Source organism: Streptomyces lothianensis, assembly GCF_047779955.1.
Lineage (GTDB): Bacteria > Actinomycetota > Actinomycetes > Streptomycetales > Streptomycetaceae > Streptomyces.
Genome location: NZ_JBLMKT010000077.1, coordinates 1 through 98,302, shown reverse-complemented (window position 1 = coordinate 98,302; position 98,302 = coordinate 1). Strand labels below are relative to the sequence as shown.

Genomic DNA, 98,302 nt, shown 5'->3' with positions numbered 1-98,302 from the left:
AGGTCGCCGCCTACTGCCGACGAATCTCTGACTCAGGTCACTAGGGGGTGTCCGGGGCTCGGAGGCTCGGAGGCTCGGAGCCAGGGTGGTGGTCACCGCCCAGGTGGTGGTCACCCGCCGGGCGGCCTCGTTCTCAGGTCGCGGAGAAACCGCCGTCGACGAACAACGTCTGACCGGTCATATAGCGGCAGGCGTCACTCGCCAGGAACAGCGCCGGTCCCGCGAAGTCCTCGGGCGTTCCGTTGCGCCCCGTCATCGTGCGCCCCGCCAGCGCCTCGACCCGCGAGGGATCGCTGAACACTGCCTCGGTGAGCGGCGTTTCGACGAAACCGGGACCGAGCGCGTTCACGCATACGCCGTACGGGGACCAGGCCTCCGCCTGGGAGCGGGTGAGCGCGCAGATCGCGGCCTTCGAGACGCCGTACGCGCCGCTGTTCCCGAAGGCGCGCAGCGACTGCTGCGAGGCGAGATGGATGATCCGCCCCCAGCCGCGCTCGGCCATCCCCGGCCCGAACCGCTGCCCGAGCAGGAACGGGGCGTCGAGGTTGACGGCCATGGTCGTGTCCCACTGGGACTCGGTCAGCTCGTCCAGCGGGGGCCGGAGGTTGATTCCCGCGGAGGTGACGAGCACGTCCGGCTCCCCGTACACCCCTGCGGCCTCCTCGGCCGCCGCCCGCAGCGCTTCACGGTCCCCGACGTCCGCGACGACGGCCGCCGCGTCGAGCCCTTCGCCGCGCAAGGCGTCGACGGTCGCCGTGAGCCGCTCGGCCCCTCGCGCCAGCACCACGACCCGCGCCCCCGCCCGCGCGAAGGCGGTGGCGACGGCCCGCCCGATCCCGGAACTTCCCCCGGTGACGAGCGCGGTACGACCGCTCAGTCCGAAGTGCTGGGCGAGGTGTGGGGCGAGATCACGGCTCATACGCGGATCCTGTCAGCCGCCCCGGGCGCGTCGACGCCGGGGGTGACCTCCGGCCCGCCCGGCGTTACCCGGACGGCCGCCGCTCAGCCGGTGCTGAACCTCAGCCGGTGCTGAACCGCCCCGCCAGCCACGTAGGCACACCTCCCAGCAGCCGGAACAGCCGCCCCGCCTCCTCCACGAGGCGGGACGCCTCAGCCGCCGGCTCCGCCTCCGCGAGAGCGACCAATGCCGGGGCGGTGCCGACCAGATACCCCAGTTCCTCCCGTATCCGCAGCGACTCCGAGAACCCGTGCCGCGCCTCCGCCAGCTCCCCCTCCCGCAGCGCGAGCCCCGCAAGATGCCGCCACGTGAACGAAAGGAGCAGCGAGTCCGAACGGGCGGCAGCCCCCGCATGCGCCCGGCGGTACGCCGCGAGAGCCGCCTGCGGCGAGTCCGCGAGGTGCTCGGCGATCAGACCGCGCCGGAAGTCGAGCAGCGGCCGCCCCGCCGCGCTCGGATGCAGCAGCGCCGCCGCCCGCCCGAGCGCCGCCCGCGCCTCGTCCGCCCGGTCCCGTACGCCCAACACCGTTGCGGCATACGCGAGTTGCCCGCGTTCGCAGGCCGCGGCCCCGCGCTCCTCGTCGTCCTGCGCCACTGCCTCGGCCGTACGCAGCGCGTCCTCCGCCTCGGGCCATCCCTGTTCGGTGAACAGACAGCGCTCGACGAGCAGCGAGGCCCGCTGCAGCGCGGTGGCGGGCGAGGAGTCGTGGTCGAGCAGCGCGGCCGCGTCCGTCCAGCAGCCACGCGAGCGCAGCCGCCACACCGCGGTACGCAGCGCGGATCTCTTCAGCGCCCCGGGCGAGGATGCCGATGCGGCATCCGAATCCACCGACCCTGACCTGGAATCCGAGCCAGACATGGCGGTATCCGCCACATTCCCCTCCCCGGGAGCGCGTCATTGGGTTGTGACCCGCATCTCAGCACGGAATCAGGTGGGCCGCCAAGGGTATGGGTGAAAGATTTCACAATCTTGGGAACGCGAAGGGCGGGCGCGTCCACCGCACCCGCCCCGTGCTACACGCGCGCCCCGGGCACCCCAGGGGCCGCGCGTGTTCGGCGCACCGCCGCACACGCAATGCGCAGCACCGCACGCGTACTGCTCACCGCGGCACGCACGCGCACTCAGCTCATCCGCAACGCCAGGAAGAAGTCCAACTTGTCCTCCAGCCGCGAAAGATCACGCCCCGTCAGCTGCTCGATCCGCCCGACGCGGTAGCGCAGCGTGTTGACGTGCAGGTGCAGCCGCGAGGCGCACCGCGTCCAGGAGCCGTCGCAGTCCAGGAAGGCTTCGAGCGTCGGGATCAGCTCGGCCCGGTGCCGCCGGTCGTAGTCCCGCAGCGGGTCGAGGAGCCGCGCCGTGAACGCCCGGCGGACGTCGTCCGGCACGAACGGAAGGAGCAGCACATGCGAGGCGAGCTCCTGGTGCCCGGCCGCGCAGACCCGCCCCGGCCGCGCGGCGGCGACCCGGCGGGCGTGCCGGGCCTCCTCCAGCGCGCCCCGCAGCCCGTCCGCGGAGTGCACGGCGGCCGAGACGCCGAGCGTCACCCGCCCGTCGTCCCCGAGCCCGCCCGCCAGCGGACCGCGCACCGTCTCAAGGAGCGAGTCCGCGAGCAGGCTCGGCTCGGGCCCCTCCTCCGCCGCCACGGCCGGCAGCGGTACGAGGGCGATCGCCTCGTCCCCCGTGTGCGCGACCGCGATCCGGTCGGAGGGCTCGGGCCCGGAGGCCGTCGGGTCGACGAGGATCTCCTCCAGGAGCGACTGGGCGACCGGACCGCCCTCGATCTCGCCGCCGTCCCATTCGACCCGGGCGACGACGATCTGCCAGTGCGGTGCCGCGCCGAGCCCGGGCAGCAGCACCGGCGCCGCGACCCGCAGCCGGGCCGCGATCTCCGCGGGGGCCGCGCCCGTCTGCACCAGTTCGAGGACCTCCTGGGCCAGCCGCCGCCGTACGGTACGGGCCGCATCGCGGCGGTCGCGCTCCACGGAGATCAGCTGGGTGACGCCCTGCAGCAGGTCGAGGCGCTCCTCGGGCCAGTCGCCGGCGTCCGCCTCGACCGCGAGCAGCCAGTCGGAGAGCACCGTCTCGCGTACGTCACGGGAGGCCGCGGCGGCGCCGCGGCCGCTGCTGTGGATCGGGAACAGGGAATACGTCGTGCCAGGTGCACCCTGGACGTTCACCCGATGGGGGCCACGGCGACCCGTACGGATGGCGGCCAGATGCTCGGCGGCGAGCGAGGCGCACACCTCCGTGGGCAGCGGCTCGCCCGCCGAGCGGGAGCCCGCGATGGGCCGTCCGGCGGGGGAGAGGACCCAGGCGCGCAGGTCGAGATCGGTGCCCAGCAGGTCAAGGACCACGTCGGGGCCGCCGCCCGCGGGGCCGGAGGTCATCAGACGGCGGTGGCGGTCCACCACCGCCGCGAGGTCCCCGGCGCGCTCGCCGGAGACCTGCCGTACGACGTGCTCGGTGATGGTCGCGAAGGCCACCCGCTCGTTGACCGCGAACAGCGGCAGCCGGTGGCGTACACAGGCCTCGACCAGATCGTCGGGGATGTCCCCGAGCTCGGCCTCACCGGCCGCGAGCGCCGCGACACCCTGCTGGGCGAGGATCCGTACGAACTTCTCCGAGTCGGCGGCGCTCTTGCGCCAGGCCAGGCCCGTGAGCACCAGCTCGCCGCCGGAGAGATAGCGGCTGGGATCGCGCAGGTCCGTGGTCATGACGCCACGGACCGTACGGTCCAGCTCGTCATCGCCGCCGAGGAGCCGCAGGCCGAGCGCGTCGGTCTCCAGTAGGGCGCGCAGGCGCATGTCGTACCTCTCCGCTGTCCTGGCTTGATTTCGTATCGCTGATCAGAGTGAAGCGTGGGGATGAAACCGATGGTGTTGGTGGGACGCTCCCTTCATACGAATCTACAAGATGAAAGCGGTCACCAGGGAACTCCTTCATGGTTTCGGTGACTGACCGGGATCAAGGTCCCGGCGGTGTACTTGCGCTATTCCGCGTGAACAGCACATGAACGAGCCACGTCGGCGCCCAGGACCCGACAGCCGGATGGCTCGAAAAAACCCTCAGAACGACCCGATACGTAGAAGAGAGCCACTGATGGACTTCCTTCGCCCCGCCAGCTGGGAGGAGGCGCTCGCCGCCAAGGCAGAGCACCCCACCGCTGTGCCGATTGCGGGTGGCACCGATGTCATGGTCGAGATCAACTTCGACCACCGTCGCCCTGAGTACCTCCTCGACCTCAACCGCATCGCGGAGCTGGGCCAGTGGGAGGTCGGCGAGGAGAAGGTCGTCCTCGGCGCCTCGGTTCCGTACACCAGGATCATCGAGAATCTGAAGAACGAGCTGCCGGGTCTGGCGCGCGCCTCGCACACCGTGGCCTCGCCGCAGATCCGCAACCGCGGCGGCGTCGGCGGCAACCTCGGCTGCGCCTCGCCGGCCGGCGACTCGCACCCGGCGCTGCTCGCCTCCGGCGCGCACGTCGAGGCCGAATCGCAGGCGCGCGGTGTGCGCCTCATCCCGATCGACGCGTTCTACACGGGCGTCAAGCGCAACGCGCTGGAGGCCGACGAGCTGATCAAGTCGGTCCACATCCCCAAGGCCACCGGGCCGCAGGAATTCTCCAAGGTCGGCACGCGCAACGCGATGGTCATCGCCGTCTGCGCCTTCGGCCTGGCCCTGCACCCCCAGGAGCGCACCGTGCGCACCGGCATCGGCTCGGCGGCCCCGACCCCGGTCCGGGCCAAGGAGGCCGAGGACTTCCTGAACGCGGCGCTCGAAGAGGGCGGCTTCTGGGAGAGCGGCAAGATCATCACCCCGTCCATCGCGAAGCAGTTCGCACAGCTCGCCTCGGGTGCCTGCAACCCGATCGACGACGTGCGCGGCTCGGCCGACTACCGCCGCCACGCGGTCGGTGTCATGGCCCGCCGCACGCTGATGTGGACGTGGGAGTCGTACCGCGGCGGCAAGGGCCGCGAGCTTGAAGGAGCGGCGTAACCATGCGAGTCAATTTCACGGTCAATGGCCGCAAGCAGACGGCGGACGACGTCTGGGAGGGCGAGTCCCTGCTGTACGTGCTGCGCGAGCGCATGGGTCTGCCCGGCTCAAAGAACGCCTGTGAGCAGGGCGAATGCGGTTCCTGCACGGTCCGCCTCGACGGCGTCCCGGTCTGTTCCTGTCTGGTCGCGGCCGGTCAGGCGGAGGGCCGCGAGGTCGTAACGGTCGAGGGTCTCGCCGACTACGCCGCACACCGCGAGGACGCCCACCCGGGCGGTGCCTGCGGCTCCGGCTCCTGCGGCACCTCCCTGGACGCCGCCCAGCGCTGGCAGGCCAAGGGCACCGACGGCCAGGCGGGCGAGGGCGGGGACCTGTCCCCGATCCAGCAGGCCTTCATCGACGCCGGCGCCGTGCAGTGCGGTTTCTGCACCCCCGGCCTCCTGGTCGCCGCGGACGAGCTCCTGGAGCGCAACGCGTCCCCCTCGGACGCCGACATCCGCGAGGCGCTCTCCGGCAACCTCTGCCGCTGCACCGGTTACGAGAAGATCCTCGACGCGGTCCGCCTGGCGGCCGCCCGTCAGGAAGAGGCGGTCTGATCATGGCTGGCACCAAGACCACCACCACGGGTGCGCCCACGAACGTCACCCAGAAGCACAACCAGGGCGGCATCGGCGAGTCCACGCTGCGCCCCGACGGCACCCTCAAGGTGACCGGCGAGTTCGCGTACTCCTCGGACATGTGGCACGAGGACATGCTGTGGGGCCAGACCCTGCGCTCCACCGTCGCGCACGCCGAGATCGTCTCGATCGACACCTCCGAGGCCCTCGCCATGGACGGCGTCTACGCGGTCCTCACCTACGACGACCTCCCGGCCGAGATGAAGCACTACGGCCTGGAGATCCAGGACACCCCGGTCCTCGCCCACGGCAAGGTCCGCCACCACGGTGAGCCGGTCGCCCTCGTGGCCGCCGACCACCCGGAGACCGCCCGCCGCGCCGCCGCGAAGATCAGGATCGAGTACAAGGAGCTGCCCGTCATCACCGACGAGGCCTCGGCTCTGGCGGAGGACGCCGTACTCGTCCACGAGGGCCGCGACGACGAGTACATCGAGTGGGTCTCCCACCCGAACATCGTCCACAACCAGCCGATCATCCGCGGCGACGCCGCCAAGGCGGCCGAGAAGGCCGACTTCGTCGTCAAGGGCGAGTACACCTTCGGCATGCAGGACCAGGCCTTCCTCGGCCCCGAGTCCGGCCTCGCCGTGCCCTGTGAGGACGGCGGCGTCGAACTGTACGTCGCCACCCAGTGGCTGCACTCGGACCTCGGACAGATCGCCCCCGTCCTCGGCCTGCCCGAGGAGAAGGTGCGCATGACGCTCTCCGGCGTCGGCGGCGCCTTCGGCGGCCGCGAGGACATCTCGATGCAGATCCACGCCTGCCTCCTGGCACTGCGCACCGGCAAGCCGGTCAAGATCGTCTACAACCGCTTCGAATCCTTCTTCGGCCATGTGCACCGCCACCCGGCGAAGCTGTACTACGAGCACGGCGCCACCAAGGACGGCAAGCTCACGCACATGAAGTGCAAGATCGTCCTGGACGGCGGCGCCTACGCCTCGGCCTCCCCGGCGGTCGTCGGCAACGCCTCCTCGCTCTCGCTCGGCCCGTACGTCTGCGACGACGTCGAGATCGAGGCCGTCGCCCTCTACACGAACAACCCGCCCTGCGGCGCGATGCGCGGCTTCGGCGCCGTCCAGGCCTGCTTTGCGTACGAGGCCCAGATGGACAAGCTCGCCGACAAGCTCGGCATGGACCGGGTCGAGTTCCGTCAGCTCAACGCGATGGAACAGGGCACGATCATGCCGACCGGCCAGCCCGTCGACTCGCCGGCCCCGGTCGCCGAGATCCTGCGCCGCGTCAAGGCCCGCCCGCTGCCGCCCGAGCGCCAGTGGGAGTCCAGTGAGGGCGCGGACGTCCGCGCCCTGCCCGGCGGCCTCTCCAACACCACGCACGGCGAAGGCGTCGTACGCGGCGTCGGCTACGCGGTCGGCATCAAGAACGTCGGCTTCTCCGAGGGCTTCGACGACTACTCCACCGCCAAGGTGCGCATGGAGGTCCTGGGCGGCGAGCCCGTCGCCACCGTGCACACCGCGATGGCGGAGGTCGGCCAGGGCGGCATCACCGTCCACGCGCAGATCGCCCGTACCGAACTGGGTGTCCAGCAGGTCACCATCCACCCCGCCGACACCCAGGTCGGCTCGGCCGGTTCGACCTCGGCCTCCCGCCAGACGTACGTCACCGGCGGCGCGGTCAAGAACTCCTGCGAGCTCGTCCGCGAGCAGGTCCTGGAGATCGGCCGGCGCAAGTTCGGCTCGTACCACCCCGCGTGGGCGACCGCCGAGCTGCTGCTCGAAGGCGGCAAGGTCGTCACCGACGGCGGCGAGGTCCTCGCGGACCTGGCCGAACTCCTCGAAGGGGAGACCGTCGAGGTCGAGGCCGAGTGGCGGCACCGGCCGACCGTGGCCTTCGACAAGCGGACCGGCCAGGGCAACGGCCACGTCCAGTACTCGTTCGCCGCGCACCGCGCGGTCGTCGAGGTGGACACCGAGCTCGGCCTCGTCAAGGTCGTCGAACTCGCCACCGCCCAGGACGTCGGCAAGGCGCTCAACCCGCTCTCCGTCGTCGGCCAGATCCAGGGTGGCACCACCCAGGGCCTGGGCGTCGCGGTGATGGAGGAGATCGTCGTCGACCCGAAGACCGCGAAGGTGCGCAACCCCTCCTTCACGGACTACCTGATCCCCACCATCCTCGACACGCCGACCATCCCGGTCGACTACCTCGAGCTGGCGGATCCCCACGCCCCCTACGGCCTCCGTGGCATGGGCGAGGCCCCGACCCTGTCGTCGACCCCGGCCGTCCTCGCGGCGATCCGGAACGCGACGGGTCTGCAACTCGACAAGACGCCGGTGCGTCCGGAGCACCTCACCGGTACGTGATGCACCACGGGAGGCGGCCGGGCACCTCGAAGGACCGGTCGCCTCCCACCGGGGGCGGGCGCCCCGTACAACCGGGCGCCCCCACCCCACGCTCCGGGCCACGGAGTTGCCGCGAAGTAATAGGTCAAGTCTTCCGGCAGCAGCCAAGTCGCAGCAGCCAGGTCACTGGTACTCCCGCCCGCAGCACCCGGCCCGCGCACCGCTCGCGCAGGCCGGGAGGGGCCGCCCAGGCAGCCCCTCGAAAGCACTCCCCCCGTTCGTCTCGGGCCGTCCCCCGGGTCGTGCAGCCCAGAGCAATCCCAAATCTCGCAGAGCGTATGCGGGTGCCCCTATGAACCTTGGGAGTAGGCACCATGACCCAGCAGTACACAGAGCCGAAGGTCACCGAACCCGATCACTCGGGTCCCGGCACCACGCCACCGTCCGGTGGCGGCGGCTCATGGCTCGACCGGTACTTCCGGATATCCCAGCGCGGCTCCACCGTCGGGCGGGAGGTGCGCGGCGGCATCACCACCTTCATGGCGATGGCGTACATCATCCTCCTGAACCCGGTCATCCTGAGCGGTGCGGCGGACGTCACCGGAGCGCACCTCAGCATCGGCCAGCTGACGACCGCCACGGCACTTGCCGCGGCCGTCACCACCATCGCCATGGGCTTCATCGGCAATGTGCCGCTGGCCCTGGCCGCGGGACTCAGCGTCTCCGCGGTGATGGCATTCCAGGTGGCACCCCAGATGACCTGGGGCAACGCCATGGCCATGTGCATCATCTACGGTGCGATCATCGTTCTGCTCGTCGTCACCGGCCTGCGTGAACTGATCATGAACGCGATCCCCCTGGCGCTCAAGCACGCCATCACCATGGGGATCGGCATGTTCGTCACCCTGATCGGCCTCGTCCAGGCCGGCTTCGTGACCTCCATGCCCTCCGAGCACGGAGCCATGGGCGGCAAGCCCATCCAGCTCGGCATCGACGACAAGCTCGTCGGCTGGCCGACGGCCTGCTTCGCCGTCACCGTCCTGCTGATCTTCGCCCTGCTGGTCCGCAAGATCCCCGGCGCCATCCTCATCGGCATCGTCGGCGGCACCGTCTTCGCGGCGATCGTCCACCAGGTCGCCGGACTCTCGGCGAAGGACTGGGGCCTGAACGCCCCCGAGCTCAAGGGCTCGATCGTCGACACGCCGGACTTCGGTCTCTTCGGTGAGGTCTCCTTCAGCGGCATCGGCTCCATCAGCGCCATCACCGTCGGCGTCATCGTCTTCACCCTGGTCCTCGCCGGCTTCTTCGACGCCATCGGCACCATCATCGGCATCGGCCAGCAGGCGGGTCTCGCCGACAAGGACGGCAAGATGCCGGGCCTCAACAAGGCCCTGGCCGTCGACGGTGCGGGCGGTGTGATCGGCGGTGTCGCCGGCGCCTCCGGCCAGACCGTCTTCGTCGAGTCCACCGCGGGCGTCGGCGACGGCGCGCGCACGGGCTTCGCCTCCGTCGTCACCGGCCTGGGCTTCGCGCTCTGCCTCTTCTTCACCCCGCTCGCCCAGGTCATCCCCACCCAGGTCGCCGCCGCGGCCCTCGTGGTGATCGGCTCGATGATGCTGGCCAACGCCAAGCACATCGACTGGAACGACCAGGCCACCTCCATCCCGGTGTTCCTGACCACCGTTCTGATGCCGTTCACGTACTCCATCACCGCGGGCATCGCCGCCGGTGTCATCGCCCACGTCCTGATCAAGACCGTCCAGGGCAAGGTGCGCGAGATCGGCTGGCTGATGTGGGTGCTGGCCGCGGTCTTCGTGGCCTTCTTCTCGCTCCACGCCATCGAGGGATGGCTGGGCGTCTGACCCACAGCCGCCCTTCCCGCCCTTCCATACGCCCTTCCACACACCCGCCCGTGAGGCCGCCCGCAAGGGCCGCCCGTAAGGAGACCGACATGCTGGACATCGCCGAAGAGCTGAACCGGTGGGTCGAGCAGGGACGCGACTTCGCCGTCGCCACCGTCGTGGCCGTCAGCGGCAGCGGACCCCGGCAGCCGGGTGCCGCGCTCGCCGTCGACAGCGAGGGCACGGCCATCGGCTCGGTCTCAGGCGGGTGTGTGGAAGGCGCGGTCTACGACCTGTGCATGCAGGCGCTCGAAGACGGCGAGACCGTACTCGAACGCTTCGGCTACAGCGACGAGGACGCCTTCGCCGTGGGCCTGACCTGCGGCGGCATCATCGACATCCTCGTCACCCCGATACGTGCGGACGCTCCGGGACGGGGAGTGTCCGCCGCCGCGCTGGCCGCGGCCGCCTCGGGAGAGGCAGCCGCGGTCGCCCGGATCACCGACGGCCCGGCCGACGTCATGGGCCGCGCCCTGCTCGTCCGCCCCGACGGCTCGTACGAGGGCGGCCTCGGTGGCCACCCGGAGCTGGACCGTACGGCCGCGGCCTCCGCGACCGCCATGCTGGACGGCGGCCGCACCGGAACCGTCACCATCGGCGCGGACGGCTCCCACTGCGGACAGCCCCTCACCCTCCTCATCGAATCCTCCGTACCGCCCCCGCGGATGATCGTCTTCGGCGCCATCGACTTCGCCTCGGCCCTCGTCCGTATCGGCAAATTCCTCGGCTACCACGTCACCGTCTGCGACGCCCGCCCGATCTTCGCCACCCGCACCCGCTTCCCCGAAGCGGACGACATCGTCGTCGAATGGCCGCACAAGTACCTGGAGCGCACCGAGGCCGAGGGCCGCGTCGACGGCCGTACGGTCCTCGCCGTCCTCACCCACGACGCCAAGTTCGACGTCCCTCTCCTGCAGCACGCCCTCCGCCTCCCCGTCGCCTACGTGGGCGCCATGGGCTCCCGCCGCACCCACGAGGACCGCAACCGGCGCCTGCGCGAGGTCGGCGTCACCGAACTCGAACTCGCCCGCCTGCGCTCCCCGATCGGCCTCGACCTCGGCGCCCGTACGCCCGAGGAGACGGCCCTGTCGATCGCCGCGGAGATCGTCGCCAACCGCCGCGGCGGCAGCGGGGTCTCCCTCACCGGCGCCCACACCCCGATCCACCACGACCCGGCGACTGAGCCGGCGGGGCGGATCGGCTCGGTGGCCTGAGACACCGCCCTGCCCGGCCTGCCCTGCCTGCCCGGCCTGCCCTGCCCGGCCTGGCGGCCCGCAGGGGCCGCCCACGCAGACCGGCGGTCGCCGATCAGCAGCACAGCGTCGGCGAGTTACTCACGCACCACCCGGTGGCGGAGATAGACCACCCCGGACCGGAAGGTCCGCGACTCGACAAGCTCGAGATCGGTCCGCCGCTCATGCTGCGGATAGTACGGAACCCCGCCGCCCACGAGCACCGGGCACACCTTGGTCCGGTACTCGTCGATCAGCCCCGCATCGGCGGCCTGCGCGGCCAGACGCGCACCGCCGATCGCGATATCCCCCTCACCCGGCTCGGCCCGCAGCCGCGCGATCTCCTGTGCCGGACTGCCGCTCGCGAGGCGGGCGTTGCCCCGCACCTCGGACAGCGTGCGGGAGAACACCACCTTGGGGATCGCCAGCCACAGCTCGCGCCACGCGAGCTGCGTGGCGTCGACCCCGGGCTCCTGGTCGGCCGTCTCCCAGTACAGCATTGCCTCGTACAGCCGCCGCCCGAGCAGGTGGACACCGACCTCACGGATCGACTCCATCTGGAAGTCCCACAACTCCTCGTCGGGCGGCGCCCAGGAGGCGAAATCACCGTCCGGCCCGACGATGTATCCATCGAGCGAGATACCCAACGTATAGGTAACCTTCCGCACCGAAAGCCTCCTCACCCCTGGACCCGGGCGGTCACATTCCGGTGGCCCCGGGCCGCATCTCCGGCCCCTGGAGCCACCCGCCCCGCGTACACCACCGAGCCTAGGGCCCACCCGGGACCGAAGTCCCGCACCCGCACCGGCACCCGCGCTCGCTCCGGCGGGCCGGGTTCGGTCCCTCCCTTGGGCATTCCGCCGAAACGGACCGGAGAATCCCACCACCTCATCGCTCAAGCGTTCTATATGCTCCACGGGTGACTGGCGAGCGCGCCTCCGAGGAGGCTTTGTTGATGACCGCACGCACACGCCTCGAACAGCTGGAGCGCGCGCTCCCGTCGATGCGCCGGTGGCGCGTGCCCGAAGGGCGCGATGTTGACTGGCCCGCTCTTGAAGCGAAGCTCGGTGCGCAGCTGCCCTCGGACTTCCGCGTCCTGTCGGAGACGTATCCCGTCCTCGTTATCGATGACTTCCTCATGCTCTCCGTGCCTGCGCCCGGTACCGAGGAGCTGTGGGCAACTGAGGCCAGGGAGGACGAAATCCTCCATGACCTCTACGAGATGGACGATGCCGAAGGCTATGCACCCTTCCCACAGCCAGGCGGCCTCCTCGGCTGGGCATCATCCAACTCCGGGGACTCCTTCTACTGGAAGACGAGCCCGGCGGACCCGGACGCATGGCCGGTGGTGGTCCGTGGAGACAACGGAGACTGGTCGGAGTTCCGGGTCGGTGCGGTCGAGTTCCTGGCGCGCGTGTACGGACGTGCCATCCATGTACCCGGCATGCCAGGTGACTTCCCGAGCCCTGACCCTCAGGTCAAGGGCATCGGATCCTGCGCGGCTTGAGGCGGTCTGACAGGATCATCCGCCTTGATGCTGCTCCGCGATGCATATGGTGATGCCCCATGACTGACTATCTGGCCGCCGTCATGAAGATGCTCGGGCCCGCCGAGAACCGCTACGCGGACCCGGCTGCCTGGGATCGTCTGCACGCGGAACTCGGGATACGGCTTCCGTCCGATTTCCGGGCCGTTGTCGACGCCTTCGCGCCTGTGATGATCAATGGGCATCTGTATCTCGACCATCCCGCGACCGAGCGTTGGAACCTGGGTGAGGGGATCCGCGGTGGCATCGAGGCTTGGTCAGGCTTGTCGTGGGACGACTTCCATGTGGAGGGCGACCCGCTCCAGCTCTTCGGGCTTGCGGAACTGAGTTTCGGAACTCGCGATGGACTGTGGCCGATCGTGGGCAGTGACCGAGGTGAGAACGTCTTCTTGGCCGGCGCCGACGACGACCCCCGGTTCCTGGTGAACTTCGACGAGACTTGGGCCGAATACCGCATGAGCTTCGCCGAGTGGCTCTACCGCTACCTCATCGGTGAAGACATGACGGGCCCCAACAGTGCGGTGTTCTATCCCGGCCCAGTGAAGATGGAATACCTTCCGATGTCCGTCGAAGACCGTCCTGAGCCCTGGTACGGGCCGGATCGTGGCATGTGAGCTTGAGCCGTGGCTCAGGATCAGACGAGTTGAACCGAGGCGAGTCCAACAGGACTTGTACCTCGGAAAGCGTTGCCACCACTGGGACTCTTCGGCAGTGCGATCAGTCCGGCAGCGGGGTCATCGGGGCCGGTCGGGACAGCGTCTCGGACAGTGGCAGGGTCCAGGTCCGGCTCCGCTGTGCTGGTATCAGCTATCTGATCCCCAGATCATGACGGTATATGCCGCTCTCCCGTGTCTGGGTGGGGCATGCGGCCGTACGCGGAGATCGTAGCCGACAGTTCACACAGCGAAAGGACAGCACACATGTCACAGCAGGTACGCGGGGTCGTCGCCCTCGCGAAGGACGCCCCGGTCGAGATCGCCACGGTCCTGGTGCCGGACCCGGGCCCGGGAGAGGCCGTGGTGAAGGTTCAGGCGTGTGGCGTGTGCCATACGGATCTGCACTACCGGCAGGGCGGGATCAACGACGAGTTCCCCTTCCTCCTCGGCCATGAAGCCGCGGGCGTCGTGGAGAGCGTCGGCGACGGCGTCACCGACCTCGCACCCGGCGACTTCGTCGTCCTGAACTGGCGTGCGGTGTGCGGGCAGTGCCGCGCCTGCCGCCGGGGCCGCCCGCAGTACTGCTTCGACACCCACAACGCGAAGCAGCCGATGACCCTGGCCGACGGCACCCCGCTCAGCCCGGCGCTGGGCATCGGCGCCTTCGTAGAGAAGACCCTGGTCGCCGCCGGGCAGTGCACCAAGGTCGACCCGGCCGCGTCCCCGGCCGCGGTCGGGCTGCTCGGCTGCGGGGTGATGGCCGGTCTCGGCGCCGCCATCAATACCGGCGCAGTCACCCGCGGCGACTCCGTGGCCGTGATCGGCTGCGGCGGCGTCGGGAACGCGGCGATCGCCGGGTCCCGGCTGGCCGGAGCCGCCCGGATCATCGCCGTCGACCTCGACGACCGCAAGCTGGACAAGGCCCGCACGATCGGCGCCACCCACACCGTGAACTCCCGCACCACCGACCCGGTGGAAGCCATCCGCGAGCTGACCGGCGGGCACGGCGCGGACGTCGTCATCGACGCGGTCGGCCGCCCGGAGACCTACCGGCAGGCCTTCTACGCCCGCGACCTCGCGGGCACCGTCGTCCTCGTCGGCGTACCCACCCCCGACATGGAACTGACCCTGCCGCTGCTCGACGTCTTCGGCCGCGGCGGCGCCCTCAAGTCCTCCTGGTACGGAGACTGCCTGCCCTCCCGCGACTTCCCGATGCTCGTCGACCTCTACCAGCAGGGCCGCCTGGACCTGGACGCCTTCGTCACCGAGACCATCTCCCTCGACGACGTCGAGACGGCCTTCGCGCGGATGCGCTCCGGCGACGTGCTGCGCTCGGTGGTGATGCTGTGATGACCGCACGGATCGAACACCTCACCACCTCCGGCACCTTCTCGCTGGACGGCGGCACCTGGGACGTCGAGAACAACGTCTGGATCGTCGGCGACGACACCGAGGCGATCGTCATCGACGCCGCGCACGACGCCGACGCCATTGCCGCCGCGATCGGCGACCGAAGGCTGCTGGCGGTCGTGTGCACCCATGCGCACGACGACCACGTCAACGCCGCCCCGGCCCTCGCCTGCCGCACCGGCGCCCCGGTCCTCCTCCACCCCGGCGACCTGCCGCTGTGGCGGATGACCCACCCCGACCACGCCCCCGACCAGCCCCTCACCGACGGGCAGACCCTGACGGTCGCGGGCATGGACCTGACGGTGCTGCACACCCCCGGACACGCCCCCGGCGCCGTCTGCCTGTACGCGCCCGGCCTCGGGGCGGTCTTCACGGGAGACACCCTCTTCTCCGGCGGCCCCGGCGCCACCGGCCGCTCGTTCTCCGACTACCCCACCATCGTCGACTCGATCCGCCGCCAACTGCTCACGCTCCCTGCGGACACCACCGTCCACACCGGCCACGGCCCGAGCACCACCATCGCCAAGGAGGCTCCCAGCCTGCCCGAGTGGCTCGCCCGCGGGCACTGACCGCGCGCGTGGCTGCCGAAGCGGGCCCGCTGCGACCGCGGGCGCAAGGGCAGTTGTAGAACTCGACCCGAAGCGGGACAGCGCTCCAATGCCTCGAAGACGTTCGCGCCGACCGGCACACCCGTGAACAGCGGCCGCCTCTGCACGCTCCGCCACCTGACATCTCGAAGCGTGCGGGCGGCCGCTGTTCACGGAAGAACCGCAGATCAGCAGGTCGGGTGACCACCAGCGGGGTCAGACATCACACTCACGCCGCCGTGTCGTAGGTGTAGTGCGGGGTGTGGTCGAGCATCTCGGACGGGGTGATGTCGTTCCAGGGGCGCATGGTGTCGTGGAGGTCCACGACGTCGGGGGTGCCCGCTGCGGGCAGGTAGGGCGAGTCGGGGTGGCGCTGCTGCCAGTCGGACCAGAGTTTGTCGACGAAGGCGTGGTGCATCCAGAACACCGGGTCGTTCGGGGAGGCGCCGGTCGCCATGTGGCCGCTGACCCAGACGTGGACGCGGTTGTGCAGGTTGACGCCGCGCCAGCCCTCCAGGTGGTTGCGGAAGCCGTCGGAGGCACTGTTCCAGGGGGCGGTGTCGTAGGTCTCCATGGCGAGTACGGAGTCGACCTCGGCGCGGGTCGGGAGGCCGCGCCAGCTGGAGGCGAGGGCGCGGCGCAGGTAGTTGCGGCCGTCGACGCGGACGGTTATCTCCCAGCGGCCACCGCTGTACGCGAACGGGCCGTCCATCACCTGGCCGTCGCGGCTGCGGCCGGTGCCGCCGAGGAAGTCGGGGGCCCAGAGCGAGGATCCGGTTGTGCGGTCCGCCGTCCAGTCCCAATAGGGCAGGGCGACGGTGGGGTCTATGGACTGCAGGGCTCGCTCGAACTCCAGGAGGAACCGGCGGTGCCAGGGCAGGAAGGACGGCGAGCGGTGTCCGACGCGGTCGCCGTTGTCGGTGTCGCTCATGATGAAGTCGTTGTGGGTGGCGACGAAGGGGTCGTAGCGGCCACTGGCCTTGAGTTCGAGTACGGCGTTGACGAAGGCTCGCTTCTCGGCCGTGGTCAGCTGGGACTGGTTCTTGCGTACGGTCATGACGGGTGGCTTCCGGCCTTCCTGGATCAGGCGGTCATCAGGCGGTCATGGGGGCGGTCAAAAGGTGGTCGTCGGGCGGTTGTCGGGTGCTTGTCGGGCGGTCTGCGCGGCGCGGCTGTGCTCAGGGCGCCGTGAGCGGGACCAGCCGTGCGCCCTGGAGTTCCCGCACCGCCGCGCGTGCGCTGGCGCGCGGCGTGGCGACCGGCTCGTAGTGGTTGATGACGCTGATCCAGGTGCCGTCGGCGTTCCGCATGAGGTGCAGCTCCTGACCGTCGATGTGCACGGTGTAGCCGGTGCCGTGTCCGCCGTGGTGTCCGCCGCCGTGCCCGCCGTGGTGTCCGCCGTCGCGGGAGGGCGCGCCCTGGATGTGGCGGCCCTGGTAGACCTCGTCGAACGGTTCCAGGTCGAATGTGGAGGAGCCGTGGGCCCGGTCCCGGCCCAGGTCCTGGCCTCCGTCCTGGGCCGGCGCCTGGCGCGAGTCGGCCAGTGCGGGTCCGGAGATCAGCGGTCCTGCGGCGGTGGTGGCCGCGACGGTGCCGAGGGCGGCGCCCAGGGCGTGGCGGCGCGTGATGGTGGACATGGGTGAGTCCCCCCTGTCGGTGCGTGGTCGAGTGCACCCGGAGCCGTGGTCCGCGGCCCCGGTCGGCATATGCCTATCGGAGGTCGGTAGTCGGAGGGAAGTATCCGCATTCCGGACGGCCCAGATGCGGACATGTCGCCGCAAGAGGTGCAGATTTCAACGAAGTTGATCTTGCGGTGCGGTGCGCCTCCCGTCCGCGCCCGGTGGGAAATCTTGCGGGGCGTGTGGGTGTCTCGTGAAGACTCTTCCGCCGTGCTGTGATTCGTGTGGTCGGCGCCACTTCGGGAACCTGGCTGTAAAGGACCCCCGTCGGTGGAGGTGCCGAACGGGCCGTGTGGTGCGCCGAGTTGTGCCGCTGGTGGCGTGCTTTCGCTACGCAGCGTTGCGTATTTCGGCCAGGTTCGTGACCGAAAAGTGATCGTCGTTCGACTGGCGGCGGCAGGTCCAGGCGTGCGAGATTCCCGCAAGCAACCGGCCGGTAACTTGCTCTGAATCCCCAACAGCCACGCCCGCACGCCGCGGAAGCGACAGCTCAGTCGTGACCGCGTCACCGCTGACGGGTGTGGCCGAACGATGGAGTTCGCCGTGTCCGCAATACCCCCCATGCATCGCACACGCCTCGCACGCCGCACGCGCCCCGCACCTGCCCGTGGCGGCATCGGATCCCTGCCGGTGCTTCCCCGCATGCGCCGTCGGCTTGTCTGCGCGGCGCTGGCACTGACCGGAATGGCCACCGGAGTCGTCGGTGTCGCCGGTGCGTCACCGGCCGCGGCCAGCCCCGGAAACGGTCAGCCCGTCGTGGTGTCGATGGGGGACAGCTACATCTCCGGTGAGGCCGGGCGCTGGCGCGGCAACAGTCTGACCAACAGCGGCAGTCGGGACGGCACGGACCGGGCCTGGACCGGTTCGTCTTACGATCCGTCCCGCGTCTACGGCACCACCGCGGCAAGCGGCTGCCACCGCTCGGACTCCGCCGAGGTCCACGGCGGCGCGCTGGGCGCGGAGACGGCCGTGAACCTTGCCTGCTCGGGGGCCACCACCGCCAACGTCATCCGGGCCGCGAACGGCGGCCAGTCCTTCAAGGGCGAGGCGCCTCAGGCCGACCGGCTCGCCGCCGTCGCCGCCGAGAAGGACGTACGTGCCATCGTCCTTTCCGTGGGCGGCAACGACCTCGGCTTCGCCGACATCATCACCACCTGCGCCAAGGACTACATCGTCTGGTACTCCTACTGCCACGACGACCAGCAGGAGTTGGTGGACGCGCGCATCGACGGCGTGATCGCCAAGGTCGGGGTGGCTGTCGACGAGATCCGCGCGGTGATGAGCGAGGCCGGCTACGGGCTCCAGGACTACCAGCTCGTGCTGCAGTCCTATCCCTCTCCCATTCCGCGGGGTGCGGAGAACCGCTACAGCGAGCGGGGCTGGTCGCGCACGCTCACCGGCGGATGCCCGTTCTGGGACAAGGACGCCGACTGGGCCCGGGACGCGCTGGTGCCCCAGCTCGCCGGCCGGCTCGCGGCGGTGGCGCAGACCAAGGGGGCCCGGTTCCTGGACCTGCAGGACATGCTCCAGGGGCGGGAGGTGTGCGCCACGGCGAGTGAACAGGTGAGCGCGGGCACTCCCGCGTCGGCGGACCGCAGCGAGTGGGCCCGCTGGATCGACAGTGACAGCACGCAGGGGCCGGTGCAGGAGTCGATGCATCCCAACTACTACGGGCAGCTCGCGCTCGGGCGCTGCCTGGAACTGTTCCGCGAGGCGGCCACGGGGGACTTCGCCTGCCGGAACACCCCGGGCCGTTCCGAGTCGGGCATGTACCTCGAGGCGGTCGATCCCACCTCCTAGACGCGACCGGCCGTACCGTCGGTGCCGGTGCCGGTGCCTGTGTCGGCGTCGGCACCGGCGTGGGCGAGGGCGCCGGCGGTACGGCATCCGACGATCGCCGGGGCCTCCTGGACGAGTGTGTCGTCGGTGAGCGCCTCCACCATGAACAGGGCGAAGTCGATACGGCGCGTCAGGTTGCCGGCCAGCACCGGGTCACCGACGTGCCGGCTCCACGCGGGCAGCCCCTGGCTCTCGCCCTCTTCCAGGTTGCTGCCGCGCACCACGGTCCACCGGGTGTCGCTGGCGAACACCCTGCGGCACGCCTCCACCTGGTCGTCGATCTCGACGGCCCGGACGAGCTTGGCCAGCCGGGCGACGACGCGGACGGACGTCCTGAACCACCATGAGTACCGGTCCTTGCCGTCGCGTGTGATGTGCCAGCCGCAGGAGAAGACCAGGCGTGCGCCGGGCCGTGCGTGGTCGAGCACCGCCTGGGCCGTGCCCGAGGCGTACTGCTGTACGCCCCACGGGACCAGCACCGTCAGCACTCCGTCGCAGTCGGCGACCGCCCGCCGGATCACCTCCGGATCGTTGGTGGGGCCGGGCACGATGGTCATCCGGTCCTTGAGCGCGGCCAGCTTCGGCACGCTGCGCTCCCGGCATACGCCCACCACCTCGTAGCCCCGGTCCAGCGCGTGCCGGACCATGTACTGCCCGAGCTTCCCCGAAGCTCCGATGATGCAGACCTTCCGCATGCGTTCCGTTCCCATGGCGTCGCCCTTTCACCGCAACTCGGACCTTATGGCGTAAGGCACGGTAACCTTATGTTGTAAGGTCCGCAAGGCCTGTATGGACTGCAAAGGTGTGCCGCGACTGCAAGGCAGCGGCAGCGGCAGCGGAGGAAAGAGGAGCATGCGAGAGGGAAGCAAGGGGCGGCGGCGCGGAGCGGCGGCTCGTACACCGCTCAGCCGCGAGCGGGTGATCCGGGCGGCGGTGGCGGTGGCGGACGAGAAGGGAGTGGGCGCGCTCACGATGCGGGCCGTAGCCGGACCGCTGGGCGTCGAGGCGATGTCGCTCTATCACCATGTCGCGGGCCGGGAGGACATCCTCGACGGCATGGTGGACGCGGTGTTCGCGGAGATCGAGCTGCCGCGGGCTGACGGGGACTGGAAGGGCGCCATGCGCCGCCGCGCGGATTCCGCCCGTGCCGCGTTGCGGCGCCATCCGTGGGCCGTCGGTCTGATGGACTCCCGCACCCGGCCGGGGCCGGCGACCCTGCGGCACCATGACGCCGTCATCGGCGTACTGCGAGCCGCCGGGTTCTCCGTGCCCATGGCCGGGCACGCCTTCTCGCTGATCGACAGCTACCTGTACGGCTTCGTACTCCAGGAGCTGAGCCTGCCGTTCGGCACCTCGGCGGAGGCCGACGACGTCGCGGGCGCCATCCTCCAGGAGATGCCCGCCGACGCCTATCCGCACCTCGTGGAACTGGCCACCGAGCACGTCCTCAGGCCCGGTTACGACTACGCGGACGAGTTCGCCTTCGGACTCACCGTGATCCTCGACGCCCTGCGTCCCGATGAGGGTGCCCCGGCCGCGCATGCGACCGGGGCACCGGGGGCCGGCGGGCCGTGAGCCGGGCGGCCGCCCGCCCGGCTGCCGCCGGTGAACACATTTTGTGCGCGTCCGTCAGATCTCCACCATCACCTGGTCCAGCGCCTTGCGCTTGAGGTCCGGCACCTGGCAGTCCTCGGCCGGGTATCCGACCGGGATCACCGCGAACGCCTTCTCGTTCTCGGGCCGTTCCAGCACCTGGGACAGGAAGCGCATCGGGCTCGGGGTGTGGATCAGTGCGGCCAGGCCCGACAGGTGCAGGGCGGACAGCAGCATGCCGACCGCGATGCCCACGGACTCGTCCACGTAGTAGTGCTTGCGCTTCTCGCCGTCCTCGCCCAGCCAGTAGCGCTGCTGGAAGACCACGATCAGCGCCGGGGCGTCCGTGAGGTGTGTCTTCACCGCGTCCGTGCCCAGCGGGCGCAGGGCGGCGAGCCATTCCTCGCCGAGCCTGCCGTCGTAGGAGATCCGTTCCTCGCGCTCGGCCTCTTCGCGGATGCGCGCGCGGATCCCGGGATCCCGGACCAGTACGAAGGTCCAGGGCTGCTGGTGGGCGCCGGACGGCGCCGTGGCCGCGCAGGCGATCGCGTCCCGTACGACCTGCTCCGGTACGGGGTCCGGGGAGAACCGGCGCACCGTGCGCCGCCGCTGCATCCGGTCGCGCAGTTCCGCCGCGCGGGCAAGGGACTCCGCGCGCTCCATGCGCTCCGGTCGGTAGGGGACTGGCTGATAGGGAGCGCCGTAGGTCGGCTCCCAGCGCTCTTCGGCGGTGGCTGTCATGGTGGAGAGTCTGGTGGTCCGGGCCCGGACTTCCAAGGGTGGGGACGACATGGCGGAGGGCGACGGCGGGCGCTTCACAGCAAGTGGTCGGCCTTGCCGCTCTTGATCTCGGTGATCAGCGCCCGGAGCGCCTCTCGGCTGTCGCTCAGATACGTTTCCTCAGTACCGGCTACGGCGATGTAGGCGTTGCCGTGGGGGTCGGTGCCGAGGCGGAAGCAGTTGTTGCCCTCGCCGCAGAACGGTTCTTCCCAGTTGATGTGCTTCAACATGGCCTTCCTAGAGGTTGCGGGCGATGTCCCGGATGCGATCGCGCGAGTCAGCGGGGGGCAGCGCGGCCTTGTCCATCCAATCAAGATGTGCTCTGTACTTGGTGAGTTGGGCCTCGGCGTGCGTGAACTCGGGGCCATGCGCCGAGTCGAGCTGAACAGTGTCGAGCTGAGGGACGACACCGTCTGCGTAGAGCAGCGCGTGACCGGCACCGGGGAAGTCCTCCGCCTGGTCCGGGATCACGCGCACGGTGATGGTGGCGCTCCGGGAGACATCGCACAGGTGTAGCAACTGGGCGCGCATGACCTGGGCTCCACCGAATCGCATCCGTAGCGCGGCCTCGTGCACGTACGCCACGTACGGCAAGGGTTGCGGCCGGTCGAACACCTGCTGGCGTTCCATGCGGTGGGCCACCCGCAGCTCGATCTCCAGCCGGGTCAGCGGGGGCAGTACAGCGCCGAATACTGCACGCGCGTACTCCTCCGTCTGCAGCAGTCCGGGAACGTGCATGACCTGGACGGTCTGCACGCGGGTGGCGTGCCACTCCAGCTCGGCGATGTCCAGGAGTCCGGCCGAGAGCGTGCCTCGATGCTTCTCCCACCACCAGCGACCCCTACTCTCCGCCATTGCGACCAGCGCCTCGATGTAACTGCTGTCCGTGCAGGTGTAGTTGGCGGCCAGTGTGCGGACTCGGTCGGGTGAGATCGGGCGGATCCCGGACTCCATATTGGCCAGTCGAGTGCGGTCGATTCCGAGCAGCCCGGCGGCGTAGTCCGTAGTCGCGCCGGCGGCGAGGCGCGATTTGCGGAGCTCGGCACCAAGGCGCTTCTGGCGCTCGGTGGGCAGGGTCCTGGTGGCCATGGGGGTCAGTTTGCAGTGATGGCACCCAACAGTCCATCCGCTAGGGGTAATTATCTCCCAACGCGTGGACACGTGACCCGCATCACCCCTACATTCGGTGACGCACCCGCTACTCCACTCTCGGCGCGGCGGAAGCGCACCCCGGCCTGCGCGCAGCCGGGACAGGCCACCCCGCGCCGACGGATCGCACCGCCGACCCAACCGCATCCCGCCTCACCGCATAGGAGTTGATCCCCCATGCCCACCCTCATCCCACTCCCCACCGAACCCACCACCCCGACCCCCGAAACCCTGGCCTACAGCCTCACCCTCCCCGCAGCCCTCAGCTCCCCGAGCCTGGCCCGCGCCACCTCCCGCACCTTCCTGGAGGCGCACGCGCTCCACGAACTGACGGAACCGGCCTTGCTCGCCATCACCGAACTCGCCGCCTGCGCGTGCAAGTTCACGGCGGCCCCGACGATCTATCTGAGCCTCCGCTACCGAGACCAAGCCCTGCGCATCACGCTCTACGACGACGACCCCGTCCCCGCCCACCCCCGACTGGCCCAAGCCCAGGCGGCCCGCCGCCGCACCTCCCTCAACCTCCTCAACTGCATCATCCGCACCTGTCACGGCAGCTGGGGCATCGCCGAGGCTGAAGATCCCACCCCCGGCACCCGCATGTGGGCCTCCCTGCCCCACACCCAGGCCTACGCCACGGCCTGACCGTCGACCTGCCGGCAGTCCGGCGCGCTCACCGGCTGTCCGGTGAGCCGTGAACATCGGTACTTCCTCTGATTCATCGCCTTTGCGTCTGTGGGCTGAACCACATGTCGCTATGTAGACCTTGTGAGTCACCTGTGAAGGCGCGTACGAATACCCCGTCTGGATCACACGGGTGGGGGAATCTGTGCGCATCGCACGTCCATTGGCGGTCTCTGCCGCGTTTCTGATGGCGGTACTGACCGGGACGCAACAGTTGGCACTGGCTGTCGACCAGCGGGGCGCGGAGGCCGCCGTCGACTCCGGTGACTCTCCCGGTCAGCGCTGGGGGTCGGCTTCCGGACGCAGCCACGCAGCCTCCGGGGAGAGCACCGACTCGCCCGCGAGCGGCGGGCGCAAGGGCCCGTTGACCGCCCCTGGCGAACTTCCGCCGGAAGACGCGGTCCGCTCCGTGCCGCCGACCGAGACCGCGAAGGAGCCGGAGCCGGGCCCGGCCACCAAGGTCGAGGCGCCGGACCTCGAGCCGGTCAAGGGCTTCGATGCCAAGCAGAGCCGCGAGGTGCCGGGTGCTCGCAAGGCTCGTGAGAGCACGTTCATCAATCCGGACGGCACCCATACCACCCGCTTCTACAACGAGGACGTCAACTTCCGCGACGAGAAGGGGAAGTGGCAGCGCATCGACACCACGTTGGTGCGCCCGCACTCCGCCGGTCCCGCTGGTCTCAGGACCATGAACGCGGACGACGATGCCTGGCAGACGCGTTCGACGGAGACACCCATCAGGTTCGCCGAGCGTGCGGACAGTGAATCCGTGGTCACGCTCGACGTGGCCGAAGGGCTGTCGATCGGCTACGGCGTCGAGGGCGCGGCCGCCTCCGTAGCGCAGGCGGACGGGAGCGTCGTCAACTACTCCGGCGTTCGTCCGGGTGCGGATCTGGAATTCATCGCGGGCAGCGACTCGGTCAAGGAGACGATTCTGCTCAAGGACCGGGACGCGCCCACCACGTGGCGCTTCCCGCTTCAGCTGAAGGGTCTGACGGCGAGTATCGGCGACCACGGAGGCGTGGTCTTCTCGGATGCCGACGGCAAGCAGGTGGCATGGACCCCCGCAGGCTGGATGGAGGACTCCGCCTTCGCGGAGAACGCCAACGAGGGCGCTGTTTCGTCCGGAGTCACCTACCGCCTGGAGCGGGAGGGCGGCCGCCAGGTTCTCGTGGTCGAACTCGACGAGAAGTGGCTGGCTGATCCGGAGCGCGTCTTCCCGGTGCGTGTCGACCCGTCGGTGAAGTCGTTCGACTCCACCTCCGGCACGTACGTGGAACGCCCGTACGACGTGAACTTCTCCAGCAGTACCGTCCTCAAAGCCGGCACCTACGACGGTGGTTCTCACCGGGCCATCTCCTTCCTGCGGTTCACCGGCGTGGAGAGCACCCTGAAGAACGCCTGGGTGCTGAACGCCAACCTCGCGCTTTACAACACCTGGTCCTTCTCCTGCAGCGCCCGCCCGGTGACGGTGCACCCGATCACGTCCAACTGGTCGGAGACCACGACGACCGACTACCCCGGTCCGTCGACCGGTTCCTCTCTCGGTTCGAAGAGCTTCGCGCACGGCTGGCGGCCCAAGGGAGCCTCCTCCTGGACATGCGCCCCGAAATGGGAGGCCATCAAGCTGGGCTCGGCGGGCCGCAAGCTCGTGGACGACTGGACGCACGGCCGCAAGAAGAACTACGGCCTCGCCGTCAAGGCTTCCATGAGCGACTCGTACGGATGGAAGCAGTTCGGCTCGGACGACTACCCGGACGGCAAGCCCAGCCTCGACGTGACCTGGACCAAGTACGGGGCGACGTACAAGCCTGGCGCGTTCACCGCTCCGGTGACCGCGACCTCCCAGGGCGTGGAGAAGGTGACGGTCACCAACCAAGGCCGGGAGACCTGGCCCAAGGGTGGTAAGTACAAGCTCCGCTACAACCTCTACGACGCGGCCGGCAAGGCGATCACCGACTCCTCGAAGATCGCGTACACCGAGATGCCGAGTGACATCTCACCCGGTGAGAGTGTCACGCTGAACGCCAACGTGGCGGCTCTGCCCCCGGCGACCTACACCATCGTGTGGACGATGACCGACTACGGCGTGAGCCGGTTCACCTCGGCGGGAGTCCCGGGTGCCGCGGTGCGGATCTCCGCGGTGAACATGCCGCCCCGGCTGACCAAGGAGTCACCTGGAAGCGGCGCCGTCGCCAGTTCCCTGACGCCGACGCTGTGGGCCGAGGGCGAGGACATCGACCACTATCCGGGCGGTGCGCTCCAGTACACCTTCGAGGTCTGTGAGATCAGCGGCAAGGACCTCCGCAAGAACTGCCGGCAGGGAAGCCGAAGCCCGGCGCGGCAGTGGGCCGTTCCTTCAGGATGGCTGTCCTGGGGGAAGACCTACGCCTGGTACGTGTACGTGTACGACGGCAAGGACACATCCGCACGGCCTGGTGCGGCTCTGCTCTCGACCCAGGTCCCACAGCCTCCGGTGACCGGAAACCTGGGCGGTGACGACGACCGTGAATTCGCCGCCCTGTCCGGCAACTATGCCACCGCCGCCACCGATGCCGCGCTCGCGACAGTGGGCCCCAAGCTCGCCGTCGACCGGGTCTACAACTCGCTCGACCCACGCGACGACACCGCCTTCGGCGCCGGTTGGACGAGCCCGTGGGACATGCGGCTCGACGCCGAACCCGATACGGCCTCGGCCGTCGTCACCATGGTCGACGGCACACGTGTCCGGTTCGGAAAGAATCCGGACGGAACCTACACGGGGCCGGTCGGCAGCACCATGCGCCTGATCCGCCTCGAATCCGGGGGAGCTCCCGAGGACTGGGTGCTGCGTGAGCGCTCGGGCACCCGCTACCACTTCAGCAGTGGCAGCGGCCGCCTCACCCACATACTCGACGGGCACGGCCGCAAGCAGACGCTGCAGTACGCGCAGGAAGGCGCAGGTCCGCTCACCGCCGTCAAGGACGATCTCTCCGGCCGGTCGCTCTCCTTCACGTGGTCCGGCGACCGTGTCGCCACGGTGACAACCAGCGCCGAAGGGCCGAACGCACCCGGGCTGACCTGGACTTACACGTACGACGGCAACCGTCTGACGAAGGTCTGTCCGCCGGTCTCCACGACCGAGTGCACGGTGTACGCGTACGAGGACGGCTCGCTGTACCGCAACATGGTCCTGGACGAGTCGCCCGTCTCGTACTGGCGCCTGGGCGAGGAAGCGGGTGCGTCCAGCGGCGTCAGCGAATCGCCGTCCCGTACGGGCCTCAACGCGGCCTCGTACAACGACGTACAGCTGGGCCAGCCGGGCGCGCTCGCCGGCACCAGCGACCTCGCCGCCACCTTCAACGGGACCGATTCGTACGTCGAACTGCCGGACGACACACTGCGGACATCGACGTTCCTGTCGGTCGAGCTGTGGTTCAAGACGACTCAGCCGGGTGTCCTGGTCGGCTTCCAGGGCGGCGCGCTGGAGGACGGCAGGCCGCACCACTGGAGTCCACTGGGCATCACCGGCGACGGCAAACTGCGCGCGCAGTTCGAGATCACGGGCAGGTCGGTCACCCCCATCACCTCCACGGCCACCGTCACGGACGACAAGTGGCACCACGTCGTCCTCTCCGGAGCGGGCACGACGCAGACCCTCTATCTCGACGGCAAGGCGGTCGGCTCGCTGACCGGGCCCGTCGACCACCACACCAAGACCAACACCTACCTGGGCGCGGGCTGGTCGAGCCCGGCCTGGGACGGCGCGGCGGAAGGCGTACGCCACTTCTCCGGAAGCCTGGACGAGGTGGCGGTGTACCACCACCCGCTCGACGGCGAGACGGTGGCCGCGCACTACGAGGCGCGTGCGCTGGCGGGGCGGATGACCATGTCCACGCTGCCGTCCGGCCGTGTGCATGCGAAGGTGACGTACGACTCGGGCACCGGACGCGTCACGCAGCTGACCGACGAGAACGGCGGGGAGTGGGAGGTCTCCGCCCCCTCCTACTCCTCGGCCTCACCCGCGTACGAGCAGACGATCCTGCAGACCGGGCCCACCGGATACTGGCGTCTCGGTGAACGCACCGGAGCCGTGGCCCGCAGCCCGCTGGGTGAACTGCTCGACGGCAGCTACGACGGTGTGCGTCTCGGCAGCGCCGGTATCTTCGCGGACGGCGACGACACCTCGGCGACCTTCACCGGCGACGGTGCCGTGAAGGTACCGAGCGAGGCGCTGGGCACCGGTACGTCGATGTCGGTCGAACTGTGGTTCAAGACCACAGAGTCCGGTGTGCTCGCCACCATGCAGAACGCGGAGTTCGGGGAGACCCCGACCGCATGGCAGCCGATGCTCGTCATCGATGCCGAGGGCAAGCTGCGTGGGAAGTTCACTCCGGGTGCCTCCAGCCTCATTTCCAAGGTGGGCGTCGACGACGACAAATGGCACCACGTCGTACTGACGGCCAACGAGGGTGTGCAGGCGCTGTTCATCGACGGCACGTACCAGGACCACACCCAGTCGGGGCTCACGACCGCCCGACTCCCGCATGTCTATATCGGCGGTGGATATGCCTCGCCCAGCTGGGACGGCAAGGCGAACGGCTATCACAACTTCACCGGTCAGGTCGATGAAGTGGCCTTCTACGACAAGGCGCTGGTCGAGTTCCGGCAGTCGACCGACGGGTCCTGGTCGTACTTTCCGCTGTCGGGCGTCGAGACACCGGCTCTGCACATGCAGGCCCGGAGAGCACTGATCAGCGGCACCGGCGACCAATACCGCGGAGTCGTTGTCTCGGACGCCCCTGCCGCCTACTGGCGCCTGGATGCAACGAGCGGACCGTACACCAGCGAGGTTGGCGGTGCTGGCATGGAGGCGACCTACCGCAAGGGCCCCAAAATGCCGAGAGGCCCGAGGCGGGGAGTGACGGGAGCATTCGGTCCCGGGGACGACAGAGCGGTCTGGTCCACCAGCGACGGATACATCGAGATACCCGGCTCCATCCCTTCCGGGACTACGGACCTCTCGGCGGAGCTGTGGTTCCGCACGACGCGTCACTCCGGCGTTCTGATGAGCTTCCAGAACACGCCCATCGGTGAGACCCCCACGTCCTGGCGCCCGGTCCTCAACATCGACGGCTCGGGCAAGCTCCGCGGCGAGTTCTATCCGACCGGCAGCCCCGGGGCCACTCCCATCGTCTCCGCGCAGCCGGTCACGGACGGTGAGTGGCACCACGCGGTGCTCACCGGATCCGAGACCACGCAGTCGCTCTACCTGGACGGCGTCAAGGTCGGTTCACTGGCCGGCACCATTTCCGAGCAGTCCAGGCCGTATGCCTACCTCGGCGCCGGGCACGGAAGCTCCGGCTGGATGGGTCTGCCCTCCGGCACCTACTACTTCAACGGCGACCTCGACGAGGCGGCCGTCTACCGCCGCGCCCTGACCGACGAACAGGTAGCCGCCCACTACCGCGCGCAGACCGACTCCGCCGCGTCGGGCCTGACTTCGACGGTCAAGGTCACCAACCCGCTCGGCAAGACCAGCAGCACCAGCTTCGACGCGGTACGCGGCAACCGCGTCGTCGCCCGGACCGACGAGACCGGTGCGACCACCTCCTACGCATACGACGTCGGAGGCTTCCTGCACACCGTCACCGACCCCAACGGCCACGCCACCGTCACCGGACACGACGAGCGCGGCAACACGGTGTCGACGACGACCTGCCGGGATGCCGACTCCTGCTGGACCTCCTTCCGTTCGTACTACCTGAACGAGGCGGATCCGCTGGATCCCCGCAACGACAAGGTGCTCACCTTCCGGGACCAACGCTCCAAGGGCTACCGGGACGACACCTACCGCAGCTACTTCGAGTACAACGCGCAGGGACAGTTGACCCGTGCCGGACGCGCGGACGACACCGCCGCCACCACCTCCTACACCTCAGGTACGGAGGCGGCGGTCGGCGGAGGGACCGTGCCGCCCGGCCTCGTCGCCTCCACCAGGACACCCGGCGGCGCCGTCACCGCGTACGGGTATTACCCCGACGGCGATCTCGCCCGCCTGACCGGACCCACCGGCCTGGTCACCGAGTTCACGTATGACGGGCTCGGACGGAAGCTGACCGAGAAGCAGATCTCGGACAGCTTCCCCGCCGGTGTGACCACCACCTACGCCTACGACCGCATGTCGCGGCCGGTGTCCGAGACGGGCACCGCGGTGGAGAACGAGGTCACCGGCACCACACACACCGCCAAGGTGACACGCACCTACGACCCGGACGGCAACCTGCTGACCGAGTCCACCGAGGACCTCGACGGTGGCGACACCAAGCGCACCACGGCGTACCACTACGACACGTACGGTCTCAACGACAGCGTGACCGACGCCGAGGGCGGCACGACCCTCTTCGCCTACGATGCGCTGGGCAGGCTGGTCGAGGAGACCGACGCCGAAGGAACGGTCTCCACACACAGCTACACGCCCCGCGGCCAGCACGCCGCATCGGTGCTGAAGGACTGGACCGGCGACCCCTCCGGCACGACCCGTGACCTGGTGCTGGTCTCCAACGCCTACGACCCGGCGGGCCGCTTGGCCACCACCACCGACGCGATGGGCGCCACGACGAAGTACACCTACTTCGACGACGGCCTGCCGGCGACCGTGACCGCGGAGCAGGTCACCCAGGCCGATGGCTCCAAGCACGACATCGTGCTGGAGTCCAACACCTACGACCCGGCGGGCCACCTGGTCCAGCAGATCGCGCCCGGCGGCACGAAGGTCACGTACCAGGTGGACGACCTGGGCCGAACCGAGCGCAGCGTCGTCGACCCCGGCGGTCTCAACCGTGTCGCGACGTTCACCTACGACGCCGACGACCGGATCCTGAAGCAGACCCAGTCCGTCTCTTCGGACAAGACCCTGACGAGCACCGCCGAGTACGACGAGGCGGGCCTCCTCACCGCGCAGTCCGTCACCGACGGCACGACGACTCACACGACGCGCCACACCTTCGACGACCGCGGCCTTCAGCTGACCACGGTGAGCCCGCGCGGCAACGCCGACGGCGCCGACCCGGCTGCCCACACGACGAGTTACCGCTACGACGCCCTCGGCCGACTGGTGGAGCAGAAGGCCCCCGCCGTCGACACCGAGACAGACGGCGGTACGGCGACCAGGACCCACCCGACCACCCTCACGGGCTACAACACCTTCGGGGAAGCCACCGAGACCAGGGACCCGAACGGTGCGACAACCCGCACCGAGACCGACGCCCTGGGGCGCCCGGTGGCGGTCACCCTGCCCGACTACACCCCGCCCGGCGGCGAGAAGATCACCGCCGTGGCGCGCACCGCCTACGACAAGCTCGACCGCGTCGTCAGCACGACCGACCCGCTCGGCCGAAGCACGCTGTACGCCTACGATCAGCTGGGCAACCTGACGCGCCGGACCGACCCGGTCGCCGAGTACCTGCAGGACCAGAACCTCACGGACCCCCAGTCCCGCACCCTGAACAACTCGCTGGCGAACGGCTTCGAAGGCCCGGGCGTGAGCGAGTACACCTGGACCCCGACGTCGCTGATGCTGTCGGCGACCGGCCCCACGGGTTCCCGTACCGAGGCCACGTACGACCAGCTGGGACGTCAGCTGACCAGCACAACAGTCGAGCGGTACCCGAGCCTTCAGAACCTCACGACCCGGTACACCTGGGACGACGCCGGAAACCAGACGGCCTCGACGACTCCCGGTGGCATCACCACCACCGCCACGCACAATGCGGCGGGCGAGCTTGTGAAGGTCACCACACCGGCCGGCAGCACCTCGTTCGGATACGACGGTCTCGGCCGTCGGACCGACACCACGGACGCCACCGGCCGCAGGACCACCATGGCGTACGACGCCCTCGACAACACGACCGCGGTGACCGACTACGGCACGGGAACCACCGCCCTGCGCACCAGCACGGCGGAGTTCGACGCCGACGGCAACCGCACCGCGGTGACCTCCGCGACCAAGGCACGGACCACGTTCGCCTTCGACGCGCTCGGACGGCTGACGAAGCAGGTCGAGCCGGTCGACGAAGGCGAGTCGATCACGACGACGTTCGGCTACGACCCCGCGGGCAACCGCACGCGGACGACCGACGGCCGCGGCAACTCCACGACGTACACCTTCAACAGCTGGGGCCTGCCGGAATCCACCATCGAACCCGCCACCACGGCTCACCCGGCGGCAGCGGACCGCACCTGGACGGTCGCCTACGACGCCGTGGGACAGCCCGTGTCCGAGCTGCTGCCCGGCGGCGTCAAGCGCGAGCGCGTCTACGACCGCCTCGGCCGTCTCGTCAGCGAGACGGGCACCGGGGCGGAGGCCTACACGGCTGCCCGCACCTTCGGCTACGACCTGGCCGGCCGGATGACCGAGGCGGGCACCGACGACGTCACGGTCCAGAACACGTTCACCTACAACGACCGCGGACAGCTGCTGGCCACCACAGGACACGGCGGCACGAACTCGTACGTGTACGACGCCGACGGCAATATGACGGAGCGGACGTCGGAGGGTGTCACGACGGCGTACGGGTATGACGAGGCCGGTCGTGCGTCCTGGACGTGGGACGAGGCCACGGGCGGTGACATCTGGTACGACTTCGACGCGGCCGGGCGGCTGCGGATGGAGCAGTACGCGGTTCAGCCCGAGGGTTCGACCGAGTGGGCGGAGGTGGCCCGCCGTAGTTACGGCTACGACAGCCTCGGCCGTCTGACCAGCGACACGGTCACCAACCCGGACGGCACCCAGGAACAGGCCGCGATGGTCTACGGCTACGACCTGGACGACCGCCTGACCAGCAAGGAGACCCGCGGCACGGCCGGGGCGGGCAACCACACCTACGCCTACGACGACGCAGGACGCCTGACCACCTGGACCCACGGGCTGCTCATGGTCGACTACACGTGGGACCACTCCGGCAACCGTATCCAGGCCGGCGACCGGACAGCGACCTTCGACCAGCGCAACCGCCAACTCACCGACGGCACCACAACCTTCACCCACACCCCCCGCGGCGCACTGAGCACGGTCGACGACGGCTCGGGCACCCCGCGGACCCTGGACTTCGACGCCTTCGAACGCAAAGTCTCGGACGGCGCCTCGACCTTCACCTACGACTCCCTCGACCGCGTCGGCGAACACAACGGCACCCCCTTCACCTACGACGGCGGCTCCAACAACCTCACCTACGACGGCACCACCACCTACCGCCGCACCGCCACCGGGGCCCTGCTCGCCACCTCCGACATCACCGGCGCCCACTGGACCCTCACCGACCAGCACACCGACCTCATCGGCCAACTCAGCACCGACGGCACCACCCTCACCGGCTCCCGCGCCTACGACCCCTTCGGCACCACCACCGCCACCCAAGGCAGCAACCCCGCCCTCGGCTACCAATCCGGCTGGACCGACCCCACCAGCGGCGACATCAACATGTCATCCCGCTGGTACCAGCCAGGCCAAGGCACCTTCACCTCCCGCGACACCTGGCTCCTCGACACAAGCCCCTCCGCCCAAATCAACCGCCACGCCTACGGAAACGCCGACCCACTCAACGGCACCGACCCGTCGGGCCATGCACAGGACTGTTGTACTGGTGCAGGCGCACCCGGAGCTGGAGCCGGCGGGCGAGGAGGCGGCGGCGGGCGAGGCGGCGGCGGAGGCAGCACGGGCACGACCCCCAAAACACCAAGCACCTCAGGCAAGTCAACGACCAGGACGCAGAGCAAGAAGTCCAGAGGCGGCTGGAGACCCCGCGCCGACCGCTGCACCCCCAGCTACTGCAACGGCAAGCACCTCAAATGGCCCAGGCCCTCACGCTGCACCATCAAATGCAAGCCACACCCCGGAACGCCCCCCGGAGGCGGAATCACCCCCGGCCCCGGAAAAGGCTCCACCTCACCCGGACGACCCGCCCCCACACAACCTAAGAAACCCCCACGCCCACAAAACCCCAACCGGGGCAAGAAACCAGCCCCAGCACCCACCCGCCCCATCCCCCGACCCGAATGGGACCCCCGAAACGGCTGGAACCCCCACTACGGCTGGAAACTAATAGAAGAAGCCGAAAACGTCCTCGATCAAATCCGCGAAAACGAGTCCTACACGCCACAGCCGCGCGACACGTACGAACCCGCACCGGACCCGTACCTTGACGAGTCACGGAACCCCGGAGGCGACTCCAGGGATCCCGAAGGGTGCGACGACCAGGCCGGCGAGAACGCGACAGGAAACATTAAGTACTTGCCACGGGAACGCTTCCGCCCCGGGAACGACGGGTGTCGCGCTACCGGCATAATCGCGGTGTACTCATCCCCCGAGGACGCCGGAGACGGAACGAAAACGATCACCAAGTGGAAGCCAGATTGTACAACAGGTGCGATAAATGGCCCGTACCCGGCGGACTATTGGAGTCTTAAGGTGAGCCCTAAGGCTAAAGCGAGAGGTCACCTGGCGGCCTGTCAGCTTGGTGGTTCTGGGTCGGACTTGAGGAACTTGGTTCCGCTGCACCGGGATGCGAATTCGAGGACCATGAAGGGGATTGAGGATAAAGTCGCAAAACAGGTAGTTGGTGGGCAGAGGGTTAACTACGTGGTTACGCCTGTATATCCAACGAGTTCGACTGGGATTCCCAGTCTGATTCATATTCGAGCGTGGGGCAGTCGAGGGATGGACGTAGACTGCTACGTTAGGAATGCGGCAGTCTCTGGGCCAGCGGTATGTTCGTCTGAGGTCTACGAGAGGTGAATGTCGAGATGAATTCGATCCACGAGGCCTTCGGCCCACCGGAAAGGTTCCGTCCCGCAAAGCCTGAGTCATGGCGGAAGATTGAGGACTGGGCCGGTTTTGAGCTACCTCGCGACTACAAGAAGTTTGTGGACGACTACGGGGATGCTGTCGTTTTCAGGCACCTGTGCGTTGGGCATCCTGAGGGTGTCGAGCCTCTCTTGGGGGAAATGCAGGAAGAGCGTCGCATGTTTCTTGAGGATTTGGGTGAGGCGCCCAGTGAGCGTCCGGTAGCCAGTTCCGGGGTTGCCAGGTTTCTACCGTGGGCCTATCATAATTTTAACGGTGACGTCTGCCTGTTGGTTCCGCCATGTCCCTCCAGTTCTGGCTGGAGAGTGGCGGTATCCTTTCGGCAGTGCCCGGAGGTGCAGATTTTCCCAGGGGGAGTAGCAGACTTCTTGCTGGCGCTTGCTCGGGGAGAGGTTCCCCGGGGATGGCCAAACGTCGCGTTCGAGTGGGAGTCCATTGAATTTTCACCCTTGATCTGAACCCGAATCCAGTGTGCCCCTGTCGACTGAGGTCGCGGCGGGAGCGAAGAATTAATGGTGGCTCTGGTGAGGGCATTCATTTTTCTCGGCCGGTGCAGCATTGCACGTTGTTGCGTGTAGGCGGCAGGCGCCAAGTTTCGGGTGCTGTATGACCCTTCTGCGATGAAGTACCCGCTGGCGTACGGCCATGACGGGTCCGAGCTCGGTTGCGGGAGGGCTGTGGGGGCGCGCCCCGTGTTCCAAGACCGCTGGGTGCCTGCCGTCAGTCTCGTTCGCCGAACGCGTCCAGGATTCGCTCCGCCGCCAGCGTCGGAGTCAACTCGCCCTCGCGGACCCGGCGTTCCAGGTCCGGGGCGACGGCGCGGACGGTCGGGTCCGTGTGGAGGCGGGTCAGGAGGTCCTCGTGGACCATGGACCAGGTCCAGTCGACCTGCTGCGAGCGGCGTTTCTCCGCCAGGCGGCCCGTCGACGAGAGCAGGTCGCGGTGCTGTTCCAGGCGGTCCCAGACCGTGTCGAGGCCCGTCGACTCGCGGGCGCTGCAGGTCAGGACCGGGGGAGTCCAGGCCGGGTCGGCGGAGTGCATGAGGCGGAGGGCGCCCGCCAGTTCGCGGGCCGCTGCCTTGGCATCGCGTTCGTGGGGGCCGTCGGCCTTGTTGATGGCGAGGACGTCGGCGAGTTCCAGGACGCCCTTCTTGATGCCCTGCAGTCCGTCGCCCGTGCGGGCGAGGGAGAGGAGGAGGAAGGAGTCGACCATGTTGGCGACGGCTGTTTCCGACTGACCGACGCCGACCGTCTCGACGAGGATGACGTCGTAGCCGGCCGCTTCCATGATGATGATCGACTCGCGCGTGGCCTTCGCCACGCCGCCCAGGGTTCCCGCGGAGGGGGAGGGCCGGACGAAGGCCGCGGGGTCGACCGAGAGGCGTTCCATGCGGGTCTTGTCGCCGAGGATGGAGCCGCCGGTGCGGGTCGAGGACGGGTCCACGGCGAGGACCGCGACCCGGTGGCCGCGCCCCGTCAGCATCGTCCCGAACGCGTCGATGAAGGTCGACTTGCCGACACCGGGCACCCCGCTGACCCCGATCCGCCGCGCCTTGCCGCTGTGCGGCAGGAGCGCGGTGAGCAGGTCCTGGGCGCGGGCCCGGTGCTGGGGCCGGGTGGACTCGACGAGAGTGATGGCGCGGGCGATGGACGCCCGCTTCCCGTCGAGCACACCCTTTACGTAGGCATCGAGGTCGATGGGTTTCATACGTCAGGCGGCCTCGTCGTGGCCCAGCTCCCTCGCAAGGCGTTCCACCAGGTCGTAGGCCGCGTCGGGGATGACGGTGCCAGGCGGGAAGACCGCCGCCGCGCCCATCTCCAGGAGCGTGGGGACGTCCTGCGGCGGGATGACACCGCCGACGACGATCATGATGTCCTCGCGGCCCTCCTCCGCCAGCGCGGCCCGCAGCGCCGGGACGAGCGTGAGGTGTCCTGCGGCAAGCGACGAGACGCCGACGATGTGCACGTCCGCCTCGACCGCCTGCCGGGCGACCTCGCCCGGGGTCTGGAAGAGCGGGCCGACGTCGACGTCGAAACCGAGGTCGGCGAAGGCCGTGGCGATGACCTTCTGGCCGCGGTCGTGGCCGTCCTGGCCCATCTTGGCGACGAGGATGCGCGGCCTGCGGCCCTCGGCCTCGTCGAAGGCGTCGACCAGGGCGCGGGTGCGGTCCACGTTCGCCGACTCTCCTGCCTCGTTGCGGTACACGCCGGAAATCGTACGGATCTGGCCCGCGTGCCGCCCGTACACCTTCTCCAGTGCGTCGGAGATCTCGCCCACGGTGGCCTTCGCGCGGGCCGCGTTCACGGCGAGTTCGAGGAGGTTGCCCGTGCCCGCTGCCGCCTGCGTGAGCGCGTCCAACGAGGACTGGCAGGCCTGTTCGTCGCGCTCGGCGCGCAGTCGGCGCAGCTTCTCGATCTGCTGGGCGCGTACCGACGAGTTGTCGACCTTGAGGACCTCGATCGCCTCGTCGCTGGCGACGCGGTACTTGTTGACGCCGATGACCGGCTGGCGCCCGGAGTCGATACGGGCCTGGGTGCGCGCGGCCGCCTCCTCGACGCGGAGCTTCGGGATGCCCGCGTCGATGGCCTGGGCCATGCCGCCGGCCTTCTCGACCTCCTCGATGTGCTGCCAGGCGCGCCGCGCGAGGTCGTACGTCAGCTTCTCGACGTAGGCGCTGCCGCCCCACGGGTCGATCGTGCGCGTCGTGCCCGACTCCTGCTGGAGCAGGAGCTGGGTGTTGCGGGCGATGCGGGCGGAGAAGTCGGTGGGGAGGGCGAGGGCTTCGTCCAGCGCGTTCGTGTGGAGGGACTGGGTGTGGCCCTGGGTCGCCGCCATCGCCTCCACGCAGGTGCGGGTGACGTTGTTGAAGACGTCCTGCGCGGTCAGTGACCAGCCCGAGGTCTGCGAATGGGTGCGCAGGGACAGGGACTTGGTGTTCTGCGGGTCGAACTGCTTCACCAGCTTCGCCCACAGCAGGCGCGCGGCACGCAGCTTGGCGACCTCCATGAAGAAGTTCATGCCGATCGCCCAGAAGAACGACAGCCGTGGCGCGAACGCGTCCACGTCCAGGCCCGCCTCACGGCCCGCGCGGATGTACTCGACGCCGTCCGCGAGCGTGTACGCAAGCTCCAGGTCGGCCGTCGCACCCGCCTCCTGGATGTGGTACCCGGAGATGGAGATCGAGTTGTAGCGCGGCATCCGCTGCGAGGTGTACGCGAAGATGTCGGAGATGATCCGCATCGACGGCTTCGGCGGATAGATGTAGGTGTTGCGGACCATGAACTCCTTGAGGATGTCGTTCTGAATGGTCCCGGCCAGCTTCTCGGGCGGTACGCCCTGCTCCTCCGCCGCCACGATGTAGAGCGCGAGGATCGGCAGCACCGCGCCGTTCATCGTCATCGAGACGGTCATCCTGTCGAGCGGGATGCCGTCGAACAGCTGGCGCATGTCGAGGATCGAGTCGATCGCCACGCCCGCCATGCCGACGTCACCGGTCACCCGCGGGTGGTCGCTGTCGTAGCCGCGGTGGGTGGGCAGGTCGAAGGCGACGGAGAGGCCCTTCTGGCCGGCCGCGAGATTGCGCCGGTAGAAGGCGTTGGACTCCTCGGCCGTGGAGAAGCCCGCGTACTGGCGGATCGTCCACGGCTGGTTGGCGTACATCGTCGGGTACGGGCCGCGCAGATACGGCGCCACGCCCGGGTACGTGCCGAGGAAGTCGAGGCCTTCCACGTCCTCGCCCGTGTACAGCGGCTTGACCGCGATGCCCTCCGGGGTCTCCCAGAGCAGTTCGTTCTCGTCCTTGCCCGTGGACGCCTCGACGGCCTCGCGCCAGGCGCCGGCCGACGCCTTCGACGTGGTGCGCCCGAGATCGATCCCGGTGAAGTCGGGGATGGACATCAGGAGACTCCCAGACGGTCGAGGGTGGAGGTGAGCACGTCCACGGCATCGCAGCCCGCGAAGACGTAGGAGTCGACACCTTCGTACGAGGCGGGCTTCCCGGCGAGGAAGACGTACTCGGCGCCCGCGGCCCGCAGTTCGGCGGCGATCGCGGCGGCCTGCTCCTCGTACACGCTGTCGCTGGAGCACAGGCACACGATCCGCGAGCCGCTCTCCACGAAGGCCGCGCTGCCCTCGCCGGTGACCGGCTCGATGCCGCCCGCCTGGAAGAGGTTCGAGGCGAACGTGGCGCGGGCGGTGTGCGCGGCGGGGGAGCCGAGCGCGGCGAGGAAGACCTTCGGGCGCTCGCCGTGTGCGGCGAGGTGCGCGTCGGAGCGGGAGCGCAGCGCCTCGTAGGCCTCGTCGCGGCTGACCCGCGGCAGGCCGCCGGCCGGGGCGGCGGGCGCGGGTTCGCGCTCGACGGGCTTCTCGGCGAGGTTCGGGAACTCGCTGACGCCCGTGATGGGCTCCTTGCGCGTGGCGAGCTTCCGGCTGCGCACGGACCAGGTCTCGGCGATACGGTCGCGGAGCATTCCGCTGCGCAACACGGCCGCCTGGCCGCCCGCGCGCTCGATCTCCTGGAAGAACTCCCAGCCCGCCTGCGCCAGTTGGTCGGTCAGTTGCTCCACGTACCAGGAGCCGCCCGCCGGGTCGATGACGCGGGAGAGGTGGGATTCCTCGATCAGGATTGTGGAGGTGTTGCGGGCGATACGGCGGGCGAATGCGTCCGGCAGGCCGAGCGCGTGGTCGAAGGGCAGCACCGTCACCGACCCGGCGCCGCCGACACCCGCGGCGAGCGTGGCGACCGTGCAGCGCAGCATGTTCACCCACGGGTCGCGGCGGCTCATCATCACCGACGACGTGACCGCGTGCTGGATCTGCGCGCCCTCGGTGCCGCAGACCTCCGTGATCCAGGACCACAGGCGGCGGGCGGCCCGGAACTTGGCGATGGTGAGGAACTGGTCGGCGCTCGCCGCGTAGCGGAACTCCAGCTGGCCCACGGCCTGTTCGGTGCTGAGGCCCGCCGCGGTCAGCTCCCGCAGATACGCCACGGCGGTGGCCATCGAGGCGCCGAGCTCCTGCCCGGCCGAGGCGCCCGCCTCGTGGTACGGCAGGGCGTCCACGGTGAGGGCCCGCAGCCCCGGGAAGCCTTCGGTCAGCTTGCGTGCGTACGAGGCGACCGGCGCGAAGTCCTGTGCCTGGCCGGTCCGTGCCTCGTGACCGAGCGGGTCACCGCCCAGGTTGCCCCGTACCTCCGCGGCGGGCGTGCCGCGCTCCGTGTGCAGCCGGAGCAGCTCGGCGGCGGCCTCGGGGAAGGCGGCGCCCGCGTCGAGGACGAGCGGCGCGAGGTCGAGGTAGACGCCGTCCAGCGCCCGCTCCAGACCCGCGACCGGCAGACCGCCCTCGCCCACGGTCAGCCACAGCGAGGTGACCCCGTTCTCCAGGTCGCCGAGCAGCGCTTCGTTCGCGGCGGCCGGATCGGGCCGGGAGTGGTGCTGGCGCACGTCCCAGCCGGCCGCCGCGGTGCCCTCGGGGCGGGCGCCCCGGGTGTACGGGGCGAAACCGGGCAGGCCGGGTGCCGTATCGGCAGAGGTGTACAGAGGGCGGGCGATGAGCCCGTCCTCGAGCTGGGTGGAGAGGGCACTCTCGGCTGCGTCGCCCGAGACTTCCTTGCCCGACTTGCGCAGTACGCCTTCCACGAGGCGCTGCCACTGCTCATGGGTCGCATCAGGGAACTCGGCGGCCAGGGAGAGCCCGTCGTCAGGCAGGACCGTCATGCTCGGATGCTAGCGGTCCGCACTAAAGGATCAGCAGAGGGCAGGGCTGTGACCTTGCCCTCTTCAGGTGGGGCTTGATCCTTGACGGATTGTGCACTACTGGCCGGTAACAAATAGTGGTTCGGATCCTGGTGCTGGTGCTGGTGCTGGTGCTGGTGCAGGTGCAGGTGCCGTGCGGCCTCGGTACCTGCACCGGTACCGAGGCCGCACCGTGAGGGGCGGATGCGGGCACCCGCCCCTCACGGTCGGCATCAAGGCGCGGCGAGCAGCGCGCTGGTGGCGACGCGGCCGTCCCTCAGCGGCCTGAGCGCCAGGCGCACCAGGGCCAGTGCGTTGTCGTCGCCCGCGATGCGGTTGGCGCTGAGCCGGGCGCACGTCAGGCACTGGTGGATGAGCAGCCACTCGCCGTCCGCACGGACGGTCAGGCCGACCGCCTCCATGCGTCCCCGGCAGTCCGCGGCACGGTCGCCGGGGATCCGCAGATCGACATGGAGACTGGTCAGACAGGTCGGGCAGTGATTGCGGTGCGCGGTGCCGGGCGCGACGAGCGATACGTCGAGCCGGCATCCCACGCACCGGAAGTCACGGGCCCGGTGACCGCCCGCGCTGTGCAGGACGTCCTTGCGGCGCTGCGGCCTGGCGCGTCCGGTGCGCCTGCGCCTGTCCTTGCTGCTGCTTCCGCTGTCCTTGTTGCTTCTGTTGTTTCTGTTTCCCTGGTCGCTGTGCGTGCGGCGTGGCATGGCCTGTCCCCTTTCGTGTCCGCTGCGGGCGTTCAGAGCGTGCCGAACGCTTCGAGCGGGAACGGGGGATCGGCCAGCGGCCGTACGGCCATGCGCATGAGGATGAGCTGGTTGTCGTCCCCACACACCGGTTCCGAACTGAGCTCGCCGCAGCGTACGCAGCGGTGGATCAGCATCCAGTCGCCGGTGCGCAGCACGGCGATGGCGATCGGGCTCATCCGCGCGCCGCATGCGGACGAACCGCCCTCGACCTGGTCGAGGACATGCCGCGAGTGCAGACAGGACGGACAGTGATTGCGCCGGGTGGAACCGGCGGCGTAGGACGAGACGGTCAGTCCGCAGCGTACGCACGTGAACGTGTCGGTGCCGAGGACGTGTCCGGTGGGGGTGGTGCGGTGCTGGTGTGCGAGGTGATCGCTTGACACCCGGGTGCTCCTTGCTGAGAAGTGTGCAATGACAGCAAGAGCAGGCCGAGCGGCCTCACAGGACCGGAACTGTACGGAAGGGCAGTGGCGGTCAGAAGCTGACGCGAGGCGCGCTCGGCGCGGTCCGGGTCATCAAGACACCTCTTCCAAGTGATCGGGAGCAGTACGGGGCCGCCGGTGGAGTACCTCCGGTGGCTGACCGAAGCGAACACCGTCGCGGGTCCTCGCGTCCACCGAATTTCCCCGCAGGGCGATCGAGGACGGTCGCTGTCCGCATCTCTCGCTACCGTGCGGAACATGACGGCAGCCGAGAAGGACCGAGGCCCTGTGCTCACCACGCGCGCGCTCAACCGCGCCTCCCTGGAACGGCAGCTGCTGCTGCGACGGCACAGCATGAAGCCCGCGGACGCGGTCGCGCATCTGCTCGGACTGCAGGCGCAGAACGTCAAACCGCCCTATTACGCGCTCGCGGCCCGGCTCGAGGACTTCGAGCCGCAGGAGCACTCCCGGCTGATGGCGGACCGCGAACTGGTGCGCATCGTCACCATGCGCTCGACCATCCACGCGCACACCGCCGACGACGCACTGGCCCTGCGGGGGCTCGTCCAGCCGGCGCGCACCCGGGAGCTCGGCCAGTTCCGCAAGGGCCTCGTCGGCGTGGACCTGGAGGATCTCGTCGTACGCGCGAAGGAACTCGTGGAGGCGGAGCCGCGGACGCCCAAGCAGCTCCGCGAAGAGCTGCTCAAGGCGTGGCCCGATGCCGATCCGCAGGCGCTCGGGGCCGCCGCCCGCTGCCTGCTGCCGCAGGTCCAGGTCACCCCGCGCGGCCTGTGGCGGCGCAGCGGGCAGGTCGCGCTGACCACCCTGGTGCACTGGCTCGGCCGCGACGACGTGCCGCCCGCCACGCCCGACGACACGGTCCTGCGCTACCTCGCCGCCTTCGGACCGGCCTCCGTGAAGGACTTCCAGACCTGGTGCGGCCTCACCCGGATGCGTGAAGTATTCGAACGGCTGCGCCCCCGCCTGATCGCCTTCCGCGACGAGAACGGCATCGAAGTCTTCGACCTGCCGGAAGCCCCGCGCCCCGACGAGGACACCCCGGCCCCCGCGCGGCTGCTGCCCGAATTCGACAACCTGCTGCTCTCGCACGCGGACCGGGTGCGGTTCGTACCGGCCGAGTACAAAGGCAGCACCTGGCTGGGCAACATCGCCTACAGCGCCTTCCTGGTCGACGGCTTCCTCGCGGGCGTATGGCGGCTTGCGGAGGAGAAGGAGACCGCGACGCTCACGTTCGAGCCCTTCGGCAAGCTCACCGAGGCGCAGCGCGCCGAGTTGGAGGCCGAGGCCGTAAGGCTCCTCGAAGGGCCGATGGGGACGGGAGGTACGTACGACATCCGGTACGGGCAGGTGATCGGCGTCCGCGCGAAGGCCTCGTAGGCACGCCCACGGGGTCTGGTGATCGTGGGTCGTTTGCGCACAGGATGCTACGTACGAGGACGTGGGGACGAACCGACGCATCACCCAATCTCCGAACCTTCGAACCTCCGAACCTCCGAACCTCCGAACGTAAAACGCCCCGGACCACTGAACGCCGAAACGCCCCGGATCACAGGAGATACGACATGCGGATGCCGATGACCGTCGCCGACTTCCTCCACCGGGCGGAGGCCGGCTTCGCCGACAGCCCCGGCGTGGTCGACGAACCGGACCAGCCCGCCGCCGTCGTACCGGAGTCGACCTACGGGCGCCTCGGGGAGCGGGTGCGGGCCTGGCAGGCCGGATTCGACGCGCTCGGCATCGGGGAGGGCGAACGGGTCGCCGTCGTCAGCCACAACTCGTCGCGCCTGCTCGAACTGCTCTTCGCGGTGCCGATGAGCGGGCGGATCGCCGTGCCCGTGAACTTCCGGCTGAAGCCGGAGGAGACCGAGTACATCGTCCGGCAGAGCGGGGCCTCGGCGGTCCTGGTGGACCCGGAGCTGGACGACGCGCTCGCGGGCGTCAAGGCCGGGCACCGTTTCGTACTCGGCGAGCAGACCGAGCGGGAACTGATGCGCTTCGGCGTCGAGCCGCGCCCCTGGTCGCGGCCGGACGAGGATGCCACCGCCACCATCAATTACACCTCGGGCACCACCGCCCGCCCCAAGGGCGTACAGCTGACGCACCGCAACATCTGGGTGAACGGCCTCACCTTCGGCCTGCACACCCGCGCCTGGGAGCGGGACGTCTACCTGCACACCCTGCCGATGTTCCACTGCAACGGTTGGGGCATGCCCTTCGTCATGGCGGGGCTCGGCGCCAAGCAGGTCGTGCTGCGCAAGGTCGACGGCACGGAGATCCTGCGCCGCGTCGAGCGGCACGGGGTGACCCTGATGTGCGGGGCGCCCGCGGTGTGGAACGCAGTGCTCGGCGCGGCGGCCGACTGGGAGGGCGAGATCCCGGGCCGCGAGCGGGTCCGCATCGTCTGCGCGGGCGCGCCGCCGCCGAGCCGTACGATCCAGCGTGTCGAGGAGGAACTGGGCTGGGAGTTCACCCAGATCTACGGCCTCACGGAGACCTCGCCGCTGCTCACCTTCAACCGCACCCGCCCGCAGGACGACGCGCTCCCCGCTGAGGAACGCGCCCGCAGGCTCTCCCGTGCGGGCCTTCCCGCCCTCGGTGTACGCCTCGACGTGGCGGCATCCGGTGAGGTGCTGGCCCGGTCGAACGTCGTCCTCGACGGTTACTGGGAGAAGCCCGAGGAGACCGAGGCGGCCCTGGAGGGCGGCTGGTTCCACACAGGGGACGGCGGTGTGATCGACGAGGACGACGGCCATCTGACCATTTCCGACCGCAAGAAGGACGTCATCATCACCGGCGGCGAGAACGTCTCGTCCATCGAGGTCGAGGACACCGTCTTCAGCCATCCGGCGGTCGCCGAGGTCGCGGTCATCGGCGTACCGCACGAGAAGTGGGGCGAGACCATCAAGGCCCTGGTGGTCCTGGCGGAGGGCGCGAGCGCCACGGAGGCGGACCTGATCGCCCACTGCAAGGACCGGATCGCCGGCTACAAGGCGCCCACGTCCGTGGAGTTCCGCACGTCCATCCCGCGCACGGCCACGGGCAAGATCCAGAAGTTCAAGCTGCGGGAGCCGTACTGGGCGGGGCGGGAACGGCAGGTGAACTGAGGGGGCTCGCCGCCCCCGGTACCAGGCGTGTCCCGATGCGCCCGCAGGATGACTCCGGCTCCCGCGACACGCCGCTTCGCGGTGGAGAACGCGGTGCCGGAGTCACGCGGACCGGAGTCACGTGGACCGGCGTCTACGGGGTCCCGGAGTTCCTGTTCTGAGGAATCGGCCTACTCGTCGCGGCGCATGCCTACCGCGTCCGGACGGCCCCGCGCCGCTGAAGCGCCTGCCCGCCCGCGTACCGCGCGCTCGCGCCCAGCTGTTCCTCGATCCGCATCAGCTGGTTGTACTTGGCCGTGCGGTCCGAGCGGGAGAGGGAACCCGTCTTGATCTGGCCGCAGTTCGTGGCCACCGCCAGGTCGGCGATCGTCGTGTCCTCGGTTTCGCCCGAGCGGTGCGACATGACGACCGTGTAGCCCGCGCGGTGGGCCGCGTCCACCGTGCTCAGGGCCTCGGTGAGGGTGCCGATCTGGTTGACCTTGATGAGGATCGAGTTGGCCACGCCCGAGGCGATTCCCTCGCGGAGGATCGCCTCGTTCGTGCAGAAGACGTCGTCGCCCGTCAGCTGGCAGCGGTCGCCCACGCGGGTCGTCAGATCGCGCCAGCCCTCCAGGTCGTCCTCGGCCATCGGGTCCTCGATCGAGACGACGGGGTACGCCTCGATCAACTTCGTGAGGTAGGCGGCGTGTTCGGCGGGGGAGCGGCGTACGCCCTCGCCGGCGTAGTCGTACCCACCGTCGCGGAAGAACTCCGAGGACGCCGGATCCATGACCAGGCCGATGTCCGTGCCGGGGCGGTAGCCCGCGCGTTCGACCGCGGCGACGACGAAGTCGAGTGCCTCCTCGGCCGTACGGAGACAGGGGGCGAAGCCGCCCTCGTCGCCGACACCCGTGGCGTGCCCGGCAGCGAGCAGGTCGCGGCGCAGGGTGTGGAAGATCTCGGAGCCCATGCGGACGGCCTGGGCGAAGGAGTCCGCGCCGACCGGGGCGATCATGAACTCCTGGAAGTCCAGGGGATTGTCGGCGTGCGCGCCCCCGTTGACGATGTTCATCATCGGTACGGGGAGCAGCGTGGCGCCGGTGCCGCCGACGTAGCGGTAGAGCGGCAGCCGGTGGGCGGCCGCCGCGGCCTTCGCGGCGGCCAGTGAGACGCCGAGGATCGCGTTGGCGCCGAGCCGCGACTTGGTCGGGGTGCCGTCGGCGGCGATGAGGGCGGCGTCGAGGCCGGTCTGGTCCTCGGCTTCGAGGCCGGTGGCGGCGGCGGCGAGTTCCGTGTTCACGTGCTCCACGGCGCGGTCGACGCCCTTGCCGTGCCAGCAGGCCGGGTCACCGTCGCGCAGTTCCACTGCCTCGCGTGCGCCGGTCGAGGCGCCGGAGGGGACCGCGGCCCGGCCGGTGGAGCCGTCCGCCAGCTCCACATCCACTTCGACGGTGGGGTTGCCCCTGCTGTCGAGGATGCGGCGGCCGGTGACGGAGGTGATGGCGGTCATTGCGGTCATGGGAGTCCTCCCCTTGTCGCGTACGTGCCGGGGTCCTGCTGCGGCGACGCTGGCGCTGAACCCGACGGGAGAGACTGTACAGCATTGCTGCACAGTTCTGCTGTGCAGCAATGCTGTACAGTCTTGCTGTGTGGGCGGGCTGCTGAGGTGAGCAGCAGGGCTGAGCAGCCGTGCTGCGTTAAGGTTCGGTATGCCCCTTCCGGAATCCACCGCCGTCGCGGCCGAACTGCGTACCGCGATGGGCAAACTCACGCGCCGCGTGAAGCTCGAGGACCAGATGCCGCTGGGTCAGGTGGCGGTGCTCGGAGCTCTCGACCGCAAGGGCGCGATGACGACCAGCGAGCTCGCGGCCGACCAGCGGGTGCGCCCGCAGTCCATGGCGCGGGCCGTGGGGCTGCTCATGGAGCAGGGGTTGATCACCCGCCGTGCGCATCCGACCGACGGCCGCAAGAGCCTGGTCGAGCTCTCCGCGGCGGGGCGCGCGCTTCTGGAGGAGGAGCGCGGGCGCCGCGAGGACTGGCTCGCGCGGGCGATCGAGGCGGAACTCTCGGAGCAGGAGCGGGAGTTGCTGGCCCGGAGTCTCGCGCTCGTGGAGCGGCTCGCGGCTCACTGAGGCCTGGCGGGCGGGCCGAGGCCTGAGTGGCCGGCTGAGGTCCGAGTGGTGGGCTGAGGTCCGAGTGGCGGAATGAGACCTGGGTGGTGGACTGAGACCTGGGTGGCGGGTGTTCGGCATGGCGGCGGCGGTGGGAGGCGTGCGGGCGTGACCGGTGGGCCTGCGGTCGAGCTGACCCGCCTCGAGGAGCGGTGGCGGGTGGATCGGGCGTGGCCCTCACCACTGCGGCCCTATGTGCGCAGCTACGCCGGGTACTGGGATCCCGCCGCGAGTCCGTTCCGGGCGCAGGTCGTGCCCAACGGGCGGGCCGTGGTGCTGATCAGCCTGGGGGAGCCCTTCGAGCAGGTGCATCGGCTCTCCGGGCACGGTCCTGCGCTGCGGGTGTTGGGTTCGCTGGCGGGCGGGCTCGAGGACGGGCCTCGGATCGTCTGCCATCCCGGCGGGCAGGAGGCGATCCGGCTGGAGCTGACGCCACTCGGGGCGTACCGGCTGTTCGGCCTGCCCATGCGGGAGCTGACCAACCGTGTCGTCGAGCTCGCGGACGTGCTCGGGTCGCGTGCGAAGGAGCTGGTCGAGCGGATGTCCGCGACGCGTGACTGGGCCACGCGGTTCGACCTGCTCGACGCCACGCTGCTCGCCCGGCTCGATGCCGGGCCCGAGCCCGCGCCTGAGGTCGGGCGCGCCTGGCAGCTGCTCGCGCGCTCCGGCGGGGCCGTCCCTGTGGCCCGGATCGCCCGGGATGTGGGCTGGAGTCATGGCTATCTCGTGCGCAGGTTCAGCCAGCAGGTGGGGCTCACACCGAAGGCCTCGGCGCGGGTGCTGCGCTTCCATCGGGCGGTGGGGATGCTCGCCCGCGGTGCCGTCGACCTCGGGGCGCTCACGGCAGCCTGCGGGTTCTATGACCAGGCCCATCTGAATCGGGAGTTCCGCTCCCTGGCCGGGATCACTCCTGGGCGGCTGGTCGCCGAGGGGGTCCTGGAGGGGGCCGTTTCCCTCCGGCCGGGGGAGGAGCGGCCGGGGGGAGCGGCCGGGGAGGGCTGCCGCGCTCCGGGCGGGCGCCGGCTCGTGAGCTGACTCCGAGGCCGAACCCGTGACCTGACTCCGAGGTCAAATTTGTCCAAGCCGGGGCCCGTACCTGCTCGCTAGGGTCCCGGAGTGTGGTCTTCCGGGTCAGGAGACGGCCAGGAGGGCGCAACGACCATCCCGAACGGGGGGCCGGGCGGGCCGCGGTGTACTGCGGTCCGCCCGGGCTTCATCCGGCCCCTGCCGCTGCGGGAGGCGTCCGTGCCCGGGGCGCACTCACGGCACCCCGCATCCCTGGGCGCAGCAGTACTCAGGGGGCGCAGCAGTACTCAGGCCCCCGAGCTGATCAGCTCGTCCGCCGGACTGTTCACCGGCTGCGGCGCCCCCGTCAGGTCCAGGACGAAGAGCGGGACCGCCAGTCGGTCCGCCCGTGCCCGCGCGTCCTGCGCGTAACCCGCGAGCGAGAACCACACCGGCACCGCCGACTCGTTGAGTGCGGCCAGCCATACGCATTCCACATCCCGCAGGCTCACCGCCCGAGTCGTCGGCTCGACCTGTGCCCGCAGCCCGGGCGCGGCCAGCCCCATCCCTGACGCGGCCCGCAGCTCGGCCCGCCGGATCTCCTTGTAGCCGAGCCAGCGCAGGTACAGCGCGGCGGCCTGCACGGCATCGCGCGCGGTGCGGATCGTCACGGGATGGAAGGCGGGCCGCGGCGCCGGAGCGGTCGGCGGAATGGGGTCTCCCCTGCTCGAACGAAGTTGAGAGCTCGGGGAAGCGATGTGCAGCGGGAGCGGCGCGTGGCCGGGAGCGGGGCCGGAGGAGGCCGGTCGTACGGGGATACGGAGCACCGTGCCGCAGGCGCAGCCGAGCTCCGGCTGGGGCCACTGATCGCAGCGCCCGCAGGACTCGCAGCGCACCGTCACCCAGTCGTCTTCCCAGGTCACATGGGTGACGGGCACCGGCTGCGCGCCTCGCTGCAGGGGCGGCGAAACCGGTGTACCGCAGGAGCAGGGGTACACGTGCGGCGCGTACAGGTGCTCGCGGCGGCAGAGCGGACAGCGCACCGGAACACTTCCGGGCATCGGCACACCCCCTCCGTACGAAGCCACGAACCGGACCCGCTGGCGTTCTCATCGTCCACCAAACGGCAGGCCCTGGGGAGGGATTCGGCGACGTTCATCGCACTTGATGAGGGCCTGAGGGCCTTGACGCCTCCCCTGAGCTGCTCTTAGATTGCTTCCATATAGCAGAAGAGAACTTCCGCATTACGGAAATAGTCAGCGGAAGCGCCCGATCGCCGACCGGTGCGACCGGTACGGCCGGCAGGACGCAGGAGTGAGTCGATGCCTCGAATGACAGCCGCCCACGCGGCAGTGGAGATCCTCAAGCGCGAAGGTGTGACGGACGCGTTCGGAGTGCCGGGCGCCGCGATCAACCCCTTCTACAAGGCCCTGAAGGAGGTCGGCGGCATCGACCACACCCTCGCGCGGCACGTCGAGGGCGCGACCCACATGGCCGAGGGCTACACGCGCACCAAGCCCGGCAACATCGGCGTCGCGATCGGTACGTCCGGCCCGGCCGGCACCGACATGATCACCGGTCACTACTCGGCCGCCGGCGACTCCATCCCGATCCTCGCCATCACCGGCCAGGCCCCGAGCCACCTCCTGCACAAGGAGGACTTCCAGGCCGTCGACATCGCCTCGATCGCCAAGCCGCTGACGAAGATGGCCGTCACGGTCCTGGAGCCCGCGCAGGTCCCCGGCGTCTTCCAGCAGGCCTTCCACCTCATGCGCTCCGGCCGTCCTGGACCGGTCCACATCGACCTGCCGATCGACGTGCAGCTCGCCGAGATCGACTTCGACCCGGAGACGTACGAGCCGCTGCCGGTCTACAAGCCGTCCGCGACCCGCTCCCAGATCGAGAAGGCGATCAGGTTCCTCGTCGAGTCGGAGCGCCCGCTGATCATCGCGGGCGGCGGCATCATCAACGCCGACGCCTGCGACCTGCTCGTCGAGTTCGCCGAGATCACCAACACCCCGGTCGTCCCCACCCTCATGGGCTGGGGCGCCATCCCGGACGACCACGAGCTGAACGCCGGCATGGTCGGCCAGCAGACCGGCCACCGCTACGGCAACGCCACCTTCCTGGAGTCGGACTTCGTCCTCGGCATCGGCAACCGCTGGGCCAACCGCCACACCGGCTACAAGCTGGACGTGTACCGCGAGGGCCGCACGTTCGTGCACGTCGACATCGAGCCGACCCAGATCGGCAAGATCTTCGCCCCGGACTACGGCATCACCTCGGACGCCAAGGCCGCCCTCGAACTGTTCGTCGAGGTCGCCAAGGAGCTGAAGGCCGCAGGTTCGCTGCCCGACCGCTCCGAGTGGGTCGCCTCGCACCTGGAGCGCAAGGCCACCCTCCAGCGCCGTACGCACTTCGAGAACATCCCCATGAAGCCGCAGCGCGTCTACGAGGAGATGAACAAGGCCTTCGGCAAGGACACCCGGTACGTCACCACGATCGGCCTGTCCCAGATCGCGGGCGCGCAGATGCTGCACGTCTACAAGCCCCGCCACTGGATCAACTGCGGCCAGGCCGGCCCGCTGGGCTGGACCATCCCGGCCGCGCTCGGTGTCGCCAAGGCGGACCCGGAGAACCCGGTCGTCGCCCTCTCCGGCGACTACGACTTCCAGTTCATGATCGAGGAGCTCGCGGTCGGTGCCCAGCACCGCATCCCGTACATCCACGTCCTCGTGAACAACGCCTACCTGGGCCTGATCCGGCAGGCGCAGATCGGTCTGGACATCAACTTCCAGGTCAACCTGGAGTTCGAGAACCAGAACAGCCCCGAGCTGGGCGTCTACGGCGTCGACCACGTCAAGGTCGCCGAGGGCCTCGGCTGCAAGGCGATCCGCGTCACCGACCCGGCCGACCTGCCCGAGGCCTTCGAGAAGGCGAAGAAGCTGGCGCAGGAGCACCAGGTGCCGGTCGTCGTCGAGGCGATCCTGGAGCGCATCACCAACATCGCGATGAGCCCCACGGCCGACATCAGCGCGGTCAAGGAGTTCGAGGAGGTCGCGACGGAGGACTGGCACGCTCCGACGGCCATCCTGCCGCTCAAGGCCTGATCGCCGCCGGGGCGCGACCGGCTGAGCCGCGCCCGACCCGCCCGAACCGAAGGGGCGGCCCGTCCGGACAGGACGTGCCGCCCCTTCGGCGTGTGCGTGTGCGCGTGCGCGTGCGAGTGAGCCTCCGTGTCGCTGGCTGTGTGGCCGTGGTGTTTGAGCCACCTGGCGCGGATGAGGCGAGGGGCGGCGCACCGGCCGTCCTGGACAACTCGCCAGCTATGCAGGGGCGTTCACCCCGGCGCGCCTCCCTGGGGTACGGGGTTCCGGCCAATGCTGGCCGGAACCCCGCGCGGATACGCACCGTGAGCGCACACTGGCTGTACGGAGGCAAGCGGTTGTTGACCGGCACGGACGCGCTGTCCGCGGGGAGCTGGGGGTCCGCGATGCACGAGGAGTTCCTGTGTGAGGTGACGGCGTACGGCGTCTGCGGTGGCGAGTACGTCGGCGTGCCGCTCGGCACCTACCGTGCGCCGAGCCTGCCGCTGGCGCTGTGGTGGCTGCGTGAGCGGGCCACCTGGATCGCCGAACGCCTCGACCTGCGGCTCGGCACGACCCGCGTGCCGGCCGGTGCGCTGGTGCCGATGCCGCGGGACGCGCCCGATGTGCCCGGCCTGCTGCGCGCCTGGCGCGACAGCGGCGCGGAGCAGGAGCAGGCGGCGGCCGCGCTCGCGAGCGGGCGGCTGGTGCGGTTCATCGCCCGTGACGAGACCACGGAGTACGAACTTCTCGCCGAGTCCGTCGACATGATCCGCATCCACCGTGCCCTCGGGCCGCCTGCCGGATAGGCCCGCGCGGTCCGGCTGCCGGATAGGCCGCGGCCCCGTACAAGGAAAACGAGCGCCGAGTACGGGACCGTCCGTACTCGGCGCTCTGGCTGAGGAGTTGGTTGCCGTCCGACGGCGTAAGGCTGACGCGACAGGACGTTCACGCCGCCGGACGGAGTCCGTGAGGAACCGTCGGGCCGACAGGTCGATCCGGCAGTTCGGGGACCGCGACGGTGCACGATGAGTCCTCGATACCGCTTCCCTCAGGTCGAGAAGCGTTCCGTGGGACCTTCACCACCGCACTGGCTCGCACACCGCCGCGGTCTCCGGCTGTCCGCCCGGGGGCGGACCTGTCCACCGAGGGTGGACGCCCGTACCGCATGCCACCCCTCATCCGGGCAAGCGGTCCGGGCCGGTGCCCGGGGTGACCTCCCGTCTCCCCGGGCACAGCTCATGCGGACGAGGATCAGTCGCGCAGGGCGCGGACCGCCTCCTGGACGCGCTTGCCGTAGTCCGCGTCGGCGGCGGCGAAGTGCGTGAGGTTCTTCTCGATGATGTCGTCGCGGGAGACCTGCGAGAGGCCGCCGGCGATGTTGGCGACGAGGCGCTGCTTCTCGTCCTCGGACATCAGGCGGTACAGCTCGCCCGCCTGGAAGAAGTCGTCGTCCTTGGTGTGGGCCGGGGCCTCGTGCGTACCCGTGTGGCCGTTGACCGCGAGCGGCGCCGACAGCGGCCGGCCGGTCTCGACCGGGCCGTCGAAGGAGTTGGGCTCGTAGTTCTTGACGCGGCCCTGGCCGTTGGTGGCCATGAGGCCGTCGCGGCCGTAGTTGTCGGCGGTGGTCGCCTTGGGGGCGTTCACGGCCAGCTGGGTGTGGTTGACGCCCAGGCGGTAGCGGTGCGCGTCCGCGTAGGCGAAGAGGCGGCCCTGCAGCATCTTGTCGGGGGAGGGGCCGATCCCCGGAACGAAGTTGTTCGGGGAGAACGCGGCCTGCTCGACCTCGGCGAAGACGTTGTCGGGGTTGCGATCGAGGACCAGACGGCCCACGCGCTGCAGCGGGTAGTCGCTGTGCGGCCACACCTTGGTCAGGTCGAAGGGGTTGAAGCGGTAGTCCGCCGCCTCGGCCGCCGGCATGATCTGCACGTACAGGGTCCAGGAGGGGTACACACCGCGCTCGATGGCCTGGAGCAGGTCGGTCTGGTGCGAGTTGGCGTCCTGGCCGACGAGTTCGGCGGCCTGCTCGGCGGACAGGGAGCGGATGCCCTGGTTCGTCTTGAAGTGGTACTTGACGAAGAAGGCCTCGCCCTCGGCGTTGGTCCACTGGTAGGTGTGGGAGCCGTAGCCGTTCATGTGGCGGTACGAGGCGGGGATGCCGCGGTCGCCCATCAGCCAGGTGACCTGGTGGGTGGCCTCGGGGGCGTGCGCCCAGAAGTCCCAGACGTTGTCCGGCTCCTGCTTGCCCGTGAACGGGTCGCGCTTCTGGGAGTGGATGAAGTCGGGGAACTTGATCGGGTCCTTGATGAAGAACACCGGGGTGTTGTTGCCGACGAGGTCGTAGTTGCCCTCTTCGGTGTAGAACTTCAGGGCGAAGCCGCGCGGGTCGCGGACGGCGTCCGCGCCGCCGAGGCTGTCGGCCACGGTGGAGAAGCGCAGGAACGTCTCGGTCTTCTTGCCGACCTCGGAGAGGAAGTCGGCCGAGGTGTATGCCGATACGTCGTCGGTGACCTCGAAGTGCCCGTAGGCGCCGGAGCCGCGGGCGTGCACGACACGCTCCGGGATGCGCTCCCGGTTGAAGCGGGCGAGCTTCTCGAGCAGGTGCTGGTCCTGCAGGAGGATCGGGCCACCGACGCCGGCGGTGGCGGAGTTCTGGTTGTCGGCGACAGGAGCGCCGGACTCGGTCGTAAGCACGCGCTTCGACATCGTGACCTTCCGTACAAATGCTTCGAGGACTGCGAAAACTGCTGCTGCGTCTGCGGTTTCAGGAGCGTATGTACGCGATGAAGCTGACGTCAACAGTTTGTTGAAACTGAAGTCTGGCGTTCCGGCCGACGGCGGCGCCTGGGCGCGACAGGACAGGTGTCAGCGCCGCCGCCGACCGGGGTTTCAGGGGGCCGCCGCAAAGGCGGCCCGGGGCTCACTCAAGGCGAGCCCGGGGCTCAGACCTGCGAGCCGGAGAGGCGCTCGACGGCGCGCAGCAGGGCCGAGTGGTCCAGGCCGCCGTCGCCCTGTGCACGCAGGGAGGCGACGAGCTGGGCGACCACGGCGCCGACCGGCAGCGAGGCACCCACGTTGCGGGCGGCGTCGGTGACGATGCCCATGTCCTTGTGGTGCAGGTCGATACGGAAGCCGGGCTTGAAGTCGCGGCCCAGGAAGTTGTCCTTCTTGCGGGTCAGCACGGTCGAACCGGCCAGACCGCCGTTGAGGACGTCGAGCGCGGCCTTCAGGTCCACGCCGGACTTCTCCAGGAAGACCACGGCCTCGGCGCAGGCCTGGATGTTGACCGCCACGATCAGCTGGTTGGCGGCCTTCACCGTCTGGCCCGAGCCGTGCGGACCGCACAGCACGATGGTCTTGCCGAGAGCCTCGAGGATCGGCTTGGCGGCGTCGAAGTCCGCCTGCTCGCCGCCGACCATGATGGACAGGACGGCCTCGATGGCACCGGCCTCACCACCGGAGACGGGCGCGTCGATGACGCGGATGCCCTTCTCCTTCGCGTTCTTCGCCAGGTCGATGGAGGTCTGCGGGGTGATCGACGACATGTCGATGATCAGCGCGCCGGACTTGGCATTCTCCAGGATGCCCTCGGGGCCGTAGGAGATGGCCTCGACCTGCGGGGAAGCGGGCACCATCGTGATGACGACATCGGCGTCCTTGACGGCCTCGGCGATCGAGCCGGCGGCCGTGCCGCCGTTGGCGGCGAGACGGTCGAGCTTGTCCTGCTCCAGGGTGTAGCCGGTGACGGAGTAACCGGCCTTGATCAGGTTCTCGGCCATGGGGGAGCCCATGATGCCGAGGCCGATCCACGCAATCGCCGGGCGGGCGGGCTGGGAGGTGGCAGCAAGGTTGCTCATGGTGATGGTGCCTTTCTCAAGCTCTTCGATACGTCTGTGAGTTGGCGCGACCGGGCCGGTTACCGCTCACCCGCACAGTGAGCGGTCATCCGGGGGACGTCAGCGCGTGAGGGTGCGCGCCTGAGGGTCGGCGCGCCGCGCGGGCCTGAGGCTCAGCGCGCCGCGCGGGCCTCGGCCGGCAGCCAGCCGAAAGATGCGGTCGCGTCGGGGGCCTTGTACTCGAGGCCCACGTAGCCCTCGTAACCGGCCTTCCTCAGCTGGTCGAGGAGGTCCTCGATCGGGAGCTCGCCGGTGCCCGGGGCGCCACGGCCCGGCTTGTCGGCGATCTGCACGTGACCGGTCTTCGCCACGTAGGCGTCGATGATCTGCGGCAGATCCTCGTCGTTCATGGCCAGGTGGTACAGGTCCATGAGGAACTTGGCGTTGCCGAGCCCGGTGGCCTCGTTCACCTTGTCCACGACCTCGATACCGGCCGACGCGCTGACCAGCGGGTAGAGCGGGGACTCCGGCTTGTTGAGGGTCTCGATCAGGAGGATCGCGCCGATGCGGTCGGCCTCCTTGGCCGCGAGCACCAGGTTCTCCAGGGCGAGCTTGTCCTGCTCGGCCGGGTCCACGCCCTCGACGCGGTTGCCGTAGAGCGCGTTGAGCGCCTTGCAGCCGAGCGACTGGGCGAAGTCCGCCGCGACCTTGAGGTTGGCGCGGAAGCGGTCCGACTCCTCGCCGGGTACGGAGACCGCACCACGGTCGGGGCCGGGCAGCTTGCCGGCGTAGAAGTTCAGGCCCGTGAGCTGCACGCCCGCGTCCTCGATGGCTGCCTTGAGGGCGTCGAGCTCGGTCTGGTCGGGGGTCGGGGTCTCGATCCAGGGCCACCACAGCTCCACCGCCGTGAAGCCCGCCGCGGCGGCGGCCGCGGGGCGCTCCAGGAGCGGGAGCTCGGTGTAGAGGATCGAGAGGTTCACATTGAAGCGCTGGTCCGTGTAACCCATGAGGGGTAGGCGCTCCTTCCGTATCGCGGAAGTTACTTTCTACTTGACGGAAGACTGCCTAAGGGCCTGGTCACCTGTCAAGTGGGGGCTCCCGCAAATTGCGGTCGCCCGGTTAGGTTGGCGACGTGCGATTGAGAGTGGAGTTCACGACCGAGCCCTTCGACCTCGACCAGGCCCCGGCGCATGCCGTGGCCGCCCGCGAGGTCATCGAGGCCGCCGATCTGGACGAGGTCGACGTCGGCCCCTTCGGGAACACCGCCGAGGGCCGGGCCGAGCCCGTCCTGGCCGCGGTCGACGCGCTGCTGCGCCGGTCGCTGGCCGAAGGCGCGACGCGGGTCTCCCTCCAGGTGAACGTGATCCAAGAGGGGGACCAGAAGTGACCGAGCCGCGAGACCACCCCTTCGCCGCAGCGGTGAAACCGCTGGTGGACGCCATGGGTGCCCGGGTCATCGCACCGGCCGAGGCCGGCGATGACGACGTGGTCCTCACCTGGGAGGGCGAGGACGTGCTCGCGGTGCGGCTGCCGCAGCTCGCGGACTCCCTCGACCACATCCTGGCGGCCCTGGAGCGCAAGCACGGCAGGCCCCTGGCGGAGCTCGACCGCAAGTCCAAGCAGGAAGTCGTACGCCTCCTCGAAGCGCGCGGAGCATTCTCCGTACGCCACGGAGTGGAGACGGTGGCCGGGGCGATAGGGGTATCCCGGTTCACCGTGTACAACTACTTGAACCGGGACAACGGCACCACGAAGAGCAAGTAGCCGCGTACCCGCAGAACACACCAAGCTCGGGGCACCCCGCCCGAACGAACCCACAAAGAATCACCTCCCGAAGCCCCAGGGGCGCCGCAGGGAGCCTGAGAGCCGCCGTCTGGAGCATCCGACGGCGGTTCTTTGTTCAATTCGTTTCAACAAAGTGTTGACGGGGTGTTGTGGAGGGGTCTTAGCTAATCCCCAGCCCGTCCAGCACCAAGGCCACGGAGGCTTCCCGTGACTTCGCGTACGACACCGGGGCTCACCCGGTTCAACACCTCGGACGAGACCGCGGCCGCCGCGGACCTCCACGAGGTGTGCAGCTCATCGGCCTGGGGCAGCAAGGTCCTCGCCCAGCGCCCCTACGCCGACACCGACTCCCTCTTCGCCGCCAGCGACGCCGCCATGGCCGAGCTGAGCACGGCGGACCTGGAGGAGGCCATGGCGGGGCACCCGCCGATCGGCCGCCCGAAGCCGGGAGACCCGACCTCGGCCCGCGAGCAGCGGGGCATGGCCGGCGCCTCCGAGGAGCTCAGGAACGAACTGCTCGAACTGAACCTCGCCTACCAGGAGAAGTTCGGCCACGTCTTCCTCATCTGCGCGACCGGAGCAACGGCCGAGTTCATGCTCGGCCAGATCAAGGTACGCATCGAGAACGGGCCCGAGCAGGAGCGGGAGATCGTCCGCACCGAGCTGGGCAAGATCAACCGCATCCGTCTGACCCGTCTCGTGGAGGAAGCAGAGCAGTCATGAGCACCGAAACCACCGCTTCGGTGTCCACGCACATCCTGGACACCAGCATCGGACGCCCCGCCGAAGGCGTCGCCATCTCGCTCGCGGCCCGCGCCGGATCCGACGCGGACTGGGTGGCACTCGGCGGATCCGCCACCGATGCGGACGGGCGCTGCAAGGACCTCCCGGCCCTGCCGGAAGGCACCACCCACGTACGCCTCGACTTCGAGACCGAGGCCTACTTCGCCAAGAAGTCCGCAAACCAGCAAGCCGAAACCCAGCAGGACGCCCCCGCGAATCGGGACAGCGGTGCGTTCTTCCCGGAGGTGGCGATCACGTTCGCCGTCACGCCGGGCGAGCACTACCACGTACCGCTGCTGCTCAACCCGTTCGGCTACTCCGTATACCGAGGGAGCTAGCAGACATGCCCACGATTCTGGGACAGAACCAGTACGGCAAGGCGGAGAACCGCGTCGTCAAGATCACGCGGGACGGCGCCACCCACCACATCAAGGACCTCAACGTCTCGGTCGCCCTCTCCGGCGACATGGACGATGTCCACCTGACCGGCTCCAACGCCAACGTCCTGCCGACCGACACCACCAAGAACACGGTGTACGCCTTCGCCAAGGAGTACGGCATCGAGTCGGCCGAGCAGTTCGGCATCCATCTGGCGCGGCACTTCGTGACCTCCCAGGACGCGATCCACCGGGCGCGTATCCGCATCGAGGAGTACGCCTGGGAGCGCATCGAGACCTCCGATGCCAACTCGAAGTTCATCGGCTCCGAGGACGTCAAGCACTCCTTCGTCCGCAAGGGCCAGGAGACCCGCGTCTCCGAGATCACCTACGACGGCTCCGAGTGGCAGGTCATCTCGGGTCTGAAGGACCTGGTCGTCATGAACTCCACCAACTCGGAGTTCTGGGGCTACATCAAGGACAAGTACACGACGCTCCAGGAGGCCTACGACCGCATCCTGGCCACCCAGGTCTCCTCGTGGTGGCGGTTCAACTGGACCGACGACGAGCAGCGGATGCCGAACTGGGAGCGGTCCTACGAGCAGACCAGGAAGCACATGCTCGAGGCCTTCGCCGAGACCTACTCGCTCTCGCTGCAGCAGACGCTGTACCAGATGGGCTCGCGCATCATCAACAACCGTTCGGAGATCGACGAGATCCGCTTCTCGCTCCCGAACAAGCACCACTTCCTCGTCGACCTCGAGCCGTTCGGCCTCAAGAACGACAACGAGGTCTACTTCGCGGCCGACCGCCCGTACGGCCTGATCGAGGCGACCGTCCTGCGCGACGGTGTCGAGCCGCAGATCCCCGTGGACCTCACCAACCTCTGATCCCGGCAGGGGTTCTCCCCGGACCCCGAGGAATCGAAAAGCCTCGACAACCTCCGACGCGAGTGCGCCGGCGTCATCCCCGGAACCGCCCCTGGCGGTTCCGGGGACCTGGAGGAGAGCGGGGGCATCTGCGCAACACCCGCAACGAGCAGCCGCGACGACGCGTTTGCACGTGCACCACGAACTCGGTCGTCACCCCGCTCGGCCCCCGGGTTCGTACATCCGAAGAGGAAGAACGAGGATCCGCCATGGCGGCTTCGCGCATCGTCATCGAAAACTGTGCCATCGCGACCGTGGACGCGAACGACACCGAGTACGCCTCGGGTTACATCGTCGTCGCCGACAACAAAATCGAGTCCCTGGGCGCCGGCAAGGCCCCCGAGAACCTCGAGAACGTGGTCCGCAGGATCGACGCCACCGGTCACCTCGTGACCCCCGGTCTGGTCAACACGCACCACCACTTCTACCAGTGGATCACCCGCGGCCTGGCCACCGACCACAACCTCTTCAACTGGCTCGTCGCCCTCTACCCCACATGGGCACGCATCGACGAGCCGATGGCCCGCGCCGCCGCCCAGGGCTCCCTGGCGATGATGGCCCGCGGCGGTGTCACCACCGCCATGGACCACCACTACGTCTTCCCGCAGGGCTCCGGCGACCTCTCCGGCGCGATCATCGGCGCCGCGAGCGACATGGGCGTCCGCTTCACCCTGGCGCGCGGCTCCATGGACCGCTCCGAGAAGGACGGCGGCCTGCCGCCGGACTTCGCCGTCGAGACCCTCGAAGGCGCGCTCGCCGCGACCGCCGAGACCGTCAAGAAGCACCACGACGCCTCCTTCGACGCGATGACCCAGGTCGCGGTCGCGCCCTGCTCCCCCTTCTCCGTCTCCACCGAACTGCTGCGGCAAGGCGCCGAGCTTGCCCGCTCGCTGGGCGTGCGCATGCACACGCACGGCTCGGAGACGGTCGAGGAGGAGAAGTTCTGCCACGAGCTCTTCGGCATGGGCCCCACCGACTACTTCGAGTCGACCGGCTGGCTCGGCGAGGACGTGTGGATGGCGCACTGCGTCCACATGAACGACTCCGACATCGCCGCCTTCGCCCGTACGAAGACCGGTGTCGCCCACTGCCCGTCGTCGAACGCCCGGCTCGCGGCCGGTATCGCCCGCGTACCGGACATGCTGAAGGCAGGCGTCCCGGTCGGTCTCGGCGTGGACGGCACCGCCTCCAACGAGTCCGGTGAGCTGCACACCGAGCTGCGCAACGCGCTGCTCATCAACCGCCTCAACACCGAGCACCGGGAGGCCGCGCTCAACGCCCGCCAGGCGCTGCGGCTCGGCACCTTCGGCGGCGCGCAGGTCCTCGGCCGCGCCGCCCAGATCGGTTCGCTCGAAGCCGGCAAGCTCGCCGACCTCGTGCTCTGGAAGATGGACACACTCGCCCACTCCTCCATCGCCGACCCGGTGACCGCGCTGGTCTTCGGCGCGGCCGCCCCCGTATCCGCCTCCTTCGTCAACGGCAAGCAGATCGTCGAGAACGACCGACTGCTGTTCGCCGACGAGGAAGCGATCGCCCGTGACACCCGCGCCGAGGCCCAGCGCCTCGCGCGGATCGCCGCCGGGGCCTGACCCGGCTCGCCGGCTCCTGCACGGAGCCGGCCCAAGGAGTCCGGTCGAGGGGGACGGCCCTCGACCGGTCGCCGTGGACCCGAGCGGGGTCCACGGCAGCCGAGGCCGGTGGGCGGGAGCCCGAGCGCTCCCGCCCACCGGACCGGTGACCGTCCCGACCGTTTCGAACCCCTCAGCACGGCGACCGCACATCGCTGCCCGACAAGTCAATACCGCGCACGATCGGCTCGATTCGCGCACAGGCGGCACGGATCGCGCACGAGCAGCACGAACAGCACCACCTGATCGACAAGCACGTTTGCACCATCTGTACGACCTCCATGACACCCGCGTCGCTGGCGACGCGTTAACCGACCGGAGGAACCGCCGTGGCAGCAACGCCCAGGGTTCGCAAAGCAGTCGCCGTGCCAGAGGACGAGAGCGTCCGCGACCAGATGCCCGAAAAGCACCCGGTCGACGAGAAGCTCCCGCCTCTCAAGATGATGACCAGCGGTCTGCAGCACGTAGCCGCGATGTACGCGGGTGTGGTCGCCCCGCCGCTGATCGTGGGAGCAGCCGTCGGCCTCTCCCCGACGGAACTCACGTTCCTGACCGGGGCCAGCCTCCTTTCGGCCGGTCTCGCCACCCTTCTGCAGACGCTCGGCGTCTTCAACATCGGAGCCCGGCTGCCGTTCGTCAACGGCGTCACCTTCGCCGGCGTCGCCCCCATGCTGGCGATCGTCGAACAGGCGAAGTCCGCTGGAAAGGCGGACGACGCGCTGCCGATCATCTTCGGCGCGATCATCGTCGCGGGCCTGCTCGGCTTCCTGGCCGCCCCGTTCTTCTCCAAGATGATCCGGTTCTTCCCGCCCGTCGTCACCGGCACCGTGATCACCCTGATCGGTGTCTCACTGATGCCCGTGGCCTTCGGCTGGGCCCAGGGGCCCAATCCGGGCGCTGACGACTACGGCTCGGGCAAGTACCTCGCGCTCGCCGGCATATCGCTCGTGATCGTCGTGCTCATCCGCCGCTTCACCAGCGGATTCGTCAAGCAGATCGCCGTCCTGCTCGGTCTGGTGATTGGAACGGTCGTGGCGATCCCGTTCGGCGTCACCGACTTCAGCGCCATCGGCGATGCCGACATCGTGGGCTTCCCGACGCCCTTCCACTTCGGTGCCCCGCAGTTCGCCGCAGCGGCCATCGTGTCGATGATCGTCGTGATGGTGGTCTCGATGACCGAGTCCACCGCGGACATGCTGGCCCTCGGCCAGATCGTGGAGCGCCCCGCCGACGAGAAGACGATCGCGGCCGGTCTGCGGGCCGACACCCTCGGCTCCGCGCTCTCGCCCTTCTTCAACGGCTTCATGGCCAGCGCCTTCGCGCAGAACATCGGCCTCGTCGCCATGACGAAGATCCGCTCGCGCTTCGTGGTCGCCACCGGCGGCGGCTTCCTGATCCTGATGGGCCTGTGCCCGATCGCCGCCTCGCTGATCGCCACCGTGCCCCGGCCGGTGCTCGGCGGCGCGGGCGTGGTCCTCTTCGGTTCGGTCGCGGCCTCCGGTATCCAGACCCTCGCCAAGGCGGGCCTGGACAAGGACAACAACGTCCTGATCGTGGCCGTCTCGCTCGCAGTCGGCCTGATCCCGATCGCGGCGCCGGGGTTCTACCACGCCTTCCCCGAGACCGCGATGATCATCCTGGACTCGGGCATCTCCACCGGCTGTGTCATGGCCGTCCTGCTCAACCTGGTGTTCAACCACGTCGGCAACAAGGACCGGCGGGATGCCGCCGAGATCGGACAGCCCATGGAAGCGGGGGAGACGTTCACGGAGAAGAAGGTTCCGGCCCAGGCGGAGTCGGAGCCGGAGCCGGCACCGGGGTCCGCACCGGCTTCCGCACACTGAGCCGATCCCCCCGGGACCGCCGCACCGCTCACGCGGCACCGGGCTGCGTCCTCCCCACGGCCGCGGCGGGCAGGCACTTCCCCAAGTGCCTGCCCGCCGCGGCCGTTTCCGTGCAATACGGGACGAAAGGTGCCCTCCGGGTTGGCGTGATCCTGCGGTGGGGATCGTTTTGATCGGAAGCGATCGATACGCTTGCCGCGTCCTGCCCGGCCGCACTCCAGGGGGAACCGAACCATGCGACTCCACGTCGACCAGCGCCATGAACGCGTCCTCGAACTCGTCCGTGAACGCGGCAGCATCCGCGTCGCCGAACTCGCTCACGCGCTCGGCGTCTCGCCCGTGACCCTGCGGCGCGATGTCGAGACCCTCGCCGCACGGGGCAAGCTGCATCGGATGCACGGCGCGGTGGTCTGGCCGTCCGGTGGCGGCGAAGGGCTGCCCCGTCAGGGCGCGGCACCGCGGCCCGATGCCGAGGGCCTGGTGATCGGCCTCGTGGTCCCCACGAGCAACTACTACTACCCCGAAGTCGTACGCGGGGTACGGGACGTGGTCGACGCGCGCGGAGCCCGCATCAACATCGGCATCACCAACTACCTGCCCGGCCAGGACGCCGAGCAGGCCGAGCGCCTGATCGCCGCGGGCGCGGACGGCCTTCTGCTCACCCCCACCTGGGACGAGGGCGCGCCCCGCGGCCGCGAGGGCGCCTGGGTGGCCGGCTTCGACGTGCCCACCGTCCTGATGGAGCGCTGGGCGCCGCACGGCCACCCGGCGGCGGCGCTCGACCGGGTCCGCTCCGACCACGGCCACGGAGCCGCCGAGGCCGTACGGCATCTCGCCTCACTCGGCCACCGCAGGGTCGGCCTGGTCCTGCAGAACTCGCCCACCGCGCGGCACCTGAAGTTCGGGTACACAGCCGCCGTCGAGGCCCTCGGTCTCGAGCGCGTCCCCGAGCTGCCCTTCGAGGACGATGCGGACCTGAAGCGCGGCGAGCGCTTCGAGCGCGCCTTCGGCTACCTGTGCGAACTCTTCGACGAGTACGGCGTCACGGCTGTGCTCATCCACAGCGACGCGGACGCCCTGATGCTGATCCCGCGGCTGCAGGCACGCGGCATCCGCGTCCCCGAGGACCTGGCGGTCGTCGCGTACGACGACGAGGTGGCGGGTCTCGCCGACCAGCCGCTGACCGCCGCGGCGCCGGCCAAGCGCGAGGTGGGTGCGCGGGCGGCCGAGCTGCTCATCGCCCGGCTCACCGCGGACCCGCAGGCCCGGCCCGGACCCCGGCAGCACATCGACCTGCTGCCGGAGCTGAGGGTGCGTACGACCTGCGGCTCGGCGCTCCGGGGCGTCCCTCAGGGGGGTGAAGCGGGCGGTAAGCGCTGAAGTCGGTCACGCTCAGACGTTCAACTGGCCGATCGTTTTGATTGAGTTGGTCGTTCGCTCTTGACGGTGATCGGTCCGGCCCAAATGATGGCTCCTGTTCAGCCCGTCCTCAGCAGTTCTTTCCGTAGCTGCGCCAGGCAGTTGAGCTCTGCCGCAGCACAGTTCGAGGTCTCGTAGGAGCCGTGCCATGTCGCGCACTTCCCGTACCGCCCGCATAGCCCTGACTGCATCGACCGCCTCCCTCGCCCTGCTCGTCACCGCCTGCGGATCGGACGGCGGCGACGATCCGGGCCAGGCGGGATCCGACGGCGGCAAGCCGGTCGAGATCACCTACTGGTCCGCTACCTCCGGCGCCAAGGAGACCGTCGAGGCCTTCAACAAGACGCACAAGGACATCAAGGTCACGTTCGGTCTGGTTCCGGCAGGCCCGGAAGGCGTCCAGAAGCTGACCAACGCGATCAAGGGCGGCAACGCCCCGGACGTGGCCACGATGGACTACTCCCAACTGCCCGAGTTCGCCAGCGCGGGCAACCTGGAGGACCTGTCCGGCGCGGCGGGTGACCTGGTCCGGGAGAAGTTCCCGGAGAACATCAACTCGCTGGTCAACCTCGGCGGCAAGACCTGGGCCGTGCCCTTCGACGTGACCCCGATCGAGATGTTCTACCGCAAGGACATCTTCGAGAAGCACCAGGTCGAGGTCCCCACGACCTGGGACGAGTACCGCGCCGCCGCCGAGAAGATCACCGAGGCCGACCCCGAGGTGAAGATCACCAACTTCGGCGGCGGCGACCCGGCGCTCCTCGCGGGCCTGTCCTGGCAGGCGGGCGCCAAGTGGTACGGCACCGAAGGCGATGCCTGGAAGGTCGACATGACCGACCCGGCCTCCAAGAAGGTCGCCACGTACTGGGACGACCTCCTCGAGGACGGCCTGGCCTCCAGGACCCCGCTGTGGGGTGAGGGCGAGCAGAAGGAGCGCGCCACCGGCAGGACCGCGACCATCATCAGCGCCGCGTGGAGCGCCGGCAGCTTCCCGGTCAGTTACCCCGACGCCAAGGGCAAGTGGGCCATCGCACCGGTGCCGACCTGGGACGGCAAGCCCGCCACCGGCATGTACGGCGGTACCTCGTTCATCGCGCCGAAGGGCTCCGACACCGAGGCGGCCGCCAAGTTCATCGAGTGGGTCACCACCGACCCGGCCGCGATGAAGGCCCGGATCGACTCCGCCAAGACCCCGAGCAGCGCCCTGCCCGCCAACGCGGAGATGCGGGCCGTCGCGGCCGCGGAGTTCGACACCTCGTACTTCGGCCAGGACGTCTACAAGCTGGCCGGCGAGGCTGCCGACTCCATCGTGCCCGGCTGGACCTGGGGCCCGGTGAACGGCGCCGTCGTCTCCAGCCAGGGCACCGCGGGCGCCGACCACACCAAGGCGCTCGACCTGGGCCAGTCGGCCGCCGAGAAGGCGATCGAGGACCGGGGCCTGAAACTCGCGGAGTAGCGGGAGTCCGGCGGCGTGATCGCCGGACACCGCCTGACCGCCCCGAGCGGACGGGTCCGGCACGCCGCTAGCCGCCGGGCCCGCCGCCTCTCCCGATTCGAAGGAGCCCACCGGTGGCCGTCCCTCTCACCACCCCTGCCAAGAGCCGCCCCCAGGCGGCCCGCGCCGACGGGAACCGGCCGGGCGAACGAGGCGCCGCAGCCCTGTTCATGGTCCCGTTCTTCCTCCTGTTCGCGCTGGTCACCCTGGCCCCGATCGGCTACGCGGCCTATATGAGCCTCTTCCGCGAACAGTCCTCCGGCCTCGGATTCGGCGGCACCGAGCGGCTGTTCGTCGGCGCCGGCAACTTCACCGAGACCCTCACCGACCCCGCCTTCCTCGCCTCCTTCGGCCATATCGCGCTGTACTGCCTCGTCTACATCCCCGTGATGATCGGCGGCGCCCTCGCCCTGGCCCTCCTGGTGGACAGCGCGCTCGCCCGCGCCAAGCGCTTCTTCCAGATCGCCTACTACCTGCCGCACGCCGTCCCCGGCCTGATCGCCTCGCTGATCTGGCTCTACCTCTACACCCCGGGCCTCAGCCCGCTCACCGAAGCACTCGCCGCGCTCGGCAGCGACTGGAACTTCTTCGGCAAGGACGAGGCGTTCTTCTCCATCGTCAACGTCTCGGCCTGGCAGTGGATCGGCTACAACATGATCATCTTCTACGCGGGTCTGCAGGCCATCCCGCGCGAGACCCTGGAGGCCGCCACCGTCGACGGCGCCGGAGCCTGGCGCACCGCACTCCAGGTGAAGATCCCGATGATCCGCTCCACCGTCGTCCTCACACTGCTCTTCACCATCGTCGGCGCCATCCAGCTCTTCGACGCACCCAAGCTGGTCCAGCTGCGCGCCGCCGAACTCGGCACCGACTGGTCGCCGACCATGTACATCTACGCGCAGGCCTTCGAGAACCGCGACTACGGCCAGGCCGCCGCGGCCTCCCTGCTGCTCGCCGTCGTCGCAGGTGTCCTCTCCTTCGTCGTCACCAAGCTCGGCAACCGCTGGAAGGCCTCATGAGTACCGACACCGCACCCCGCGCGGCTGCCATGCCCACCGCGCAGCCCACTCCGGTCCCGGTACGGGTCCGACGCGCCCGCCGCCCGCGCCGGTTCACCTCCAGGGCCGCCGTCCATGCCGTACTCGTCGTCTTCGCCGTCTACACCCTGATGCCGCTGACGTGGCTGGTCATCGCGTCCACCAAGAACTACCGGGACCTGTTCGCCACCAACCCGTTCGCGCTCGGCGACTTCCACCTCCTCGCGAACCTGCAGGCCCTGTTCGAGTACAACGACGGCATCTATCTGCGCTGGCTCGGCAACACGCTCCTCTACACCGTCGTCGGCTCGCTCCTGTCCACCTTGCTCTCGGTGGCCTGCGGCTACGCCTTCGACAAGTACCGCTTCCGCGGCAAGGAGAAGCTCTTCGGACTGGTCCTGGTCGGCATCCTCGTGCCCTCCACGGTCACCATGCTCCCGCTCTACCTGCTCTTCTCCGAAGCAGGCCTCACCAACACCTACTGGGCCATCCTCCTGCCCGGCCTCGTCAACCCCTTCGGCGTCTACCTGGCCCGCGTCTTCTCCGAGGGATACGTCCCCGGCGAGGTCCTCGAAGCCGCCCGCGTGGACGGCGCAGGCGAACTGCGTACCTTCCGCTCCGTCTCCCTGCCGATGCTCGCCCCCGGCTTCATGACCATCTTCCTGTTCACCTTCACGGCCTCCTGGAACAACTTCTACGGCGCCCTGATGATGCTCAGCGACGAGAGGCTGTACCCGGTCAACCTGGGTCTGTACGCCTGGATGAAGAACGTCTACCAGCAGCCGCAGCTCTACCCCCTGGTGATCATCGGCGCGCTCGTCGCCGTCGTACCCCTCATCCTCGCCTTCCTCGGCCTGCAGCGTTTCTGGCGCTCCGGCCTCACCGCGGGAGCCGTCAAGTGACCGTGACCGATACCCCGACCCCCGCCCCGTCCCGTACCCGGCGGCCCCGCACGGTCCTCGCGATGAGCGAGGAGACCAGGCAGGCCGTCTTCGACACCGAGGCACTCCGCCGCCTGGAGGACATCGCCTCGGTCGACCCGGATCTCCTCGTCACGGACTTCACCGACCCGAGCGGCGCCGCGCGGCGGAGCCTGCACGAGGCCGAAGTGCTGCTCACCGGCTGGGGCTGCCCGCCCCTCGACCACGAGGCCCTGCGCCGTATGCCCGCCCTCGACGCGGTCGTGCACGCGGCCGGCAGCGTCAAACACCACATCACCGAGGCCTGCTGGCAGCGCGGGATCGCGGTCACCACGGCCGCCGCCGCCAACGCACTGCCCGTCGCCGAGTACACGCTCGCCGCGATCCTCTTCGCCAACAAGCGGGTCCTCGAAGGAGCACAGGCCTACCGGGACCGCCGCGACCGGGTCGCGCTCCTGTCCCTCTTCCCCGGCGTCGGCAACTACCGGCGTACGGTCGGCCTGGTGGGCGCATCCCGGATCGGCCGCCGGGTCGCGGAGCTCCTGAAACCCTTCGACCTGCACGTCCTCATGCACGATCCGTACCTCGACGCGGCAGTCGCACACGAGCTGGGCGTGGAACCGGCCGACCTCGACACGTTGGTGACCCGCAGCGACATCGTCTCCCTGCACGCACCGGAACTCCCCGCCACCCGCGGCCTCTTCGACGCCGCACGCCTCTCCCTCATGCCGGACGGCGCCACACTGATCAACACGGCACGCGGCTCGCTCGTGGACACCGAGGCCCTCACGAAGGAGGTACGGACCGGCCGCCTGCACGCCGTCCTCGACCACACCGAGCCGCAGGTACTCCCCGCCGACTCCCCCCTCTACACCCTCCCGAACGTCCTGCTCACCCCGCACCTCGCGGGCTCCATCGGCGGCGAACTGCACCGCCTGGCGGACGCGGCGATCGACGAGATCCGGCGGTACGCCTCCGGCCTGCCCTTCCGCCACCGCGTGGACCCCACGACGCTGGCGCACTCGGCCTGAACAGGACCCGCCCGCCACGAAAGGCACCGCATGGCAACCCCTGCCACCGCACGAGCACCCCGCCGCCGTGTCCTGGTCGTCGGCATCGACGGCGTCACCCTCGACACCCTCCCCGCCGTCGCGACACCCCACCTCGACACGGTCTCCGGCGCGGGCTTCCTCGCCCCGGTCACCATCGACCCCGGCACGCCCACCATGTCGGGGCCCTGCTGGGCGACCATCGTCACCGGCGTCCGGATCGACAAACACGCCGTCTGGGGCAACGACTTCAGCGGCAACCGCCTGCACATCTTCCCCGACTTCGCGAGCCGCCTGAGCGCCGAGTACGGCGCCCACACCTACGTCGCCGCCGCCTGGCAGCCGCTGCTCACCGTCGCGCACGGCGGCCCCCTGTTCCGCACCCCGAGCCGTACGAGCCACATCGCCGCGCGCGCCGACACCGTCGAGGCCTGGGACGCGGCGGACGAGGCGGTCACCCGCGAAGCCGTCCGCGTCCTGACCGAGGACGACCCCGAGGCCTCCTTCGTCTACCTGGGCGCGGTCGACGAGACCGGGCACATCCTCGGCTGCGACACCCCGTACGAGGAGGCCGTCGCCCGCGCCGACGCACGGCTCGGCCGGCTGCTCGCCGCGCTGCGCGCCCGCCCCACGTACGCCGTCGAGGAGTGGACGGTCATCGTCGTCACCGACCACGGCCACCGCCCCGAGGGCGGCCACGGCGGGCGCTCCGCACGCGAGTCGACGGCGTGGATCGCCTCCTGCGGTCCGGGCATCGTGGCGGGCGCCCCGCCCGAGCGGGAACTGCGCCACGAGGACGTGGCCGCGCAGGTCCTCACCTCACTCGGCCGCCCCGCCGACCCGCACGCGACGCTGGACGGAACACCCTGGTCGAAGGGGTGACGAGCGGGAAAACGGAAACGGTCCGGCCGTACGCCAGGCGTACGACCGGACCGCGGACCGGTGAGGGCGGACTACTGACCCATGAGGTTCAGAGACTACTGATCCATGAGGATCAGAGACCACTGATCCATGAGGATCAGAACTGCAGACCCCAGGAGTCGATCTTCCCGGTGTCCCACCAGTAGTTGTCCGTGACGCGCAGCTTCCACGTGCCGTTGGCCGTCTCCGAGGAGGCGTTCACCGTGTACGTGGTGTTGATGTCGTTGCTGCTGCCGCCGCTGCCGAAGTTCTTGAGGGTGTAGGCGGTGCCGTCAGGGGCGATGAGCTGGATGCGCAGGTCGCCGATGTAGGTGTGCTTGATGTCCACCGGAACCTGGAGCGCGGACGGGGCGTTGCCGTCGATGCCCGACACGGTGATGGGCGATTCCACGGTGGAGTTGTCGCGGATCGGGTAGTCCGTGTTGTTCTCGAAGGAGTCACCCGGCGGCGGGGGCGGCTCGCTGCCGCCGTCACCGACGTTCAGGAGCCGGTTCGGCGAGCCGGAGCCCGGGTTGGAGACGACGCCGTTGCTGGCGGCGTCGACCAGGGCGTCACGCACCTGGGCCGGGGTGGCCGAGGGGTTCTCGGACTGGTACAGCGCGGCCGCGCCCGCGACATGCGGCGCCGCCATCGACGTACCGGAGATGGTGTTGGTGGCGGAGTCCGAGCTGTTCCACGCCGAGGTGATCGAGGAACCGGGCGCGAAGATGTCCAGGACCGAACCGTAGTTGGAGTAGGAGGCGCGCGAGTCACTGCTCGTGGTCGCACCCACCGTGATGCCCTCGGCGACGCGTGCGGGCGAGCGGGTCGAGGCATCGGTGGACTCGTTGCCCGCGGCGAGCGAGTACGTGATGCCGGCGGCGATCGAGTTGCGTACGGCCGCGTCCAGCGTCGAGTCGGCGCCACCGCCGAGGCTCATGTTGGCGACGGCCGGCTTCACCGCGTTCTGGGTGACCCAGTCGATGCCCGCGACGACGCCGGCGGTGGTTCCGGAGCCGTTGTTGTCGAGCACCCGGACGGCGACGATCTTCGCCTTCTTGGCGACACCGTAGGAGCCGCCCGCGACCGTACCGGCGACGTGCGTGCCATGGCCGTGGCCGTCCTGTGCGGTGTTGTCGTCGTCGACCGCGTCGTAGCCGTAACTGGCCCGGCCGCCGAAGTCGTTGTGGCTGATCCGGACACCGGTGTCGATGATGTACGCGGTGACGCCCTCACCGGCGCTGTCCGGGTAGGTGTAGCTGGAGTCCAGCGGCAGGTTCGCCTGGTCGATCCGGTCCAGGCCCCAGGATGGGGGGTTGGGCTGGGTGCCGGAGATGGTGAACTTGCGGTTCTGGACCACGGACTCGACCGCCGGGTCCGCGGCGAACCGCTTCGCCTCGGCCTCGGAGGCCTCGATCTCGTAGCCGTTGAGCGCCTTCTCGTACGTGCGCTCGATGTCGGCGCCGTACTGCTTGGCGAGCGCCTTGCCCTTCGCCGAGCCGGACTTGGCCTTGCTCGCGTCGAGCGTGACGATGTAGCTGTTGGCTATCGCTCCCTTGACGCCGGCGTTCTCGATCTCGCCGACGGGAGCCGCGCCTGCGTTCGGGGCGGAGACCATGCCCAGGGCGAGGGCCGCTACGGCCGCCCCGGTGATACTCGCCAGTCTTCGCCGTACGGGACGCATTTGTGCCATCTGAGGATCCTCCTCGTGGATGGTGCACTGGTGGGGGGTGGTGCGGGGGGTTGTCGAACAGCGCGAAGCGGCGCCATGGTCATGACAACCGGGGCGGCCACGTCGCTGCCGGAAAGATTGGCGGATCCATAGGAATCGCACAAGGGCCTTGCACGCGGTTAACGAGGGCGCCACATGCGTGACATGACATCGCATCAGATGGCGGGCGGGTGGTGACGTGCTGTCAAGAGCGCGCCGACCACGGGCAAGAGTACGCAGGGGGTTGTCACGAGCTTGCGGGCGGTGATCGAGAACGCGCAGATCACCGTCGTGAATTTTTCCGGACCGTGTTCACGAGTGAGCGGTCCGCCGTCGCGGGCTCGCGGGGTGTGATGACGAGCGCGAGGCCGTCAGCGCGAGTGCGCGGACGGCCACCACGGGCCTTTCTGTGAGGCCGCGGGCGACGACCCCCGTCCGTCGCCCGCGGCCGGTTCATGCGGGCAGCCGCTGCGGTGCGGTGGATTCCTCGCCCCACCGCGCCGCATCGAGGAGCGCCAGCTCCGCCGCCTCGAGCCGTAGCTGTGCGGCCGCCGCCGAATCGCGGACCGAGGACGGCCGGCTGGCCCCCGGCAGCGGGATCACCGCAGGTGAGCGGGTCAGCAGCCAGGCCAGGGCCACCTGGTGCGGGCTCACCCCGTGGGCTACCGCGACGCGGTGGAAGGCGGTGCCCGCCGAGGTCGCGCCGGACGGGCCGTCGAGGGAGCTGCGGGCGATTCCGCCGAGCGGACTCCACGGCAGGAAGGCAAGCCCCAGCTCGGTGCTCAGCCGCAGCTCCGCCTCGCTGTCCCGTACGGCGGGGGAGTACTGGTTCTGTACGGATACGAGGCCCTCGCCGAGGATCGCGTGCGCCTCCCGAATCTGCTCGGCCGTGACATTGGAGATCCCGGCCGCCCGGATCGTCCCTGCATCGAGCAACTCGCGCAGCGCGCCCACCGATTCGGCCCACGGGACGGCCGGATCGGGCTTGTGCAGCTGGTAGAGGCCGATCGCCTCGACGCCCAGGCGGCGCGCGGAATCCCGGGCCGCCTGCCGCAGATGGCCGGGGTGGCCGTTGACCGTCCAACTGCCGTCGCCGGGACGGCCACGGCCGCCCTTCGTCGCGACCAGCACATGCGAGGTGTCGCCGCCGTAGGCGGCGAGCGCGCGGGCGATGAGCTGCTCGTTGTGCCCGGTCTCGCCCGCGTGCCAGTGGTAGCTGTCCGCCGTGTCGATGAGCGTGACGCCCGCGTCGAGCGCGGCGTGGATCGTGGCGCGGGCGCGTGCCTCGTCCGGCCGGTGTTCGATGGACAGCGGCATGGCGCCGAGCCCGATGGCGCTGACGGGCGTGGCCCCGATGTGGCGCTGGTGCATGCTCCTGCTCCCTTTCCTCTTTCAGCGGGGCGTGTATACGGCTTCGTCGACGGCGCGCGGCAGCCACTTCCGCGTATCGGAGAAGGAGAAGCCGAGCCGGCTCGCGCGGTCGTTGCTCATGGCGTAGTGCCGGTCGAAGGAGAACGGCGAGGCCGGCTGCCCTGCGGCGACCGTCTTGTACGAGGCTGCTCGGCCCGTACGTTCCGCGATCACATCGACCAGTTCGCGCACATCGAGCGAGCCGTCCGAGCAGGCGTTCAAGGCGCCGGTGAACTCACCCTCCGTAGCGACCCACCGCAGCAGCTCCGCGAGCTCCGCGTGCTCGATGAACACGCTCGGCAACGGCCGCTCATGCACCACGACCGGCTCTCCCGCCCACACCCGGTCCACATAGTGCGCGAGCCGCCCCGTGAACTCCCGGGCACCGCCGCCCAGCACATGCGCACTGCGCACACTCACGAAGCCGAAGCCGAAGCCGGATCCGCCCTCCCGCGTGAACACCGCCTCCGCCTGCCGCTTGCCCTCCCCGTAATGCGCCTCCAGATAGGCCGCGTCACGCCACGGCAGATCCGTCCGCACCAGCCACGACGCGGGATCCACCGCCGACTCCGGTACGAGGGTGTCCGCGGCGAACACGGGCAGCTCGGCGCTCGCGGGGTTGTAGACCTCGATCGTCGACGTCATCACATAGCGCCGCGTACGTCCACGGAAGACCCGCACGGCGATCTCCGCCTGCACGGGCGTGTAGCAGACCTGGTCGACCACCACATCGAACTCCCGCGAGCCGAGCGCCGCCATCAGCGCGCCCTCGTCGTCCCGGTCGGCCACCAGATGCTCGACACCGGCAGGCGGACGGCTCGTCCCCCGGTTGACCACCGTGACGTGGTGCCCGCCCGCGTGCAGCCGCTCGACCAGCAGCCGCCCGAAGTACCTGCTGCCCCCGATGACGGCGACCTTCATCTGCTTCCTCCGCACATTGCTCTTGAAGTTGCTGTTCAAGGGCCGTGCCCGCGTGACCTCGTCTCGTTGCATGCCTTCATCCTGGACACCTACAGTCCCCAGCAGAAGTGCCCACTCGCTGAATCGGTATTAAGGAAAACTGTTGATTGATGTCCAACGGCTCCGCATCCTGCGCGCGGTCGCCGCCCACGGCAGCTTCAACCGGGCCGCCACCGAACTGCGCCTCACCCCCTCGGCGGTCTCCCAGCACATCGCCGTCCTCGAACGCAGCCTGGGCACCGAGGTCGTCTCCCGCAGCACCCGCGGCGTCACCCTCACTCCGGCCGGGCGGATCATGGTCGACGCCGCCGAATCCGTCGCGGCGGAACTCGCCCACGCCCGCGAACAGGTCGACCGCCTGGAAACCGGCCGTCCTCAGCTGACCATCGCCACCTTCAACACCGGCGGCCGCGTCCTGCTCCCCGCCGCCCTCGCCCGCCTCGCCGAGAAGCACCCCGGCACGGTCGTACACGTCCAGGGCGCCGAACCCGAGACCAGCCTGCCCCTGGTCCGCCAGGGCGCCGTCGACCTGGCCCTCGCGTACCACTTCGACGGGCCGCTGCCCCACTCCACGTCCCCGCGCAGCCGCCTGGCCTGGAGCCCGCTCCTGGACGACCCCCTGCACGTCGTACTGCCCCACGGGCACCCGCTCTGCGGCCGCGAAAAACTCGACCTCACCGAACTCGCCGCCGAACCCTGGGTCCTGGGCTGCCTCAAGACGGCGGACTTCCTCCATCGTCACGCCGAACGCGCCGGCTTCGAACCGGACGTCCGCTCCACCACCACCGACTACTTCTTCGCGACCTCCCTGGTCGCCGCGGGCCTGGGCATCTCCCTCATCCCCACGATGGCCCTGACCCCCCGCAACCCGGACATCCACACCATCCCCATCACCCCACCGGCCCCCACCCGCCACCTGGGCATCGCCACCCTCCGCAACCGCCACCACCCCCAGGCGGAAACCCTCGCGGAGGCCCTTCATGAGGCGGCTACGACCTGGCCCCCGCCCACCCCACGCTGACCGTGGCCCACACGGTCTTCCCGACCCCACCCACACGCTCCCGCACACCCCACTCATCGGCCAGCGCCCCGACGAGCCGCAGCCCACGCCCGCGCTCGGCGAGCGGCGCATCGGGTCGGGCGTGCGGCCGCCCGGAGCCGGTATCGGAGACCTCGACGCGAAGACGCCCACCGCCATCCATCTCCAGCCGCACCTCGAAGTCCCGTCCGGGCACCCGGCCATGCGTCACGGCATTCGCAGCCAGCTCACCCACAACGACCGCGACCCGCTCCGAACCCTCCTCGCCGTGCGGGATCCCCCAATCGTCCAGCTGCTGCACAGCCAGCCGCCGCGCGAGCCGCGCACCGCGAGGCGTCGCGCTGAAGCGCTGAGCGAAGGTCAATTTGCTTGCATCGGAGCTGATTTCGAGGTTCATGTCACCGAGCGTGGTCGGTCGGCTCTACGCTGACCAGGAGTGACGACGCGACGGTGCGTGACCGTACGGATGCGGCCGGGTGCCGTACGCCTCGTCGGTCGAAACCATGACGGGCGGGCACGAAGGCGGTACGGACATGGCGTACGCGGAGGTGGAGCGCAGGCCGGAGCGGCCTGCGGAAGTCGACGGCACAGCGCATCTGTTCCGCGCGCTGGGCCGCCAGATCAAGGTGCTGCGCGAAGCCGCGGGCCTGCAACAGAAGCAGCTCGCCGGCATGGTGCATGTGGGCGAGGACCTCATCTCGGCGATCGAACGAGCCGTACGGACCCCACAACCGGACCTTCTGGAACGCGCCGACGAGGTATTGAACGCGGGCGGCGTGCTGAGGGCGGCGATCCCCGACGTACGGGAGGCCCTGAAGAAGGCGCGGACCCGGCACCCCGAGTGGTACCGGGGGTACGCCGAACTGGAGGCCCAGGCCGTCGAACTGCACTTCTACGCGAACCAGGGGGTGCCTGGACTGCTGCAGATCGCCGAGTACGCGCACACGATCTTCTCCCACTGGCGACCACTGCTCGACGAGGCAACCATCGACAAGCGGGTTGCCGACCGGCTGGCCCGACAGCAGGTCTTCGAGCGCCGCCCCATGCCGCCCATCAGCTACGTACTGGAGGAAGTGGTCCTGGACCGCCCCATCGGCGGGTCAGAGGTCCACGCTGCCCAGCTGAGGCGGATCCTCGAAGTGGGCCGGATGCGCAACGTCGAAATCCAGGTCATGCCGACCGCCAGCGAGGAACATCCGAACATGGACGGCGCGTTCAACCTGTTGGTGCCCAACGGGCAGGACCACCAGATCGCTTACACCGAGGCGCAGGGGTACCCACGGTTGATCACCGATCCGTCAGAGGTCAGGCTGATCGCGGACCGCTATGGGATCATGCGCGCGAAGGCTCTCACGCCGCGTGAGTCCCTGAACCTGATCGAGAGAAGACTGGGAGCGCGATGAACACCACCGACCAGCTCACCTGGATCAAGTCCAGCTACAGCGGCGGGGCTGGCGGCGAATGCCTCGAAATCGCCCCGAGCCACGAAGACGTTCGTATCCGCGACTCCAAGCAGCCGAACGCCGCCCAGCTCGCCGTGACTACGACGACATGGAAGGCATTCGTGGAGTCAGTGCGTTCCTGAGTGCAGACCTGTGCAGCAACCATGGTCCGAGCTCGACGAGCGCGAGCGTCGCCTCGGTGACGACGAACGGCCACAGCCACTGCGGGCCGCCATGTGTCAGGGCATAGGCCATCCACGTCGAGAACAGCACGCGCGCGATGCCGTCGAACAGTCCGTGCACCGCCAATGGCCTGAGCACGCGCAGGGCCGCCCAGATGACCACGACCGAGCCCATCAGGTTCGCGTACAGGGTCTGCATCGGGTCGAGTTCGGGCATGGCGCCCAGCCCGAGCAAATCACCCGCCCAGGACAGTGCGTCATGCACCAGGGCAAGAGTCCACGGCGTCATGAAACCCGCAGTGACCACGAGGTCGTACCAGGCATTCCCACGAACGACGCGGAGATAGGCGGGGTGCGCGGGGGAGAAACGCTGGAACACGGTGAGGCTCCTGTCTGTCTCGTCGGCAACGAAGCCTCACGCTAAACAGTGGAGTACAGTCCAAGGTCAAGCCCGGGACCGATCTCTCGACGAGGGGAAGCCGTGCGCATCGGCGAGCTGGCGGCGCAAACAGGGACGACCAAGGACACCATCCGGTTCTACGAGAAGATCGGCCTGCTCTCCGGCCGGCGGCTGGCCAACGGATACCGCGACTTCCCACCGGAGACGGTCACGTGGCTGCACTACGTCCGCACCGCGCAGGCGCTCGGGTTCTCCCTGGCGGAGATCGCGCGCACCGGCGAGGCGCTTCGCGAAGCGCCCGACACCGCTGTGGCGTTGTCAGCGCTGTTCGAGGAGAAGATCCAGGTCATCGATGCCCGCATGGCCGAACTCACGGCGCTGCGGGCCGAACTCGCCGAGCGCGCCGGAACCGGATGCCCGCTGCGGCCATCCCCTCAACCCAGCTGAACACCCGTACCCCAGTGACCACCCGCCTTGGAGTTGCCGATGGCCGTTCGCCGTGTCGTACCCAATGTCCACTCGGAGGCCGCGCAGGAGAGCCGGGAATTTTACGACCTGCTCGGATTCGAGGAAGTCATGAATCACGGCTGGATCATGACCCTCGCGTCCCCGTCCAGCCCGGCAGCTCAGATCAGCATCATGAGCAGCGACAAGACCGCACCGGTGACTCCCGACATGAGCATCGAAGTGGACGACGTGGACGCGGCCTACGCGGCGATGCGGGAGAGTGGCGCGGAGATCGTTCACCCCCTGCAGAACGAGGAATGGGGCGTACGCCGCTTCTTCGTCCGAGACCCCAACGGCCAAGTGGTCAACGTCCTGGGCCACCGCTGACGGCCCTCCCCGCGGCCGGCCGCCCTGACTCGCTGAGCTGCGAGGTCAGTCCGTCACCGGCACCAGAGGGTCCGGCCGGGACAACGCCTCGGACAGGGGTAGCCCTTCCCTTGCGGCAACCGTTCGACGGGCACGCAGGTCGGCGCGTGTTCGCGGACGGTACTTGGGTTCCTTCCCGCAGCCGCACACCGACAGCCCTTCGTAGCGCAGCCCTTCACCCAGCACCACAGCCACCACGGACCAACTACGGACATCGCGCCTGGGCGGCGGAGCGAAATCGTGACCGGCGCAGACGAGGGCCTGAGAGCAGTTCGGGCATACGTGCTCCCGCTGTGGACAGGCATGCTGCTTGAAGCTGACACGACACGAGACGCACGCGTAGTGCAGCTTGTAGCAGGTCATGGCGTAGAAGCACACCGGCTCACCATACGCGGCGTACACCGATATCCACGGGCACGCCTGTCTGCTTGGCCCGGCGGTTGTACTGAAGTTGCCCTCCTGTACTAACCCAGCCGAACTCTGACCTGCTGAGTGGCCCCGGCCGTGCCCCGCAAGTCGCCGAACGTTAGCTTCAGTTGGGAGCCGGTCTCGGTCGACGTGACCGTGGGCGGCTTGGACAGGACCGACGTGACCGGGCGGTTCCAGGTCAGGGTCAGTGACGACTGCATGCGCATCGGGTCGCTGACGCATAGCGTCGCCGTGCCGTCGGGGGATTCCGTGATCATCACGCAGCACGGCGCGCTCGCCGTCAGGTCCGCGACCGTTCCGCCGAACCAGAAGTTGATGCCCGTGTAGCCGAGGGACGGGACGCGGATGGCCTGTTGGCTGTCGGTGTTGGTGAGGATCCGGAGCCAGGCCGGGTCTGCCGCGCGGGCCGCCGTCGCGGTGGTCGTCGCGCCCGGCATGACGATGCAGGCGTACGTCGCGTCGTACGGGTTGTGGCCGTGGTCGACGTACAGGGTGAGGTACTTGCGGGTGAGCGGCGTCGTCGAGCCGCCGCGGTTGATGTCGTGCCAGGTGCCGGTGCGGGCTTCGCGGAGAGCCTGCACCGGTGCGGCGCCCTCGGGGAAGACGTAGCCGCCGTGGCCGCCGATGTGGGCCCAGCGGGCTCCGGTCAGGGGCTGTGACCAGGGGTAGTGCGTGGGCATGCGGGTGCCGTCGACCGTGAGGGGGCTGCCGCCGACCGGGCCGAGGTTGCGGTTGTCGAGGGTGGAGTCGACGTGGACGCCGTCCGTGCACTTGATGCCCGCGCCCAGGCAGACGATCGCGTCGTCCAGGCAGAACCAGGCCTTCTTCGCCATGAGGGTGGATTGCAGGCCCCGGAGGTACTGCCCGAGTGCGGCGCGTCGGCCGTCCGTGGCGCCGCCGACCCAGTTGACGGAGGGCAGCGACGCACCCCAGTCGCCTCCCGCCCCGTCGGCGAGCTGCTTGCGCGAGGCGGTGATGCCCGGCAGGCGGTACGGGTCGACCGTGGGCCAGAAGGCGTCGCTGTACTGGCCGTTGGCGAAGTCGGAGCCCCACCAGTACAGCATTCCGGAGCCGGTGTGCCAGCCGCGCAGGTTCTCGCCGTTGCCGGTCTCGTAGTACGTGATCCGCTTGTTCGCCATGCTGACCGAGGCGGCCCAGCCGGGGCGACGGTGGGTCGCGCGGGCCATGGAAGGGAAGAGACGGTGGCCGGTGGGTTCGGGCAGTGGTGTCACAGACGCGTCGTCCATGACCGTGTGGAGGTGGGAGAGGCGGACCACGTCCAGGGAGGGGTTCTGGAGGGGCGGGCTGTAGTAGTCGCGCTCGATCCAGCCCTTGACCAGGCCGCGCCAGCGCTCCCGCTCCGTGGCGCTCGCGCCCTCGGCGAGCAGCACGATCGAGGCCAGGATGGTGTGGCCGCGCAGGTGGTCGTTCTGCATCACGGCTTCGGGGTCGGTGGCGGAGATGCCCCGGCTGATGGCGCGTCCGGCCACGTTGTCCATGACCAGGCCGTTGTAGAGGAACGGTGCCCAGGCGTTCTCGACGGCGTCGAAGATGATCTGGCGGTTCGGGTCCGTCACCTCCCAGGTCGAGTCGGCAAGCAGCGCGAAGAGCAGGCCGAGGCCGCCGAGCATGACGGAGCCGTAGCTGCCGGTGTACGGGACGGTGGTGTGCTGGATGAACGAGCCGTCGGCGTACAGCCCGTCGCCGCTGGTGACGTACGGGAAGACGGGGGAGAGGGCGTCGCGGCCGAGCGCGAGCTTGGCGGCGTTGTCGCCGACGGCTCCGCGGACGATGAGGACGCGGCACAGGTCGACACGGTTCGCGCCCGTGGACGTGCCGGTGTAATGCTCGACGGCCGAGTCCGGCACGAAATGGTCGACGGCTCGGCAGTAGTCGGCGATCTGCCCTGCTGACAGGTGCTCGTACATCAGGATGCAGATGTCGAGCAGAGCCTGCGGGGCACCTATCTGCCAGCTCCACCAGTTGCCGAAGCGTGCCTGGTTCTCGTTGTAGACGCGGGAGTAGAGGTGGTCGAGGCCGGTGAGGACCGCCGACTTGAGCGCCCCGTCGCCGGTGAGGCCGGTGCCCGGCTGGCAATAGGCCTCGGCCATGGTCCGCAGCCGGTAGTAGCTCGTCGCCATGCGGCCGGAATAGCCGTACGAGTCCTGGTCGGTGTCGGGTTCGGGGTCGGCGAAGTCGAGGTCGGGCCAGAGTGAGCCGGGCGCCGGGGCCATGCTCTCGCGGAAGCCGGCCGCGGTCGTGCCCAGTTCGGCGAGCTTCGACCTGAAGGGCTCGGTGCTCGGGCTGAAGCCCGAACCGAGGGTCAGCGTGCGCCACTTGGCGCGCAGGGTGCCGAACTCGGATTCCGAGGCGCCGTGCGCGACCCCCCTGAACAGGGGCGTACCCAGCGCGAACGCGCCGAGGGAGGCGGCGGAGCCGGCGGCGAGGAAGGTGCGGCGGGACCAGGACGTCGTCATGGAGAACTCCGGAGGGACGCACGGCTGGGGTGGCAAGCGGTTTCTAGCACGCGTCCGTTCAAACGCTCAATAGGGCGTGCGGAGGTGATCGATTCGATCATTCGATGCGGCGTGGATGTGCTGAGTTCTCGGCAGCCGCAGCCGCAGCCGCAGCCGCAGCCGCAGTCGCAGCGGCTGCCGAACCCCTACCAGGAGCCACCACGCCCAGCCTCCGCAGACGCCGGTCCAGCACAACCTCTACGCCCAGCAGGGTCCACCGGCCTGTCCGCAGCTGACACCGGCCCGGCGCGCCCGGGACGCCGCCGGGATTCGGCGCACCGGTGCCGCCGTCCGGGCCGCGCAAGGGGATCCCCGGCTGGGCGTCGACTAGGGAGTGTCCGGCGGATCATGCCGCTGACGCGGGGGTCTGGCACGCCCACCTGCTGCGTTGTCGTCACTCTTCCCCAAGCTCTCAACTCCGCTGCGCTCCGTTCGAGCAGGGGAGACCCCATTCGCTCCGCGTCGCCTCCCTCCTCCGCCTTGCATGTGGAAGCGCCAGACCCCCGCTCACCAGGCCTTTCCAGGCACCGTGGGCCGATGGCGGCCTGATCCGCCGGACACCCCCTAGGCGTGGATGACGACAGGGACCGGTCAGGCCGTCTGGCGCTCCGCCGCGTCCATCGTCTGCTCAAGGAGCACGGCGATCGTCATCGGACCGACACCGCCCGGCACCGGGGTGATCAGGCTCGCGCGCTCGGCCGCCGAGTCGAAGTGGACGTCGCCCACGTTGCCCGGGTTGTAGCCGGCGTCGATCACCACCGCGCCCTCCTTGATGTCCGCGCCCTTGATGAACTCCGGCCGGCCCACGGCCGCCACCAGGATGTCCGCCTCGCGCGTCACCTCGGCGAGGTCCTTCGTACGGGAGTGGCAGTACGTGACCGTCGCGTTGCGGCCGAGCAGCAGCAGGCCCACGGGCTTGCCGAGGATCGCGCTGCGGCCGACGACCACCGCGCGCTTGCCGGTGGGGTCGACGTCGTAGGCGTCGAGCAGGCGCATGATGCCGCCGGGGGTACAGGACTCGAAGCCGGGGAGGCCGAAGCCCATCGCGGCGAAGGACGTCATCGTCACGCCGTCGACGTCCTTCTGAGGGGCGATGGCCTCGAAGGCCGCGCGCTCGTCGATGTGCTCGCCGACCGGGTGCTGCAGCAGGATGCCGTGCACGTCCGGGTCCTCGGAGAGGTCCCTGAGCGCGGCGACGAGCTGCTCGGTGGTGACGTCTGCGGGCAGCGGGACGTGACGGGACTCGATGCCGGCCTTCGCGCAGCGGTTGCGCTTCATCTTCACGTACGTCACGGAGGCCGGGTCCTCGCCGACGAGGACCGTCGCGAGGCAGGGGGTCTTGCCGGTGCGGTCGGTGAAGGTCCTGGCGCGGGCGGCGGTGCGGGTGGTGATCTCGCGGGCGAGGGCCGTGCCGTCCATGTAGCGGGGGCTGGGCATGGTGGGTGCTCCTGAGCGTCGGCTGGTCGTGTCGATCGCCCAGGCGCGCGGCAGGTGTGCAGTCGGCTTCTTGTGCCGGGCTGCTCCCCGGTGGTGCTCCACCTTTTTGCGCCAGTCGCAGCCGGGTCCAGGGTATGCGATGGGGGTCACCGGCCGTGCCCGGGCCCCCGGCTCGGGCTGCCCCCTGCTCCGGCTGCTCCGGGCTCCGTGCGGCGAAGTCCGGACTTCGTACGGCGCAGGAGGAGCAGCGCCATGTCGTCGTTGCGGGGTGCGGACCGTTCGGCGTGGTCCAGGAGCGCGTCTGCGAGGTCCTCGAGGTTTCCGGCGGGTGCTGTGCCCAGTCGGCGGGCGAGGGAGGTGGTGGCTTCGTCGATGTCGGTGCCGGGGGCCTCGACGAGCCCGTCGGTGTACAGGGCGAGCACGGATCCGGGCGGGAAGGGGATCTCGGTGGTGGGGTAGTCGGCTTCGGGGTCGATGCCCAGGAGCAGGCCGGGCGGCAGGCGGAAGGTGCCGGTGCGGCCGTCGGGCCGCCGGAACAGAGCCGGGGGGTGTCCTGCGGTGGCCAGTCGTACGGTGTGGTGGGGCAGGTCGAGGCGGGCGATGAGGCAGCTGGCGAACAGGCCGGGGTCGAGTTCGCACAGCAGGCGGTTGGTGCGGGCGAGGACGTCGCCGGGCGGGGAGCCGGTGGTGGCGTGGGCGCGTACGGCCGTGCGGATCTGGCCCATGAGGGCCGCTGCGGTGGGGTCGTGCCCCTGGACGTCGCCGATGGCCACGGCGGCGGTTTTGTCGGTGCAGGGGATGAGGTCGTAGAAGTCGCCGCCGATGTCCATGCCCTGGCCGGCGGGCCGGTAGCGGGCGGCTGTCTCCAGTCCGGGGATGTGCGGCAGGGCGCGCGGCAGCAGCCCGGTCTGCAGGCTGTGGGCGAGGGCGTGCTTGGCGTCGTAGAGCCGGGCGCGGTCGAGGGCCTGCGCGACCAGTCCGGCCAGGGACGTGAGCAGGGCGCGCTCGGCGGGCGGGAAGATGCGGGGCTGGTCGTAGGCGAGAACGAGGGAGCCGACCGGGCGGCCGGAGACGATCAGCGGGAGGAAGGCCCAGGAGGCCATCTCGTCCTGGTGCACGGCCGGCGGGTACGCCGTCTTGAGGTCGGCGAAGGTGGGGAAGAATCCGGCCGTTCCGGTGGTGATGGCGCGCACGGCCGGGGTCTCGGAGGTCAGGGGTACGGCATCGAAGCGGGCCATCAGCTCGGCGCTGTACCCGCGGCTTCCGGTGACGTGCAGGCGCCCCTCCTGCACGGTCAGCAGGGCCAGGGCCTTGGGGCCGAACGCGGGCACGATCTGGTCGGCGGCAAGTTCGACCACATCCCGCAGGCCGATGGCCTCGGCGAGTGCGGTGGCCAGGTGGGTGAGGTGGTACAGCGCTGTCGCGCCGATGGGCTCCACGGGCTGCGGCGGCTGGGGTGCGGCGGGGGCCGTGCCGGTGCCGGCGGGAGTGATGTGGACGCTGATGCCGCCGGTGTCGGGGAACAGCTGGAAGAGCAGCCAGGTGCCGGCCGGGCTCCGTGCGGTGAACGAGGTGGGCTGCCGGCTGACCACCGCCGCCCGGTAGCGGTCCTCGAACGCCGGATCGCGCAGCCATGAGAGCACTTCCCAGGGCCGGTTGCCGAGCAGGGCGCCTGTGCGGGCGCCGACCAGCTCGGTGCCGGCGGGGTTGATGAAGGTGAGCCGGCCGTCCAGGTCCAGGGCGCAGCAGCCCATGGGCAGACGTGCGGTGAACTCAAGGGCCGCGGCGGCCTGCACGGGGTCGGCTTCATGGGGATGCGGTGCAGGGAGCATGCGGGGCTCGTCCGGAGGCTGCAGGCGGCGGCCGCTCCCAGCGGCCTGGTGCAGGAGCGCCGCCGCATGGCGGCAGCAGGCGTTGATCGAGTCCTCTTCGGCCGCACTGAGCTGCGGTGGGCGCCGGGCGGGCCACAGCAGCACCAGGCCGCCCCACACGGTGCCGCTGCCGGCGATCGGGGCTGCGGCGAGCATGAAGTCGTAGGGCAAGACGATGCCGACCCTCGGGTAGCGGCGGGCGACGTCCTCCTGGCTGCCCAGCCAGACCATGGACCGTTCCCGTATGGCGTCCGCCACCGGGATGGCCGCGTCCAGTGGGATACGGGCCCAGGGAGCGGCGATCTGACCCGACACGCCGCCCGCCAGGGCGAGCCGCAGGACCCGCTCGGTCGGCGGCAGCAGATACAGCAGCCCTACGGAGGCGCCGGTGTCGCGCATCACGTCGGCGAGGACGGAATCGGGCAGTGGTGTGCCGGACTCCGTGACCGGGCCGGGAGCGGTGGGCGGCCGCATGGCCTACCGCCCGGGCCCGCGGCCCGCCGTCCGTCCCGGCGGACCGGCGCCGCACGCGCTACGCCGTATATCACCCATATAGGGACATTACGTCTGCCGTGCCGTGACGGCACCCGCGCATCGCACCCGCGCCCAAGCCGCGCCCGCGCATCGCACCCGCGCCGGGACGCCTCGACCTGTGGTGCCTGCCGTCTCCCCCGAGGCCGTCTACACCCGCCGCGGCGAAGCCAGCAGGGCCCGGCCCCGGCCCCGTATCCGGTGTTCGCCGACCTGCCAGCCCGCGGCCGTGAGCGCCTCCGCGTACGAGGGCAGGGCGGGGTCGGTGCCGTGGATCTCCACCGCCTGTGGCTGCTGGGTTTCCATGACCACGTAACCGTCCTTCCCGGACACGCCCGGTGTGCAGCCCGCCGCCTCCAGGGCCAGGGCGGCGGCCTGGACCAGGTGGGTGCGTTCCCAGGCGCAGGGACGGTCGGGTGCCGCGTCCGGGTTCGTCATGCGGCGCAGTTCCAGCAGGCCCTGCCACGCGCTGTGCACCTCACGCAGCCGGGCCGTGCCGTCCGGCGGCGGCGCGGGCTCCGTGCCCGTGCGGGCCGCGAACACCCCGCCGGGTGTCTCGCTCGCGCGGGCGGCGGGCGGTGGCGCGGCGGTCAACAGCTCCTGGCGCAGGCGGTGCCCGGCCGGCGTCAGGAAGTACGCGCGGGGCGGGCGCGCGTGCCGGAACGCCAGGCCGTGCTTGGCCAGCGCCTCCAGCTGTGTCTCCGTACCGGTGATCCGGCCCGTCACATCCTCGGCCTGCATCACCACGCGGCGCAGCGGCGCCGTCAGCCGTCCGGCGGTCATCATCCGGGCCCCCTTTCCCGTCCCGGCCATCATGCCGTCGACCACTGACAACGCCGCCCCGAACTGTGCGTGGGTCACCACTGGTACGCGTCGAAGTTCGTGCTGAACTCCCAGCCGTTGAAGCGGTCCCAGTTGATGGACCAGGTCATGAGGCCGCGCAGCTCCGGCCAGGTTCCGTGGGTCTCGTACGAGCCGCAGTTCGTCTTCTTCGTGAGGCAGTCGAGGGCCTTGTTCACCTCGGCGGGCGTGGTGTGTCCGTTGCCTGCGTTCGGTGCGGCCGGAAGGCCGATGGCCACCTGGTCGGGGCGCAGCGCGGGGAAGACCCGCTCCGTGTTGCCGGCCACCGGGAAGCCGGTGAGCAGCATGTCGGTCATCGCGATGTGGAAGTCCGCGCTGCCCATGGAGTGGTACTGGTCGTCGAGGCCCATGATCGGGCCCGAGTTGTAGTCCTGCACGTGCAGCAGCGTGAGGTCGTCGCGGAGTGCGTGGATCACCGGCAGGTAGGCGCCCGCCCGCGGGTCCTGGCCGCCCCAGGGCCCCGAACCGTAGTACTGGTAGCCGAGCTGCACGAAGAACGTCTCCGGCGCCATGGTGAGCACGAACTCCGGGCCGTACTTCGTCTTGAGCGTCTTGATCGCCTGGATCAGGTGGACGATCACGGGGCTCGTGGGACGGCGGAAGTCGGTGTCGCCGTCCTGGAGGGAGAGCGAGTGTCCCTCGAAGTCGATGTCGAGGCCGTCGAGACCGTAGGTGTCGATGATGTCCGAGACCGAGGAGACGAAGGCGTCCCGTGCCGCGGTCGTGGTGAGCCGCACCTGGCCGTTCTGTCCGCCGATCGAGATCAGGACCTTCTTGCCCGCGGCCTGCTTCGCCGCGATCGCCGCCTTGAATTCGGCTTCCGTCTCCACGTCCGGGCATTCGCTCCGCGGGCAGAGCGCGAAGCGGATGTCGCCGGAGGTGACCGAGGTCGGCTCGCCGAAGGCCAGGTTGATCACGTCCCAGGACTCGGGCACGTCGGCCATGCGCGTATGGCCGGATCCGTTGGCGAAGCTCGCGTGGAGGTAGCCGACGAGGGCGTGGGCGGGGAGATCGCCGCCGGGTTCGCCGCCGCCGGCGTCGGCGGTCCTCGCCGTGACGGGCGCGGACCTGGGGGAGTCGCCGGCGCTGTTGCCCGCCGTGACCTCGAAGGTGTAGTCCGTGGCCGGACTGAGTCCGGCCACGGTCGCCGAAGTGCCGCTCACCGTCAGCTTCTCGGTGCCGTTCGCGTACACGGTGTAGCGGCTCGCGCCGGGGACCTCGGACCACGAGAGCGGGATGCTCGTGCTGGTGGGGGTGCCCGCCGTGAGGCCGGTCGGTGCCGCGGGGATCTCGACCGGGTCGCCGCCCGGCCCGAGGAGCGAGAGGTCATCGGCCTGGTAGGCCGGGGTTCCGTACCAGCCGTGGGTGTAGACGGTGACGGACGTGGTGGCGGCGCCGGTGCGGAAGGAGGTGGTCAGCCGCTGCCAGTCGGGGGCGGACGGGGTCCAGGTGGAGACATCGGTGGTGCCCGTGCCGGATGCCCCCAGGTAGACGTAGCTGCCGCGCACCCAGCCGCTGAGCGTGTAGTCGGCGTCGGGCTGCACGGTGATGGTCTGCGAGCACCTGGCGTTGTCGCCGCCGGACGGGGTCGCCTCCAAGGCCTTGCTGCCGCTGTGCACCGGCGAGGAGATGGCGGCTCCGCTGCCCGCGCTGCAGGTCCAGTCGGTCAGCCCGGCCTCGAAGCCGCCGTTGCGCGCGAGTTCGGACTCGGCCGCAACGGCGGCCGTGGCGCTCGTGACGTTCGTCGTGCTTGTGGCACTCGTCGTGCTCGTGGCGCTCGCGAGCAGGCCGCACGCGATGAGTACGGTCGCCAGAGCGGCGGCCAGGGGTCTGTGCCGTTCCACAACTGCCTCCAGGATCCCGGGGAGGGGGGGGAATGGCGCACAGCTTGGTCCAGACCAATAAGGTGGTCAATACCTGTGGCAGCTCCGGCAGTTCACCTGGCAGCAATGGCAGCAATGGCAGCTCCGGCAGCTCCGGCAGCTCACTGCCGGTACCCGCTCAGGAAGCGCCCGATACGGCTGATCGCCGCGTCCAGATCATCGGCGTACGGGAGGGTGAGGATGCGGAAGTGGTCGGGGCGGGGCCAGTTGAAGCCCGTGCCCTGGACCACCTGGATCTTCTCGCGCAGCAGCAGATCGAGGACGAAGCGTTCGTCGTCCGCGATCGGGTGCACCTTCGGATCGATGCGCGGGAACGCGTACAGCGCGCCCTTCGGTTTCACACAGCTCACGCCCGGGATCTCGTTGAGCCTCTCCCAGGCCATGTCGCGCTGTTCGAGCAGCCGGCCGCCCGGCGCGGTGAGTTCGTGGATGGACTGGCGGCCGCCGAGCGCGGCCTGGATCGCGTACTGCGCGGGCGCGTTGGGGCACAGGCGCATGGAGGCCAGCATGGTCAGGCCCTCCAGGTAGTCCTTCGCGTGCTGCTTCGGGCCGGTGACCACCAGCCAGCCGGAGCGGAAGCCCGCCACGCGGTACGTCTTGGAGAGGCCGCAGAAGGTCAGGACGACCAGATCGGGCGCGAGGGCCGCGGCCGAGTGGTGCACGGCCTCGTCGTAGAGGATCTGGTCGTAGATCTCGTCGGCGAGGACGAGCAGGCCGTGCCGGCGGGCGAGATCCAGCATGCCCTCGACGACCTCCTTCGGATACACCGCGCCGGTGGGGTTGTTGGGGTTGATGATCACCATGGCCCTGGTGCGGTCGGTGATCTTCGCCTCCATGTCGGCGAGGTCCGGGTACCAGTCCGACTGCTCGTCGCACAGGTAGTGCACCGCCTTGCCACCGGAGAGCGTGGTGACGGCCGTCCAGAGCGGGAAGTCGGGCGCGGGGACCAGGATCTCGTCGCCGCCCTCGATCAGTGCCTGCACCGCCATCGAGACAAGCTCGGAGACGCCGTTGCCGAGGAAGATGTCGTCGACGTCTACGTCGAGGCCCAGGTTCTGGTAGCGCTGGGCGACCGCGCGGCGGGCCGAGAGGATGCCGCGGGAATCCGTGTAGCCGTGGGCCTGCGGGAGCATCCGGATCATGTCCTGGACGATCTCCTCGGGCGCCTCGAAACCGAAGAGCGCCGGGTTTCCGGTGTTCAGGCGCAGCACGCTGTGGCCTGCCTCCTCCAGCGCGTTGGCGTGCTCGATGACCGGGCCGCGGATCTCGTAGCAGACCTCGCTGAGCTTGCTCGACTGCCGGAACTCCATGTGCGTGCCTCCAGGGACTCAGGTGTCACTTGGTTTTACCAAGTTCGTGCTTGGAAAGTCCAACAACTTACGTATGCTGTGGCTCATGAGCAGGCCCTCGTCACGCCGTCGAAGCTATGACCAGTACTGCGCCGTCGCCCGCTGCCTGGACGCAGTCGGGGACCGCTGGACGCTCCTGATCGTCCGTGAGCTCCTCGCGGGGCCGCGCCGCTACACCGATCTGCACGCCGATCTGCCGGGCGTCAGCACGGACATGCTGGCCACCCGGCTCAAGGACATGGAGCAGGGCGGCCTCGCGGTCCGCCGCAAGCTGCCGGCGCCTTCCTCCTCGTACGTGTACGAGCTCACCCCGCGCGGCCAGGACCTGCTACCGGTCCTCCAGGCCCTGGGCGAATGGGGCGGCCCCGAGCTGGGCGAGCGGCGGCCGACGGACGCGGTACGGGCGCACTGGCTCGCGCTGCCGCTGCTGCGGGAGCTGTCCCGGCTCGGGGAGGCGGGCGGGGTGGAGGTCCGGCTCGATGAAGGGATGTTCCATGTACGGGTCGAGGCGGGCGAGCCCGTCTACGGGGACGGACCCTGGCCCGGCCCGGACGGACCCGATGCCCGGCTCACCCTGGCGGGCACGGTTGGTGACGCGCTGGCGCGCGGCGAGCTGAGCCTCCTGGCGGCGGTGCGCGCCGGGAAGGTCCAGGTCAGCGGCGAGGGGGCGCCGGCAAAGGCGCTCGGCGGCTGAGATCGCCCAGGGCGACCGTTGCCGGGTGCCTCCGACAAGGCACCGCCACCCACTGTCTGAACCCGCCGCATACAGGGGTCCGTGCCCGGAGTCGTCGAGGGAGACAAGGGCCGACTGCTGCCCCTCGCGGCGAGTCGGGTGCCATTCCCGGCACCGGCCGGCCCCGACGGCGGCACCCGGTGGTCGCCTTCCGCACCGGACAGGACCCGGACCTGGATGCCCTGCTGCCCTCGCTGGAACGGGTCATCGGCTGAAACGGGTCATCGCGGGTGTTCCCGGTGCCGGTCATGACGACGGCCCGGTTTGCCCCCGCACCCACCGGTCGTAGTCCGCGACGGCCGTCGGCAGGGTGGGGTAGATATGGTCGGCGCCGACCGAGTCCACCAGACCGTATGCCCGCAGCTCTTGCAGGAGGTCCTGCTTGACCCGGGCCAGGGCCAGGACGACGCCGCGCTCGCCGAGTTCGCGTCGCAGGCCGTCGAGCGCGTCCAGGGCGGTGATGTCGACCTCGACGTTGGCTTCCATGTTCAGCAGGAACCACCGCACCGCCTCACCGCGCGTCTCCGCCTCGGCGACCGAGGCCAGTGCCCGGCGGCGGAAGTCCTCCGCGTTGGCGAAGAACAGCGGGGAGTCGTACCGGTAGACGAGCAGTCCCGGGATGGTGCGGGCCTGCGGATAGTCGTCGATGTCGTGCATCCCCGCGACCCCCGGCACGACTCCCTGCACCGCGTCGTGCGGCCGGGCCACCCGGGCCAGCAGTTCGGCCACGGACAGGCCGACGGCGACCAGCACCCCGTACAGCACGTCCAGGGCGAGCACGCCGAGCAGGCAGGCGATTGCGAGCAGCAGCTCTTGGCGGCGGAAGGACGCCAGCTGACGGAAGCCCGCGAAGTCGACCATGCGCACGGCCGCGTAGATGACGATGGCACCGAGGACCGCGGAGGGCGTGCGACTGAGCAAAGGACTCAGGAAGAGCAGCACGGCCAGTACCGCGCCCCCTGCCACCAGCGAGTACGCCTGGCTGCGCGCGCCGGTGAGGGAGGCGAGGGCGGTGCGGCTCGCGCTGCTGCTCACCGGGAAGCCGTGCACGGCGGACGCGCCGAGATTCGCCGCGCCCAGGGCGAGGAACTCCCGGTTGGTCCGCAGCTGAGGTCCCTCGACGCCGCGGCCCGCGAAGGCCCGCGCGGTGAGGATGAAGTCGGAGTAGGCCACCAGCAGCACGCCCAGCGCGGGCAGCACCAGGCGGGGCAGCTCACCCAGTTCCGGCAGGGCCAGGCCGGGCAGACCGGAGGGCACCTCGCCGATCACGCCGACCCCGTATCGCTCGTCGAGGCCGAACAACGTCACGGCCGCGGTGCTCAGCACGACGGCCAGCAGTGGGCCCGGCACGGCGCGTGCCCAGCGGGCTACCGCGAACAGGAAGGCGATCGAGGCCGCGGAGAGGACGACGGTGGCCGGGACGGCGTCCGGCGTGTGCCGCAGGAAGGACCAGACCTTGGTGAAGAAGCCGCTCTGGTCCGGCGAGTCCGCCCCGGTGAGTTTCGGCAACTGGTCCGCGGTCATGATCAGTGCCACTCCCGCGAGGTAGCCGGTCAGCACCGGTCGGGACAGCAGATCGGCGAGGAAGCCGAGCCGTATCACCCACGCGATCAGGCACAGCAGGCCCACTGTCGCGGCCAGGGCGGCCGAGAGAGCGGCATAGCGGGCCGGGTCCCCGGCGGCGAGCGGTGCGACCACGGTCGCCGTCATCAGGGCGGTGGTGGACTCCGGGCCGACGGCGAGCAGCCGCGAGGAGCCGAGCAGGGCGTACAGGGCGACGGCGGGCAGGATGGCCCACAGCCCGGCGACCGGCGGCAGGCCGGCCACTCCCGCGTACGCCATCACCTGCGGCACCAGATACGCGGCCACGGTGACACCGGCGGCGATGTCGCCGCGCAGCCACCCGCGCAGCCGGCCGCGACCCGCCCCCGGGCCGGCCGTCGGCCCGGCCGCGGGCGCCGGGCGGCCGGGCGGTGCGGTACTGCTGACGGAAGGCCGACGGCGCCGGTGCAGACGGTGCCACGCCCTCGCCCACCCACCCCTGTGCAGTCCCATCGCCTCATCTCATCCGTCGTCCCGGGCGGTGCGTCCTCAGGATCCACCGCCGTGCGGGCCCGTCGCCATACGGATGACCGAAGAGGGGCGGCCCGATTCCGGCGCGGGTCCGGTCAGGCCTCGGAGAGCCGGGACGTTCGGCCCAGTGGAAGCGGACCTTCGGCACGTGCCGCACACGGGGCGGACCGCGGACGTCGAGTCATCGGCGCGGACGGCAGGGCCTTCGGCGTGCGCCGCGGGTCCGGCGACCGGGCCACGGCTGCGGCATCACCGACGGCCGTCCCCGCGGACCGGTGGCTCGCGGCGATCGGTGCTCTCGACATGGCCCACGGGATCGTCCACGGCAGGACGGGCACGCTGGTGCGGCTGGACCTCACCGTCCGACACCAAGCGGCCTCCTGCCTTCTGCGCCGCCGACCAGCCGCGGGAAAAGGGACGTTCAGCCCCACACGGGAAGACCTTCGGACTCCGGTGTGACGACGCGCGTCCGGCGAGAGTGACAGCCGTCGAAGATGCACCCGCCCCATTCCGGAGAGGAATCCACACCATGGCCGTCCACGAGCACTCCCACCGCGGGCCGGGCTTCCGCCTTCCGGGCTTCCGCCACCGAGCCGAGCCCGCCTCCGTCGCGTCGGCACACGTCGACGCAAACAGCGCACAGGCGTACTCCCTCGCCTCGCTGCGGATCCTGACCGGGTTCGTCTTCCTGTGGGCCTTCCTGGACAAGACCTTCGGTTTCGGATACGCGACCGCGTCCGGCAACGGCTGGATCGACGGCGGTTCGCCGACGAAGGGATTCCTCAGCTCGGTCGCCGCCGGGCCGATGGAGTCGACGTTCCACGCGTGGGCCGGAGCTGCCTGGGCGGACTGGCTGTTCATGCTGGGCCTGTTCGGCATCGGCGTTGCCCTCGTCGCCGGCGTGGCGCTGCGAGCGGCCGCGGGTGCGGGCACAGTGATGATGGCACTGATGTGGATCGCGGAGTGGCCGCCGGCCAGGCATCTGTCGGACGGTGCGGTGAGCAGGTCGACGAACCCCTTCGCCGACTACCACGTGATCTACGCCGTCGTGCTGATCGCCCTGGCTGCCGCGGGTGCCGGCGCCACCTGGGGTCTTGGCCGGCGCTGGGAGCGGCTGCCCGTCGTCCGTGACCACACCTGGCTGCGCTGACCGTCACAGGCACCCCGGGCCGCTGTGCCGAACGGCGCGAGGGGCCCGGGGTGCCGTCGGCGGCCCCACCCGCGCAGAGCCCCGCACACGACAGCGGATCGGGTCTCCCGATTCAGGAGGAGGAACCATGACCAAGACCATCACCGTGGGCCTTGACGGATCGCTCGAGAGCCGCGCCGCGGCGGATTGGGCGGCCGGCGAGGCGAAGCTGCGCGGACTGCCGGTCAAGCTCGTCCAGGTCTGGGAATCGGTGCCGGAACGCATGGCGCAGGACCCGCTCCTGGACGCGGAGACGCACCGGCACTGGACCGAACGGGTCCTGCGCGAGGCCACCGAACGTCTGCGGCAGCATCACCCCGAAGTCGAGGTGTCCATCGAACAGGTCGGCGGTTCACCCGCCCAGGCCCTGGCCGACGCGGCGAAGGACGCCGACATGCTCGTCCTCGGTTCCCGCGGGCTGGGCCGGGTCAGCGGCTTCCTGGTCGGCTCCGTCAGCCTGTCCGCCCTGGCGCTCACCGACCGGCCCGTCGTTGTGGTGCGCGCCGCCGTGCAGCCCACCGACCGGCCCGATACGGAACCGACGGACACCACCTCCGGGGCCAAGAATCCCCGCCCGGTCCTCCTCGCCCGCCCGGTCCTCCTCGGACTGGACATCGGTCACCCGAACGAAGAACTGATCGACTTCGCCTTCCGCGCCGCTGCGTTCCGCCGCGTGCCACTGCGGGTGGTACACGGCTGGTATCCACCCGCCTACTACGCCTACGGTGTGGCGCCCGCGGTTGCCGCCACCGAGATGGTGGCGCAGAGCGACGCCGCCGCCATGGCCGAGGTGCTCCGCCCCTGGCAGCGGAAGCACCCGGACGTCGAGATCGTCACGGAGTCCCACTGCTCCAGCCCCTCGCTCCTGCTGATCGAGGGCTCCAGGGACGCGTCCCTGGTTGTGGTGGGCCGACGCATCCGCCACTCCCCGCTCGGCTTTCACATCGGATCCGTAACCCATGCTGTCCTGCACCACGCCGCCGCCCCTGTCGCCGTCGTCGCACACGACTGACGCGGCGGTACGGGGAGGGAGCTGGGCATGAAGCGAAGCGGGTGCCAGGGGCGGTCGCCTTCGGCGCCGCGGCGGTCCGGTTCGCCGAAGGGCGTGCCCGCGCGGCGGGCGTGCCCGCGTCCCGGCGCCGAGCCGGCCACTGTTTCGGCCTGCGGCCCGGTCGGGTCGCCCGCACTCCGTGCCGCACCGCTCGACCTGTCCGGTCGGCGTCGCACCACAGGGCTGGTGAAGGCCGTGATCGGTCTACAGGTTCACCGTGTGGTCGGGGACGTAGGTCTGCAGGTCGCGAGGTGGGCGCTGGTAGCCGGTTGACGGCGGGCGCTCGGGGAGTTCCATGACCGGTGGCGGTACATCGTGGTAGGGGACGGAGTCCAGCAGGTGGGTGATCATGTTCAGGCGGGCCCGCCGTTTGTCGTCGCTCTCCACGACGTACCAGGGTGCCTCGGGGATGTCGGTGTGCACCATCATGTCGTCCTTGGCACGTGAGTAGGCTTCCCAGCGGGTGATCGACTCCAGGTCCATGGGCGACAGTTTCCAGCGCCTGAGCGGGTCCTCCAGTCGGCGGCGGAACCGTTCCTGCTGCTCGGTGTCGCTGACGGAGAACCAGTACTTGCGCAGCAGGATCCCGTCCTCGACGAGCATGCGCTCGAAGATCGGGCACTGGCGCAGGAAGAGCCGGTGCTCCTCCTTGGTGCAGAAACCCATCACATGCTCCACGCCGGCCCGGTTGTACCAGGAGCGGTCGAACAGCACGATCTCCCCGGCGGCCGGCAGGTGCTCGACGTAGCGCTGGAAGTACCACTGCGTGCGTTCACGCTCCGTCGGCTTGGGCAGCGCCGCGATCCGCGCCACGCGCGGGTTGAGATGACGGGTCACCCGCTGGATGGTGCCGCCCTTGCCTGCCGCGTCCCGGCCTTCGAAGACCACGACCAGACGTGCGCCCCTCGCCCGTACCCACTCCTGGAGCTTCACCAACTCGGCCTGCAGCCGCAGCAGTTCCTCCTCGTACACCGCGCGTGACAGCCTCGCCGCGTTCCCGTCGCCCATGTCACCACCGTTTCCCGATGACCCCACCGTCTCCTGCGCCCACGGTACGTGCCTGCCGCGCGCGTGCGGGTATCCGCGCCACTGCGCGGCCGAACCCCGTTGGCCCTGAAACCGACGCCGTCCTCGCGTGGCGGCGAAGGCATGGCGGTGGGCGGCGGCCCCGAAGGACGGTTCCCACGTGCTTCGGCATACCCACCCCTCGATCATGTCGGAAGCCGGGGAGTCCTTTGTGGCCGTGACGCGGTGGCCCGTACGCTCCTCTCCGGCGATCACCCCCGGTTACGATGCTCACTTCGGGCCGGAAGCTGGTGGCAGCGGGCGCGGCGCGATCGACGGTCTGCCCGGGGAGCGGGGAGGCCGGCGCGCCGGCCAGAACTCCCCAGCTTCTCCCCAGTGCCGTTGACCTGTGATTTGTGCCTTCAACCTCTGGAGAAGTCGCCCGTGGATGCTAAGGCTGAAGAGATGGGTGGCCTGGGACAGTGCTGAGAGAAGTTGTGGCGACCCGCTATGTCACGCCCCTGCGTGAGGGAGGCTCGCTCCCCGGGGTCGTCGAGGCCGACGACCTGGGCACGTATGTCCTCAAGTTCACCGGGTCGGCGCAGGGTGCGAAGGCGCTCGTCGCCGAGATCCTGGTGGGGGAGCTGGCGCGGCGGCTGGGGCTGCGTTTCCCGGAACTGGTGCTCGCGCGGTTCGACCCCGCCATCGCCGCGGACGAGCCGCACCAGGAGATCCAGGACCTGCTGCGCGCCAGTCCCGGCGTCAACCTCGGCATGGACTTCCTGCCGGGTGCCGTCGACTTCACGCCCGAGGTCGCGGCGGAGTTCGAGGTCGACCCGATCGAGGCCGGGCGGATCGTCTGGCTGGACGCGCTGACCGTCAACGTCGACCGGACCGTGCACAGTTCGAACCTCATGGTGTGGCCCACGTTCGGGACCGCGCCGCCGAAGCTGTGGCTCATCGATCACGGCGCGGCGCTGGTCTTCCACCACCGGTGGGACGGTTCGGCGCCCGAGAAGGCATACGACTTCAGGCGCCACGCGCTCGGGATGTACGCGCCCGACGTGCGCGGCGCGGACGCGGAGCTTGCGCCGCTGGTGACCGAGGGGCTGCTGCGCGAGGTGGTCGGGCTCGTCCCGGACGCGTGGCTCCGGGACGAGCCCGGGTTCGCGGATGCCGCTGCCGTACGGGACGCGTACGTGACGTATCTCCTGGCCCGCGCCAGGAGTTCGGCGGCCTGGCTGCCGGGCGTGTTTCCCTCGCGCGACGAGCTGGCGGCGGCGGATGCGCGGCGGGCCGCGGCCACGCGGGCCGGGCGGCCCGCGTGGCTCAAGCAGGTGCCCGATCTGCACGGGAAGCCTGCGGCTGGGCAGGACTGGTCGGTGCACGTGGACTGACATCCGCGGGGTGGGCCACCCGCCCCGAGGATGGACTGCTACCCCGGGGGTGGGTGGGCCGCCCCGGGGTCTTCGCCCCCTGGACCCCGATCGCGCTGAACGCGCTCGTCCTCAAGCGCCGACCGGGCTGGGGTGCCCGGCCCGGAGGTGCCGCGGGGGCCCGGGTGGACCGGGCCCTCGCGGCAGGGGCAGTGCCCTGTGGCGCTCAGCCCTTCAGCTGCTCGTACGCGGGCAGCGTCAGGAAGTCCGCGTAGTCCGCGTCGAGGGAGACCTGGAGCAGAAGGTCGTGGGCCTGCTGCCAGTGCCCGGCGGCGACGGCCTCCTCGCCGATCTCGGCCTTGATCTTGGCGAGCTCCTCGGCCGCGACCTCGCGCGCCAGTTCCGCCGTCGCCGTCTTGCCGTTCTCGAAGACGACACCGGCGTTGATCCACTGCCAGATCTGCGAGCGGGAGATCTCGGCGGTGGCCGCGTCCTCCATCAGGTTGAAGATGGCGACGGCGCCCAGGCCCCGCAGCCAGGCCTCGATGTAGCGGATGCCGACCTGCACGGCGTTCTGCAGACCCGCGTACGTGGGCTTCGCGTCCAGCGAGTCGATGGCGATGAGGTCGCCGGAGGCCACCGCGACGTCCTCGCGCAGGCGGTCCTTCTGGTTGGGCTTCTCGCCCAGGACCTTGTCGAAGGACTCCATGGCGATCGGGACCAGGTCGGGGTGCGCCACCCACGAGCCGTCGAAGCCGTCGCCCGCCTCGCGGTCCTTGTCGGCGCGGACCTTCTCGAAGGCGAGCTTGTTGACCTCGGCGTCCCGGCGCGAGGGGATGAAGGCCGCCATGCCGCCGATGGCGTGCGCGCCGCGCTTGTGGCAGGTGCGCACGAGCAGCTCGGTGTACGCGCGCATGAACGGCGCGGTCATCGTCACCGCGTTGCGGTCCGGCAGGACGAACTTCTCGCCGCCGTCACGGAAGTTCTTGACGATGGAGAAGAGGTAGTCCCAGCGGCCCGCGTTGAGACCGGCGGCGTGGTCGCGCAGCTCGTAGAGGATCTCCTCCATCTCGTACGCGGCCGTGATCGTCTCGATGAGGACGGTGGCGCGGACGGTGCCCTGCGGGATGCCGACGTAGTCCTGGGCGAAGACGAAGATCTCGTTCCAGAGGCGGGCCTCCAGGTGCGATTCCGTCTTCGGCAGGTAGAAGTACGGGCCCTTGCCGAGCTCGATGAGGCGCTTGGCGTTGTGGAAGAAGTACAGGCCGAAGTCGACCAGGGCGCCGGGGACGGGCTTGCCCGAGCCGTCCACCAGGTGACGCTCGTCGAGGTGCCAGCCGCGCGGACGCATCACGACGGTGGCGAGCCGGTCGGCGTCGTTGAGCGCGTAGGACTTGCCGGACTTCGGGTCGGTGAAGTCGATGGTGCGGTTGTACGCGTCCATCAGGTTGACCTGGCCGAGGACCACGTTCTCCCAGGTGGGCGCCGAGGCGTCTTCGAAGTCGGCGAGCCAGACCCGCGCGCCCGAGTTCAGCGCGTTGATGGTCATCTTGCGGTCGGTCGGGCCGGTGATCTCGACCCGGCGGTCGTTCAGCGCGGCGGGGGCCGGTGCGACCTTCCAGGAGTCGTCCTCGCGGATGTGGGCGGTCTCGGGGAGGAAGTCGAGGGTGGAGGTGCGGGCGATCTCGGCGCGGCGCTCGGCGCGGCGGGCGAGGAGCTCGTCACGCCGGGGCGTGAACAGGCGGTGCAGCTCGGCCACAAAGGCGAGGGCCGCATCCGTGAGGACCTCTTCCTGCCGGGGCAGGGGCTCGGCGTCGACGATGGCCAGCGGGGACGGCGCTGGTGCGGACATGAGCTGTCACTTCCTTCAGCGGGGGAGCCGTGCGCGGCACTGAGTGCCGTCAGGTCCTGGTGATGGTCCTGGGCCGCCGGCCGCCGGATGTCGGGGCGGGGCGCTTCTGACCAGTGGATAGTAGTTTCCTCATGGTGGAAGTTCAAGGTGTGTTGATGTCGAGATTCTCCGAGTCGAGCGATCATGGCGCTGAGTGCCAGAGCGGTCACTTCGAGTTTCCGCCCGCGGGCGCGCGACGGCAGCCCAGGCCGGTCCGGTGCGGGCGGTTCGGGGTCCGAGGGGGAGGGTTCAGGGCCCTGCGGGGGTGAGGCTCGGGCCCTGAAGGCACGGTGCCAGGGGCGAGGCTCAGGGTTGAAGGTGCGCCAGATCCGCCTCGGTGTCGATGTCGTACGGCTGTGCCACATCACCGCACTCGACCAGCGTGATCGCGCGGGCGTGCTCCCTCAGATACAACCGTGCGCCCCGGTCACCCGTCGCGCTCTGCGCGATCCCCGCCCAGTGTGCGCGGCCGAAGAGCGCCGGATGCCCGCGTACGCCGTCGTACGCGGCCGACACCAGCGACTGCTCGCCGGCGTAGGCGGCGAGCACCCGGCCCACCGCCTCGGCGCCGATCCCGGGCTGGTCCACCAGACAGACGAGTACGGCCCGTGCGTCCGACCCGGTGACGGAGGCGAGCCCGGCCCGGAGCGAGGAGCCCATGCCGTCGGCCCAGTCCGGGTTCTCCACGAGCACGCAGTCGCCGAGCTCCGCCCGCTCCCGTACCGCATCCGCCCGGGCGCCGAGCACCACATGCACCCGCTGCACGCCGCCCGCCCGCAGCGCCACCACCGCGTGCTCCACCAGCGGCCGGCCGCGATGCGTCAGCAGGGCCTTGGGGCGGCCGCCCAGGCGCCGCCCGCCGCCCGCCGCGAGCAGCAGGCCCACGACCGGGGCGTTGTTACGTGTATGTGCCATACCCATGACATACAGCATGGCTCCTGTACCGGCCCGTTCGGATAGGGTTCGCGTGGTCGCGGGCAGAGCAAGTGCACGGTGGGGAACGGGAATTGATGAGCAGGCAGGGCGAGGGCGTCTTCAAGCCGCTGGAGGGCGACGACCCACGGGCCGTCGCGGGCTACCGGATCAGCGCCAGGCTCGGCGCGGGCGGCATGGGCAAGGTCTATCTGTCCTATACGCCGGGTGGCCGGCCGGTCGCCATCAAGGTGATCCGGCCCGAGCTGAGCGAGGACGCGGAGTTCCGCAGGCGATTCCGCCAGGAAGTGCAGTCGGCCCAGCGCGTCCAGGGCCTCTACACCGCGCCGGTGATCGACAGTGACGCCGAGGGCGACAACCCGTGGCTGGCCACGGCGTATGTCCCCGGTCCCGCGCTCTCGGCCGCCGTCATCGAGCACGGAAGGCTCCCGTCCGAGACCGTGCTGCTGCTGGTGGCCGGGATCGCCGAGGCGCTCCATGTGATCCACGGCGCGGGCATCGTGCACCGCGACCTCAAGCCGTCCAATGTGCTGCTGGCCGCCGACGGGCCGCGCGTCATCGACTTCGGTATCGCCCGGGCCGCCGACGCCACCTCGCTCACCGGCAGCGGTGTCACCATCGGCACGCCCTCGTTCATGGCGCCCGAGCAGGCGGCGGGGCGGCCGTGCACCCCGGCCACGGACGTCTTCGCGCTCGGCCAGGTCGCCGCGTACGCCGCGATCGGCAAACCCGCCTTCGGCGAGGGCACCTCGCACGGGGTGCTGTACCGGATCGTGCACGAGCGGCCGGACCTCACCGGACTGCCCGAGGAACTGCGGGAGTTGGTGACGCGCTGCCTGGCCAAGGACCCGGCGGAACGGCCCTCCGTCATGGAGGTCATCTCGCTGTGCCAGGCGGCGAACGCGGAGACGGTACTGCGCCGTCCGGAGGACTGGCTGCCGCGGGCGGTCGCGGACGACATCACCCAGCGGGCGGCGGCTCCCGCGCCCGTGCAGACCCCGCCGCCCGCGCCGGTGGCCCAGGCGGCGCCCGCCGCCGCGCCTGCG

Annotated in this window: 77 protein-coding genes and 1 riboswitch; of the genes, 42 read left to right on the top strand and 35 right to left on the bottom strand. The window is 69.9% G+C overall.

Features of this window, described 5'->3' with window-relative positions:
• Positions 1-133: 133 nt before the first annotated feature.
• From ACLF6P_RS27835 to ACLF6P_RS27825, 3 genes are all read right to left on the bottom strand, one after another.
• Positions 134-919, bottom strand: a complete 786-nt coding sequence (locus ACLF6P_RS27835) for an SDR family NAD(P)-dependent oxidoreductase (RefSeq protein WP_415954029.1) — start codon at positions 917-919, stop codon at positions 134-136.
• Positions 920-1,019: 100 nt separating this feature from the next.
• Complete coding sequence (locus tag ACLF6P_RS27830) at positions 1,020-1,832, bottom strand: hypothetical protein (protein WP_415954027.1); 813 nt, start codon at positions 1,830-1,832, stop codon at positions 1,020-1,022.
• A gap of 248 nt (positions 1,833-2,080) precedes the next feature.
• Positions 2,081-3,763: a PucR family transcriptional regulator gene (locus ACLF6P_RS27825; RefSeq protein WP_415954025.1), complete on the bottom strand. Its 1,683-nt coding sequence runs from the start codon at positions 3,761-3,763 to the stop codon at positions 2,081-2,083.
• A gap of 295 nt (positions 3,764-4,058) precedes the next feature.
• Between ACLF6P_RS27825 and ACLF6P_RS27820 the strand changes: the two genes are divergently transcribed.
• From ACLF6P_RS27820 to ACLF6P_RS27800, 5 genes are all read left to right on the top strand, one after another.
• Positions 4,059-4,955 carry an FAD binding domain-containing protein gene (locus tag ACLF6P_RS27820; RefSeq protein WP_415954023.1) on the top strand — a complete coding sequence of 299 codons (897 nt, stop codon included), beginning with the start codon at positions 4,059-4,061 and terminating at the stop codon, positions 4,953-4,955.
• A 2-nt stretch (positions 4,956-4,957) separates the two neighbouring features.
• Positions 4,958-5,551: a (2Fe-2S)-binding protein gene (locus ACLF6P_RS27815; protein WP_415954021.1), complete on the top strand. Its 594-nt coding sequence runs from the start codon at positions 4,958-4,960 to the stop codon at positions 5,549-5,551.
• 2 nt (positions 5,552-5,553) lie between these two features.
• Entirely contained in the window at positions 5,554-7,947 is a 2,394-nt protein-coding gene (locus ACLF6P_RS27810) for a xanthine dehydrogenase family protein molybdopterin-binding subunit (protein ID WP_415954020.1), read from the top strand.
• Between the two features lie 353 nt (positions 7,948-8,300).
• Positions 8,301-9,788: an NCS2 family permease gene (locus ACLF6P_RS27805; RefSeq protein ID WP_415954018.1), complete on the top strand. Its 1,488-nt coding sequence runs from the start codon at positions 8,301-8,303 to the stop codon at positions 9,786-9,788.
• A gap of 89 nt (positions 9,789-9,877) precedes the next feature.
• Positions 9,878-11,041 carry an XdhC family protein gene (locus ACLF6P_RS27800; protein ID WP_415954016.1) on the top strand — a complete coding sequence of 388 codons (1,164 nt, stop codon included), beginning with the start codon at positions 9,878-9,880 and terminating at the stop codon, positions 11,039-11,041.
• A 116-nt stretch (positions 11,042-11,157) separates the two neighbouring features.
• Here the strand turns inward: ACLF6P_RS27800 and ACLF6P_RS27795 are convergent, their stop codons facing one another.
• On the bottom strand, positions 11,158-11,727 hold the full coding sequence (locus ACLF6P_RS27795) for a dihydrofolate reductase family protein (protein ID WP_415954014.1): 570 nt from the start codon (positions 11,725-11,727) through the stop codon (positions 11,158-11,160).
• 287 nt (positions 11,728-12,014) lie between these two features.
• Between ACLF6P_RS27795 and ACLF6P_RS27790 the strand changes: the two genes are divergently transcribed.
• The 4 genes from ACLF6P_RS27790 (at position 12,015) to ACLF6P_RS27775 (ending at position 15,240) form a co-directional block, all read left to right on the top strand.
• Positions 12,015-12,566 carry an SMI1/KNR4 family protein gene (locus tag ACLF6P_RS27790; protein ID WP_415954012.1) on the top strand — a complete coding sequence of 184 codons (552 nt, stop codon included), beginning with the start codon at positions 12,015-12,017 and terminating at the stop codon, positions 12,564-12,566.
• A 59-nt stretch (positions 12,567-12,625) separates the two neighbouring features.
• Positions 12,626-13,219: an SMI1/KNR4 family protein gene (locus ACLF6P_RS27785; RefSeq protein ID WP_415954011.1), complete on the top strand. Its 594-nt coding sequence runs from the start codon at positions 12,626-12,628 to the stop codon at positions 13,217-13,219.
• Positions 13,220-13,525: 306 nt separating this feature from the next.
• Entirely contained in the window at positions 13,526-14,611 is a 1,086-nt protein-coding gene (locus ACLF6P_RS27780) for an S-(hydroxymethyl)mycothiol dehydrogenase (protein WP_415954009.1), read from the top strand.
• On the top strand, positions 14,611-15,240 hold the full coding sequence (locus ACLF6P_RS27775) for an MBL fold metallo-hydrolase (RefSeq protein ID WP_415954007.1): 630 nt from the start codon (positions 14,611-14,613) through the stop codon (positions 15,238-15,240). The genes ACLF6P_RS27780 and ACLF6P_RS27775 overlap by 1 nt, the downstream gene beginning before the upstream one ends.
• A 247-nt stretch (positions 15,241-15,487) precedes the next feature.
• Here the strand turns inward: ACLF6P_RS27775 and melC2 are convergent, their stop codons facing one another.
• Together melC2 and melC1 are read right to left on the bottom strand one after the other, a co-directional pair.
• Positions 15,488-16,315, bottom strand: a complete 828-nt coding sequence (gene melC2 / locus ACLF6P_RS27770; RefSeq protein WP_415954005.1) for a tyrosinase MelC2 — start codon at positions 16,313-16,315, stop codon at positions 15,488-15,490.
• 121 nt (positions 16,316-16,436) lie between these two features.
• Positions 16,437-16,895 carry an apotyrosinase chaperone MelC1 gene (gene melC1, locus ACLF6P_RS27765; RefSeq protein ID WP_415954003.1) on the bottom strand — a complete coding sequence of 153 codons (459 nt, stop codon included), beginning with the start codon at positions 16,893-16,895 and terminating at the stop codon, positions 16,437-16,439.
• A 603-nt stretch (positions 16,896-17,498) separates the two neighbouring features.
• Here melC1 and ACLF6P_RS27760 point away from each other — a divergent pair.
• The gene (locus ACLF6P_RS27760) at positions 17,499-18,737 is read left to right on the top strand and encodes a GDSL-type esterase/lipase family protein (protein WP_415954001.1); all 1,239 of its coding nucleotides are present in this window, start codon (positions 17,499-17,501) and stop codon (positions 18,735-18,737) included.
• On the opposite strand, the gene ACLF6P_RS27755 is transcribed toward ACLF6P_RS27760, so the two are convergent.
• Entirely contained in the window at positions 18,734-19,486 is a 753-nt protein-coding gene (locus ACLF6P_RS27755) for an NAD(P)-dependent oxidoreductase (protein ID WP_415954000.1), read from the bottom strand. The two genes, ACLF6P_RS27760 and ACLF6P_RS27755, sit on opposite strands and share 4 nt — an antisense overlap.
• 142 nt (positions 19,487-19,628) lie before the next feature.
• Between ACLF6P_RS27755 and ACLF6P_RS27750 the strand changes: the two genes are divergently transcribed.
• Positions 19,629-20,351: a TetR/AcrR family transcriptional regulator C-terminal domain-containing protein gene (locus ACLF6P_RS27750; RefSeq protein ID WP_415953999.1), complete on the top strand. Its 723-nt coding sequence runs from the start codon at positions 19,629-19,631 to the stop codon at positions 20,349-20,351.
• Positions 20,352-20,405: 54 nt separating this feature from the next.
• Here ACLF6P_RS27750 and ACLF6P_RS27745 read toward each other — a convergent pair whose 3' ends face one another.
• The 3 genes from ACLF6P_RS27745 to ACLF6P_RS27735 all read right to left on the bottom strand — a co-directional run bounded on the left by ACLF6P_RS27745 (position 20,406) and on the right by ACLF6P_RS27735 (position 22,238).
• A complete protein-coding gene (locus tag ACLF6P_RS27745; protein WP_415953998.1) occupies positions 20,406-21,110 on the bottom strand; it encodes a nitroreductase family protein in 705 nt (234 codons plus the stop codon).
• A gap of 74 nt (positions 21,111-21,184) precedes the next feature.
• Positions 21,185-21,376: a hypothetical protein gene (locus ACLF6P_RS27740; RefSeq protein ID WP_415954047.1), complete on the bottom strand. Its 192-nt coding sequence runs from the start codon at positions 21,374-21,376 to the stop codon at positions 21,185-21,187.
• A 10-nt stretch (positions 21,377-21,386) separates the two neighbouring features.
• Positions 21,387-22,238, bottom strand: a complete 852-nt coding sequence (locus tag ACLF6P_RS27735; protein WP_415953997.1) for a helix-turn-helix domain-containing protein — start codon at positions 22,236-22,238, stop codon at positions 21,387-21,389.
• A 237-nt stretch (positions 22,239-22,475) separates the two neighbouring features.
• On the opposite strand from ACLF6P_RS27735, the gene ACLF6P_RS27730 reads away from it, so the two are divergent.
• Positions 22,476-22,943, top strand: a complete 468-nt coding sequence (locus ACLF6P_RS27730) for an ATP-binding protein (protein WP_415953996.1) — start codon at positions 22,476-22,478, stop codon at positions 22,941-22,943.
• 226 nt (positions 22,944-23,169) lie between these two features.
• Positions 23,170-33,756: a LamG-like jellyroll fold domain-containing protein gene (locus tag ACLF6P_RS27725; protein ID WP_415953994.1), complete on the top strand. Its 10,587-nt coding sequence runs from the start codon at positions 23,170-23,172 to the stop codon at positions 33,754-33,756.
• 789 nt (positions 33,757-34,545) lie between these two features.
• Here the strand turns inward: ACLF6P_RS27725 and meaB are convergent.
• From meaB to ACLF6P_RS27700, 5 genes are all read right to left on the bottom strand, one after another.
• Positions 34,546-35,532: a methylmalonyl Co-A mutase-associated GTPase MeaB gene (gene meaB / locus ACLF6P_RS27720; protein ID WP_415953992.1), complete on the bottom strand. Its 987-nt coding sequence runs from the start codon at positions 35,530-35,532 to the stop codon at positions 34,546-34,548.
• Positions 35,533-35,535: 3 nt separating this feature from the next.
• Positions 35,536-37,722 carry a methylmalonyl-CoA mutase gene (scpA, locus tag ACLF6P_RS27715; protein ID WP_415953990.1) on the bottom strand — a complete coding sequence of 729 codons (2,187 nt, stop codon included), beginning with the start codon at positions 37,720-37,722 and terminating at the stop codon, positions 35,536-35,538.
• Positions 37,722-39,539, bottom strand: a complete 1,818-nt coding sequence (locus tag ACLF6P_RS27710) for a methylmalonyl-CoA mutase family protein (RefSeq protein WP_415953989.1) — start codon at positions 39,537-39,539, stop codon at positions 37,722-37,724. Before ACLF6P_RS27710 ends, scpA begins: the two co-directional genes overlap by 1 nt.
• Before the next feature lie 251 nt (positions 39,540-39,790).
• Complete coding sequence (locus ACLF6P_RS27705) at positions 39,791-40,279, bottom strand: RNHCP domain-containing protein (protein WP_415953988.1); 489 nt, start codon at positions 40,277-40,279, stop codon at positions 39,791-39,793.
• A gap of 32 nt (positions 40,280-40,311) precedes the next feature.
• Positions 40,312-40,704 carry an RNHCP domain-containing protein gene (locus ACLF6P_RS27700; protein WP_415953987.1) on the bottom strand — a complete coding sequence of 131 codons (393 nt, stop codon included), beginning with the start codon at positions 40,702-40,704 and terminating at the stop codon, positions 40,312-40,314.
• Positions 40,705-41,001: 297 nt separating this feature from the next.
• Between ACLF6P_RS27700 and ACLF6P_RS27695 the strand changes: the two genes are divergently transcribed.
• Both ACLF6P_RS27695 and ACLF6P_RS27690 read left to right on the top strand, forming a co-directional pair.
• Positions 41,002-42,141 carry a winged helix DNA-binding domain-containing protein gene (locus ACLF6P_RS27695; protein ID WP_415953985.1) on the top strand — a complete coding sequence of 380 codons (1,140 nt, stop codon included), beginning with the start codon at positions 41,002-41,004 and terminating at the stop codon, positions 42,139-42,141.
• 185 nt (positions 42,142-42,326) lie between these two features.
• Positions 42,327-43,868, top strand: a complete 1,542-nt coding sequence (locus tag ACLF6P_RS27690; RefSeq protein ID WP_415953983.1) for an AMP-binding protein — start codon at positions 42,327-42,329, stop codon at positions 43,866-43,868.
• Between the two features lie 190 nt (positions 43,869-44,058).
• Here ACLF6P_RS27690 and eno read toward each other — a convergent pair whose 3' ends face one another.
• Entirely contained in the window at positions 44,059-45,357 is a 1,299-nt protein-coding gene (gene eno / locus ACLF6P_RS27685) for a phosphopyruvate hydratase (protein WP_415954045.1), read from the bottom strand.
• 199 nt (positions 45,358-45,556) lie between these two features.
• On the opposite strand from eno, the gene ACLF6P_RS27680 reads away from it, so the two are divergent.
• Entirely contained in the window at positions 45,557-45,979 is a 423-nt protein-coding gene (locus ACLF6P_RS27680) for a MarR family winged helix-turn-helix transcriptional regulator (RefSeq protein WP_415953982.1), read from the top strand.
• Between the two features lie 147 nt (positions 45,980-46,126).
• Positions 46,127-47,053: a helix-turn-helix domain-containing protein gene (locus ACLF6P_RS27675; protein ID WP_415953980.1), complete on the top strand. Its 927-nt coding sequence runs from the start codon at positions 46,127-46,129 to the stop codon at positions 47,051-47,053.
• Between the two features lie 278 nt (positions 47,054-47,331).
• Here ACLF6P_RS27675 and ACLF6P_RS27670 read toward each other — a convergent pair whose 3' ends face one another.
• Positions 47,332-48,084 (bottom strand): hypothetical protein, encoded by a 753-nt coding sequence (locus ACLF6P_RS27670; RefSeq protein ID WP_415953979.1) that lies wholly within the window; start codon positions 48,082-48,084, stop codon positions 47,332-47,334.
• Positions 48,085-48,354: 270 nt separating this feature from the next.
• On the opposite strand from ACLF6P_RS27670, the gene gcl reads away from it, so the two are divergent.
• Positions 48,355-50,133, top strand: coding sequence for a glyoxylate carboligase (gcl, locus tag ACLF6P_RS27665; RefSeq protein WP_415954044.1), 1,779 nt, complete (start codon positions 48,355-48,357; stop codon positions 50,131-50,133).
• A gap of 383 nt (positions 50,134-50,516) precedes the next feature.
• Positions 50,517-50,918, top strand: a complete 402-nt coding sequence (locus ACLF6P_RS27660) for a hypothetical protein (protein WP_415954043.1) — start codon at positions 50,517-50,519, stop codon at positions 50,916-50,918.
• Between the two features lie 445 nt (positions 50,919-51,363).
• Here the strand turns inward: ACLF6P_RS27660 and ACLF6P_RS27655 are convergent, their stop codons facing one another.
• The 3 genes from ACLF6P_RS27655 to ACLF6P_RS27645 form a co-directional block, all read right to left on the bottom strand.
• Entirely contained in the window at positions 51,364-52,815 is a 1,452-nt protein-coding gene (locus ACLF6P_RS27655; RefSeq protein ID WP_415953977.1) for a catalase, read from the bottom strand.
• A gap of 236 nt (positions 52,816-53,051) precedes the next feature.
• Positions 53,052-53,966, bottom strand: a complete 915-nt coding sequence (locus ACLF6P_RS27650) for a 2-hydroxy-3-oxopropionate reductase (RefSeq protein ID WP_415953975.1) — start codon at positions 53,964-53,966, stop codon at positions 53,052-53,054.
• Positions 53,967-54,118: 152 nt separating this feature from the next.
• A complete protein-coding gene (locus ACLF6P_RS27645; RefSeq protein WP_415953974.1) occupies positions 54,119-54,952 on the bottom strand; it encodes a TIM barrel protein in 834 nt (277 codons plus the stop codon).
• Between the two features lie 125 nt (positions 54,953-55,077).
• Between ACLF6P_RS27645 and ACLF6P_RS27640 the strand changes: the two genes are divergently transcribed.
• From ACLF6P_RS27640 to ACLF6P_RS27580, 13 genes are all read left to right on the top strand, one after another.
• Positions 55,078-55,332, top strand: coding sequence for a hypothetical protein (locus tag ACLF6P_RS27640; RefSeq protein ID WP_415953972.1), 255 nt, complete (start codon positions 55,078-55,080; stop codon positions 55,330-55,332).
• Positions 55,329-55,709, top strand: a complete 381-nt coding sequence (locus tag ACLF6P_RS27635) for a helix-turn-helix domain-containing protein (protein ID WP_415953970.1) — start codon at positions 55,329-55,331, stop codon at positions 55,707-55,709. The genes ACLF6P_RS27640 and ACLF6P_RS27635 overlap by 4 nt, the downstream gene beginning before the upstream one ends.
• 228 nt (positions 55,710-55,937) lie before the next feature.
• Entirely contained in the window at positions 55,938-56,453 is a 516-nt protein-coding gene (gene uraD / locus ACLF6P_RS27630; protein ID WP_415953969.1) for a 2-oxo-4-hydroxy-4-carboxy-5-ureidoimidazoline decarboxylase, read from the top strand.
• On the top strand, positions 56,450-56,851 hold the full coding sequence (gene uraH / locus ACLF6P_RS27625) for a hydroxyisourate hydrolase (RefSeq protein ID WP_415953967.1): 402 nt from the start codon (positions 56,450-56,452) through the stop codon (positions 56,849-56,851). The genes uraD and uraH overlap by 4 nt, the downstream gene beginning before the upstream one ends.
• Before the next feature lie 5 nt (positions 56,852-56,856).
• Positions 56,857-57,780 (top strand): factor-independent urate hydroxylase, encoded by a 924-nt coding sequence (gene pucL, locus ACLF6P_RS27620; protein WP_415953965.1) that lies wholly within the window; start codon positions 56,857-56,859, stop codon positions 57,778-57,780.
• Between the two features lie 248 nt (positions 57,781-58,028).
• Positions 58,029-59,408: an 8-oxoguanine deaminase gene (locus ACLF6P_RS27615; RefSeq protein WP_415953963.1), complete on the top strand. Its 1,380-nt coding sequence runs from the start codon at positions 58,029-58,031 to the stop codon at positions 59,406-59,408.
• A 434-nt stretch (positions 59,409-59,842) separates the two neighbouring features.
• Positions 59,843-61,291, top strand: coding sequence for a nucleobase:cation symporter-2 family protein (locus tag ACLF6P_RS27610; protein ID WP_415954041.1), 1,449 nt, complete (start codon positions 59,843-59,845; stop codon positions 61,289-61,291).
• A 234-nt stretch (positions 61,292-61,525) separates the two neighbouring features.
• A complete protein-coding gene (locus tag ACLF6P_RS27605) occupies positions 61,526-62,671 on the top strand; it encodes a substrate-binding domain-containing protein (protein WP_415953962.1) in 1,146 nt (381 codons plus the stop codon).
• 187 nt (positions 62,672-62,858) lie between these two features.
• On the top strand, positions 62,859-64,166 hold the full coding sequence (locus ACLF6P_RS27600; RefSeq protein ID WP_415953960.1) for an ABC transporter substrate-binding protein: 1,308 nt from the start codon (positions 62,859-62,861) through the stop codon (positions 64,164-64,166).
• Positions 64,167-64,375: 209 nt separating this feature from the next.
• The gene (locus tag ACLF6P_RS27595; protein ID WP_415954039.1) at positions 64,376-65,224 is read left to right on the top strand and encodes a carbohydrate ABC transporter permease; all 849 of its coding nucleotides are present in this window, start codon (positions 64,376-64,378) and stop codon (positions 65,222-65,224) included.
• Entirely contained in the window at positions 65,221-66,144 is a 924-nt protein-coding gene (locus ACLF6P_RS27590) for a carbohydrate ABC transporter permease (RefSeq protein ID WP_415953959.1), read from the top strand. The genes ACLF6P_RS27595 and ACLF6P_RS27590 overlap by 4 nt, the downstream gene beginning before the upstream one ends.
• Positions 66,145-66,206: 62 nt before the next feature.
• Positions 66,207-67,193, top strand: a complete 987-nt coding sequence (locus ACLF6P_RS27585) for a hydroxyacid dehydrogenase (protein ID WP_415954037.1) — start codon at positions 66,207-66,209, stop codon at positions 67,191-67,193.
• 30 nt (positions 67,194-67,223) lie between these two features.
• Positions 67,224-68,093 (top strand): alkaline phosphatase family protein, encoded by an 870-nt coding sequence (locus tag ACLF6P_RS27580; RefSeq protein ID WP_415953957.1) that lies wholly within the window; start codon positions 67,224-67,226, stop codon positions 68,091-68,093.
• A gap of 136 nt (positions 68,094-68,229) precedes the next feature.
• Here the strand turns inward: ACLF6P_RS27580 and ACLF6P_RS27575 are convergent, their stop codons facing one another.
• From ACLF6P_RS27575 to ACLF6P_RS27565, 3 genes are all read right to left on the bottom strand, one after another.
• Complete coding sequence (locus ACLF6P_RS27575; RefSeq protein ID WP_415953956.1) at positions 68,230-69,804, bottom strand: S8 family peptidase; 1,575 nt, start codon at positions 69,802-69,804, stop codon at positions 68,230-68,232.
• Positions 69,805-70,275: 471 nt separating this feature from the next.
• Positions 70,276-71,193, bottom strand: a complete 918-nt coding sequence (locus tag ACLF6P_RS27570; protein ID WP_415953954.1) for an aldo/keto reductase — start codon at positions 71,191-71,193, stop codon at positions 70,276-70,278.
• A gap of 21 nt (positions 71,194-71,214) precedes the next feature.
• Positions 71,215-72,153 carry an NAD-dependent epimerase/dehydratase family protein gene (locus ACLF6P_RS27565; protein WP_415954035.1) on the bottom strand — a complete coding sequence of 313 codons (939 nt, stop codon included), beginning with the start codon at positions 72,151-72,153 and terminating at the stop codon, positions 71,215-71,217.
• A gap of 142 nt (positions 72,154-72,295) precedes the next feature.
• On the opposite strand from ACLF6P_RS27565, the gene ACLF6P_RS27560 reads away from it, so the two are divergent.
• Positions 72,296-73,213, top strand: coding sequence for a LysR family transcriptional regulator (locus ACLF6P_RS27560; RefSeq protein ID WP_415953952.1), 918 nt, complete (start codon positions 72,296-72,298; stop codon positions 73,211-73,213).
• Here ACLF6P_RS27560 and ACLF6P_RS27555 read toward each other — a convergent pair.
• Entirely contained in the window at positions 73,182-73,628 is a 447-nt protein-coding gene (locus ACLF6P_RS27555; protein WP_415953950.1) for an ATP-binding protein, read from the bottom strand. The two genes, ACLF6P_RS27560 and ACLF6P_RS27555, sit on opposite strands and share 32 nt — an antisense overlap.
• Before the next feature lie 136 nt (positions 73,629-73,764).
• Here ACLF6P_RS27555 and ACLF6P_RS27550 point away from each other — a divergent pair, with 136 nt between their 5' ends.
• Together ACLF6P_RS27550 and ACLF6P_RS27545 are read left to right on the top strand one after the other, a co-directional pair.
• Positions 73,765-74,634 (top strand): helix-turn-helix domain-containing protein, encoded by an 870-nt coding sequence (locus ACLF6P_RS27550; protein WP_415954033.1) that lies wholly within the window; start codon positions 73,765-73,767, stop codon positions 74,632-74,634.
• On the top strand, positions 74,631-74,816 hold the full coding sequence (locus tag ACLF6P_RS27545) for a DUF397 domain-containing protein (RefSeq protein WP_415953949.1): 186 nt from the start codon (positions 74,631-74,633) through the stop codon (positions 74,814-74,816). Before ACLF6P_RS27550 ends, ACLF6P_RS27545 begins: the two co-directional genes overlap by 4 nt.
• On the opposite strand, the gene ACLF6P_RS27540 is transcribed toward ACLF6P_RS27545, so the two are convergent.
• Entirely contained in the window at positions 74,773-75,234 is a 462-nt protein-coding gene (locus ACLF6P_RS27540; RefSeq protein ID WP_415953947.1) for a hypothetical protein, read from the bottom strand. The genes ACLF6P_RS27545 and ACLF6P_RS27540 overlap by 44 nt on opposite strands.
• Positions 75,235-75,336: 102 nt before the next feature.
• Between ACLF6P_RS27540 and ACLF6P_RS27535 the strand changes: the two genes are divergently transcribed.
• On the top strand, positions 75,337-75,702 hold the full coding sequence (locus tag ACLF6P_RS27535) for a MerR family transcriptional regulator (protein ID WP_415953945.1): 366 nt from the start codon (positions 75,337-75,339) through the stop codon (positions 75,700-75,702).
• A 39-nt stretch (positions 75,703-75,741) separates the two neighbouring features.
• The gene (locus tag ACLF6P_RS27530; RefSeq protein ID WP_415953943.1) at positions 75,742-76,089 is read left to right on the top strand and encodes a VOC family protein; all 348 of its coding nucleotides are present in this window, start codon (positions 75,742-75,744) and stop codon (positions 76,087-76,089) included.
• 503 nt (positions 76,090-76,592) lie between these two features.
• Here ACLF6P_RS27530 and ACLF6P_RS27525 read toward each other — a convergent pair.
• The 6 genes from ACLF6P_RS27525 to ACLF6P_RS27500 all read right to left on the bottom strand — a co-directional run bounded on the left by ACLF6P_RS27525 (position 76,593) and on the right by ACLF6P_RS27500 (position 86,966).
• Entirely contained in the window at positions 76,593-79,034 is a 2,442-nt protein-coding gene (locus ACLF6P_RS27525; RefSeq protein ID WP_415953942.1) for a polysaccharide lyase 8 family protein, read from the bottom strand.
• Positions 79,035-79,664: 630 nt separating this feature from the next.
• Positions 79,665-80,510: a bifunctional 5,10-methylenetetrahydrofolate dehydrogenase/5,10-methenyltetrahydrofolate cyclohydrolase gene (locus tag ACLF6P_RS27520; protein WP_415953940.1), complete on the bottom strand. Its 846-nt coding sequence runs from the start codon at positions 80,508-80,510 to the stop codon at positions 79,665-79,667.
• A gap of 30 nt (positions 80,511-80,540) precedes the next feature.
• Positions 80,541-80,639: riboswitch (ZMP/ZTP riboswitch) on the bottom strand.
• A gap of 17 nt (positions 80,640-80,656) precedes the next feature.
• Positions 80,657-82,855 (bottom strand): SpoIIE family protein phosphatase, encoded by a 2,199-nt coding sequence (locus ACLF6P_RS27515; RefSeq protein WP_415953938.1) that lies wholly within the window; start codon positions 82,853-82,855, stop codon positions 80,657-80,659.
• A gap of 207 nt (positions 82,856-83,062) precedes the next feature.
• A complete protein-coding gene (locus ACLF6P_RS27510) occupies positions 83,063-83,695 on the bottom strand; it encodes a hypothetical protein (protein WP_415954031.1) in 633 nt (210 codons plus the stop codon).
• Between the two features lie 74 nt (positions 83,696-83,769).
• On the bottom strand, positions 83,770-85,617 hold the full coding sequence (locus ACLF6P_RS27505; RefSeq protein ID WP_415953936.1) for a chitinase: 1,848 nt from the start codon (positions 85,615-85,617) through the stop codon (positions 83,770-83,772).
• Positions 85,618-85,757: 140 nt separating this feature from the next.
• Entirely contained in the window at positions 85,758-86,966 is a 1,209-nt protein-coding gene (locus tag ACLF6P_RS27500; protein ID WP_415953935.1) for a pyridoxal phosphate-dependent aminotransferase, read from the bottom strand.
• Between the two features lie 85 nt (positions 86,967-87,051).
• Here ACLF6P_RS27500 and ACLF6P_RS27495 point away from each other — a divergent pair, with 85 nt between their 5' ends.
• Positions 87,052-87,699: a winged helix-turn-helix transcriptional regulator gene (locus ACLF6P_RS27495; protein WP_415953934.1), complete on the top strand. Its 648-nt coding sequence runs from the start codon at positions 87,052-87,054 to the stop codon at positions 87,697-87,699.
• A 285-nt stretch (positions 87,700-87,984) separates the two neighbouring features.
• Here ACLF6P_RS27495 and ACLF6P_RS27490 read toward each other — a convergent pair whose 3' ends face one another.
• Entirely contained in the window at positions 87,985-89,793 is a 1,809-nt protein-coding gene (locus ACLF6P_RS27490; protein ID WP_415953932.1) for a SulP family inorganic anion transporter, read from the bottom strand.
• A 547-nt stretch (positions 89,794-90,340) separates the two neighbouring features.
• Here ACLF6P_RS27490 and ACLF6P_RS27485 point away from each other — a divergent pair.
• Positions 90,341-90,961, top strand: a complete 621-nt coding sequence (locus ACLF6P_RS27485; protein WP_415953930.1) for a hypothetical protein — start codon at positions 90,341-90,343, stop codon at positions 90,959-90,961.
• 127 nt (positions 90,962-91,088) lie between these two features.
• Positions 91,089-92,012 (top strand): universal stress protein, encoded by a 924-nt coding sequence (locus ACLF6P_RS27480; protein WP_415953929.1) that lies wholly within the window; start codon positions 91,089-91,091, stop codon positions 92,010-92,012.
• 243 nt (positions 92,013-92,255) lie between these two features.
• On the opposite strand, the gene ppk2 is transcribed toward ACLF6P_RS27480, so the two are convergent.
• Positions 92,256-93,059: a polyphosphate kinase 2 gene (ppk2, locus tag ACLF6P_RS27475; RefSeq protein WP_415953928.1), complete on the bottom strand. Its 804-nt coding sequence runs from the start codon at positions 93,057-93,059 to the stop codon at positions 92,256-92,258.
• 479 nt (positions 93,060-93,538) lie between these two features.
• On the opposite strand from ppk2, the gene ACLF6P_RS27470 reads away from it, so the two are divergent.
• On the top strand, positions 93,539-94,453 hold the full coding sequence (locus ACLF6P_RS27470; RefSeq protein ID WP_415953927.1) for a HipA family kinase: 915 nt from the start codon (positions 93,539-93,541) through the stop codon (positions 94,451-94,453).
• Positions 94,454-94,658: 205 nt separating this feature from the next.
• Here ACLF6P_RS27470 and aceB read toward each other — a convergent pair whose 3' ends face one another.
• Both aceB and ACLF6P_RS27460 read right to left on the bottom strand, forming a co-directional pair.
• Positions 94,659-96,284, bottom strand: coding sequence for a malate synthase A (gene aceB, locus ACLF6P_RS27465; RefSeq protein ID WP_415953926.1), 1,626 nt, complete (start codon positions 96,282-96,284; stop codon positions 94,659-94,661).
• 345 nt (positions 96,285-96,629) lie between these two features.
• On the bottom strand, positions 96,630-97,244 hold the full coding sequence (locus ACLF6P_RS27460) for a nucleotidyltransferase family protein (RefSeq protein ID WP_415953925.1): 615 nt from the start codon (positions 97,242-97,244) through the stop codon (positions 96,630-96,632).
• Positions 97,245-97,333: 89 nt separating this feature from the next.
• Here ACLF6P_RS27460 and ACLF6P_RS27455 point away from each other — a divergent pair.
• On the top strand, positions 97,334-98,302 hold a 969-nt coding region (locus ACLF6P_RS27455), incomplete at its 3' end, for a serine/threonine-protein kinase (protein ID WP_415953923.1).

Bases quoted from the DNA above. Each gene is read 5' to 3' on its own strand.
- ACLF6P_RS27835 (WP_415954029.1), bottom strand. From the start codon at position 919: ATGAGCCGTGATCTCGCCCCACACCTCGCCCAGCACTTCGGACTGAGC.
- ACLF6P_RS27825 (WP_415954025.1), bottom strand. From the start codon at position 3,763: ATGCGCCTGCGCGCCCTACTGGAGACCGACGCGCTCGGCCTGCGGCTC.
- ACLF6P_RS27820 (WP_415954023.1), top strand. From the start codon at position 4,059: ATGGACTTCCTTCGCCCCGCCAGCTGGGAGGAGGCGCTCGCCGCCAAG.
- ACLF6P_RS27815 (WP_415954021.1), top strand. From the start codon at position 4,958: ATGCGAGTCAATTTCACGGTCAATGGCCGCAAGCAGACGGCGGACGAC.
- ACLF6P_RS27810 (WP_415954020.1), top strand. From the start codon at position 5,554: ATGGCTGGCACCAAGACCACCACCACGGGTGCGCCCACGAACGTCACC.
- ACLF6P_RS27805 (WP_415954018.1), top strand. From the start codon at position 8,301: ATGACCCAGCAGTACACAGAGCCGAAGGTCACCGAACCCGATCACTCG.
- ACLF6P_RS27800 (WP_415954016.1), top strand. From the start codon at position 9,878: ATGCTGGACATCGCCGAAGAGCTGAACCGGTGGGTCGAGCAGGGACGC.
- ACLF6P_RS27790 (WP_415954012.1), top strand. From the start codon at position 12,015: ATGACCGCACGCACACGCCTCGAACAGCTGGAGCGCGCGCTCCCGTCG.
- ACLF6P_RS27785 (WP_415954011.1), top strand. From the start codon at position 12,626: ATGACTGACTATCTGGCCGCCGTCATGAAGATGCTCGGGCCCGCCGAG.
- ACLF6P_RS27780 (WP_415954009.1), top strand. From the start codon at position 13,526: ATGTCACAGCAGGTACGCGGGGTCGTCGCCCTCGCGAAGGACGCCCCG.
- ACLF6P_RS27775 (WP_415954007.1), top strand. From the start codon at position 14,611: ATGACCGCACGGATCGAACACCTCACCACCTCCGGCACCTTCTCGCTG.
- melC2 (WP_415954005.1), bottom strand. From the start codon at position 16,315: ATGACCGTACGCAAGAACCAGTCCCAGCTGACCACGGCCGAGAAGCGA.
- melC1 (WP_415954003.1), bottom strand. From the start codon at position 16,895: ATGTCCACCATCACGCGCCGCCACGCCCTGGGCGCCGCCCTCGGCACC.
- ACLF6P_RS27760 (WP_415954001.1), top strand. From the start codon at position 17,499: ATGCATCGCACACGCCTCGCACGCCGCACGCGCCCCGCACCTGCCCGT.
- ACLF6P_RS27755 (WP_415954000.1), bottom strand. From the start codon at position 19,486: ATGGGAACGGAACGCATGCGGAAGGTCTGCATCATCGGAGCTTCGGGG.
- ACLF6P_RS27750 (WP_415953999.1), top strand. From the start codon at position 19,629: ATGCGAGAGGGAAGCAAGGGGCGGCGGCGCGGAGCGGCGGCTCGTACA.
- ACLF6P_RS27745 (WP_415953998.1), bottom strand. From the start codon at position 21,110: ATGACAGCCACCGCCGAAGAGCGCTGGGAGCCGACCTACGGCGCTCCC.
- ACLF6P_RS27735 (WP_415953997.1), bottom strand. From the start codon at position 22,238: ATGGCCACCAGGACCCTGCCCACCGAGCGCCAGAAGCGCCTTGGTGCC.
- ACLF6P_RS27730 (WP_415953996.1), top strand. From the start codon at position 22,476: ATGCCCACCCTCATCCCACTCCCCACCGAACCCACCACCCCGACCCCC.
- ACLF6P_RS27725 (WP_415953994.1), top strand. From the start codon at position 23,170: ATGGCGGTACTGACCGGGACGCAACAGTTGGCACTGGCTGTCGACCAG.
- meaB (WP_415953992.1), bottom strand. From the start codon at position 35,532: ATGAAACCCATCGACCTCGATGCCTACGTAAAGGGTGTGCTCGACGGG.
- scpA (WP_415953990.1), bottom strand. From the start codon at position 37,722: ATGTCCATCCCCGACTTCACCGGGATCGATCTCGGGCGCACCACGTCG.
- ACLF6P_RS27710 (WP_415953989.1), bottom strand. From the start codon at position 39,539: ATGACGGTCCTGCCTGACGACGGGCTCTCCCTGGCCGCCGAGTTCCCT.
- ACLF6P_RS27705 (WP_415953988.1), bottom strand. From the start codon at position 40,279: ATGCCACGCCGCACGCACAGCGACCAGGGAAACAGAAACAACAGAAGC.
- ACLF6P_RS27695 (WP_415953985.1), top strand. From the start codon at position 41,002: ATGACGGCAGCCGAGAAGGACCGAGGCCCTGTGCTCACCACGCGCGCG.
- ACLF6P_RS27690 (WP_415953983.1), top strand. From the start codon at position 42,327: ATGCGGATGCCGATGACCGTCGCCGACTTCCTCCACCGGGCGGAGGCC.
- eno (WP_415954045.1), bottom strand. From the start codon at position 45,357: ATGACCGCCATCACCTCCGTCACCGGCCGCCGCATCCTCGACAGCAGG.
- ACLF6P_RS27680 (WP_415953982.1), top strand. From the start codon at position 45,557: ATGCCCCTTCCGGAATCCACCGCCGTCGCGGCCGAACTGCGTACCGCG.
- ACLF6P_RS27670 (WP_415953979.1), bottom strand. From the start codon at position 48,084: ATGCCCGGAAGTGTTCCGGTGCGCTGTCCGCTCTGCCGCCGCGAGCAC.
- gcl (WP_415954044.1), top strand. From the start codon at position 48,355: ATGACAGCCGCCCACGCGGCAGTGGAGATCCTCAAGCGCGAAGGTGTG.
- ACLF6P_RS27660 (WP_415954043.1), top strand. From the start codon at position 50,517: ATGCACGAGGAGTTCCTGTGTGAGGTGACGGCGTACGGCGTCTGCGGT.
- ACLF6P_RS27655 (WP_415953977.1), bottom strand. From the start codon at position 52,815: ATGTCGAAGCGCGTGCTTACGACCGAGTCCGGCGCTCCTGTCGCCGAC.
- ACLF6P_RS27650 (WP_415953975.1), bottom strand. From the start codon at position 53,966: ATGAGCAACCTTGCTGCCACCTCCCAGCCCGCCCGCCCGGCGATTGCG.
- ACLF6P_RS27645 (WP_415953974.1), bottom strand. From the start codon at position 54,952: ATGGGTTACACGGACCAGCGCTTCAATGTGAACCTCTCGATCCTCTAC.
- uraH (WP_415953967.1), top strand. From the start codon at position 56,450: ATGAGCACCGAAACCACCGCTTCGGTGTCCACGCACATCCTGGACACC.
- pucL (WP_415953965.1), top strand. From the start codon at position 56,857: ATGCCCACGATTCTGGGACAGAACCAGTACGGCAAGGCGGAGAACCGC.
- ACLF6P_RS27615 (WP_415953963.1), top strand. From the start codon at position 58,029: ATGGCGGCTTCGCGCATCGTCATCGAAAACTGTGCCATCGCGACCGTG.
- ACLF6P_RS27610 (WP_415954041.1), top strand. From the start codon at position 59,843: ATGCCCGAAAAGCACCCGGTCGACGAGAAGCTCCCGCCTCTCAAGATG.
- ACLF6P_RS27605 (WP_415953962.1), top strand. From the start codon at position 61,526: ATGCGACTCCACGTCGACCAGCGCCATGAACGCGTCCTCGAACTCGTC.
- ACLF6P_RS27600 (WP_415953960.1), top strand. From the start codon at position 62,859: ATGTCGCGCACTTCCCGTACCGCCCGCATAGCCCTGACTGCATCGACC.
- ACLF6P_RS27595 (WP_415954039.1), top strand. From the start codon at position 64,376: ATGGTCCCGTTCTTCCTCCTGTTCGCGCTGGTCACCCTGGCCCCGATC.
- ACLF6P_RS27590 (WP_415953959.1), top strand. From the start codon at position 65,221: ATGAGTACCGACACCGCACCCCGCGCGGCTGCCATGCCCACCGCGCAG.
- ACLF6P_RS27585 (WP_415954037.1), top strand. From the start codon at position 66,207: ATGAGCGAGGAGACCAGGCAGGCCGTCTTCGACACCGAGGCACTCCGC.
- ACLF6P_RS27580 (WP_415953957.1), top strand. From the start codon at position 67,224: ATGGCAACCCCTGCCACCGCACGAGCACCCCGCCGCCGTGTCCTGGTC.
- ACLF6P_RS27575 (WP_415953956.1), bottom strand. From the start codon at position 69,804: ATGGCACAAATGCGTCCCGTACGGCGAAGACTGGCGAGTATCACCGGG.
- ACLF6P_RS27570 (WP_415953954.1), bottom strand. From the start codon at position 71,193: ATGCACCAGCGCCACATCGGGGCCACGCCCGTCAGCGCCATCGGGCTC.
- ACLF6P_RS27565 (WP_415954035.1), bottom strand. From the start codon at position 72,153: ATGAAGGTCGCCGTCATCGGGGGCAGCAGGTACTTCGGGCGGCTGCTG.
- ACLF6P_RS27555 (WP_415953950.1), bottom strand. From the start codon at position 73,628: ATGAACCTCGAAATCAGCTCCGATGCAAGCAAATTGACCTTCGCTCAG.
- ACLF6P_RS27550 (WP_415954033.1), top strand. From the start codon at position 73,765: ATGGCGTACGCGGAGGTGGAGCGCAGGCCGGAGCGGCCTGCGGAAGTC.
- ACLF6P_RS27545 (WP_415953949.1), top strand. From the start codon at position 74,631: ATGAACACCACCGACCAGCTCACCTGGATCAAGTCCAGCTACAGCGGC.
- ACLF6P_RS27530 (WP_415953943.1), top strand. From the start codon at position 75,742: ATGGCCGTTCGCCGTGTCGTACCCAATGTCCACTCGGAGGCCGCGCAG.
- ACLF6P_RS27525 (WP_415953942.1), bottom strand. From the start codon at position 79,034: ATGACGACGTCCTGGTCCCGCCGCACCTTCCTCGCCGCCGGCTCCGCC.
- ACLF6P_RS27520 (WP_415953940.1), bottom strand. From the start codon at position 80,510: ATGCCCAGCCCCCGCTACATGGACGGCACGGCCCTCGCCCGCGAGATC.
- ACLF6P_RS27515 (WP_415953938.1), bottom strand. From the start codon at position 82,855: ATGCGGCCGCCCACCGCTCCCGGCCCGGTCACGGAGTCCGGCACACCA.
- ACLF6P_RS27510 (WP_415954031.1), bottom strand. From the start codon at position 83,695: ATGACCGCCGGACGGCTGACGGCGCCGCTGCGCCGCGTGGTGATGCAG.
- ACLF6P_RS27500 (WP_415953935.1), bottom strand. From the start codon at position 86,966: ATGGAGTTCCGGCAGTCGAGCAAGCTCAGCGAGGTCTGCTACGAGATC.
- ACLF6P_RS27495 (WP_415953934.1), top strand. From the start codon at position 87,052: ATGAGCAGGCCCTCGTCACGCCGTCGAAGCTATGACCAGTACTGCGCC.
- ACLF6P_RS27490 (WP_415953932.1), bottom strand. From the start codon at position 89,793: ATGGGACTGCACAGGGGTGGGTGGGCGAGGGCGTGGCACCGTCTGCAC.
- ACLF6P_RS27485 (WP_415953930.1), top strand. From the start codon at position 90,341: ATGGCCGTCCACGAGCACTCCCACCGCGGGCCGGGCTTCCGCCTTCCG.
- ACLF6P_RS27480 (WP_415953929.1), top strand. From the start codon at position 91,089: ATGACCAAGACCATCACCGTGGGCCTTGACGGATCGCTCGAGAGCCGC.
- ppk2 (WP_415953928.1), bottom strand. From the start codon at position 93,059: ATGGGCGACGGGAACGCGGCGAGGCTGTCACGCGCGGTGTACGAGGAG.
- aceB (WP_415953926.1), bottom strand. From the start codon at position 96,284: ATGTCCGCACCAGCGCCGTCCCCGCTGGCCATCGTCGACGCCGAGCCC.
- ACLF6P_RS27460 (WP_415953925.1), bottom strand. From the start codon at position 97,244: ATGGGTATGGCACATACACGTAACAACGCCCCGGTCGTGGGCCTGCTG.